This window comes from Rhodococcoides fascians NBRC 12155 = LMG 3623 (genome assembly GCF_001894785.1).
In the GTDB taxonomy this organism is placed as follows: domain Bacteria; phylum Actinomycetota; class Actinomycetes; order Mycobacteriales; family Mycobacteriaceae; genus Rhodococcoides; species Rhodococcoides fascians.
The window spans coordinates 227,096-340,823 of record NZ_BCWW01000002.1; the positions used below are offsets into that span (position 1 = coordinate 227,096).

Sequence of the window (113,728 nt, forward strand, 5' to 3'; positions counted from 1 at the left end):
GGCGCTGGCCATGATGGCTACGGTCGCGGAGGTGGGGATGCCGAGGGTGAACAGTGGAATCATCGACGACAGTGCGAGTGCGTTGTTGGCCGATTCCGGTCCGGCGACACCCTCGACGGCACCCTTACCGAATTGCCCGGGACGCTTGGTGAGCTTCTTCTCCATCGCATAGGACGCCAATGAGGTTGCAGCACCCGGAGATCCGGGGAGCAGGCCCATGAAGAAGCCGATAACGGAGCCGCGCATCGTGGGGCCTGCAGACCTGGTGATGTCGGTCTTGGTGGGCAGCAGCTTACCGACGGCGAGTGGTCGTCGGCCGGCACCGCCTGCCGAGCGGGCTTGGATTAGGATTTCGGTGAGGCCGAAGCAGCCCATCACGACGGCCACGAGTGCGACGCCGTCGAACAGTTCCGGCATGCCGAACGTGAATCGCTGGATGCCTTGGCCGGAGTCGATACCCACCGACGCGATGGCCAGGCCGAGCCCGACGCTGATCAGTGCTTTCGCGGGGTTGTTGCCCGAGAAGCTGGTGATCAGGGCCATGCCGAGTAGTGCGACGAGAAACAGTTCGGGAGCACCGAATTCGAGTGCGAATCGGCTGAACGGGGCGACGACGACGAATCCGACGACGCCGACCAGTCCGCCGACGAACGACGCGAGTGCGGCAACGACGAGGGCGGGACCGCCGCGTCCGCTCTTGGCCATCTCGTAGCCGTCGAGTGTCGTTGCAATGGACGACGCCTCACCGGGAATGCGCAGTAGGACCGCGGTGACAGTGCCGCCGAATGCTGCGCCGTAGAGGATGGCGGCGAGCATGATCAGCGCCGTGGTGGCGTCGAGGCCGAAGGTGATCGGGATCAGCAGCGACACCGCAGCGGCGGGGCCGAACCCAGGGAGGACGCCGACGAGCATGCCCAGTACGCAGCCGAGGAGTGCGAAGAGCAGATGCGTCGGAGTGAGGACGTTGACGAAACCTGCCATCAGATCGGGAAATCCCATGACTCACAACCCCCAATCGGCGAGGAACGGAATGGAGGAAGCCGGCAGTGCGGTGCCGAGCCAGACGTCGAACACCAGTCGGGTGGCGAGTGTGGTGGCCACTGCGACGCCGATGGCAACCACTGGGGTGCGCTTCCCGACGAACGTCAACACGACGGCGAGCATCAGCGCCATCGAGAGCGTGTAGCCGAGGGTGGGGAGGACCAGTGCCGCGCCGGCAATCGCGGCGACGACCACTCCGATTCTGATCCAGCCTGCGCGGTCGGGGAGTTCGGTCTCGTCGGCGTCCTCCTCGTTGTCGCTGGAGAGGAACGCGACGGCCGCAGAGGTGGCGGGTTCTAGCTCCAGTTCCGGTTCGGGTGCCGTCACCCGCGGCGCTCGGACGAGCTGTATCGCCCACATCGCGCCGCCGAGGATCATTCCGAGGCCGCCCACCAAAGGCAGGAAGCCCGCCCCGACGCCGGGTTCGGCGGCGATGCCGTACCCGGTTGCCATGGTGACCGTCGCCAAGCCGACGACCAGCGTCGCGCCGAGCACGATCCATTCGATCGTGTGTTGTGTGCCGAGCAGTATCTTCACGGCCGGCTGCCTTTCTGACGATATGTTCGATGTGGCCTGGAGGGGTCGGCCGGATTGCTGTGCTTCACGTCACTTGCAATCTTGCACAGGTTTACAGGATTGTGGTTGAGTGTGTCAACAGACACAGTGGAAAGTGGAGGGTATGAGCTTCCGAACAGTGGTTGCCAGCAGCGGGAAATCGCTCAGCGCATCCGAAAAACGTGTCATCGCAGTACTTCTCGGTGAGCCCGAACCGTCGAGTCTGCGGGCGGCCCCGGTCGCAGCCCGTGCGCAGACGCATGAGTCGACGGTAGTGCGTCTTGCGCAGAAGCTCGGTTACAGCGGCTTCCCCGACCTTCGTGCCGACCTGGAGCGCGACAGCCTCGAACCGGTTGCGGCATCGGCACTGATGAGGAGCGACACCGGTCACGAGCTTGCCGTGTTCGCTCGCGACGAAGCGCGTGCTCTCGAACGATTGTCGAGTTTCATCCCACAGGAGCAGTTGGTGGAGGTGGCTACAGCCATTCACCGTTCGCGGGTGGTCTACCTGTTTTCCAAGGCCGACGAGCGGCCCGCGTTGGACATGCTGGCACGACGGCTCCGCAGACTCGGCCTGGTGGTCGTCGAGCTCGGGCTCGGAGGGAAGGACCTCGCCGAGCGGTTCGTCAGCTTCACCGAGGGCTCCGTTCTTATCGCATTCGCACTGCGCGAGGCACCGTCGCAGCTGCCTGCGCTGGTCCGGGAAGCGGAACGACGCGGCGGCACGTCGATTCTGATCAGCGACGCGCCGGGATATCACTTTCGCCCCGCGCCGACGCATCTGCTCGTCGCCCAACGTGGTGACGATTCGGAATACAACACCCTCATCATTCCCATTGCCATTGCGTACGCGCTGCAGTTGGCCATCTTCCACCTCGATCCCGATCGGTACGGGGCGGTGCGCGACGACATCAACGACGTGTCGAGGTTGGTCGGAGGAACCGACGAAATTCCCTTGCGCTGATGCCTTCTCGTGACTCCATTGCTCTGACCGTTCAGGCGACGACTGCGCAGGCCGGGTGGGTCGGGGTGCGGTTGATGATCGGCTATCGGGCGATCGCCGAGGGTGCCGACACTCGAACGCTTGCGGTGATTGCGGCACTCTTCGCTGCGCCCGCAGTATTGGCGGCCCTGCCGATCGGGCGCATCGCCGACAGGTTCGGCGGGCCGGTGGTGATCGTTTCGGGAATCGTGTTGTGCTCGATCGCAACCGGTGTACTCGTCACGTTTTCGGCAATGTGGGCGTTGCTCGTGTGCACGGCTGCGTTCGGACTGGGCAATCTGCTCATCATGATCGGGCAGCAGGCGTTCGTTGCACACGTCCACGTCGACGGCAAGAACGAAAGTGCCTTCGGCGCACTGACTGCCGCCGCGTCGATGGGTCAGTTGGTGGGGCCGCTCGCCGTGACGGCCGTCGCGTCGAGATTTGGCGGCGCGAGCATCGAGAGCCCGAACACGACGGCAGGCATCCTCACTGCCGGTGCCTTCACCGCGGTCGCGCTCCCCACCGCACTGTTCTTGATGCTCGGCCGCAACCACATTCGTGCCGAGAAGCCTGCCGAAGGGGAAGCGTCGGGGCTGAAATTGCTGAAGCTGCCGGGTATGTGGCAATCGTTGACGGTCAGCGGCGCGGTGCTCGTGACGGTCGATCTGCTCTATGCCTTCGTGCCCGCGTGGGCCGTCGAGCGTGGGGTGTCGGTGACGACGGTGGGGTGGCTGCTGGCGTTGCGTGCCGGGGTGTCGGTGGTCAGCCGAGTGGGGCTGGGCAGACTCGACGCGAAGTTCGGTCGCACTGTGCTGCTGAATGTTTCGCTGGCGGCGGGCGCGACCGCTCTCGCCGTGCTGCCATTCGTACAGGCCGTCGGAGCCATCGGAGTCATGATTGCACTCGGCATCGCGTTGGGTATTCCGCAGCCACTGACCATGTCGTGGGTGGTGTCGATCGTGCCGAAATCCACGCAGGGAGAGGCGTTGGGATTGCGGATGTCGGCCAACAGATCGGCCCAGATCCTCATCCCACTGACGGTCGGCGCACTCGCCGGCCCGTTCGGGGTGACGGGCATTCTGCTCGGCAATGCACTGGTGCTCGGGGGATCGATCGTCGCGGCCTCGCACCCACGGAGCCGACCCTGAGCAATTGACGCTCCACTCGACGCCTCGGTCGCGAGGATTCCCCGACTCGGGGCACAGAGTGGAGCACAAGTTGCACACGAACCGACACTGGGCTGATTCAGCTGGGATGGGTGGACATCTTCACGTGCGGGATTCCCGCTTCCAGGTATTGCTCTCCCACTCGAGTGAATCCGAATCGGCCGTACCATTTTTCGAGGTGTGCTTGCGCGGACATCTCGACCACCCCGGGGTATGCCTCGAGGGCGGCCTCGACGAGCTGTCCGGCATATCCGCGGCCACGGCCGGCAGTCGCGGTCGCGACGCGGCCGATGTGGACCGTGTCGTCGACGAGCACTCGGAGAGTGGCCAACACCTCGCTGTTCTCGTCCTGGATCCAGAACAGTTCGGTCGTCGGAAGTAGGTCCGCGCCATCGAGTTCGGCCTCGTCGACGATCTTCTGTTCGTGTACGAATACCGCGACTCGAAGGGCCAAGATGCGGTACAGAGTGCTCGGATCGACGCGTGAGAGCGGTGCGTGATGGAGGGTGGTCATCGGGTCCTTTTCGTGGTTTCGGTTTCGCGATTCACACCGCGAGCGGCACAACGGTTCCCGGCGGTACGTCGTTGTATCGGGCCGTGATCTTGTTCAGTTCCAGCTGGTAGTACAGGGACTGCAGGCCGAAGACGAACGTGAGCAGAAGTCCGACGACCGAGCTGCACGTCGGCTGAAGGCCGGCCGCGCGTTGGGCGTCGGCGATGCGGTTTCCTGTGTTGTAGTAGCTGATCAACGGCGCGATGATGGTCCAGCCGAGGAGGAGTAGAACCAGCAGTGGTCCGACGACCGGCGGGTCGACCTTGCGTCGGTCGAAGTCCGCCATCTCACGGTGGATGAGGTAGTACCAGACGAAGTGGTAGATGCCGAGAGTGATGAGCGGCAACAGGATCCACACGACAACGGGGTTTCGCCGCTTCATCGCACTACCTTGAGCAACCGGACCGGTCATGATGCTCCCCCCAACCTTGTCGGACGCGACAGACGCCGCATGTCCGTGGACCACACGATTCTCCCACGTCGTTGGGTCCGTACGCGAGGTCTCGCTCCGTGCACGGCACTCACGCAGTCGCTGGTAGCACGTCGAACCCCATCCCGCACAACACCGTCCGGAGGTGTGAGTCGTAGAGCGCGTCCACACTCGAGACCAGGCGTGGCAAATTGCCGAACTGTTCGGAGACGAGAAAACCCAAGATCGACGCCCAGGCGTTGAGTCCTACCGCCGCTATGCGCAGAAGATGTTGGCGATCGATATCTTTCGCCAGAGCGGTCTCCTGCAAATCGAGTAAGTAGGCCCCGAGATCTCCGGGCGCGAGCAGTTCGGGGATCTGACACCGAGTCAGGTCTGCCGATCCGTTCTCGACCGCAGCGAGATAGACCACCATCGGTGAAAGTAGTGCGCGGCTTGCTGCCGGGCCGGTCACTGCGGCGTCGGCGTGAAAGCCGGCGATGGGGGTGCCGAAGATCAGCGCGAAATCGTGGGGGTGTGCGAGCGTCCACTGTCTGATTGCGTGGCCCATGGCCCACCACTGGGCCTGCAGATCATGTGAGTCTACGTCGGTTCGAGCGGCGTCGATGGCGTCGCCCAGCGCGGTGTATGCGTCGATGCAGAGCGCTCCGATCAAGGCCGATTGGTTGTCGAAGTACCGGTAGATCGCCGCCGAGGACATTCCCATTTCCCGTGCGACAGCACGTAGGGACAACCCGCCTGGCCCGTGTTCGGCCAGATGCGTACGAGCCCGCGTCTTGATCTCGTCGACGGTCTCCCGACGCCGTGCTTCTCGACGCGATGGTGCAGCTGCTCCGCCCACTGTGACCACTCCTCCCGATCCTGTCTTCCCGTGCCCCGTTGACAGTCTAGGCAGGCAGCGCCTACTGTGCGATCACCGATCAAAATGTTATCGGTGATTACATTTCGCTTCACATCGATCGAAGGAAGTGGCGAACATGGAAGCTCAACCCGGTCGGCACACCGATGCAGTGCCCCCTTTCCGTAAACGCACGTTCACTGCGGCCGCCATGACGCGTGATGTCGGCACTCTGCTCAGGCGCGGACGCAGCCTTGTCACCGTCTGGACACCGACCCGCGTCGATCCGCTGCTGCGTGAGCAGGTCATGTTCGCCGTTGCGATGGTCAACGACTGCAAGTTCTGCGCTTTCATGCACGACGACGCCGCGATCACCTCCGGTGCCGACCGCGACGGATTGGCGCGGCTGGTCGGCTTGGATCCGGCCGACGCGACCGACGATGTCTTGATCGCGGTGGTGTGGGCGCAGAGCAGAGCGGCGAACGGTCTCGGTCGTGCCGACGAGGTGCTCGAACGTCGGATGGAAAACCGGTACAGCCCACAGCAAATCCGTGACCTCGATACCGTCGTTCGATTCATGACGCTGCTGAACGTATCCGGCAACACCGCAGAAGCGCTGATTCGCCGGATGCGCGGGCACTCGGTACCGGGAAGTCGCGTGGTCGACGAACTGATTGTCGGGGGAACCTACTTGGTCGGGGCCGTTGTCTCGGCGTTGTCGTTGGCACTGCGACGGCGGGTGTCCCCGAAGAAGGTGTGGCACGAGTTCGATCGATTCGACGGTCGTGCTCTCACCGCGCAGGGCAGCGTGAACGGTCGTGTGGGTTCATGACGAAGCCCACGTGGGACGCCATAGTCGTCGGGTCTGGATTCGGCGGTGCGGTCACTGCAGCACGACTGGCAGAAGGCGGCCACCGGGTTCTGATTCTCGAACGTGGGGCATGGTGGGATGGCGACCGGGTTCCCACATCGGGTCGGACGGGCCCATTGCATATGGTGCGAGGGATCCGATATTCCACTCGGTCACGCAGTATGTCTGTCGGAGTCCGCCGTCACGGACTGTACGAGCTACATCAGTTCGACCGGTTGACCTGTGTGGTGTCCAGCGGGGTCGGCGGCGGATCTCTCGTCTACACCGACATGCAGGTGCCACCACCGGACGCCTACCTCGACGCTTTCCCCGACTGCATCGACGCAGCCGAGATGCGGCCACATATCGACGCGGTCCGAACAATGCTCGCCCCACGTCCGGTTGCGCCGATTCCGCAGAAGGCGCGCGCATTCGACCGCGCCGTGACCGCAGCGGGACTGGGCCCGGTGCATTTTCCCGATCTGGCTCTCACGAGCCATCCCCATGGCAAACCGAGTAGGGCGACGATGGGAACGACCTATCTGCCGATGGCGCTGCGTCACGGAGCCGAGTTGCGGGCCATGAGTGAGGTCGTCGCCATGTCGCAGACACCCGACGGCGGATGGCAGGTGCGGTACCGAGACCACGAACGCGGTCGCAGCTATGTCGAATCTGCACCTCGATTGATCCTGTCGGCGGGAACGCTGGGAACGATGCGGCTCCTGTTCGACGCTCGCGACCGGCTCGGAACGCTGCCCCTTGTCAGCTCCGCCCTGGGACGTGGCTTCACCCCCAACGGGGACATGGTGACCGTGGTTCATCGGACCGCGCAGCGAGTCGATTCCGTTGCAGGACCGCCGATCACTGCGTATCTGACCGCGGAGGGCCGACGTGATTTCCTCACTGCCGAGGTGGGGCTTCGCCTGCACCACATGGCCCCGTCCGCCGCGGTGGCGAGATTGCTGCCACGAACTGCCCTGCTGATCGGTATGGGCGCGGACCGTATCGCGTCGGAGGCCACCTACGACGGGCGCAATCTTCACCTCGGCACCAACCGCGACGACGATTCCGAATTGTTCGAGAGACTCGCCGAGCACGCCACGGCGATCGCGTCGGGCTACCGGGCGAAACGCACGATCGTCAATGCGCCTTTCGGTCGCGGCAGCACGCGTCTGGCTTCGGTCCACCCACTCGGTGGAGTACCGATGGCCGAGTCGCCGACGAACGGCGTGGTCGACACCTCCGGGCAGGTTCACAACTATCCCGGACTTTTCGTCGCCGACGGGTCGATACTGCCGTCCGCGCCGGGCATTCCGCCCGCCATGACCATCGCCGCAATGGCCGAACGCATCAGCCACCAGATCCACCGATGCCCAGAAACCTCTGGGCTCTAGAACACCTGTCAGGAGAATCCGATGAAAGACAACACAATTCGCTTGCACAGCCTCGTCGACGCCACTGCTCCGATACCGACATCTCGTGACGGTCTCGGCTTCGCCGATCTGGCGTCGCTGATGAACGCCTCGCCGTCACCCGTCGTCCTTGCCGGCGACTACACCGGAAGAATAGTGTCTTTGATTGCTCTGCAACGACTTCCGGGCATGCTGCGCACTCCGATCACCTCCATCGTCGCGATGCTCGCGCGCCCGATATGGCGCGGCAAGAGATTCGACGGCAACACTGGAACCAACCTGTGGATCGGTCGCCGACGACCCCGCACATTCGGTGACTTCGCGATCACGACCGCCCAGGACGGGCACCACGCAGCACTGGACTACGACCAGCGTACGAACCCTCGGCCGGTTCGGCTCATCACCGGCGAAGCAGCTGCGATGGGGCCCGGGGTGTTCATTGCCGCGATGTACCTCACTGTCATGCGGCGACGCATCACGCTGATGTACTTCACTTTGGACCGGTGACCACGATGCGTGCCGTTCACCGTCGACTTGGATCGGACGATGCCTCGGTTGAATCTCGTCGCTCGGGGAATCATGTGTTGGTGGACGACGACGATGTTCTGGCTGTGTTTCGGCATGCATTCGACTGCGCGCGCAGCGGTGACGCTTCGTGGTTGCAGTCGTTTTTCGAGGCCGGAGGGTCCGTCGACCTGACCAACGACAAGGGCGACACACTGTTGATTCTGGCGGCGTATCACGTACAACCAGGTGCGGTGAGCATGCTTCTGACGCTGGGGGCTGCGGTGGATCGCGTGAACGACAACAGCCAAACAGCGTTGGCGGCCGCGGTTTTTCGTCGGTCGACGTCCATTGTGAGGATGCTGCTGGAGGCAGGCGCAGACCCCGCAGCCGGAGCTCGATCGGCACACGCAATCGCCCAGTACTTCGAGTTGGACGACATGGCAGCGATGCTGACCGAGCCCCAGCCGGGCTAGCCCTACTTCTTGGCCTTGGCTGCCCGCTTACGAGCAGGCTTGTCGGGGACCGAAGGCGGGATGTTCGAGGCCATCACCGCGGGGGCACGATCCCAGGCCCGGTGCAATCCGACCGCAGCGAGCAACGCGTCGTTGAACGCTTTCACCGCTGTCTCGCCGATGACGACGCCTGCGTCGTCGGCACCGATTCCGGCCTGCTCGAGCAGTGCCGCTCCGTCGCCCCAGGCACCCATCGCTTTGCAATGACGGAATGCTTCCTGTAGCAGCAGGATCAGCTTGATGTCGTTCGTCGGTGTTGTTCCGCCCGCGACGACGAAGGCGTCGAACTCGATCGAACGAACTGTCAGGAATGTTCGCTCGACCACCTGAGTGCGCATGCCCTTGCCGAGGATGCCGCCGGCCGCAGCGATGACGTGCACTGTGGCACCGCGGCGCGCGGCTGCCGTCCGTAGCTTGCCGATTCCGGACAGGTCCGATCCGGCGTCGGCGATGACGCCCATCTTTCGTCCGGCAATCGGTCCCGGAGCCTCGACGATTTGAGACAGTGCGGGGGAGAGCAATACGTCCTCAGCGGGTGTGCCGACGGGTGCAGGCAGGCCGAGGCCGGCGGCGACGCGCTCGCACAGATCGGCGTCGACGTTCGAGAGAACCTCGAGCTCACGTTCTTTGATCGATTGCTCGAACACTTTGCCCAACTCGAACGTGAATGCCTCGACGAGGTGATCCTGCTCGACGGCACTGAGGCTGCGATAGAACATGGTGGGCTGGGTGAAGTGATCGTCGAAGGATGCGGGATTCGCTCGTACTGCGCGGCCCTCGATGAGGCGTTCGGTTTGCACGTAACCGTGGTCCTTCTCACCTGCTACCGATGGTTCTCCGTCGTCGACGGAGTTGCTGAGGTACGGGGCAAGGCCGGTGTGAACGGCGGTCTGGTGCATACCGTCTCGCAGCATGTCGTTGACAGGTGCATGCGGTCGATTGATCGGCAGTTGCGAAAAATTGGGGCCGCCGAGACGCGTGATCTGGGTGTCCAGGTAGGAGAACAGACGCGCCTGCATCAGCGGGTCGTTGGTGACTTCGATGCCCGGCACCAGGTGGCCCGTGTGGAACGCGACCTGCTCGGTTTCGGCGAAGTAGTTCGTGGGGTTCGCGTCGAGGGTGAGCTTGCCGATGGGTTGCACCGGAACCAGTTCTTCGGGAACGATTTTCGTGGGATCGAGCAGATCGATGCCCTCGTAGGTCTCGGTGCCGTCGTCGGGCATGACCTGGATTCCGAATTCGTATTCCAGTGGGGCACCGGCCTTGATGCCGTCGGACATGTCGCGTCGATGGAAGTCCGGATCGACGCCGGCTGCGATCTGGGCTTCCTCCCACACCAGCGAGTGCACTCCGGCAAGCGGCTTCCAATGAAATTTGACGAGCCTGGTCTCGCCGTTCTCGGCGACGAGGCGGAACGTGTGGACGCCGAAGCCTTCCATCGTGCGATACGAGCGCGGGATTCCTCGATCGCTCATGTTCCACATGACGTGGTGAGTTGCCTCGGTGTGCAGCGAGACGAAGTCCCAGAACGAGTCGTGTGCCGACTGCGCTTGCGGCAGTTCGATATCGGGCTGCGGTTTGCCGGCGTGAATGATGTCCGGGAACTTGATGCCGTCCTGGATGAAGAAGACGGGCATGTTGTTCCCGACCAGGTCGAAGGTTCCTTCGTCGGTGTAGAACTTGACCGCGAAACCGCGGGTGTCGCGGACCGTGTCGGCGGAACCACGCGATCCGAGAACGGTCGAGAATCGCACGAAAACCGGTGTCCGCTTACCCTTCTGGGCGAGAAATCCTGCCTTGGTCACGGTCTTCGCCGACCCGTAGGACTCGAACGTTCCATGTGCGGCGGCACCGCGTGCGTGCACGACGCGCTCCGGAATTCGCTCGTGATCGAAGTGGGTGATCTTCTCGCGGAGGTGGAAGTCCTCGAGCAACGTCGGGCCGCGATCGCCCGCCTTGAGCGAATGATCGGTGTCGGGGAGACGTACGCCTTGCGCAGTCGTCAGGAAATCACCGGTCTGGGCTCTCGTATCGCGAGCTCCGGTCGGGCCGTTGGGTGCCGGCGACGATTGATCCGGGCGAGGGATGGGTGGCATGTTCGGCCTTCTTTCGTTGTTGGAGCTGTCAACTCGGACGTTCGTGGTCGATGGACGGTGGGCTTCGATGTCACGCGCTCCCCGGGTCGTCGTAGAACAGGCCGTCCCCGCGGACGATGTCGAACGCGAGGGCGGAGATCGAGCGGGCGTCGGCGTAGGCACGGGCACGCAGCCGCGCGGTTGCCTCGTCGAGCGACACATGCAGACGTTCGGCCAACACACCGACTGCGATGTTGATGTCGGACTGAGCGAAGCGGAATGGGCCGTCGGGTGGGCGAAGTGTCGACTCGTCGAAGAAGTCCGGTCGGGCTGCGACTTCACTGACGACGATGTCACCGAGGGTCGAGGCTGCGGCCTGGGCAGCAGTGATCTGTTGTGCCGTCATAGTTCCGGACTTCTGGGTGTAGAGCTCGAGGACCCCGAGTCGAGCACCGCCACTGAACAATGGGAACGCATACACCCCGTGCACGCCGAGCTCCTGAAGAACTTCCGACGCGAACGATGGCCATCCCGTGGTATCGGGCCGATTACCGATGTCCGGGTGCAGTTGCGGCACCCCGGTGACGAAGGCATCGATACAGGGGCCCTCGCCGGTGGTGAATTGGAGCTCGTCGATGCGGGCAGCTTCGGAATTCGTGGCGTACAGCAGATCCCGAGCATCGGCATCGTCGGTGAGGATGGCGACCGCGGCTCCGTCCACGCCAGCGTCGGTCACACACCTCTTGCTGACTCGTGCAACCCCCTCCAGATGGTGTCCGTACATCGATGCGCTGAAGCTATCGGAGTCCGGGGCGTGGGCGCGTCGGGACTCTTCCGTATTTTCTTCCTCGGCCACGTTGCCTTGCCTCTCTGTGTCATTCGCACCGCCACACCGGATCAGCGCACCACGCGGATCTGTTTCATCGATCGGTCGGTGGCGTCCGGGATGTTCACGGAGTCCGGTTGTGTTCCTCCCGCAATTTGCGACCCTCTTCGACAGCCTGCGCATCCTTTTCGTCGTTCTTGTCCGATACCCGGGTATCGCGGGGCGGCAGTTGCAGGCGTTCTTCGGCGACGATTCCGGCCTGGAGCTGGCGGCCGCGTTCGAGTTCGGAATCCAGTTCGGCACCGAACAGCAAGGCCAAGTTGGTGATCCACAGCCACAGCAAGAACACGATGGCTCCGGCAAGGGAGCCGTAGGTCTTGTTGTAGCTGGAGAAGTTGGCGACGTAGAAGCCGAACGCGACGGTGGCGAGAATCCATACGATGATGCCGACCGCGGCACCGGAACTGATCCATTTGAACTTGGGCTGCTGCACATTCGGTGTTGCGTAGTACAGAATCGCGACCGCGAGTACCACCACGATCAGGACCAGCGGCCAGCGTGCGATGTTCCAGATCGTCAGTGCGGTGTCGCCCAGTCCGACGGCGTCGCCCACAGCTTTGGCCACTGGGCCACTGATGGCCAGCATGACCGCGGCGAGCGCAATCAGGGTCAGGGCGATGAGCGTGACCAGAAGCATCACGGGGCGCAGCTTCCAGATGGGCCGTCCCTCGTCCACCTCGTACATGCGGTTCATCGCGCGGCCGAATGCGCCGACGTAGCCGGATGCAGACCACAGTGCGCCTGCGACACCGATGATCAACGCGAATCCGGCAGTGGGCGCTTGGACCAGCTGTTCGATGGTGGGACGCAACGTGTCGACAGCGGATTGCGGGCCGAGATCGCCGACGATCTGCAGCACGCCGTCGACCGTGGCCTGTCCCTGGCCGAACACACCCAGCAACGACACGATGGCCAGGATGGCGGGGAAGAGCGAGAGCACGGCGTAGTAGGTCAAAGCAGCTGCAAGGTCGGTGCACTGATCCCGGGAGAACTCACGGGCGGTTTTCTTCAGTACATAGATCCACGACGGCTTGGTCAGATCGGCGGGTGAATCCGCTTTGCGCGGATCGTCCGGATCTGCCTCGGTGGGTGCGGGTGATGCTGCTGAATCGGCCATGGCGATCGCATACCCGGGGTTTTTCGGTGGAAACCGGGAAATGCGACCGCCATGACGGTCGTTCGATTCGGCCGTCAGTTCACTTCGTTGCGCTCGTGCTCGGTACGCGCGTCGAGGTCGCCGTCGTCGAGATGCTTCGGCGTCTTGGCGTGCTCTTTGTGGTCGGGGTGAGCTTCCTCGGTGGGGATCATGACGTCGTCGAGGGTCGGTTCGTTGTTTTCACTCATGGTGATTCGATGCCCGGGAGAATGGCGGCTCAAACTCCTGAGCCGGTGTGGTTTCGATCGATGTGCAGGGGGCACTTCGACTGTGGTCGATTTTCGGAGGTAGAGATGCGAACTGTAGTGATCGGCGCGACCGGCAATGTCGGCACCGCCCTGCTACGAAGGCTCACCGACGAGCATCCGGGCAATTCCATTCTCGCCGTAGCGAGGCGTCCGCCGAGCCTCAATCCTTTTGCCGAGCAGGTCGACTGGGTTCCGCTGGATCTCACCGGCGAACACGCACCGTACGAGCTACGCGCGTTGTGCCGCGGCGCAGACGCAGTGGTTCATCTGGCCATCGCCTTCCAGCCGATGCGTGATCGCGATTATCTGCGGGCAGTCAATGTCGACGCAGTGCGCACGGTGGCAACTGCCTGTGCGGACGCCGGAGTTCCTCATCTGGTGCACATGTCTTCCGGCGGGGTGTACGCACCGGGGTCGTACGGCGAGAAGGTGGACGAGTCGTGGCCGAGAACGGGGGTGTCTTCGTCGACCTACAGCATGGACAAGGCCGCCGCCGAGGATGTGCTCGACGAGTTCGAGGCAGCGCATCCCGATGTCGCGGTCGCTCGAATCAGGCCGGGCCTGATCGGGCAGTACGAGTTCGGAAGTGCGCTGTTGCGTTACGCCCTACCCGATCTCGTGCCGTCGGCAATCGTCGATCATCTTCCGATCCTGCCCATCGACAGGTCGTTCGCCGTTCCCGCCGCCCACAGCGACGATGTCGCCGATGCCATCGTGCGAGTGCTGGATAGGCGTGCAACCGGGCCCTACAACCTCGGCGGCCCGACGCCCGTGCGAGCCCACGACGTGGCCGACGCGTTCGGTGCGCGCATCGTGCCCGTGCCCTCTCGGGTGTTGTCTGCTGCTGCGCGCCTCGGCTTCGAGACCCACGTGTCCGCAGTCCATCACGGTTGGGTCGATCTCGCGTTCGCCACCCCGATGTTGAACACCGACCGCGCTCGACGGGACCTGGACTGGACTCCGCGAATCGATGGTCCGGACGTGGCCCGAGAGGTCATTCAGGGTATGCGCGACAACGCGGGTGCGTCCACCACGTCCCTGCGCTCGCGTACTGCGAAGGACCGCCTGCGAGCCTTCGGTCGACGGGGATTCATTTCTCGCGCGAAAAGGCCGTGAACACGACATGTCCGACGCCGGGGCAGGTGTAAATTCCCGCCCATGGCATGTCGAATCAGTGAACTCGTACTCGAAGGCCGCGATCCCGAGGCCTTGGCGACGTTCTGGTGTGAGGTGTTGGACTTCGTCGTATTGGACAGGGAGGGTGACGGTTCCGTCGAGATCGGTGCGCGCGACGGTTTCGGCGGCTCGCAGCCGACCATCATCTTCATCCCTAGCGAGAATCCCGAGCCGGCGAAACCTCGACTGCACATCGACGTCAATGCAACCGATCGAGATCAGGACGCCGAGCTCGAACGACTGCTCACCCTCGGTGCCAGACGAGTGGATATCGGCCAAACCGGCCAGGAATCGTGGCACGTGCTGGCGGATCCGGAAGGCAACGAATTCTGTTTGCTGCGTCCAAGACTCAGTCCTGTGTGACGGTACTGTCCTGGCGGTGATCGGCACCCGTCGACCGTCTGGACCAGTAGCTGGCCAGCAGCGATCCGGATACGTTGTGCCACACCGAGAAGATCGCCGCGGGGAGTGCTGCAGCGGGTGAGAAGTGTACCGAGGCCAGTGCCGCTGCCAAGCCCGAGTTCTGCATACCGACTTCGATGCTGATCGCGCGGCGGCTGGCCACATCGAGTCCGCATGCTCTGCCGATTCCGTAACCCACCGCGAGCCCGAGCGAGTTGTGCAGCACGACGGCAACGACGATGAGGGCACCGATCGACAGCAGGGTCGGCGCGCTGGCGGACACCACGAGGACAACCACAGCGGTGATTCCGGCGACCGAGACGAGCGGCAAGGCGTCGAGCATACGATCGATGATCCTCGGGAACAGAAGTCGCAGTACAACTCCCAGTACGACGGGCACCAGCACGATCTGCAGGATCGAGACGAACAATCCGCCTGCATCGACCGGCAGGTATTCGCCCGCGAGCCATAGAACCAGCAGTGGTGTGAGTATGGGCGCGAGGAGTGTGGACACCGATGTCATCGCCACCGACAGTGCGGTGTCACCCTTGGCGAGGTAGACCATCACGTTCGACGCCGTACCTCCGGGGGCGGAGCCGACGAGCACCATCCCGGCAGTGAGCGCAGCGGACAGACCCAGGACATTCGCGATACCGAGACCGAGGAGCGGCATCGCGACGAACTGCGCTGCGACGCCGAGCAGCAGTGCCCACGGGCGACGTGCCACCACGGCGAAGTCGGAGAGCCGCAACGTCATTCCCATGCCGAGCATGATGATCGACAACAACCACGGAACCGCGGGTGTCCCGCCGCTGAACGTGTCGGGGGTGATCAAGGCCAGAGCCCCCGCCGCGACGACGATCAGGGCAAACCATTTGCCGGTGAATTCGCTGACGGACTTCAGCTGGGGCATGTGGAGACTCCAAAGGTGGTGGTCGAGGCGTCGGAAGTCTAGCCCGATTCTGTACTCGGACTGTTCCAGTAACCGAAAAGCCTTGACCGGCCGGTGCTCACGTCGGTGGAGCGATGGTCGTCGACAACTCCCGCAGATGTGTGCGGGTGAGCGTGTGTGCGCGGTGCTCATCTCGTGCGGCGATAGCCTCGACGACGTGTGTGTGGGCGTCGTGGTCTGCGTCCTCTCCGAACACGCCCTTGATCTTCAGCATGTCGATCATGGCGGTCCGTAGCCGCGGAGCCATGGAGTCGAAGAGTTCGAGCAGGATGTCGTTGTGCGACGCGACCACGATGGAGCGGTGAAAAGCCATGTCCGCCTCCACCAGATCGACCGCGTCGGCGCGGGCGGTGTTGCGTAGCTCGAGTGAGCGACGGATCGCGTCGAGGTCGGTGGGGGTGCGTCGGGCCGCGGCGAGAGCTGCCGCCTCACCTTCGATGGCGAGGCGGGCTTCGAGGACAGCGGTGATGTGAACCCGCTGCAACACTCGGTCCCATTCCGTCCGAGCCTCATCGAGTGATTCGACGAAGACTCCTGATCCCTGCCGGGTGACGAGAATTCCACGCCCCGCCAGTTGCCTGATGGCCTCGCGCATCGTCGATCGCCCGACGTCGAACATGGGGGCAAGGGTGGTTTCACCTGGCAGTTTGGTGCCGACCGGCCACTCGCCGGACTGAATTTTGGCAAGCAGCAGTTCGGCGGCCTGATCGGCCAAGGATGTTCGGCGTATTGCGGTCACACCGGAACACTACTCCTCAGCTTGTCTGAGGAGTAGTGCTACATTGCTCGCATGCGCACAGATTTCCCCACTCTGTCCACTCCCGCCGGACCCGTTCCCGTCGGCGCGCCCACCTGGAATCGGCAGCGGCACTCCCAGATGCCGTCGCATCGTTACCGTGACGTCTACGCCAAGGTCGACATTCCGCTGACCCGGCGTCGCTGGCCGGAGCGACGGTTGACCGAGGCGCCGCTGTGGGTGCCGGTCGATCTGCGCGACGGCAACCAAGCGTTGCCCGAGCCGATGGATCCTGCCCGCAAAAAACAGTTCTTCGAGTTGATGGTCGCGATGGGATACAAGGAAATCGAAGTCGGGTATCCCTCGGCATCGCAGACCGATTTCGATTTCGTGCGGCTGCTGGCACACACCGATCTGGCACCCGACGACGTCACCGTGGTCGTCTTCACCCCGGCTCGACGCGACCTGATCGAGCGAACCGTGGAGTCGATCCGCGGAATCACCAACGACGTCGTGATCCACATGTACACCGCCACGGCTCCGACGTGGCGCGAGGTCGTGCTCGGCAGGGAAGCCAACGAGCTTCGCTCACTCATACTTTCGGGCGCAGCCGACGTTCTCGAACTCGCCGGCGACCTGCCCAACGTGCGATTCGAGTTCTCACCCGAGGTCTTCAATCTCACCGAACCCGACTACGTCCTCGATGTCTGCGATGCAGTGACGACTCTGTGGGACGCGACGCAGCAGCGGCCGGTCATCCTGAATTTGCCTGCCACAGTGGAGGTCGCGACGCCGAATGTCTATGCGGACCAGATCGAGTACATGAACGACAACCTTGCGCGACGAGACAGCGTGATCCTGTCGGTGCATCCACACAACGACCGCGGGACGGGCATTGCCTGCGCCGAGCTGGCCGTCCTGGCCGGAGCACAGCGGGTGGAGGGCTGCGTATTCGGCAACGGCGAGCGCACCGGAAACGTCGACATCGCCACTCTCGCATTGAATTTGCACGCTCAGGGTGTCGATCCGATGATCGACTTCTCCGACATCGATCAGATTCGACGCACCGTCGAATACTGCAACCAGCTCGAGATTCACCCGCGGCATCCGTATGTCGGCGACCTCGTACACACCGCCTTCAGCGGTACGCACCAGGACGCCATCAAGAAGGGTTTCGTCGAGCATCGCACTCGGGCGCTGAGCGAAGGCCGTTCCGAGCGGGACATCGAATGGCGGGTGCCGTACCTGCCGATCGACCCCGACGACATCGGTCGCTCGTACGACGCGGTCATTCGCGTCAATTCGCAATCGGGCAAGGGCGGAATCGCGTATCTCCTCGAAACCAACTACGGCATCGAACTTCCGCGTCGCCTGCAGATCGACCTCGCCCGGCACGTGCAGGCCCGCACGGATTCGATCGGTACCGAACTGACGGCCGAGCAACTCTGGGACATCTTCGAGCAGGTGTACATCGGTGCCGCCGAACCCGACGTAACCCTGATCGGTTTCGACTCTCACGACGACGACGGGTCCGCCGACACCTGCATCACGTTGAAGATCGACGGCACGTCCTTCGAGACTTCACACACGGGAGTCGGACCCGTCGAGGCGCTCGTCGACGCGTTGTCTGCTCATGGCAGGCACGTGGACATCCTCGGTCTGACGCAGACGAGTGTGCGAGCCGGCAACGACAGTGATGCGGTGTCGATGCTCGAATATCGCACTGCCACCGGGTCTCGATGGGCGGCAGGGATCGATCGCTCCGTTCTGTCCGCCACCCTCGACGCAGTCCTTCGTGCCGCCGGCTCGGCGACCCAGCGGGACTACGTGCTCGGTAGCGATCGGCGTCCGCCGCATGTCGGTGGCTGATCAGTGCAGCATGTCGAGTATTCGAGGTAGGGCGTCGTCGACGGTTGCGGCAATGACGTCGTAATGAGTGGCACCGGGCACGGGCAGGTAGGCCACGTCGCGGACGCCCTGTGCCACCAGTTCCGCAGCGAGGGCGGTCGTCAGAGCCGGCGGCACAACGGTATCGGCCAGCCCCTGCTCGATGGTCACCGGCCGTGTGTAACCGGTGGTCGGCACGGATAGGTAGTCGCGGATAGCCGAGGTCATGGCGGGGTCGGAGAGCGATCGAGCGAGGAGCTGTTGTGGTGCAACGGCACTGGCCTTCTGTCGTAGGTCGCTGATGCAATTGTCCTCTGCATGCGCCAGGTAGTCGCGCCCCAGTTCGCTGAGATAGCTGTTCACGTCGAGATCCGGCCGAGAATCCCTGAGCCCGTGCAGGACGTAGATCAGGGTGGCCGTGATGTTGTCGAGAGGTGCGATTCGGGGAGTGGTGGGTGAGAGCAGTGGAAGGACGGCTTCGAGGTTCGACGACGGTGCAAACGACATCACCCCGCGAAAATCCGACCGTTCTCCGTAGATGTCGGCGCGAGCCCCGGTGGTGAGTGCTGCTGCGCCGCCCTGAGAGTGTCCGGCGGCAACCCAGGTGCGCGACAGCTCGGGAAGTTCGTCTGCGGCAGCGCTGACGATGTCGGTGACGGCGTTCGCCTCCGAAATGCTGTTCAGGTAGTGGTGAACGTCGGTGGTTCCGAGTCCGATGTAATCCGTCGAGACAACGGCCGTGCCGCTTCGTAGCAGCTGGGTGAGCAGGGGCTTGGACAGCTCGACGGCCATGGGGTCCTCGGCGGCACCGTCGTCGAGTGCTGTGCTCAGGGCGCATGAATCACCCACGCCGACGGTCCCTTTGGCCCACGACACGACCGGCCATCCTCCCGGTGGTGGTGTGCCGGAGGGGAGGTAGACCTGTCCGCGGGCAACCGCGGCGCGCCCGTGCTCGTCGGTGGTTGCGTAGGACAGTGCGTAACCCGCTGCGGCACCGTCGATCAGCCGCGGAAGCACATCGATGGACGTTGCCGGTGCCGCGTCGGCGATGGGCGTGAGAATGCTTGTGGCAGCGAGCAGTCCGGCAGCCAGCGTCGTAATCGCAGCGGATCGAGTCGTCATGTCTTCCTGAAGGTGCTCGGTGAGTGTTGTGGTGAGTCTGCCGGTCGAGGGGTATCGAATGGAGTCACGGATCTTCCGTACTGATCGAGGCGATCAATGTGGCGGCGATGTCGGCGACTTTGATGTTGCTGCTCTGGGATTGTTCGGACAGAAATGCGAAGGCTTGTTCAGCGTCGATACCACGCATGGCCATGATGATTCCTTTGGCCTGTTCGATCTGTGCACGGGTCTTCATCGCGGTCAGGAGCCCGTCGACTTCCACTTCTGCATGTCGCGCTCGTCGAGATATCGTCACGGCGGTTTCGATCGAGCTGACGAACAGCCCTACCAGGGCCTCGTCTATTTCGCTGAAGCCGTGCGGGTCGTAACTGTAGATGTTCAGGGCCCCGAGGTGGCGGTCGTCGACAGTCAGAGGGGCCGACAGATAGCTCTCGACGCCGAGACCGGACACGTTGTTCGCAAACTGCGGCCAGCGATCTTCGACATCGCTGACCAACAGCCGGACCATCTGTTGGGTGCGTGCCGACTCCAGGCACGGTCCCTCGTTGCTGCGGTACTGATCGGCGTCGACGTCGTTGACGCGGGGATCTGTGGACGCGACTGTCTCCGGATGGCCGCCGTCCTCGTCGACCAGTGTGATTCCGGCGAGGTCCGCCGTGGTCAGGGCCTGAACCACTTCGGTGCACATGGCCTGCAGGATCTCGGACAGGTCCATCCGGGCCATCAGCTTCGATCTCAAATTCTCCAGCGCGTGTGCGTAGCCTGCGACCTCGGACGAGACGGCCGCTGCGTCGCGCAAGTGTGCGGGCTCGCTGCTGCTACCTCGATCTACCGATTCGGTTGTCATCACGCACCACTCACTTCCGTAGACCGACGCCACCGATGGTGATCGCACGGCCAAACGCGGCGCGGGCTCGGCCGTTCCCGCAAATTTACTTCGATACAAACCCAGCGGCAATCCCGCAGCGATAACCGTGCGCAGCGGCATTGCGTCGATCAACGGACCCGGTAGCCGTGGGCTGCAGTAGAAGAACAAGACCGATCGGCCCGATTCTGGCAGAATCAACGACCATACGTGCGGGCCCGTCACAACTCGGGTCGACGCTGCTCCCGCGACCGAAGGACGACGAACGATGACGTCACCGTGAACAAGCTTTCGACGGTGGCACTGCTGATCCTGTTGGGTGCAGCCGGAACGTTCAATGGAATGTCGTTGACCTCCGACCCCACCGGGCGGTCACTGGGCTTGGATGTCGACATGCTCCCTGCGTGGCATACCTGGGACTACCGCATCTCCGGGCTGTTCGTGTTGATTTTTCTCGGACTCGGATCGTTGATCTCGGTTGCTGCTGTGCTCGTCGATGCGTACGACGCTCCGACGTGTGTCGTGTTCGTGGGGTTGGTGACCATCGGGTGGGTGGTGTGGCAGATCCTCGTACTCGATATCGACGCGCCCAGCGCCCAAATCCCTCTCACCCTGTTGGGGGTCGCGTTGACCATCCTCGCGATCGGCCAATTCCGCGCGCGTGCCCGCGACCGCGGCCGGCAGTAGTTACACGCCGACTGATCCGAGGAGCGCGTCTCCCGGATCGACGACCGCCACGACGGCAGCGACGAAAAGCAGCGCCATCCCGATCGTCATCAGCGCGCCGAGTGAACCGAGGGTGACGAACATTCGACGGTGAGCAGCGTCTGTCGTGTCCGTCGCCGCGTACCGACGGAACGCGATCACGGTTCCGGCACCGACAACGGCGATCACCACACCCGTCGCGACGATCACCGCCCAGTTGTAGTGCTCGACCTGCGTGAGCAGCTCGAGCAGAGGCGGCCTCGTATCTCCGCTCCGCACACCGTTGTCGATCAGTGACTGCGCCGCCTTGCCGTCCGCGTTGTCGTCGGAGAGCATCGGAAGCAGCGCGACGACGGGAGCGACCGTCGACTGGATGTTGATGACGGCCACGAACACCGAAAACAGCGACAGCACGGTCGAAGTACTCGCAGCGATCACGTAACCCATGCCGGCAGCCAGGGATCGCCTCCACAGCGTCGCCGCCAGCAGGCCCAGAACGGCGGTCAGCAGTACCGAGATGACGATCTTGATGGCGTGCCACGCGAACCAGTAGTCCACCATCTCCGCCAACCCGGGAGGAAAGGTGCGAACACCGCTGCCCCAGTACTCGACCAATCCACGGCCGAGCAGCTCGCTCATGGCGGACTGATCCTGGAACTGGGGATAACTTCCGCGCAGCAGAGCAGCCGGTTCGAGAATGAACGCGGCTACCAATAGTGCCCCTGCACATGCCAACAGAACGATCGACCAGCGGCCGCGGTGGATGGGCTTACTCATTGGGTGACTCACGGACGAGAGTCAATCATCGAGGGGCCGGGCGCACATCACTCTGTAGGACTGGATCGAGGAGCAGCGAGCCACCGATTGTCCCGAACTCCACCGAAACGGCGGCCTGTGGTCCATACTCTCGCTATGGTCAATGTAAGTGTGACGACGGGTAACGTCATTGCTCAGTCGGAAAGCGGAGGCGCGGCGCTGGACCAGGTCTTCGGTATGACGGCAGCCGCGGCCGTCGTGTCGTTATTTCTGCTGTACCTGGCATTCATGCACCGCACTCGCCGCATCACGTGGTTGGCGAGGCTGGCGGACTACGCGGGATCGAAACTGAACTTGCCCGGCTGGGCTGCGCTGCCTTTGGTCCTGTTCGTCTCGACGATCCTGACGGCATTCTTCGGGTTCATCTGGGACGTCAGCCTGCACATCGGACGAGGGCGCGACGAGGGACCACTGGCCAACCCGGCCCACTACTTCATCCTGGTCGGCTTGTTCTTCCTGTTCATCGCGGGCGCGCTGGCGATCATTCTGCCGCTCGACGAGAAGCCCGGTCGCGCGGCCGTCAAGATCACCCGCACCTGGTACGCGCCCACGGGCGGTCTGCTGATCGCGGGCAGTGGACTGTATGCGCTCATCGGTTTTCCGTTGGACGACATCTGGCACCGCATCTTCGGCCAGGACGTCACGCTGTGGGGGCCGACTCACCTGATGCTCATCGGCGGTGCCGGACTGTCTCTCATCGGAGTCCTGCTGCTCGAGCACGAAGGCAGACTGGCGCTCGCCGCCGCACAGCAGACGTCCCCCGACGAGGTGGACGAGACTGCGCAGGGGCCCAGACGCTCGGTGTTGTCCTGGATTCTCAAGGCCAGCGCCTTCGGTGGTCTCCTCATCGGACTGTCGGTGTTCCAGATCGAATTCGACTTCGGAGTCGAGCAGTTCCGGTTGGTGTTCCAACCGATGCTCATCGTCGGTGCCGGCGCGTTCGCACTCGTCGCCGCACGACTGGTCGTGGGACGGGGCGCGACTCTGTTCGTCGTCGCATTCGCCGCCGTCATTCGTGAGCTGACGGCATTCGTCGTCGGTCCCGTTCTGGGTGAACCGCACAACGTCTTCGCGCTGTTCCTCGGGATCGCGGTGGTGGTCGAACTCGTCGGTCTCACTCCGCTCGTGGTGCACAGACTTCGATTCGGAATGCTCGCTGGATTCGCTGCCGCAACCGTGGGCCTGTGGCTCGAATCATTGTGGATCGACGCGGTATTCGTGTATCCGTGGCCGACGTCGATGTGGGTCGAGGCGCTTGCGATGGCAGTACCCGTCGGCGTCATGTGTGGGCTGACGGCGGGACTGTTCGCGCAACTGCTCAGCGGTGACGGGCTGCCGGCACCTGCCGTCCGGCGCACGATCGTCGTCGCGTTGGTACTCGTACTCGGCGGCGCGACAGCCAACGGTTTGATGATCGATGTACCGGAAAATGCAACGGCGACGGTCACTCTCGCCGATGCCGCGCCGCAGGACGGTGGCCGGATGGTGACGGCGACGGTCCGTCTCGATCCAGCCGATCTGGTGTCCGACGACCCCGAGTGGGTGGCAATCCTGGCATGGCAGGGAGCCGGTGACACTCTGCGTGGTCTGGTCGTCGATCGTCTCGAACGGACCGGGCCCGGCATGTATCAGTCGACCCGTCCGGTACCGGCGCACGGAACGTGGAAGACGTTCCTGCGTATCCAGGACGGTCGAACGTTGACGGGAACACCGATCTTCATGGCGGCCGATCCCGGCATCGGCGCATCCGAGGTCTCGGCCGACGCCCAGTTCACACGGCAGCTGCAGAGCGAGACCGCGCTGCTGCAGCGGGAGCGGAGCTTCGATCACCCGGCGTGGCTGTTCGGTGCCGCATCACTGGTTGTGCTCGTCTGCACTCTGGCATTGATCTGGGCTCTGTCATGGGGCGCAGTGCGCATCAGTACCGAGACCCCGGGAGCGTCGGTGTCACGCAGGACGCTGGATTCGAGCTCCGTATGACGGCAGCATCCGACGTCGTCTATCTCGCCGATCATTCTGTGGTGCTGGCCATTCCGGCGGTCGCGCCTGCGTTGATCATCGTGGCCGCGGTGCTGTACGTCGTCAGGAAGGACCGCCGGGCGGAGCGCGCAGAGAAACTCGAACAAGAAGGAGAGCACTGACATGGGACCGTCGCGACTGCGGGCAGCGATCATCGGGTGTGCAACGGTGGCGCTGGTGGCCGGCTGCGGATCGTCGTCCGGCGGTACCTCGCCCACCGCGGCAGAACCGGTGCCCAGCACCGACTCCACCGCGTCTGTGTCCGCGCAGCCCGATACCCTGCGGATGAATCTGTCGATCAATGGCGGGACGGTCGAACCGACCAATCAACGCCTCGACGCCTCTGTGGGGCAATTGATTTCGATGTCGATCAGCAGTGATATCACCGACGAACTGCACGTGCATTCGGTTCCCGAGCACACCTTCGAGATCGAGCCAGGCAAAGATCAGGTGTTCACGTTCACCGTCGATGTACCCGGACAGGTGGATATCGAACTGCACCACAGCGATCGCACTGTCGCCACGCTCGTCGTTCGTCCGTGATTCTCGCCCACGGCCTCGGCGGGTCGACCGATCTGCCGATTCCTGTCACCTACGCCCTGATCGGAGGGGCGTGGGCGCTGGCGGCGTCGTTCGTGCTGCTGTTGTTCGCGTGGCGTCGCCCCAGGCTCGACCCCACGACCGTCGTCGTGGCGTTGCCGCGGACGACGGTGGTGGCCGATTCGGCGATCGTCCGGGGTCTCGTCGGGACCTTGTCGGTGCTGCTGGCGGGCACTGTCGCCGCAGCATCGGTGTGGGGGCCACAGGATTCCAGCAACGCGTTGCTCGGCACCTTCTACGTTCTGGTGTGGGTGGGCATCGTTCCAGCATCGCTGGTGTTCGGGCCGTTCTGGCGAATCGTGTCTCCGATGCGGGCACTACACCGCGTCGTGTGCGGACTGTTGCGTCGTCCGACGTCGGCGGCGATAGTCGCCTACCGTCGTGAATGGGGCTGCGTACCAGCCGTTGTCGGACTCTTCGCGTTCGTCTGGCTCGAACTGGCTTCACCCGACTCGGGCTCGGTATCGGCTGTTCGTCTGTGGTGCGGGGTGTACGTCGTGGTGATGGCAGTCGGTGCGGCGATCTTCGGCGACGAATGGTTCTCTCGTGCAGACCCTTTCGAGGTGTACAGCGACACCGTATCTCGGTTGTCTCCACTCACCCGAGATGCCGCGTCCGGCCTGCTGGCGCTGCGGTATCCGCTCGACGGTGCGGTGAGCCTGCCGGTGCAGCGGGGCACGGTGGCCGTGCTCGCCGTTCTGCTCGGGTCCACCGCCTTCGACAGCATCGGGCAGATACCGGCATGGCGTTCGTTGGTCGACGATTCCGCTCTCGGATCGGTGCCGACGAGAACTCTCGGGTTGATTGCCGTGATCTGCGTTGTCGGAGTGGCGTTCTGGAGCGCGGCCCGTGCCACCGGGGGAGTGTCGCGTTCCCGACGTACCGCGCTTCCAGGGCTTCTGGCCCATTCCCTGATCCCGATCGTGGTGGGTTACATGACGGCTCACTACCTCACGTACTTCGTCGAAAAGGGCCAGCAGACAGTCATTTCGCTGTCGGATCCACTCGGCAATGGCGCGAATGTGCTGGGGCTGCGGGATGCATCGGTCTCCTACGTCCTGTCCAACCACCCGTCGGTCGTCGCCGGCATCGCCGTCCTGGCGGTCGTGGTGGGGCACCTGGTGGGCATCACCCTCGCCCACGACGCCTCGCTGCGAACTTTGCCGAAAGAACACGCGGCTACCGGTCAACTCGCCATGATGGTCGTGATGGTGCTCTACACATTCGGTGGACTGTTCCTGCTGTTCGGTGCGTGATCGGGCCGCCTGCGCCGGACCCTGACAATCGTCACTGCTGCCAACACCAACCCGGCGAGTGTGAGGAAGTCGGACTCGGTGAGACCTCTCTCTGCGTCGACCACGTACAAAGTTCTGCCTTCGATGGGGGCGTTGAAGAACAGCCACAGCACCGAGACGACTCCCAGTGATATCGCCGCGGGCCAGGACGGCCTGGCCAGAGACCATGCTGCTGAGGCGAATACGGCGTTCATCAGAACGAGGGCGTGGAACGGATCGACAGATGGCACCGGTACATCGTGGCAGACTCCCGATGCTCGGTTGGCATCTACGCCGGGCCGACAAACGTCAGTCGGCGGTCACGGCCATCGGGTATGGGTGGTCGGCGTCGGACTCGTAGCAGATTGCGAAGGGCTTGTTGGTGACGAACAAGAAGGTGACGTCGTTGTGCTCCGTCGCACCGTGTTCCATCCAGCCGCCCTCTGGAAACCACACCCAATTGCCCGGCCCGTATTCGCCTTCGTGGGTCTTCAGGATGCCGTCCAGGACGTACATTCCGTGTGCGCACGGGTGCGTGTGCCAGGTATTGGTGAAACCGGCGGCATAGCGTAGGAGCATCACTTGCATGCCCGTGTCGGGATCCGCAAACAGTGACTTGAAAGGAATTTCCGCACCGATCTGCGAGACCGTCAGTGTCTCCCATGACATTCGATTGGAGTCGGCAACTTCGAGAGATACCTTGTTCGTCGGCTGTGTCATATGTTCCCCATGGTCAATAGTTGAGTCTGGTTCCCGCATTCGATCGCCACGAAAGACAGGTGGTGCTCACGGTCCAGCTAGCAAGGAATCTACGACCACCTTGTTGCTGGTTGGTTTCAGGCGGAATATAGGAAATCGCGCCGCGTAACCACTTGGTTAACCTCGATTCGGCGGAGGATTCGGCCCGGTCCGAGACGGAGGGGACCGCACCGACCGTCGCGCCAGTAGTGTCGACGTTCGTGACGATCAACCCTGGAGTCGGTGGTGCGTCGGCGCGAGGTCGGCTACGAGACCTTCCGTCGGTGGTCAAGCTCGTGTTGGCATCGATGGTGTTGTTCAATGTCGGCTTCTATCTGGTGGTTCCGTTTCTCGCGGTGCATCTGTCCGAGGAGCTCGGATTCGCGAGTTGGGTCGTCGGTCTCGTGTTGGGTCTGCGCACGTTCAGTCAGCAGGGCATGTTCTTTCTCGGCGGCAGTATCGCCGATCGGTTCGGTCGTCGACCGGTCATTCTGTGGGGCATAGCTATACGCATCGTCGGGTTCGTTGTGCTGGCGCTTGCGAGCAGCCTCCCTGCGGTGATAGTCGGGATTCTGCTGATCGGTTTCGCCGCAGCGCTGTTCGCGCCCGCGGTAGAATCGGCCAACGCCGATATCGGGCGACAGCTCGAAGACTCGGGCGTCATCAAACGCACCGAACTGTTCGGCTACGAACAGATGAGTAGCCGGCTCGGCACCGTCCTCGGACCCGCATTGGGGGCGGTGCTCCTGATCTTTCCGTTCTCGGCATCGGCTGCCGTGGCCGCAATGCTGTTCGCCGGCATGTGGATCGGGTTCTACTTCCTGTTCCCCAGGACGATCGAAACCGGCAGTGTCGTCGGCACTTCCATAACCCGGGTCTGGCGTGTGGTGTTGGGCAATCGACGCTACGTCGTCCTGGCCACGCTGTGCAGCGCACAGTTCGTCGCACTCGCTCAGCTGTATCTGATGCTGCCCGAGCAACTTTCGCTGCGCATCGGCTCTCAGGATCTGCTCGGCTGGTTCTACGTGGGGGCAGCGGTACTGGTGATCGTCGGTCAGCGGCCGATGGTGGCAGTCGCCGCACGGATGGGATCGCGAGCCGCAACAACCAGCGGCTTGGCCGTGATGTCGGCGTCGTTCGTCATTCCGGCGCTAGGGCCAGGCACCATCACAGACTCGGTGTGGCCGTACGTGCAGATCGGAGCGTGGATTGCACTACTGCATCTGGGGCAGATGTTGATGGTGCCCTCGATGCGAGACACCCTCGCCCGAATTGCCGGAGAACGTTATCTGGGAGCACATTTCGGACTGCTCAACACCATCGGTGGATGTCTGTCGTTGATCGGCACGATCGGCGTCGGGTATCTCTACGATCGACTCGACGACGGCAGCGTTGCAGCGGCGACCCCATGGTTGGTGGTCGCCGGCTGCATCGCCGCGCCTGCCGTCGTGCTCGGTGTGTGGTCGTCGATGTCCGACGCTATCTGGCCGCGTCGACAGCCTTGATGTCGTCGATGAACGCAGACAGCACAAACGGGATGGTCAACGGATTCGGCATCGACACTGCGTCGGAGACAATCGGATCCAGCGCGATCAATCCACCGTTGCGCACGACGTCCAGATTGGTGAAGGTCTCCTGCGATTCCATGGACTCGCGGTGGAGTTCGTAATTGTCGAAGAAGAGGTAGTCGCAGTCGAGCAAGCTGTAGCTCTCGGCCGAGAGTTCGGTATTCAGCTTGCCTTCGAATTGGGACGCCAATGCGGCGGGTGCTTCGAAGCCGAGTGCGGTCAACAGCTGGGCCCGCGCCGAGTCGGGACTGAACGCCCGTAGCTTGCCGTCACTCCACCTGATGACCAATGCAGCCGTCTTGCCGACGAACTGCGGATTGTCGGTTCGAGCCTGCGCCACAAGCGCTTCGACGCGGTCGACCTCGGCCTGCGCGGCATTCGGCAAACCCACGGAGCGTCCGATTCTGGTGGTCACCTCCTGCCACGGCAGCACCCAGTCGGTCTGACCCGCAGCGTGCAGTACCGTCGGCGCAATCGCACTGAGCTGCGAGTAGACGTCTTCGTCGATGGCGTTGTTGACGGCGATGATCAGATCGGGGGCAGCGGCCGCAATGGTCTCCACATCGAACTCGGTCGTCGCATTCGCCAGTGCTACCGGTTCGTCACCCTTGACGGTCGGTTCGGCCCAGATGCCGATGCCGTCGTCGGTCGAGCCCTTCCACACCGGCACCAGTACGGGCGTCAGACCCAGCGAGAGCAGCACGTCGGAGTCGCCGATGCCCACCGCGGCGATACGGGTGGGAGCGGAGTCGATGGTTGTGGAACCGAGCTTGTGCTCGATCGTCACGGGGAACGCACCGCTCTCGACGTTCGCCGTCGAACTCGAACCATCCGAACGTTGCGCCGAGCCGTTGGCGCAGCCGGCAACAACGAGACCGGCGACCGACACGAACGTCATCGACAACGCAGTCCGCCGATTCACCACGGGATTCATCGAGTCTCCTTCGAGCGTAGTTTGGATGCCCTAATCTAAACCACCCTCGCCCGATTGTGCTGTCCTACGTTCTGCGGTCGATACCTTCTCGAGTGGCTACGGAACGTAGAACGTCGCGAATCCCGGCACGGTGGTCGCAGAAGTCGGTAGTCCGACGAGTACCACTTGCCCTGGCCCGCTGTACACAATTGCCTCGTGCGGGGATCCGAAGAGGGCGTCGGACAATCGGGCGTTGCCACTGGCCCCGGTAGTCAGGTTCACCCAGCGCACGTCGGAAATGAGGTAGCACCCGGTGTTCGCGTTCGGGACGTCGGTGACCTTGGCGATCCCGGGTTGCTCGCCGACCACCACGGCACAATTGCTCGGGGGTGAATCGACACTGCCCCTGGGGTTTCCGTAGGGCGCTGGGTTGAATTGAAACGGGATCGTCACCTCCGCGGACGCCACTGCAGTTGACGCGAACGCCGCACCGACCATCACCGCACCGCACACTGCAAGCCGCTGAACGAGTCTTGCCATGACAACCTCCACTGGTTTCGGAATCCGGCGATGGCCCCATCCTCTCTCCTATTCGAGGCGAGATGGTGGCAAACGAGCTATCGAGACGCCATCGACACTGGGTACGGGAGAGGGTCAGGTGTACGGTCCGGTGATGCAGGACGACATCGAAAGACGCGTAGCCGACGCCACTCTCGTGATCGTCGGCGAGAGTCTGTCGTCGATGACGGAAATCCTCAGGGGCCTGGGTGACGAGCTGGCCAACACCACACCGGATCTGCCGGGTGCCAACAGTCCGTACGCCATCGTCTTCCACTGTGTCGCTGTGATAGAGCACTGGGGAGGCTCGGTGATCGCCGGCCTGAAACTTCCGCGGGACCGCGCCACCGAATTCACGGCCACCGGCCGGGTAGATGACCTGATCACACGGGTCGACGACGTTCGTACGCGTCTGCCCGAGTGGGTGGATATGGCATTGCGCGAAGGGATTCGTGATCGGACCGTCATGGGTTCCACGCGCCCGGAACTTGCAACCGCCACCCCGGAATGGGTGTTGACACACCTGGTGCGCGAGCTGTCCCAACACCTCGGCCAGCTCGAGCTCACACGCGACGTCCTTCGCCGGGCGTGACAACTGCCGACGTTTCTGTTGTCCGCGTTCTCGATGAACGAAGGTACGAATCATCACGTCCTCTGCCGCCGGAGCCCGGGGGAGTGCCACATGGGGGGGTCGCCCACTGCAACGGCGACCGTTGTCGTTGTGGCTATGCGAATCTTGGTGTGAAGTAGGTGCGATGAAGAGTCGGTGGTCGGCAGTGTCCAGCCTCGGTGCCGTGCTGGTGCTCCTGGCGTTGGTGCTCGCAGGGTGCACACACAGCGGCACCGCTGGCGAGTCGGTTGAAACGGTCGATCGGCAGGACCCGGCAGCGGTGGTCCGAGGTTGGGTCGATGCGGTCAACGCCAGCGATTCGTCGACGGGTGAGTCCTTGGTCGCGGACGAGGGGTGGCAGGGGATGCAGGGCTGGTTCAACGCACCTCGGGCACACCTGGACAACCTCGAGATCGTCAGAGTTACCGAGGAAGACCCGACCCCGGGTACAGCCGCCGAAGGCTATCGATTCGAGGCCTGGGTGTCGGTGCGCTTCGATCTCACCGGCGGCGACGGGTCCATGCACGAAGGGGCAACAACCTGGGGATACATCCTCGCACGGCAGGAATCGTCGGATCCGTGGTCGATCGTGAGCAACGGCATGTAGCACCCCTGCACCCGCAGCCACCTGACCATTCATCGCCAGCGCGGAAACGCGCTCGGCGACAAGTGATCACGACCGCACGTGCAAGGCGAAACTCGACTGCCCGGGTTCTTCGAGGCCCTCTTTGAGACGAAGGGACGGCATCTCGTAATCGCCGAAGTTCTGCTTCCTGAACGCTATCGGTTCGGTCGTCTCGAGTTCGAGTAGTTGCCGTTCCCAGTTCTTCGCTGCAACCGCGTACTCCTCGGCCGTCAATCGATCGGATCCGTGGACGACGAACGCAGGCAAAACATCGATGCCCGGGTAGTAGAGGATGCCGTGGTGGATGGGGAACAACAGGTCGTCGATAGGGCCGTTGATGCCACGATCGGAGTAGTGGGCTTCCGGGCCGCCCACGGTGACCGACAGCAGTGCTCGCTTGCCGGCGAGGGTTCCTTCGCCGTAGCGCTCACCGTACTTCGTGTCGCTGTGTTCGCCGACGCCATAAGCGAAGTGGTAGGTGAACACTCGATCGACCCACCCTTTCAGGATCGCGGGCATCGAGTACCACCACAGCGGGAACTGGAAGATGATGGTGTCGGCCCACAGCAACTTCTCCTGCTCGGCGCGGACGTCGGAGGTGAGGGTGCCGGTGTCGAAAGCCCGTCCGGAATCTGCAGCCACCCGCAGTGGCGAGGACGCGGCAGGGCCGTAGTCCGAGGCGTCGAGTGCAGCTTTCCACTTCGATCCGTACAGATCGGTCACCTGCACTTCGTGGCCTGCGGCTTCCAACGTGGTGACGGCCAGATCTTTGAGGGAGTGGTTGAGCGACTGTGGTTCTGGGTGGGCATAGACGATGAGCGTCTTCACGGGTGCTCCCTGTTGTCGAGTTGTGTTCGAGTGACGCCTTCACCCTGTCTCGTTCTGCCCGTCTCGTTCAGGGGCGCGATGTCCTGTGGTCGGTGTTCCTGGTATCGGCGGTACCACTCTCGACCGACGAATCCGGGGGATACTTCAGGTGTGGACGATTTGGCGAACTTCTTGAGAATTCGGCGGTCCCGTGTCGATCCGGCGTCGGTCGGAATTCCCGTCGACCGGTATCGCCGCGTCGACGGGCTGCGGCGCGAGGAGGTCGCTCACCTGTCGGGTGTCAGCATCGATTACTACGTTCGTCTCGAACAGGGCCGTGCCACACAGCCGTCCGAGCAGATTCTCGATGCGCTGGCGCGGGTGTTCGCTCTTGACGACACCGAGCGGGCGCACCTGGATCGGCTTGCCCGTCGACGTCGTCGACCTGCGAAGACCCCGAAGGGGCGCGTGCGCCCCGAACTTCTACGCGTGCTCGATCTGGTCGAGGGAGCGCCTGCGTTCATCATGGATCACCGTATGAATGTGCTTGCGGGCAACCGACTTGCGCGGGTGCTGTACGGCCAGCCGATCCCGGGGTTGAACACTGCGCGCCACATCTTTCTCGAGGAAGCCGAGCGGGGGCTGTACGACGACTGGAACACCTGCACCATGGATGTGGTCGGACACCTTCGGCTCGCTGCGGGGCAGTACCCGGACGACGCGCAGTTGGCGTCACTGATCGGTGAATTGTCCATGAGGAGTGACCGATTCCGTCGACTGTGGGCCCGCGCTGATGTGTGCGCTCGAACCCACGGGCGCAAGGCCTACCGTCACCCGCTGGTGGGTTTGTTGGAGCTTCATCAGGAGAACTTCGCTCTGCCGGGTGAGCCGGGAATGGAGATGATCGTCCTGAGCGCCGCGGCCGGCAGTGCCAGCGAGGACGGCCTGCGGCTGCTTGCAGCCCTTGCGCTCGATACGGCGTCGGACAGTGAATCTGTTACTGCGAGAGACGATCACCCGAGCTCACAGGGGTGACGCCGGTGATCAGATCGATCATTCCGAACGGGGAGCGTTCCCCGAGGCAGAGGTCGAGCGTTTCGTGTGACTGGATGGCCACCGCTTCACTTCGGATGAACATGGCCTTCTCGTAGACGGACACGGCTGCATCGATGTTGCCGCGGTGATCGGCGATGGCGCGAGCGAGTTCTGCGCCGTCGAACATCGCCAGATTGGCGCCGTCTCCGGAGGGAGGCATCAGGTGCGCGGCATCGCCCACGAGGGTCACTCCCGGCGTGTGATCCCAGCGGTGGTCGTTGGGTAGCGTGAAGATCTTTCGGGGAACCAGAGCGGTCTCGCCGTCGGTGATCAACGCCGTCAATTCCGGTGCCCATCCATCGAATTCGGCTGCGACCGTCGCTTTGGCCGAGGCGGCGTCGGTGAAGTCGATCGCGTCGATCCAGTCGACGCTGCGATTGAGCTGAACGTACGTGTGCAGGATGTCGCCGGCCTCGCGGTGCACGGAGATTCCCTTACCCGGGGTGAGGGCGAACATCGCACCGCCGCCGACTGCGCGGGCGGTGGCGGGGTGACGTGCGTCGACATCGTGGAGATAGGTCTCGACGAAGACGGTGCCCACGTAGTCGGGTTGGGCAGCCGAGAGCAGGGATCGGACTCGTGACCACGCGCCGTCGGCACCGACGAGCAGATCGTTGACCGCGATGGTTCCGTTCGCGAACTCGAGTGCGTGTTGCCCATTGCCCAAGGGACGGACGGAGGTGAGCTTGTGCCCCCACTGAACGGTGTCGGCCGGCAGTGAGTCGAGCAGAATGCGTCGCAGGTCGCCGCGCAGCACTTCCGGTCGACCGCCGGTGCCGTCGTCGGCTTCGTCGAGCAGAGCCTCGCCGTTCGGACGCAGGACGCGAGTCGCTTCGCCTCCCTCGTGAATGATGGCGCGGAACTGTTCTGTGAGCCCGGCTGCGGCGAGGGCGACCTGCCCGTCCTCCTCGTGGATGTCGAGCTGCCCGCCTTGAGTGCGCACATCGGCCGTGGCGTCGGCCTCGTACACCGTGGCGGCGATTCCGTGAACGTGCAGTACTCGTGCCAGCACCAGGCCGCCGAGTCCTGCACCGATGATCGAGATGGATGTCTTCATGAATGTCTCCGCTCATTGTTGGAACGTTGTTCCAAGTAAGAATGGAACACTGTTCCAACGCTGTCAAGTAGGCGGACGACCTCGGTCGCCTTTCGCGTTTGACCTGTCCCCTGGGGGCCGGGTTTACGGTACGGAGATGGACGACCTGCTGAGTGTTGGAGATGTGACCCGCGAGACCGGTGCCTCGTCGAAGGCGTTGCGTGGCTACGAGGCACTGAATCTCGTTGTCCCCGAACGGGCAACCAACGGCTACCGCATGTACGACCGCCACCAGGTTCGAGTCGTCGCGCAGATCCACCGGCTGAATGCACTCGGAATTCCGCTCGCGGACATGCACCCGTTCGTCGACTGCCTGAACGCCGGAAGTCTGCACGCGGACACCTGCCCCGCCTCGCTGTCGGGGTATCGCCGGGCGATCCAGCGGGTCGAACAGGCCATCGACGACCTCGATCGCCAACGCGTCGCGCTGGTCGCCAACCTCGCCGAGGCAAGCGCACGGATGGCCGACGAGTGGGCCACCGCCGATGCGCACAATCCCGATCTCGCCCCGCTGCCGGCCGACCTCGACGTTCCACACGACGACGGAGCGACCGATCATCTGCGCGGGGTGGCAATGCCGACGACCCGGTTGCCGTCCACCGACGGTGGTCACGTCGACCTCGCCGCTCTCGGAACGGGCCGTGTCCTGGTCTATGTATTTCCGATGACCGGTGCACCAGGGCACGACATGCCCGACGGTTGGGACGCCATCCCCGGTGCCCGCGGATGCAGCCCGCACAACTGCGACATGCGTAATCACTATGCAGAGCTGGTGCAGGCCGGGATCAGCGCGGTCTATGGACTGTCGAGTCAACCCGTCGAATATCAATCGGAACTGGTTGGGGCACTGCGACTTCCCTATCCGCTGCTCACCGACAGAGAACTGATTCTGCACGACGTGATCGGACTACCGACGTTCAGCGCAGACGATCTCACGGTCTACCGACGACTTGCTCTCGTCATCACCGGGGGAAGCATCGAGCACGTGTTCTACCCTGTGTTCCCACCGGACCGCCACGCGCAGACCGTCCTCGACTGGCTCGATCAACACCCCCGGCAGACGGCACCGACGCGGATCGCATCGCGCACTGTCGACGGCGGCGGGCAGTGATCGGCATCGCCGATCTCGCGCTGTTCGCCGGAGTGTTCGCGGCATCGGCTGCCACCCCCGGCCCCGAAGTTGTTGCGGTGATGGCTCGATCCCTCGACTCCGGGTTCCGGGGCGTTCCTGGACTGGCGGCCGGCATCGTCGTCGGAAAGTTGACTCTCCTCGGCATGGCCATGGCAGGACTCGCCGCGGCGACGGCGGCCTACGAGCCGATCCTTCGCGTCCTCACCTGGGCCGGCGCTGGGTATCTCTGTTACCTCGCCGCGAAGAAGTGGAGGACAGCCGGAGCGCCGGCGCTATCAGTGCCCACACTCGACACGCCCCGCCGAGCTCACAGTGTCGGCCTCGGAATAGTGCTCACCATGTCCAATCCCGTGGCCATCGGCTTCTACGTTGCGCTACTTCCCAGCGTCATCGACCTCACACAAGTGCACCTCGACGACTATCTGTTGCTCGGACTCACCCTCACCACGGTCATGGCGGTGATCATCGGGCTCTACGGTCTCGCTGGATTGCGCCTTCGGCGCTTCTTCGACCGCGGCGGTCAACGCATAGTGGACCGAACCACCGCCGGAGTATTTCTCCTGTGCGCTGTCTTCATCGTCTTGCGCTAGTTCGGTCGATGCCGGCCAGGATGATGTCGACACCGGCCTGAAACTGTTCTCTATCATCATGTTCGGCGAATTGTGACGCGATTCGGGTCAGGAACGGATAGTCGCCGGTATCCGTCACCGCCGAGCGTGTGGAGTCGAGAAATGTCGCGCGGTCCGTCACCGTGGCGGCTAGTTGCCTCCCGGCATTGCGCTGGCTCGCAGCCCCGAGAGCGTGGTACATGAGCACGGACGCGGCGTCGAACTGCTCATTCTCCGGAATTCCGCGGACGTCCAGTTCGGTTCCGATGCGGTCGAACAGATGCATGACGGCCGGCTGCCACGGTGCGCCGGCGAGTTGCGTCGCCACCCATGGCCGCGTGGTGATCATGTCGAACACCCTCATCATCACGCCGCGAACGCCCTGCTCTGTCGACTCGATCTCGGGCGAGGATTCCAACACTGACGCCATGACGGCTTTGGCCGCTGCCGCGAGCAGATCTTCCCTGTTCCCGACGTGGTGATAGAGCGCTCCGGCGCCCGTGGACAGGTGTGCGGCGAGAGTGCGGAACGTCAAAGCATCGGTGCCACCCTCGTCGAGCATCTCGATCGCTGCCTGCACGATGCGCCCTTTGGACAGGGCGTCGGAACGTCGCGCGGGTGTCGGCTTCTTCTCTGGCATGGGCCGATCCTGTCACAACTGGAACGTCGTTCCATGCCTGAATGCGGGCTATCGTCAGCATTTCTATGCTGTTCGGCATGGCTATCGATTTCCGAGTCCGCTTCGACGTGGATGATGTCCAGCTATCGCAGCTCCATCACGATGCGTTCGGGGGGAACTACGAGTTGGTGCCGTGGGGATCTCGGTTGCAGCGCCACAGCAAATCGTGGGTTGGTGCCTTCCATGGCACTGTGCTGTGCGGATTCGTGAACGCAGCATGGGACGGTGGCAAACACGCGTTCCTGTTCGACACCGCAGTTGCTACGGAATGGCGACACCAGGCGATCGGCACCAGGCTCGTCTCCCATGTCGTTTCCGATCTACGTGCAACCGATATCGAGTGGCTGCACGTCGATTACGAGGCACATCTAGCCGAATTCTACTCTGTGGCATGTGGATTCGATTCAACCTCCGCTGGAGTGCTGCGGCTGAAGTGACTGTCGACCGTGAATTCGAGCCTACGGGGAAGGCGATTACCCGATCTGACCGCGGTTTCGCCGGTAGTTCAGGTCCCGGCAGCGCTGTGGGTGACGCGGGAATCGATCGATTAGAACAGAACAGATCTCATCCACGACAGGTGATCGTTACCGAAGTAGTCGACGCACGAGCAGAACAGAACCGCCGGCGACGACAATCACCATTGCGACCACACCCAGAAGAATCGTCCCCGCCCCGTCGTCACCCGTGCTGCCGTCGTCGACCATGTCACCTTCGATCGCCAACGGTGTCTCACTACCGGTAGGCGCGGCAGTGGAACTCGTCGACGTCGTCGGCCATTGGTCGGCGAATGCTGGACTCAGCTCGTCGAGAGCTGCTGTCGGGCTGCACGCACCGTCCGCGTAGGAAGCCAAACGAGTGAGATCGCCGCTCCCGGAGTCCTCGCCCGACGCGAACGGAGCGAGGAAGTATCGTTTGCCGATATCGAAAGTGCGTGCATTCGAATTGTCCTGAGGTGCAGCAACCTTCACAATCTCGTTAGCTTCTACACCCTTGATGCCAGTGTCGATGGCGAACGTGTACACGGCCACCGGAAGTCCACCCGACGGAGGGCGAGGGGTCGTCTCCACAGCAGTCGGAGTCGCTATCGCAGCTATCGCAGCTCGATCGCGGGCGAAGGTCACCCGTTCTGTTTCCGATCCGAATCCCACACAGTCCGCAGAGGCTGTGGGTGCAACCAGGACACCGAGCGACACTGTCATCAGCACAGTCAACACCGCTCGGCAAACCCTTCGGTGGGTCGGGAAACACCGCATCGGTTACTCCTTCATGAGGGATCGACCGTCACGCTTTTCTCACCGACGTAAACCCAACGGTTTGTTCCAGGATGGCAAGTAAACCCTGGTGCAATCCCTGGCACAAGTAAACGAGCAACACAATTTTCCAAAAGCCGGATCCCCGCTTCCTGCCGAGGATGATGCTCGACGCTACCGCGACACCGAGCCTGGCCGATCTCAGTCTCTCCCGCACAATCACCTCTCTAAAATCGTCCCCACCTGGAGGTGATCACTTCAGGTGCCCGACGACGTTCGAGGCGAGGCTGACAATCACCCGCCGTTGGTGTGGCTTTGGTGGGATGGCCACCTCGTCCGTCGCGGACACTCCGGCCGCTGATTGAGACACGTATCTGCGAAAGAGTCGCTACTTAGAGGAATGCCGGCGGAGCCGTCCACCCAGTCGGGGCACTTCGACGGAAGGGACTCTGTGACAGCACAACCGCAAGCGGTGTGGATCGGTATCGACATCGGTAAGACTCACCATCAGGCCGCGGCGATCGACAACACCGGCCGGCAACTGTGGTCGGTCCGCGTCCACAACGACCAACACAGCATCGAACGTCTCCTCGACAAGGCGCGCACGACTGACGGCTCACCCGTGATCCGGTGGGCGGTGGATCTGACATCACCCGAATCAGCTCTGCTTCTCGCTGTCCTCGTCGCAGCCGACCAGACGGTCACCTACGTGCCTGGGCGAGTCGTCAACCGCATGACCGGTGCCTTCCCCGGTGAAGGCAAAACCGACGCCAAAGACGCCGTGGTCATCGCCGAAACGGCTCGCCTACGCCGCGACCTGACCACGATCACGACCCCGGACGACGTTGTCGCCGAACTCGGACTATTGACCGCCTACCGGGCGGATCTGATGGGGGAGTGGGTTTCCCGCATCAACCGACTCCGTGCACTTCTACTGCGGATCTTCCCTGAACTCGAGCGTGCCTTCGACTACACCACCCGCACCGGACTGGCCCTGCTCACTCGCTACTGCACTCCAGCCGCGATCCGCACCGCTGGCACCGACGAGATCGGTACCCATCTCCGCGAACTCGGTGTCCGACGGCCGACAATCCCCGGTATGGTCACCAAAGCGCTCGCCGCCGCCGAGGCGCAAACCGTTGCAGTACAAGCAGAATCGACCACCGAACAACTCGTCATCGTCTCGCCGAGCAGCTGCTCGACCTAGACCACGAGATCAAAGCTCTCGACAAACAGATCGTCGAACGCTTCCGCAGTCACCACCAGGCCCACATCATCGAGAGCGTCCCCGGTATCGGCGCGCGCCTGGGAGCCGAGTTCCTTGCCATCACCGCGGGTGACCTCGCCGCATTCGGCACCGCCGCCAAGCTGGCCGCCTACGCAGGGCTTGCTCCCGTTCCCAACGATTCCGGAACCCGCACCGGAATCCTGCACCGTCCCAAGCGCTACCACCGACGACTACGACACGTCCTCTTCATGGCGGCCTTCAGCAGTGCGCAAAGAGAAGGACCGTCACGAGAGTTCTACCAACGTAAACGCGCCGAACACCAACGACACGTCCAGGCCACCATCGCACTCGCTCGCAGACTGGTCGACGTTCTCTGGGCATTACTGCGTGACCAACGTGAATGGCGGCCAAGTGGCCCGCTCGGGGTTGCATCTGTGGCTGCATAGATGCAACCGCGAGCGAGTGGGCACATTCGCAGGAGTGAGGACGAGTCGTCGCTAACCGAAAGGGACGATGGATCGGACTCCACCCGAATAGGTTTGCTGCTCGCATTCTGCGCCGCAGCCCGCCCATGCGGACTTTTAAGTGAGCGTCAGGAGGCCGCGAGTTGGTTGATGTGGGCCGTGGCCAACACATGACGGGGCATGCCGCCGCCTGCGGTTCGGATCATCGCGTGACCCAGTTGCAGGCTCGTGGTGACGTAGCGTGGGGCGATTCGCCGCAGCACGGGGTAGAGCGGGCCGAGCACCTTGTACAGCACGACGTACAACGCAGTCTTCGATGTTGTACCGGGCGGAGGGAGGACGAACGCGGGGCGGAACATGTATGCGCGTGGTGACAGTGCCAGCAGAGCGTTCTCCGTCTCGCCCTTGACGCGCGCCCACATCATGCGGGTCGTGCCGGTGCTGTCGGTGCCGACGCCGGAGACGTAGGTGAAGACGAGATCGGGATCGGTGGTCAGCAGTGCCCGGGCGGCGGCCAGGGGGAAGTCGTAGGAGACCCGGCGGTACTGCGTCTCACTCATCTTGAAGGCAGAGGTGCCCAGACAGTAGAAGCAGGCGTCGAACCCGACCAGATCGTTCTGAACGGTGGTGAAGTCGGCGAAGTCATCGTGGGGAAGTTCGCGGAGCTTGAGGTGGGCGCGACCGGTGGGTGTACGGCCTACGGCGAGAACATCGGTGACCTGCTCGTCACGCAGGCAGGCTTCCAGTACTCCTTGCCCGATCATGCCGGTGGCTCCGAAGATGACAATGCGCACAATGGATCCTTTTCCTACGGTCAGCGGTGGTGTCGGCTCGGTTGCTGTGGATGGTTTCGGGCATGGGAACCCGATGCCGGTGAGCCGGCGGATTCGAGCTCAGGCGTTGATCTCTTCGTAGAACTCGATCCTGAGAGGTGCGGCGAGTAGTTCGCCGAATTGCGCCATGACCTCGCCGCCGGTCTCGGCTCGCCATGCGGCATAGGCCTCTTGGTCGCGTTTGTCGTCCCATTGCTCGATCAGTGCGAATGCGGTGTCGTCGTCGGCGCTGCGCACCACCCGTACGCCGATGCAGCCGGGCCGTGAGCGGGTGGCGGCCAAGGTCTCGCGGTAGAAGTCGACGACATCGTGACTGCGGCCGGGTTTGGCTTGGGCGTGCAGGATGACAGTGAAGGCCATGGGGAACTCCGATTGTTCGGTGAGCTGGATGGATGACCGTCAGGCGCGCTGTGTGCCTGCCCGCCGCAGCTCGAATCGGCGAGAAGTGGGTCCTGTCCAGTCTGACGTCAAGACTTTGGATTGTGAATCATCGAGACGCCGCAACACCTTCGCCAGAGTCCTAGATTGTGTGTATGGATCTCATGTCCGATCTTCTCCGGATCTCCCACGCGCGATGCGTGCTGTCCGGCGGTATCTCCGGATCAGGTGCGTGGGCAGTACGGTCCCCGGCCCCGGGACGGATCAAAATTCTGGGGGTCATCCGCGGGTCCCTGTGGTTTCGGCTCGACTCCGAACCAGCAGACCTGAGGGTCGACGCGGGCGAGGTTCTGGTGGTGGACGGCCGCACGTCTTTCGACATGGGAAGCGATCTGCATGAATCGCCGGTACAGCTGCGGGAGAACGACCCGGTTCATCCGGTCGATCGCGACGCCGACCACGTTTGCGTCACCGCGCACATCGAGTTGTTCGACGCCGCCGACGACTTCCTTCGAGACGCAATCCCACCCGTCCTGCATCTACACGGTCGAGCGCGCGAGGCGACGACTGCGGCCTGGGTCCTCGAGGAGCTCTTCGACGAATTCGCCCACGAACGCGCTGGTCGCACGGCTGCCTCGGCTCAGCTGACGCAGTTGCTGTTGGTGCAGGTTCTTCGGGCATGGGTGGCAGCGGCGGATGAGCTGCCATCAGGGTGGGTCCGTGCCGCCGCCGATGACCGGTTGCGTCCGGCATTGCAGCTCATGCACGCCGATGTGGGCAGAGATTGGCATATCTCCGAACTTGCTGCGGCGTGCGCGATGTCGCGGAGCAGCTTCGCCCACCGGTTCACCACGACCGCCGGCGTTCCTCCTCTCACCTATCTGTTCAGGTGGCGAATGCGCTTGGCCGAACGGTCGCTGGACGATGGATCGTCATCGGTAACCGAACTCGCAACGCAGCTCGGTTACCGGTCCGAGAGTGCTTTCAGTGTCGCGTTCAAACGTTGGTCCGGGCTCGCGCCGAGTCGATTCCGGCAACGCGACCCGCGATCGGACCTGTCCTGAGCCGGTCTCGATCCAAATGTCGTTGGCTGACAGGCGAAGCCACGACCTGCGACAGCGAAGGTCGTCGTCATGGCCGCGATCAGTGCCGCCCGAGGCGATGCTCACTCAGGCGAGTTCAACCGGCGTAGGACACCGGAATATGCATGGCACGCCTACACCGTCATCGCACTCGGCTGCAGACATGCGATGTCTAGGCGCGCCACGCGGCTCCTCACAGTTCGTCGGCACCGCGTTCTGTGCGGATACGGCTCGATGCAGAGCCAATGAGTGCGCCGAGATCTGCCCAAATCATCGCGGCTGCTTTGACACTCGCGCCAAAACTCCGAGATTTGCTGCGACGCTAGTAGCTATCCATCGGCATTGGAGTTTCCCGGTGGCTGCAAGTTCCAGCGTGCCATCATCCATTTGCTTCCCGCATTGAGATCCGACCATCTTGACGGCCGGGAGGTGGCCACCCCACCGGCGTCGGCCAACGGTCTTACATCCCGCCTGCGGGCAGTGCCGGCCTCCCCACGGACGTACCCCGAATGGAACGCCGCGGCGCTCCACGCCGTCGACGCTGTGATCGATCTACTTCGGTCGAGCTTGCTAGCCTGTCGGGGTGATCGACACTCATCAGGCTTGGTGGTGGCTGCGCTAGCAGCCCGGTCGACCATGTCCTGCGGGCTGTATCTCAGCCCGCTGATCTTTCGTACGGACCAGACGCGCGGCTGATGCAGCCCGCTCCGTTCGTGCAGAGAGGTCTTCGAATGAGCACCCACACCTACATCTCCAGTGTCGAGCGCAGCAACGTGCTCGCCACGAATGTCGCGGCCGATCCGGGCCGGTATCGCACGTTGACCGGGGAAAGGCCCACCGGGCCACTGCATCTCGGGCACCTGTTCGGGACGATCCGAGAACGCGTGCGACTGCAAGATCTCCGTGTCGAGACGATGATCGTCTTGGCCGACTACCAGGTGATTACGGACCGCGATGCAATCGGGCACGTGCGACGGCACGTGCACGACGCGGCCTTGGACAACATGGCGGCGGGGATCGATCCCGACAGGTCGACGATCTTCACACATTCGGCGGTACCCGCCCTCAATCAACTCGTGTTGCCGTTCCTGAGCTTGGTGACCGAGGCCGAACTTCACCGAAACCCGACGGTGAAAGCCGAATTGGCCGCCAGTGGCCGCGCCCTGGGCGGTCTGTTGCTGACGTATCCGGTGCACCAGGCGGCGGATATCTTGTTCTGCAAGGCCAACGTAGTCCCCGTCGGTAAGGACCAACTCCCTCACATCGAGATGGCGAGGGTCATCGCACGGCGCTTCAACGACCGATACGCCGCGGTGTTCGACGAACCACAAGCACTGCTGACCTCGAGTCCCGACGTTCCAGGCCTCGATGGGCGCAAGATGTCGAAAAGTTTCGGCAACGCGATCACGCTGTCGATGACACCGGACCAGACAGCTCAGGTGGTACGTCGAACGGCCACGGACTCTGAGCGACACATCTCCTATGATCCGCAGACGCGACCGGGAGTGTCAGCACTGCTCAACGTCGCGGGCCTGTGCACGGGCAGGGAACCGGACGCGATAGCTGCTGAAATCGGCTCCGCAGGGGCTGGCGCATTGAAAACCCTTGTGACCGAGGCGGTGAACTCGTACCTTGCAGAACATCGCCGTCGACGGGCAAAGCTCGCCGCCGACCCCGGCTACGTGCAGTCGGTAGTGCGCCAGGGAAACCAGCGCGCCAATGCGATTGCAGAGCAGACCCTGGACGAAGTCCGCACCGTCATGGGTACCTACTACTGAGCGAGGCGCGCCGCTTTCCCCGCACAATCATCTCTGACATCGTCGCCCACCTAGAGGTGATCACTTTGAGCTTCCCGTCGGCGGGCCGAAGCGGCAATCACGCGATCCGCCGCTACTGGAGAGGCTGCCCGACGTCAATTCGATTCCCGTCCGGGTCGCAGAAAACGAAGCCACGAAGTCCGTAGTCGGCGTCGCGCAGACGTTTGACGATGCGCACCTGGTGTTCGACCAGGTGCTCGTAGAGGCCCACTGCGTCTTCGACCATCAGGTGCGCAACGTTGTAGGTTCCAGCTCGGTGTCCGCTCACCAAGGTCAGGTGCAGTTCGGCGGCATCTCGCCGGATGATGACGAATCCGGGCGGGCTGCCGTTGGTGAAGGTCACGGTCATGCCGAGCACGTCGCGATAGAACTCGATCGAGTGCTGTATGTCGGTGACGGGAATCGTGGCTGCGATGCGGCCGAAGCCCACGGTGGTTGCGCTCATTATCGATCTCCTTGCACAGAGTTCGGGCGGCGAGGCGGTGCTCGCATCAACCCTGTCTCTGGGCGCGGTGGCCCCTGCTCGAAGTGTATTCAACGGGAGCACTATTCGCGTCACCGACATCCACGTATTCGATCATCGGGCGTCTCCGCCCACCTTGTGCTCTCGCATTGAGACCCTTCACGTTGTAGGGGTCTGAGGTGCCCGCTTCAGGCGCTCGTCGGCGGTGGTTGAGTGACGGTTCGGCAATCGAAGGCGAACGCGGGCGGTAAGTCCGTGGTCAGCCGAGCCGAGGCGAGCGGTCCGTGAAGATGGCATGTTCGGTTGCTGCTGACCCGATCGCCTGCTAATTTGACTGCACCGGAAGTAAAAGCGCTGGCTGTCAGCCGCGTTCGCACGCCGCTCTATCGAGCCGCCACTTCTCCCTTGACCGGAGAGGTGCCATGAGCCCGAAAAAAGAGCGAGCTACAAACAATACTGACGAGGCGCACGTCCCCTCGCCGCGGCACCGTCCGCACACCTTGAAAGCCGCGGCGGTAGCTCTAGCCGGCCTTTCGGCTGTGTTCCTGTTCGAGATGCTCGACAACTCCATCCTCAACGTTGCTCTTCCCGCCATCGGGCGTGAACTCGACGCGTCGACCACCGCGCTCCAGTGGGTCACCGGTGCCTACGCGGTCGTATTCGGCGGACTGATGCTGCTGTTCAGCGCCATCGCAGACCAATTCGGCCGACGCCGTGTGATGCTGCTCGGACTGACGCTGCTGGCCGTCGCCAGCGCTGCCATCGTCCTCGTCACAACACCCGAGCAACTCGTCGCAGTCCGTGCCGTCATGGGTGTCGCTGCGGCGATGACCACCCCCGGTTCCATGGCGCTGGCTTTCCGACTCTTCGATGAGGAGCCGCTACGCGTGAGGGCGCTCAGCCTCATCTCGACGGTCGGCCTGGTGGGACTGGCGGTCGGGCCGACCGTCGGCGGATTCGTTCTGGCCTTCGCACCCTGGCAGGTTTTACTCTTGATGAACGTACCCATCGCGATCCTTGCATTCATCGGAATCCGCATGGGCGTAGCCGAAGACCTCCCCGAGGAGTTGCACCGCGACCCTCTCGACGTTGTGGGGGCACTCCTCGGCACGGCCACCATCGTCCTGGCGCTCGTAGCGCCGACCCTGCTCGTCGAACAGAGCGCAGGTTCGTGGATGCCATGGGCGTCAACTGCCGGTGCCGTGGCAGCGGCAGTCCTCTTCGTCGTCCGCGCACGCACCGCTACGTTCCCGCTCCTGGACCTCGAACTCGTGGCCCTCCCACTCGTGTCCAGCGGCCTCGCTTACAAAGCCGCTTCCGGTCTGGCAATCGCAGGCCTCGGCTACATGGTCACCCTTCAGCTGCAGTTCGCATGGGGCTGGTCGCCGGCTCTCGCATCGATAGGGATGCTCCCTCAGGTCATCGTGTTGCTCTTCAGCGGCCGACTCGTCGCACCATTCCTGCGCAGGGTGGGGATGAACCACGCAGCCTGGATCAGCGCGGCGGCGGTCGTTCTGGGCCTCGCCGTCTTCGCCGGGGGTAGCCGTTTCGGCTATATCTGGATCGCGCTCGCCCTCGTTCTCGTCGCCGTCGGGATGCGCATCGTCGGCGTCGTCGCAGGTACCAATGTCATGACCGGCCTTCCGGAGAACCGCACGACAATCGGTGCCGCCATGGTCGATACGTCGAGCCAGGTCGCCACCGGCATCGGGATCGCTGTCACCGGCACCATCCTTGCGGCGCTCTTCACGGGCAACATCTCGTCTACAACGTGGAGTGCCGACGAAGCGGCCTCGTTCCAAACCGGAGTCACCGTAGCGGGGTTCGCCATCACCGCGGTAGCCGCAGCGCTCGTGTTGCTCGGCATGATCCGGGCGCGGTCAGATCGCGGCGCCGCCGTCGAAGCTCGAGTGCGACACCCGCTGCACCGATCCCGCCGGCCGATCGAGCAATTCACGAAGTAGGGATGATCCGACGCGACGCATGCAGAAAGGGTCGTCGCACAGAACGCTCCACTCGACGGTTCTGCAGCCGGGATTCCGCGACATAGGGCCCAGAGTGGAGCGCGAGTTGCAGCGCTACGACCCCCGCACCACGTCGAATGCCGGCTTGTGGGTGAAGTCGGCCCGCAGCAGTCCGAAATTCTGCTCGGAGTCGGCGGGATCGGTTCCGGAGTCACGCAGCGAGTGCACGAAGACCGGCCCGATGTAGGGCAGGGTCGACGCCTTGTTCAGGCTCGATCCAATGATGGCTGCTTGCGCGTCCTCGGACACGGCCATGGGGCCGTTGCCGGTGGGTGCGCCCAGCTCGGTGATCCAGATCTTCTTGCCGCCGTCACCGTTGGCGGCCATGGTGGCGTAGGCCTGATCCACCTGCGCCCATTGGCCGTTGGGATCGTTCTCGACGGTGAAGGGGAACGTATAGGGATGCAGCGCAACGGCATCCATGAATCCGGCTGCACCTGCGGCGTACATCTGCCGCAGGAACGTCACCGGGGCGACGGTCCACGACCCGAAGTCCATGGTGGTTGCCAATCCGGCGCTCAGCACCGTCGCGTCGGCGTCGGCGTTGTGAATTGCGGGGTAGGCAGCACGCAGCAGACCGGTGTAACGAGCGGCGTCGACAGGTGCGAAGAACGTGGGAATGTTCGGCTCGTTCCACACCTCGTAGCTGTCGACGCGATTGCCCAGATGGGCGGCTGCGGCTCCGGCGAACGCACCGAAGGCGTTGGAGTCGAGGGGAACTGCACCGGGCAGCGGTGACGCGACGCCGCCCTGAGCCCATCCGGGCGTACCGCCGAGGACTGCGAGTACCGAATAGCCCAGCGCTGTTGCAGCATTGATCACGCGATCGGTGTTGCCCCAATCGAACACACCCGGTGCGGCTTCGATTGCCGCCCAGTTGACGACCACTCGTACCCACGAGGCACCTATCTCACGGCCGGCACCGAACTCGTTGTTCAACGTGGCGTCGTCGAGGCCGAGAAAAGCTGCACCGCTGGTGAACCCGAGACCCGCAGGCGGGCCGGCATGGGCGGCGGGAGCCGAGAGCCCGACGGCGACAACAGCGGCCGCGGCAACGGTCAGCACGCGGGAGCGAAAAGTCATGCGGTCATCCTCTGGTCGTTGTCAGCGGCGCGCTGATCAGGGCTTCGACTGTCGTATGGGGGACGCGGTCGTGCCAGCGGGCGGTATTGAGTTCGTAGATGCGTTCGCCCGCCTTGACCGCAGCGGTGCGGTCGAGCAAGTAGTGGCGACACTCGGCGATGAACTGCTCTGTGTCGTCGAACGTGGGGAGCTCGAAGATGGAATCGAGCGACCCGACGGCCGCCGACGTACCGACGACGGGCAGGCCCTTGCTCGCCGCGTCGAGAATCTTGACGCGAACCCCGCCGCCGGTGGCGACCGGCGCGATCAGAGCACGGCACGTGCCGAGGAATTCCTGCAGGTCGTCGACGAAGCCGAGGTCTCGCACACCCGCCGGGTAGACAGGATCCTTGGCACCCGGGGCCTTCGCACCGATGATGCACAGTTCGGCACCCTCGATGCCTGCGGAGATCGCCGGCCAGTAGTCGAGCGCGATCTTGAAGGCATCCTGGTTCGGTGGCCAGTCACGAGTCCCCATGAACACCAGACGTTTCGCGGTCTCGGACAAGTCGAGCTGCGGCGCGGGTTCGAGGGTGAGATCGATCCACCGAGCATCCCGTACCCCGTGGTCACGGTACATCTGTGCTTCGTCGGCATCGTAGGTTCCGACGGCATCCGCGGCACGGGCGACGCGAATCTCGTCACGCAGGATGCGGGGTGCCTCGACTCGGCCGATCGACCCGCGGGTCACCTTCCACACCTGGGATTCGGTGTTGACGGTGTTGATCGCGAACGGTGATCCGAACTTGGCCGACCGCAGAAACGACTCGGCCATGTAACTGTGTTCGGCCACATACACATCCGACTCGGAAGCGTCGATGGCGTCGCGGAGGGCGTCGATGTCGTAGCGTCCGTGGACAACCGATCGGGTCGGCCGCAGGGACTTCAGCAGCAACCGGGCGTCGACCTTCGGCTTGGGTACGCGGACCACGTCGGCGACGACATCGGTTTCCTTCGACAGGCAGATCGAGCGAACCTCGAACGCCTCCCGCGCGAGTTGCATCATCAACCGCGACAGTGCGATGTCGCCGCCGTGCTCCGTAACGGGGTCCTTGGACAGCAAGAATGTTGCGCGTCTCATTGCCGCACCTCTTCTTTCACCGGATCGAGATACAGGGCGCGCATGAACCAGACGAGCAGAACGGCGTCGGTGATCACCGACGCGATGGCCGCACCGATGGCACCGAGGGGGAACAGACACACCACGAGCAGCATCTTCAGCGGTGCCAATGTCGCGGCAGCCAACACTCGGGTGCGGTCTCGATGCTGGAGGTAGAGCACGGTGGTGAAGACGTGGTTGAGCACGCGCATCACGACGAACAACGACATGACCATCAGTGCACCTGCCACCTGAGGGGAGGCCGGGGTGAAGAGCAGTACGGTGCCCGCCGCCAGCAGCAGCGATCCCGCGGCGCAGCCGAGCATCGTCGTGTGCTTCAACGCCGGACCGGCAGTGACCGATCCGTCTGCTGCACGCAGCTTCTCGTGGAAGGTGTGGCCGAAGGCCTGACCGACGAACGCCACTGCCCAGGCCGTCACCGAGGCGACGGAGTAGTAACCCGCGACGGTGGAGTCGGTGAGGAAGCCGAGCAGTAACACGTCACCCTGGATGTAGACGGCGTTGGCGAGGTTCTCCGAGAACAACATCGACATTTCGCGCCACGAACCGGGCAGCCGCGGCGCTGCCCCACGGGTCCGCAGTGCGGAGAGTACGGCGATGACGAAATACGGTGCCGCGTACAGAAGACTGGTCACGACCAACGTCGGCTCAGGGGCCACAAACAGATACGCCGTGGCGAGTGCGATGGACGTTGCCTGACGCGTGGTGTCCATGCGCTGGGTGAGATCGGGGCGGCCGTCGCGTAGGGCTTGGCTTTTGTAGGCATTGAAGACCAGTTCGCCGCCGCCGATGACGAGTGCAAACCAGGCGATGTAGCTCACCGGAATCAGGCACAACCCGGCCACGATCAGAGCGGTACCGGTGAGAACGCGAGTGGTGCGCTCGCCCAGAAACTCTCGCTCTGCCACGCGTATGGATCGCACGGTGAACGGATGATCCAGCGGCGCTGCGAGTATCGCGGCGAGCGCGAACGCCATCGCGTACTGGCCGTAATCGGAGATGCCAAGCTTGGCGATCAGGGCGATGGTCCACAACAGGCCGATGCCGCGGCCCCCGTACGTCCACAGTGCCGCGACCCCGGCCTTGAGCAGATTGCCATTCACTTCGACCACACCGCTACGAAGTTCTCGGCCACGAGATGAGGAGCATTGGCGCTGCGTAGGGTCTCCACTTCGCGGCGCAGCCGGGTCAGAGCCGCGCGGTCGGTGACGAGGCGGGCGGTGGCGTCGGCGATCTCGTCGGTCCCGCCGGCGACAACCAGGGCGCCACCGTCGGTTTCGGACAGTGCGCCTTCCTCTAGACACACCATCGGAGTTCCGTAGGCCACGGCGCGGCTCACCGATCCCGACGCGGGGAAGGCATCGCCGTAGACGGACCGCTTGCCGTAGGGGACCACCAGGGCACGGATGGAGCCGAAGAATGCATCCTCGTCCGGTCCGTTCACCTCGCCGAGAATCTCGACCCCGTCGACCGGCGCGAGTAGTTCGGTCCCACGACCGGCGATGCGGATGGCGATCTCTTTCGGCAGGCGATCCCGAAGCTGTTGCAGCTGATCGAATCCCTTACCCCGGTACACGAATCCGAACAGCCCGACGGCCAGCGGTCGGTCCTCGGCGGGAGTCAGGTCGGGGCGTTCGGGAACGAAATGCATGACGGCCTCGGCCGTGACGTCCGGGTAGGCGCGCTCGAGTGAATCGGCCCCGGAGCGGGTGAGTGCGAACAGGGTCCGACTGCCCACCACGCTGCGTTCGAGGCGACGCCACGCCTTCCGAAGTGGATAGTGCAGGCCGTGATTGAGCACCTTCTTGCTCGCCAGGAACTTGGTGCGGGCCGGCCACCAGACGATGCCGGGCGGATCGTGCACGGTGGCCGTCACCATGGGATTTCCCGTGAGCCCCGCCGTGGCCCAGAACGGCATCACCGAGCCGCCGCTGAACTCGCAGTGCACGATCGTCCGCTCGGGGTCGGCGTCGACGAGCTCTCGAATTGCTCTGCGGTGCCGCAGAATATCGCGCACCGAGTGCGATCCGGGCCCGTCGTGGCGGTACTCGACCACCTCACCGAAGTGCGGTCGCACGGCCGCGGCGAAGTCGTCGGCATAGTCGCCCACACCGCCGACCCCGGAGCGGGGAGCGATGTAGACGAGTCGGCAGTCGCGCAGGATCATCAGTAGAACAGGGGCCGATACTTCGGGCGGTACGCGAGAGCCTTCGGGTCTCGCATGGCCCGCACCTTGGCCGGCACGCCGGCAACGACTTCGAGTTCGCCGACGTCGCCGCGGACCATCGAGCAACCGCCGACGACGGCACCGCGACCCAGCGTGACTCCGCTCAACAGCGTGCTGCGACTGGCGATCCACACGTAGTCGCCGATGACGCAGGGTTCGAGGATCGGGGTGAACTCGGGGGAGTTATGGTCGTGGTAGCCGCCGATGATGTGCGTGTCACTGGCGATGACGACGTTGCTGCCGATCGTGATGCCGCCTCGGGCGTCGAGCATGCACCGGAACCCGATGGAGCAGGCGTCACCGATGGTGAGGCCCTCGGGATCGAGGATGGTGGTACCGCGGAAGATCGACACGTCCTTGCCGATGGTCGCACCGAACGCGCGCAGGAAGTTCTGCCGAATCCAGTGGGACGGAATGAAGGTGACGATCATGTTGAAGCCGAGGGTGCCGACGCGATTGCGTAGCTTCCGCTTGAACGTGATGTCCTGCATCTTGTAGTTCGACACCTCGAAGATCTCGGGCTCGGTGTCCGTCGGACGTTCCACCGCTGTCATGCTGCCATCTCCTCGGTCATGTCGAATTCGACCATCGCACGGACGATTTGGTCGAAGTCCTTGGTCGGTGCCCAGCCCAGCAGAGTTCGGGCCTTGGTGGCGTCGCCCACCATCCTGGCCGAATCGGCGGGTCTGAGCATCTCGGAATCGCTCCGGACGTAGTCGCGCCAGTTGTCGATGTTCACGGCCGCGAAGGCCGCGGCCACGAAATCGGCGACGCTGTGCGCCCGGCCTGTCGCCACGACGAAGTCGTCGCCCTTGCCGTACTCGGCCATCGCCGCCATCGCGTCCACGTAGTCCGGTGCCCAACCCCAGTCGCGGACCGAGGTGAGATTGCCGAGCTCGAGAAAGTCGAGACTGCCGCGGGCGATGGACGCGGCGGCCTTGGTGATCTTGCGGGTGACGAAACTGTCGGGCCTACGGGGTGATTCGTGATTGAACAGAATCGCGTTGGTCGCCTCCAGTCCCCGCGAGCGATACACCTCGACCATGTTGTGGCTCAGCGCTTTCGACGCACCGTACGGTGACGTCGGTGCCACCCGGGTGGATTCGTTCTGCAGGCTCACGCCCGATCCGGCGAAGATCTCGGCACTGGAGGCGTTGATCATCACCACGCGTCTGCCCGACGCCTCCTGCTGGGTGAAGCACGCGTCCAGCAGGGCGGCCGCGGAGACTCCGTTGACTCGGGTGGTGAGCACCGGGTCGTTCCAGGATCGCCACACCGACGAGATGCCCGCGAGGTGGAAGACGTAGTCGGGTGCGACGTCGCGAATCAGTGCGCGTGTGACCCCGTGATCGCTCAGTTCGACGTCGTGTCGCGTCACGCCTGTACCGACCGTGTCGGGTGTCGCGCCGGGCTTGGCGACGCCGTGTACCGACCAGCCGCGTTCGAGGAGCAACTCCGACAGGTAGCTGCCGTCCTGGCCGCCCACCCCGGTGATCAGTGCGGTGGGGCACTGCCCGGGTTTCACGCGATTGCAGCCGTGTCGGGTGATTGCTCGGCGAGGTCGTTCTGCACCATCATCGCAACCAGTTCGGGGAAGGCAACTTTCGGCTTCCAGCCCAGTGCCGCGTGTGCCTTGGCGGAGTCGCCGACCAATAGGTCGACCTCGGCCGGCCGGAAGTAGCGTGGGTCGATCTTGACGTAGGGCTCCCAGTCGACGATGTTCACGGCCGCGAAGGCGTGATCGAGCAGTTCTCGAATCGAGTGGGTCTCGCCGGTGGAGATGACGTAGTCGTCGGCCTCGTCCTGCTGCAGCATCAGATACATGGCTTCGACGTAATCGCCGGCGAAGCCCCAGTCGCGCTTGGCGTCGAGGTTGCCCAGTGAGATCTCGCTCTGCAACCCCAGGGCGATGCGAGCGACGGCCTGCGAGATCTTGCGGGTGACGAATTCCGGCCCACGGCGGGGCGATTCGTGATTGAACAGGATGCCCGAGCTGGCGTGCATGCCGTAGGACTCGCGGTAGTTGATGGTCATGTAGTGGCCGTAGACCTTGGCGACTCCGTACGGGGAGCGCGGCCACAGCAACGTCTCCTCGCGCTGCGGTACCTGCTGCACCTTGCCGAACATCTCACTGCTCGACGCCTGGTAGAACCGCACCTGCTTGCCGGCGACCTGCTCGTACAGCCGCGTCGACTCGAGCATGTTGAGCACTCCGCCGCCGGTGACGTCGGTGGTCAGGCGGGCGTTCTCCCAGGAGTACGCCACGAACGACACCGCTCCCAGGTTGTAGACCTCGTCGGGGTCCGCCACGGCGAAGGCCCGCATCAGTGCCGAGAGATCGAGCAGGTCGCCGTGCAGGATCTCGACCTGCGGCAGAACCTGCTCGAGCATCGTCGCTTTCGGATTGTTCTGTCCGCGTAGCAGACCGAACACCCTGTAGCCCTTGCTCAGTAGCAGCTCGGCAAGGTAGAGGCCGTCTTGTCCAGTGATTCCGGTGATCAATGCGCGCTTGGTCACGACGCCGCCCTCTCGATGGTTCCCGTGTGGAGCTCGGTTACTGCAGCGTTCAGTTCGGCAGCGAAGGTGTCCTCGCCGAACTGTTCGACGTGTTCCTTGATTTTCGACGGCTCCCAGGTGGTCGCTTCGAGTTCGGTGACGGCTCGTCGGATCGAATCGGGCTGTGGCTCATCGAAGTACACACCGGACACGCCTTCTTCGACGGTGTCGAGAAAGCCGCCCCAACGAAGCACAGCACTGGGCTTGCCGTGGTAACCCGCTTCGATGGGGGTCAGTCCGTAATCTTCATAGCTGGCGGCGATCAATCCGTTACAGCCCTGGTAGAGCCACGTCATTTGACCGGACGTCAGATCGCTGAGCATGAGGACGTTGTCGGACTTGAGTTTTCGCAGTCTGTCCGCCTCGGGGCCGCGGCCGACGACGATCAGTGTGCGGTCGGTGCCGTCGAACGCGGCCATCACCTTGTCGACGTTCTTGTACGGCAGCAGGCGCGAGATGCACAGGTAGTAGCCGGAACCGTCGAGCCAGGAGGCGGCGTCGGGTATCGGCTCCGCAGGTGCTGTCTCGACGGTGAACGGGGCGGGCACCACCGTGGACGTGATGCCGTAGGCATCGGCGATTCGCCGCTGCACCACGGTGGAGATCGCGAGATAACGGTCGGCCGTGAACGCGGCCTTGCGGTCCCATCTGCGCAGTGGCCACGAGAGCGTCTTGAGCGCAACACGTTTTGTGGGGCTACGGGATTCGCCCAGATACATGTCGGACTCGTAGAGCCACCGCGCGGGGGAGTAGCAGTAGATCAACTTGCGGCCCGAGGTGTGGAATCCGTGCGCCCAGCCGCTGGTGCTGGCGAGCACCACGTCGGCGTCGATTTCGATGGAGCTCGATGCGAAGGGGAGCAGGGGAAGCGCGGCGCGGTGGTTCTTGCGGAGGAACCCGACTCGGTTCAACGTCGAGGGCCGAACGTCCAGCCCCGAGAACTCCGGGAAGGTGGTCGACGGCTCGAACAGCGTTGTGTAGATGGGGGCCTCGGGAAACGCTCGAGCCATGGCCAGAACGACCTTCTCCGCCCCGCCGCGTTGTGTCAGGTAATCGTGCGCGATCGCGACACGGACGCCATCGGTGTCGGTCATGCCGAGTCCGCGTGTTCACGTGGCCGAAAAGGTTGCGAATCAGCATTATTGGTCTTCATCTACAAACCCATCGTTGCAAACCGATCTCGAATGGAGCTAGGGCGCGTCAGACGCCGAATGGACACCCGTCGTGCGCCGATGCACGGTGGGCGTCGAATTCAGAGTGTCCCCCGACGAGACTGCGAACGAATGGACACGATCCTGCCACGAAGGGTCATTCGTTCGTTGTCTATGAATATCCGGTTTACGGACAAATAGAAAGCGTTAAGTGAGGTGGTTCACAACGCAAAATAACTCGGCGGCGTAGCGGAAACCGCACCTTCGCCCAGAGTTAACGCGGACGCAATAGAGGCATCGAGAAATGATCGGTGAGAACGTATTTCACCATTCATCGGATAGATGAATTGTTGATCGAACGGGCGAGAAATTCACCGAGTGACGGTGGTGCCGACCCATGGTGTCCAGGTGATGGCTCCGTACTGGAACGTCACCCGCACTCCTCCGCCGTACTGCGGAATCTCGTCGCTCGTCGCCGGGCCCAGCGTGGGGTCCCAGGCGGCGAAGATGCCGCCGCCGATGTTGTGGGTACCGCCGACGGCGGTGGAGAACACCCGCAGGCCGTAGGGGCTGTCGAAGTCCTGGTACGTGCCGTTGAACGGAGTGGTGGGCAGGAACCCGGTCGGGCGCACCGCTTCTGCGACAGCGCGCGGTACGGCGACGAATCCGTTGGCCCGCTCGTACAGCACCGCGTCCTGGCGGTACTGCGCCCAGGTGTCGCGGACGGGGAACACCGGGCCGAGAACGGCACCGGAGTTGTTCGGCGCGGCCGCGAAGCGGGTGTATTCGGCCGTACGGGGAATGTTGTTCTGCAGCAGGTTCATCAGACCCCACAGTGCGGGCTTGGCCGACCAGTCGGTGTGCAGCAGGCCGAAGGTCATCTCCGGGTCGTTGCTACCGGTCTGCTTGTCGCGCAGCTGGTACAGGAAGATCGGCCCCGCATAGGGCAGCTCCCGCCATTTGGTGACGAAGTCCGTGATCATCGCGTTCTGTTGGTCCTCGGTCGCTACCGAGGTGGGCACCCCGTATTCGGTGGCCCAGATCTTCTTGTTGCCGTCGCCGTTGGCGACCATGGCCGCGCGCATGTCGAGCACCTGGCGGGCCGGGGCGTGGTCGACGTACGGGCCCTCGGAGAACTTCAGCGAATACTGATACGGGTGGTAGGAGAGGGCGTCGAACGAGCCTGCGGCACCGGCGGAATACATCTGGTTGGTGAACGTGACGGGGTTGACGTTGCCGTACCCGTCCTCGGTGGCACCGAGGACGCCGCCGACGACGGTGGCTGCGGAGTCTGCCGCCTTGATCTTCGGATACGCGGCTTTGAGCAGGGCGGTGTACCCGGCCGGGTCGGGCTGCGGCGCATAGAACATCGAGCCGTTGGGTTCGTTCCAGATCTCGTAGTCGGCCACCTTGCCCTTGTACCGGGCTGCGACTTTGCCGGCGAAATCACCGAAGGCGGCCGGCGACGCGGGACGGGTACTGATGGTCTGGTTCACCGGGGAGGTCGCCCACGGCGGGGTGTACGCGATGATGCCCAGCATCGAGATGTTGGCGGCGCGCAGCCTGTTCACGACGCGGTCCACAGCCGTCCAGTCGAGCTGGTTCTTGGTGTATTCGACGGTCGACCACGGGATGGCCACGCGCATCGATTTGATGCCCGCGGCGGTCACGAATTGCACGGTGGTGTCGAGTTCGGCGTCCGTCGCCCACAGCAGTCCGCCGCCGTCGGAGATGCCGACACCGGGCGGCGTCGGGGCAGCCTCCGCGCGTGACTGTCCGCCGACGAGGTGGTCGGGTGGCGTCAGTACCGAGGTCGCTCCGGACGCAAGGCCGGCAGCGACGATCAGAACGGCTGCTGCCGTGATCGCTGTGCGAATGCGGCCGCGAATATGAACCATCTCGAATTCTTTCCACCAGGGGGTCCGTACCAACAATTCGACGGGCCGGTGTGCTGAATCATTGCACTACGAACACGCTTTCGTGCAAATCGAAACGTGACGGTGAATTCTTATGAAACCGCTGGTCGAGTGTCGTGTGCCGAAAACAAGCCTTTCGAACCGATACGCGTACCGGCCGCGGCATCGATCTCGGTTTCCGACGACTTTTCCCATGCGTGGACGAGGAATGCGTACATCACCGAAAACGCCATTGTGGTGGCCGGGATGGTGACCACGGGGAAGTCGAGCTGCAACGCGACGACCGCGAATCCGATCATTCCGCCGCCGTAGAACCCGTCTTCCCAGCGTCGTGACCGCAGTAGCCGGTAGCCCACGATCGCGATGACGACGAGGATGGCGACGAAGGCAATTCCGGCTACGAGGCCGCCGCGGTAGATGGTCAGCAGCGGGGTGTTGGCGACGTAGTTCACCTCGAAAGCGACCGTGGGGTCTTTGAATTCTGCACGGCCCCAGCCGAGTCCGAACATCCAGTGACCCTGCATGTGCCCGGGGAACTCGACCAACGCGTCACCGCGTGCGCTCGATCCGGCGTCTTCGTTGCCGAACGAGGAGAAGACGCGGCTCCGCACACTGGGAACCGCGAGAGCCCCGACGAAGGCCGCGGCGAAGGCTCCGACGATGGCCAGCCGCTCACGGGTGCGCAGCTGCTGGAACAGCAGCATCAGCACCACCCCGAACACCACCGAGAACAGTGCGGCCCTCGAGAGCGTCAGCACGATCGACAGAAACAGCAGTGCCGCAAGCACAGTCCGCAGCTGTCCCCGCAGGAGCAGGATGCACAGCATCAACGCGAGCACGAAACCGATGCCGGCTGCGTTGGGGTCGATGTACGTCCCGGCCAGGCGAACGGTGGTGGCACCCGAGCTGCTGTAGACGAACCGAGTGCTTTCCTCCTCGACTCCGTAGCCGAATATCGACAGATAGCGAATGAGTTTTCCGGCGGGATCGGCGACGAAGACGATCAGAGCGAATGCGGCAGCGGCCGAGGCCGCGTAGACGTAAATTCTGCCGAACAGCGCCAATTCCTCACGCGGCAAGCGCAAGAGGCAGATCACGACGAGGGTCGAGACGAGCCATTGGCCGAATTCGACGTAATCGACCAGCGCACCACTCGTCGCGAACAACGACAAGGCCGAAAGAATTATCAGCGCGATCATCGGTATTTCGGGCCATGTGATGCGGCTCACCACTGTGCGGTGAATCACTGTCGCGAGAACGACGGCGATACCCAACGCGAACACCAACGGTACGTGAACGCCGGGCACGTAGCCGAACGGCAGGGCCCCGAGCGAGAAGGCAAGCGCACGAGACAAATACAGCGGATGACGTAGGCCTATGTACACGCCGACGGCCAGTACGACGAGGGCGAACACACCCACGGTGGCCGCGGTTCCGCCCACGATCATGGCGGCAGTGACGACCACTGGAACGGCCACGATGGCTGCCGCGTGAAGTCGTGGCGTGATGCTCATGGGCTCTGATGTTGTCACGGTTTCATTCGCTCGCAACACGTACGCCGTGCCGAATCCTTCGCTGCGCTTTATTCTTTGCCACTACCGAAGGTTTTCGATGGGAGATCGCGTGGAGATTCGAGAATACGGCCGCATTCTTCGCGCGGGTTGGTGGATCGTGGCACTGGCGACGGTCCTCGGCATCGCCGCGGGATGGGCCTACACACTCTTCACGACGCCGCAGTATCAAGCTTGCGCCCGATTGTTCGTCACCACCGAAGGCGGCAGCTCGGTCGGTGAGGCCTACCAGAACAACCTGTTCTCGCAGGAACGGGTGACGTCCTACGCCGGATTGGCCACCAGCGCACAGGTTGCCCAGCGAGCGGTGGATCAATTGCAGTTGCAGATGTCCGCCGACGACCTCCGCTCGCGCGTCACCGCAACACCCATCGAGAAGACCGTGCTGCTCGATCTGTGCGCCACCGACCCCGACCCCGCGGTCGCCCAGGTGTTGACCAACGCAGTCGCCGGGCAGCTCACCCAGGTGATTCAAGAACTCGAAACCTCGCAACGAGGGGGCAGCGCCGCGGCCGGCGCGACCATCGTCGACCAGGGCGACGTGCCGTCCACGCCCATCGGCATGGGGCTACCCACCGCACTCGGACTCGGCGGTGCCATCGGGTTCGTCCTCGGGGTGGCGCTCGCGCTGCTGCGCGGGCTGCTCGATCGCTCGATTCGCGATCGGACTCGGGCAGAGGAGATCTCGGGCAAGGCCGTGCTGGGCGGACTTCCGGTCGACACGACGCGACCCGGTTCTGCAGTGGCCTCGATGACCGAGCTGGGGGAGCCGCTTCGCGCTCTGCGCACCAACATTCGATTCCTGGGCGGTGGGTCCCCGCCCCGGGTCATCGCCGTCACCAGTGCCTCCTCCGGGGAGGGCCGCACCAGTACGGCCATCGATCTCTCGGCGATCCTCGCCGAGGCGGGACACACCGTGTTGCTCGTCGGCGGCGATCTGCGCGACGCTGCCCTGGGCTCCCGGTTGGGTCTGAACCAGGACAGGGGCCTGTCGACGGTGCTCTCCGGTGAACACCACGTCGAGGACGCCATCGTTCCCGGCGCGTTCGGTGGCGTGTCGGTGTTGCCGTCGGGCCCGGTACCGCCGAACCCCAGCGAACTCCTCGGATCGGATCGAGCGCAGCTGCTGCTGGAGTCGCTGCGCGGCGACTACCGCTACGTCATCGTCGACACCCCACCCCTGCTCGACGCCACCGACGGCGCGATTCTCACCGCATTGGCCGACGGCGCACTGGTTCTGGCGCGGACGGGCCGCACCACCCGAGACAAGCTCCGACGTGCAATCAAGGTGCTCGACGGCGTCGGCGGCACCGTGCTGGGTGTGGTGACCACGTTCGAGCCCTCGACGCGACGGTCGTCGAAGACCGCACCCCCCGCGGCCACCGACGAAAGTACCTCGACTGCAACGTCATCCGCGAAGCCCTACTCCACCGCACGTCGGCATGCCGCGGCAACGAGCGATTCTGCGAGCCCGTCGGCGAGCAGAGGCTAACTCGATGTCACCGAGGTTCGCGGTGCGGATCGGTGTCGTCCTGACCGCCGCGGCAGTATCGATCTCCTGCTCTCAGCAGCCGTCGGTGGTGCTCCCTCCCGATGCCCCCACGGCTCCCGTCACCGCGCAGGCGCGCGCGTCGGAACCACCGCCACCGTCGAACTTCGGTGGTACGGAGCCAGGGTCGTTGATCTCGGCCGAGCCGATTCGAGACATCGCCGTCGACATCAGCGAACTGGGTGCGACGGCAACCCGGGTGGTCTATCGGTCGACGTCGGGCGTCACCGGCCAGCCGACGGAGGTCTCGGGAACCGTCGTCGTTCCGGCCGGCACTGCTCCCGAGGGCGGGTGGCCGGTGGTGTCGTTCGGGCACGGCACCACGGGAGTTCTCAGCGCGTGCGGCCCTTCCCTGTATGCGAACCTGCTCGGCAACGCACCCATCGTGGCCGCGCTCGTCCTCAACGGCTTCGCCGTCACGATGAGCGACTATCAGGGTCTCGGGCTCGAGGGCTCGTACCATCCCTACCTCGATGCGAAGACGTTCGGCTACAACATGATCGACGCGGTACGGGCCGCCAGGAACTTCCTGCCCACTCTGAGTTCACGGTGGTCGGCGTACGGCGTCTCGCTCGGCGGGATGGCCGCATGGGCGGCGAGTGATCGCAATGCCGAGTACGGCGGTGGGCTCGAGCTGGTCGGCACCGCGGCCATGGTGCCGGTCTCGGACATGACGGGCCTGGCCGACGCCGCCGCCAACGAGACTCTCACCCGGGCTCAGTACCCACTGCTGATGTACGCCCTGCATTCGTTGGCGATCTCGCATCCCGAGATGAACCTGGACGACTATCGATCCGGCTTCGCCCGGGAGCGATGGGACGACCTGATGGAGTGCGTCCCGCCCGGGTCGTTGGACGTTCCGGACCTGCAGACGCGGGTGCAGGCTGCGGATCTGAAGCCGGTGAGCGTCGAGGCGACCGATCGTCTACGCGGATACCTCTCGGATATGGCACTGCCGCAGCAGGGTTCGAGCACACCGCTGCTGGTGATGTACGGCAGCGAGGACGATCTGATTCTTCAGCCGTGGACGGAGAAGGCGCTGCAGCGAGCGTGCGCGTCGGGCGACGTCGTCGAATACGAGCTGCATCAGGGAGAGGGCCACGGTGATCTGGACAGCAGTAGGTCGCTGCCGTGGGTCAAGAGCATGTTCGCTGGACAGCGCCCCGTCGATACGTGCGAGTTGAATCGATGATCGCTCCTGCCGGCGTGCCGAGACTCAAGGACTACGGCCGAATGCTGTTGTCCGGCTGGGCACTGATCCTCGCGGCCGCCGTGTTGTCGGCCGGTGCCGCGTGGCTGGCGACGTATCTGGTGGAGCCGTCGTACACCGCCACCTCGCGAGTGTTCGTCACTGCGCCGGGCCCGGTGTCACCGAAGAACTCGCTCGACGGCAACCGAAGCTCGTTGGTTCGGGTGGAATCGTATGTGCAGCTGGCCACCGGTGAGCAGGTGTTGCGACGGGTCATTGCCTCGCAGGGCTTACCGGTGGAACCGGCGGACCTGAAGAACGACATCACCGTGGTGCCGAGCCCCGGTTCGGCGCTCATCGACATCTCGGTGGTGAACGCCGATGCGGAGCGTGCGCGCGACATCGCCAATTCGGTTGCAGTACAGCTCATCAAGCTCGTGGAGGAGATCGATCTGGGGAACAACGGGCCGGTATCGGCGGTGACTTTGGTCGACGCGGCCACCACACCGAGCTCGGCGTCGTCGCCGATCGTGGGCAACAACGTGATGCTGGGGGCCGTCGCGGGGATCATGGTGTCCGGCGTGCTCGTGCTGGCGCGGGGCATCTCGGGGGATTCGATTGTCCACCGCGATCAGGTGGAGGACATCGTGAAGCAGAGCATGGGGGAGAGACTGTGACGAAGGATCGAATACCGCTGTTGCGCAGAGCCACCGGGGCGGGTGCGCTGGCACTGATGCTGGCGGCGTCGGGCTGCTCGTCGGACGCACCCGCGGTGGACCCGGAATCGGCGGCATTCGGTGCGTCGCTGACGGCCGATTTCAGCGAGGACGGCCCAGGATCTCTCGACAGCGCGGAGGAGCTGCTCACCATCGACCGACGGTTGAGCGGTATCTCCTCCGTCGCGGCGCGGGTGGTCTACGAGTCCACCTCGGGCGTCGACGGTTCGACGCAGCGGGTATCGGGCACCATCTTCGCCCCGGAAGGCACTGCACCCGAGGGTGGTTGGCCGATCATCGCCTACGGTCACGGCACCACGGGCGTGTTGCCCGATTGCGGCCCGTCGACGGATCCGGAACTGCTCGGGAGTTCGCAGATCGTCGCCGCGCTGGTGCGTTCCGGTCACGTGGTGGCGGTATCGGACTATCAGGGTCTCGGGCTCGACGGCTCGTACCATCCTTACTTGGACGCACGGACCGTTGGAAACAACCTGATCGATTCGGTACGTGCCGCGCGCAAGCTGGTACCGAACACCTCGACGCGGTGGGCGTCGTTCGGCGGCTCGCAGGGTGGCCAAGCAGCCTGGGCAGCAAACGAACTCGCGTCCACCTACGGAGCCGGCCTGGACATGGTCGGGTCGGTCAGCCTGGTACCCGCAGCAGACATCACCGGGCTGGCGGCGGCCGCAGCGAACGGCACACTCACTGCAGACCAGAAGCCGCTGCTGCAGTGGGTGTTGGTGGGCCTGTCGAAGTCCTATCCGGAGCTCGATCTGGACGACTACCGCAGGGGCATCGTCGCCGAGAAGTGGGAAGAGTTCTCCGCGTGCGGCGGAGCGCTCGCTGCAGATCGGACCTCGCTCGCCGCGCAGATCGACGACGACGATCTGCGCCCGGCAACGCCGGAAGCCACCGCGGTGCTCCAGGGCTACCTCCGCGAGATGAGCCTGCCGAAGTCTCCTGCTGCGGCACCGATGCTGGTGATCTACGGTGGTCAGGACACGTTGATCTCGCAGCCGTGGACCGATGCCGCAATCGCGGCCGGGTGTGGCAGCGGCGACACCATTCAATCTGTACTACAACCCAATTCCGGTCACGCAGACATCGACGGTGCTGCTGCGTTCGGATGGCTGAACGACCGGTTCGCCGGTACTCCGGCCGTCAACTTCTGCCCGGCTTCACCGCCGGCACCGTGACCTCGAAGTAGGTACCCATGACCGCCACGCCAGACAGCACCGCAGCCGCAGCCGTCGATCCAGTAGCGACAACGCCGGCCACCCCACAGGTCGATGCGCCGAAGCGTCCGGCACGCATTCTCGGTCTCGACGGACCTCGCGGTTTCGCGTGCCTGTGCGTGCTCGCCGTGCACGTCGGCGGCCATTACTCACCACAGACCGTGGCGACGTACAAGCTTGGGCTGTTGGGGCAGGGGCTCATCTTCTTCTTCGCCCTGTCGGGATTCCTGATCTTCCTGCCGATGGTGCGAAAGTTGTTCGACAACAAGCCGATGCCGAACAACGTCAGTTACGCGCTGCATCGCCTGCTTCGCGTGTTTCCGGCGTATCTGTTCATCTTCCTGTTCGCGAACTTCGTGATGCGGGCGGTGTTCGTGGAGAACGCGGCCGTGGCCGAGCGTCACTTCACCGACAACGGCCTGGGTGTGCTCACCGATCCGTTGACGCTGCTGGCCAACCTGACGTTGGTGCACTCCTACATTCCGAGCATGCTGCAGACCGGCATCAACCCGTCGTGGTCGCTGTCGCTCGAGTTCGCGTTCTACATTGCACTGCCGCTGCTGACCGGTATCGCATTCTTCCTCCGCAAGCGCACCTCGATACCGGCACCGGTACTCGCGATGATTCCGGTGGTGGTGATGTTCGTCGTCGGCGTCACCGGCAAGCTCTACACCGCCTCACGCGTCGGGCCGTCGGGCATCACCGATCCGAAGCTGCTCGACTGGGGTCCCAACGAGATTGCGGTACTGAGTCGGAGCTTCTGGTCTCTGGCAGACAACTTCACGTACGGAATGCTCGCGGCCGTCGTCTTCGTAGCGATCGACACCGGCATGCTGAGGGGCGCGCTCGCCACCAGAATGCGGTGGTGGACCGGTATCGCGATGATCCCGACGGCGGTGATCTCGTTGAAGCTGATCGACGACAACTCGCGCTGGCAGAGCTCCACTGTCGCCTTCGGTTCCGCGCTGCTCATCCTGTTCATCATCGTGCCGCTCGCGCGTGGGGAGAAGTCCGCACTGGCCGAGCGGGCGGACTGGGCACCGCTGAGCTATGTCGGCATGATCTCGCTGAGCGTGTACCTGTGGCACTTCCCGGTGCTGATCATGATCGGGCGCTTCGGGTGGTTGGCCGGCGACAGCGTGCCGGGCATGGCCTGGAACTTCCTCGTCATAGCCGTAGTGAGCATCGCGTTCGGTTCGTTGACGTACCGGTTCATCGAGAAGCCGGCGTTGTCGTATGCACGTAGATTCAAGGCCAGCAAGTAGATCCATGCGCATCCCACGTCGCGCGGTAGCAGCGCTGCTGGTGCTGCCGCTGCTCGGCGGATGCGCCGCCGCGGTGCCGATCGGCGCTCAGGTCCAGGGAGCAGTGGCCGCTGCAGTACGGGGATCGGACCCGGAACCGCTGGTGATCGCCGATCCCGGTACGGGTAGCGGCTCCGTCGTCAGTGCCGAGACCATGCCCAATCTGCCGGTGCAGGTGCGCCTTTCGGGTGTACACGCAGCACGCGTGGTGTACCGGTCGTCGCAGACCGATGCAGGGGAGCGGGAAGTATCGGGCACGGTCTTCACCCCCGACGGCGATGCCCCCGACGGCGGGTGGCCGATCATCTCCTACGCCCACGGCACGACGGGCATCGAGCAGGAGTGCGCTCCGTCGAGGTCGGGCTCTCTGCTCGGTGCCTCGGCCCTCGTACAGGGTTTCACCGCAGCAGGATTCGCAGTGGCTATCACCGACTACGAGGGACTGGGCCACGCCGGACATCATGCGTACCTGGACAACATCACCGCCGGATACGACGTCATCGACGCGGTGCGTGCCCTGCGCACTGTGTTCCCGAGCGTCGGAACGCGATGGGCCGCATTCGGTGGATCGCAGGGCGGCGGCGCAGCATGGGCGGCGAACGAACTCGCCGCGACGTATGCGCCCGAACTGGACCTGGTGGGGGCTGCGGCTCTGGCCCCGGCAGCGAACATGGTGGGTCTGGTGGACAAGGCCGCCGCGGGTACGTTGACGACGGACCAGGGGCCGTTGCTGCAGTGGGTACTCGAATCGTGGGCTCGACGTGACCCGCGCGTGAATCTCGACGACTATCGCAGCGGCACTGCGGCTCAGGACTGGACCGCGCTCTCGGGATGCACGCCGGACCGGGCCGGTGCCCGAGACGATGCAGTGAAACAACTGGGCAACAACGACTTTGCGCCGACGTCTCCGGCGGCCGCCGCCACGCTGCGGGACGAGCTGGCGTCGATGGCTGTGCCCCAGGGACCGGCGTCGGCACCGATGTTGGTGGCCTATGGCGATTCCGACACCTACATCGACGCGGCGTGGACGGACGACGCACTGGCGCGCGCCTGTGCGTTGGGAGACGTGATCACCATCGACCGGCAGGCGGGGCGGGGACATGGAGATGTGAACGGCGACGCCGTCACTCAGTGGCTCGCCGATCGATTCGCCGGAACGTCGGCACACAACGATTGCGGGTGAGGGGGACTCATGGGGTTACGACAGGACCTGGTGGTTCGCGCGAAGGATGTCGTCAAAAGACGTCTCGGTCGTGGCATCCCGGTGGAGGTGTTCGACGAGCCGTATCTGGTGGTCGCGGTACTGGGGCAGTCCAATGCCCACGGGGCTGGGGTGGGGCTGGATCGCGACGGGCTCGACGCCCTGCATCCGCGGGTGCATCAGTGGGCGGCCTCGGGTAGGTCGAAGAACACCGTCGTCGCGGGAAGTAACCCGCTGTTCCACGAAGTGCCCTCCAAAGCAGTCGGATTCGGGCCAACCTTCGCAGGACATCTCGCCGATGCAACCGGCGGGCCGGTGTTGTTGGTGCCGTACGCGCGTGGTGATTCCGGGTTCGCTCGCATTCACGGTATCTCGTGGGATCCCTCGGACACCGGAGCCCGGATCAATCTGTTCCACAATGCGATGACGCGCATTCGCTCGGGTCTGAATATCGCGCCCGGCAACGAGCTGGCCGCGGTGCTGTGGCATCAGGGTGAGAGCGACGTGCCGCTGCTGACGGGGCCGGCGTATGCGGAGAAGCTCGATTTGCTGATCGACACGGTACGGGCGTATTTCGGGGAGGTGCCGTTCGTACTGGGTCAGATGGTGCCCGAGGAGATCGAGGGAGGGCACGCGAACTATTCCGTGATCGACGCGGTGCATGCTGATACCCCGCGGCGTCGGGCATCGGTGGCATACGTCCCCGGGCCGAGGGATCTCTACAACAGCGAGACCGAAAAGATTCACTACAACGCGGCCGGTCAGCGGGAGTTGGGCCGGCGGATGTGGGACGCCTTTGTGGGCATGCAATCGAATGTCCGACGTTCGACCGACACGGCTTGACATCGGCAACGAATGCCAGTCTTAATGAGCCGAGGGGAGGGCTCTCACACCACATCGGGCGGCGTGCGCAATGCCGTGGACGCGTGTAGTTAATACGAGAGAAAAATGTAACGACCTGGGGATTCTGTTCGATCAACACACAGGATCTCAAGGCTGTTACCAAGTGACACAGCAAGTATCCAACGATAGGCTTCACGACGGGGTGGCACGGTGCAGTGTCGATCACGCAGGGGTTCGGCAACGCAGAAGTACCAAGGGGAAGAAACGTGTCGATCAGCGAAATGGGAATGCAGAGTTCCGTCGTGTCGCGCCGTGATGCCAGACGGCTGAGCAAGGTGACGTCGCGTCGCGAGTGGGAAACGCAGTACACCGAAGGCCTTCGGGTTACCGACACTTTGGTTGTGCTCGGCGCGGTGACTGTCGCGCAGATCATTCGGTTCGGTGAGATCGACTTCCGTAGCCCGTGGTCGATCGCCGGCTACATCGGTGTCTCGGGTGTGCTGGCAATTCTGTGGCTGGCGTTTCTCGCCATCTTCCGTACTCGCTCGCCGCGAGTGATCGGCAACGGTTCCGAGGAATACCGTCGTATCGTCTCGGCCGCGTTCCGACTGTTCGGCACAGTCGCGATCCTGTCCTTGCTGTTCCGCTTCGATATCGCACGTCTCTATCTCGCCATCGCGTTCCCCGTCGGCTTGATCGGACTGCTGCTGAGCCGGTGGGCGTGGCGGAAAGTAGTGTCGCGTAGGCGTTCTCGTGGTGGCTATCAGACGTCGGTGCTCATCGTGGGTAGTCGCAGTTCTGCGCTGTCCATGGCGCAGTCGTTCGAGCGTTCACCCGAGTCCGGCTACAGCGTGGTGGGCATCTGCTTACCCAACTTCGAACCCGGCAACGACACCTCGTTCACCATCGACGGCGTCGAGATCCCGGTACTGGGCGACGAGCACAGCGTGGTCGAGGCCATCGAGGTTTCCGGAGCAGACACCGTGGCGGTGACGGCCACCGAGCACATCGGCCATCACGGGCTGCGAAAGATGGTGTGGGACCTCGAGAAGAAGAAGGTGGACCTCGTCGTCTCGCCCGGTGTGGTCGATGTGGCCGGCCCCCGTCTGGTGATGCGTCCGGTGGCGAATTTCCCGCTGATCCACGTCGAGAAGCCGCAGTACAACGGGGCCAAGCGGTTCAGCAAGACGGCGTTCGACTTCCTGTTCGCCACGTCGGTCCTGCTGCTCATCTCGCCGATCCTGATCACGCTCGCCGTGATCATCAAGTTCACCAGCAAGGGCTCGATCTTCTACAAGTCCGAGCGAATGGGCATGGACGGCAGGCCCTTCCAGATGATCAAGTTCCGCAGCATGGTCCAGGACGCAGACCAAAGGGTGCAGGAACTCGCTGCCCTCAACGAGGGTGCGGGCGGGGTGCTGTTCAAGATGCGCGACGACCCCCGCGTCACTCGCGTGGGCAAGGTGATGCGCAAGTTCAGCCTCGACGAGCTCCCGCAGTTCGTCAACGTTCTCAGACGCGAGATGAGTGTGGTGGGTCCGCGGCCGCCGTTGCGCAGCGAGGTCGAAACGTACGACGGCGAAGTACGGCGACGGTTGCTGGTCAAGCCGGGCATCACCGGACTGTGGCAGGTGAGCGGCCGATCGGATCTCTCGTGGGAAGAGAGCGTGCGTCTGGACCTCTCGTACGTCGAGAATTGGTCCATGACAGGCGATTTGCTCATCATCGCAAAGACGGCGGTGGCGGTGCTGGGCAGCGAAGGGGCGTACTGACCGCTCCGGCAGTATTCACCCTGCAGTGGGTCGGTTCTATTCGTATCATTCGGCAATGACCACTGTTTCGGAGAACGGACGTGATGCAGCCATGGCGCAGAATTCATTTCACGATTTTCTGGCCGATCGCATCGACCGAATAGCGCGGGTTCATCTGAACAGGTCGACGTCGTTGCACGCAGTGATCTCGGACAGCGTCGATGCCTACACCGCGGCGTTCGCCGAATATCACGGCACCGATTCTCCGTTGGATCTACTCGACCCGGAGGTCCGCGCCGAGCTCAGCGATTTCATCCACCGCTGCGCCGAGGCCGTCGAGGAGCCGGAGAACCCGCAGTTCCCTGTCCGACGATAGTGCCTTCCCTCCGCTGCTGACGTAGTCTGGCCGGGCCTGGCGAGTCACTCAGTTTGGCTCCCCGACTCCCGGGTACCTCCTCAACGCTCATTTGTCATTCAGCCGGAATTGTCCGGAAGTTGTCTTTGGGCGCTCACAATGTCGACCCGATACTGCGGAACCGTCAGGGTTGCGTTCGAGACCGAGGAGATTGCCGACGTATGCGCATCACAGTGTTCGGAACCGGGTACCTGGGCGCTACCCACGCGGCGTGTATGGCAGAGCTGGGACACGACGTACTCGGAGTCGACGTCGACGAGTCCAAACTCCGCAAGCTGGAATCCGGTGAGGTGCCATTCTGGGAGCCCGGGTTGACAGAGGTTCTGCAGCGCAACATCGCGGCGGGCCGTCTTCGCTTCACCGCGTCGTACGCGGAAGCTGCCGAGTTCGCCGAGGTGCACTTCCTGGGTGTGGGAACTCCTCAGCGAAGGGGCGAGTACGCCGCCGACATGAAGTACGTCGACTCAGTTATCGAGACGCTCGCACCGTTGCTCACCAAGCCCGCCGTGATCTTCGGCAAGTCCACCGTTCCCGTCGGCACCGCCCAGCGGCTCGGCAGCATGGCCCGCGAACTAGCGCCGGCAGGCGACAGCGTCGAGGTTGCCTGGAACCCCGAGTTCCTTCGCGAAGGCTATGCCGTCAAAGACACGCTCCGCCCTGACCGCCTGGTGCTGGGTGTCGATCGTGAGCGGCCGGGCAGGGCAGAGGAGCTGGCCCGCGAGGTCTACGCGCAGCTGCTCGAGGAGCAGATACCGTTCCTGGTGACCGATCTGGCCACGGCCGAGCTGGTCAAAGCCTCGGCCAATGCGTTCCTGGCCACCAAGATTTCGTTCATCAACGCCATCGCAGAGGTGTGCGAGGCGGCCGGAGCAGACGTCACCGTCCTCGCCGACGCCATCGGCCACGACGAGCGCATCGGTCGAAAGTTCCTGAACGCCGGCATCGGTTTCGGCGGCGGCTGCCTACCCAAGGACATCCGGGCGTTCATGGCCCGTGCCGGGGAGCTCGGTGCCGATCAGGCGCTGACGTTCCTCCGCGAGGTCGACAACATCAACATGCGACGACGCACCCGCATGGTCGAGTTGGCACGTGAGGCGTGCGGCTCGCTACTCGGTGCGCGGGTGGCTGTGCTGGGCGCGGCCTTCAAGCCCGACTCCGACGACGTTCGTGATTCACCGGCCCTCAACGTGGCCGGTCAGATCCAGCTCCAGGGTGCAACGGTCAACGTGTACGACCCGAAGGCGATGGAGAACTCCAGGGCGCTGTTCCCCACGCTGGCCTACAACAACACCGCTCTCGAGGCCTGCGAGGGTGCCGATGTGGTGTTGGTTCTGACGGAGTGGAAAGAGTTCAAGGCCCTGGTTCCCGGCGACCTGGACGGCGTGGTGCGCAGCAAGAAGCTGATCGATGGCCGCAACTGCTTGGACCCGGAGCAGTGGCGGGCGGCGGGTTGGAACTACCGCGGCTTGGGTCGGCCCTGAGTGCGAGCAGGCACATCGATCGCGCAATTCATTCGATGGAATGGATTGTCGGCCTGTTGTGCTTGCTGATATCTGTAATCCGCGTTAACGCACACTGCCTTAAAAGGCAAACGTCTTGCTTTGCACTCGTCGACAAGTGCTGATGTTCGTTAAAAGCGGTCGACGCCGCGATTGACGGGTAAATCACCCGATAAACAGCGCTGAACACTGTGAGTGGTCACCAAGGTGCGTTGATCGTGCTCGTGTGTAACGGTTTTGGACCTCGCGGCGGTTACGCCTTGGAAGTCCTAGTGATCCGTTTCGCCTCGTCAGCGCATGTGTGGTAAACCGAACCAACGCTGTTATTTGTTTGTGATCTGCGCCGCTCGCGTGGTGCTTCGCATAACAGCGTGGGACTATTCCATTTCGATACCAGTCGCATTCCGGATTGGTTCGTATCAGACCAGCGTCCACCGGAGGTGGTCGCAGAAGCGCAGAAGGAGGGGAGCAGGTGGCATCTGTCGGGGCTGCACCACGCTCACTCTGGGGATCCCCGCGGTCCGGGGAGTTGAAGACTCGCAAGCTCACGTCGCGGCACGTGTGGGAACGTCAGTACATCGCCCGCCTTCGGGTGACCGACGTGCTGGCTGTGGTCCTGTCCGTGGCCCTCGCCCAGATCGTTCGCTTCGGAGGGGTCGAAACCACCGGACTGACCAACTCGGTGATCTATACCGGTGTGTCCATCGCTGTGGCGAGTGTGTGGATTGCGTTTCTGGCTATTTTCCGAACGCGGTCGACGAGGGTGATCGGCAACGGTGCCGAGGAGTATCGCCGCATCGTCTCAGCCACCTTCCGTCTCTTCGGTGTCATCGCCATCGTCTCACTGCTGTTCCGTATCGACTTTGCGCGCCTGTATCTCGCCATCGCGCTGCCTGTCGGGTTGGTGGCGTTACTTGTCAGCCGCTGGCTGTGGCGCAAAGTGGTCACTCGGCTCCGCAGCGAGGACAAGTACAAGACATCGGTGCTGATCGTCGGAAGCCGCGCAGCTGCGGTCTCGATGGCAGAGTCCTTCGAGCGTTCGCCGTCCTCGGGCTATGCGGTGGTGGGTATGTGTATGCCCGGCTACGAGGTGCCGAGTGATGGGATCGTTCACGTCGAGGGAGCCGACATCCCGGTACTCGGTAGTGAGAGAGACGTCCTCGCCGCGATCGACGAGTGCGGTGCCGACACTGTCGCAGTCACCGCGACCGAACACCTCGGCCACAAGGGCATTCGCAAGATGATCTGGGATCTCGAGAAGAAGGATGTCGACCTCGTGGTCGCGCCTGGCGTTGTCGACGTGGCCGGCCCACGTTTGGTGATGCGGCCTGTTGCTGGATTCCCTTTGATTCACGTAGAGAAGCCGCAGTACAACGGCGCGACGCGATTCAGCAAGACTGCGTTCGATCTGACATTCGCTGCGCTGGTTCTGATACTGATTTCGCCAGTACTGCTGGCGGTGGGGATCGCAGTGAAAGCGACGAGTCGCGGACCGGTGTTCTACAAGTCGGAGCGGATGGGTATCGACGGTAAACCGTTCTCAATGATCAAGTTCCGCAGCATGACGGTGGATGCGGACCAGCAGGTCACCCATCTTCTCAACCGCAACGAGGGTGCCGGCGGCGTGTTGTTCAAGATGCGTGACGATCCGCGGGTCACGCCGGTGGGCAGGGTGCTGCGACGCTACAGCCTCGATGAGCTTCCGCAGTTCATCAACGTCCTACGGCGTGAGATGAGCGTCGTGGGCCCGAGGCCGCCACTGCGGCGTGAGGTCGAGACCTACAACGGCGAGGTTCGTCGACGCCTTCTGGTGAAGCCTGGTGTCACCGGGCTGTGGCAGGTCAGCGGAAGGTCTGACCTGTCGTGGGAAGAGACGGTTCGGCTGGATCTCTCGTACGTCGAGAACTGGTCGATGGTCGGCGATTTGCTGATTATCGCCAAGACCATGAAGGCAGTAGCTGGGACCGACGGGGCGTACTGATCGGAGCAACATCGATGGTTCGTCGCACGGTTCACATGTCGGAAGGGTCATACGTTCAATGAGTAAGTCAGTTGCGATAATCGGTACCCGCGGATATCCGAGCTACTACGGTGGCTTCGAGACCCTGATCAGGCGACTGGGCCCATACCTGGTCGAAACAGGCTGGGACGTAACCGTGTACGGACGCCCCGGCGCAGTCAAGACCGACGATCCTCTGCTTGATCGACGGGTGTCGTCCGTGATGTCGAAAGGTTTCGAGACCAAGTCGCTCAGCACACTCAGTTACGGGCTGACGTCGACGCTCGACGCCGCGCGGCGCAAACCAGATGTCGCGTTGATCATGAATGTGGCCAACGGGTACTGGCTTCCGCTACTTCGTTCTCGTGGCATTCCGACGGTGGTCAACGTCGATGGCATCGAATGGGAGCGAGCTAAATGGGGAACTAATGCTAGACGTGTCTTTCGTGGCGGAGCTCGGCTGACCGCGAAGTATGCGTCCGAGCTGGTATGCGACTCCCACGAGATACGACGGCGTTGGCAGCTAGGCTTCGGACGTGATGGAGTTTTCATACCGTATGGCGGTGATGCGCCTGATGAACTCCCGGTAGTCGACGGTCTCAAGTCTAGGGAGTACGTCCTTCTTGTTGCACGGTTTGTACCCGAAAACACGGTGCCAGAATTCCTTGAGGCCGCCCGAGAGCTGGGCAAGAAGTGGAACGTAGTGATCGTCGGTTCGTCGGGCTACGGCGGCGAGTTCGACCTTGCAGCGCAAAAGTTGGACGAAGAGTCTCCCCGCGTGCAGTGGTTGGGCCACGTCAGCGACGACAGAAAGCTGTTCTCCCTGTGGCAGCATGCGGGTGCCTACTTCCATGGGCACAGCGTTGGCGGTACAAATCCCGCGTTGGTTCAGGCAATGGCCTGTGGAGCTCCAACCGTTGCCCGAGACACGGTCTACAACCGCGAGGTGCTAGGTCCTGCTGGCGTCTTTTGCCAACCCACACCGTCGAGTATTACGCAGGCCGTCATGAGTCTGATGGCCGACTCCCGGCTCCAAGAACAGCTCAGCTGCAGATCCATCGAGCGAGCAAAGGCCAGCTACTCGTGGAACGACATTTGCGCCGACTACGATCGCTCGATTCGTAGTCTAGTCAACCCGTCAGAGTCTGCGGGTGGCTCAAAGTGAGTGTAGCTTCTGCGCTGGCAAATTCCGTGATTTCGCGCTCGAAAGGGGCCGACTATAAAGTCGACCCAGAAATCGATTCGCGGTACGTAATTGCGATAATGGTCAAACGGGCAGTCATGAAGTTCACCGGTATCATCAAATTCAGGAAACTCCAAACAAGCCCTTTTGTGGGACGATCCGTAAAAATTCGCGCTAAGCGGTGCCTTAAATTGGGGCGAGGCGTCACGCTTGACGATGGCAGTTACATCGATGCAATGTCCTCAGGCGGTGTAAGCATCGGCTCGAACAGTTCAGTCGGAAAAAATACAAGGATTGAGTGCGTCGGTAGCCTTAAGCATCTGGGCAAAGGCTTAACAGTAGGCAGCAATGTCGGGCTAGGCACGGACTCCCTTTATGGCTGCGCAGGCGGAATATCCGTTGGGGACAACACTATTGTAGGTAATTTCTGCTCCTTCCATTCCGAGAACCATGTCTCCACCAGTCTCTCAGTTCCGATACGTGATCAGGGCGTCACGCATCAGGGAATAGCCATTGGTGAAAATTGCTGGATAGGCTCAAGGGTTACCGTGCTCGACGGAGCAAACATTGGAAATGGCTGCATTATTGCGGCCGGTGCTGTCGTCGCAGCCGGCGAGTACTTGCCCAACGCCGTGTACGGGGGAGTCCCAGCGCGCTTTCTCAAGGAGCGGTGACTGTTGCCATGAAGACGCACTCTGTTTTGATCTCACACCCCTCACCGGACCTCTACGGCTCAGACCTCCAGTTGCTTGAATCGGTGACTGCTCTCGTTGAATCCGGTATCGCGGTGCACGTCATTCTTCCTCGAACGGGTCCACTTGAAGAGCTCCTGAAGGATCGCGGTGCAAAAACCGAAACTATCCCATTTCCGGTTAGCCGCAAATCGGTGTTGAACTTACGATCTTTGCCGCAGTACGTCGCGGAGACAGTAATCGCCACGGTTCATGCAGTACGGCTGATCAGACGGGTGCGACCAGACGTTTTGTATGCGAATACTATAACGGCACCTGTCTGGATCCTGGCTGGATTCCTAACGGGAACTCCATCACTCTGTCACGTGCATGAGGCGGAGGAAACAGGGAATCGCTTTCTGCAAATACTTCTCGCCTCACCCCTTCTCTTGTGCGATACCATCATCGTAAACAGCAAAGCTTCGCGGGAAGTAATTGATCAGTCGTTGGCAAGACTAGGCGGCAGGATCGAACTTATTTACAATGGTGTACCCGAACCTATGTCGACTTCCGAAGAACCCAATCCATCAGTAGTAGGCGGATTGCGTATTGTGCTTGTTGGAAGGTTGTCGCCCCGCAAGGGTACAGACGTCGCGTTGGAAGCGTTGGCCGAACTAGCCAAGACCGGACTTGACGTCTCCATTTCGATTTGCGGAGACTCTTATCCTGGTTATGAGTGGTTCGATAGCGCTCTACGCGAACGGGCGCTAAAGAGCGATCTTAAAGGGCGAGTGCAATTTTGTGGTTACATTAGAAACGTGCATCAGTACCTCGCGCAGGCCCATATTGTAATTGTTCCGTCGATTGCCGAACCATTTGGTAACGTAGCAGTCGAGGCGCAACTTGCGGCAAGGCCGGTGGTCGCATCGAATGTTCAGGGACTCGCGGAGATCATAGATCACGGTCGGACGGGCCTTTTGTGCCCTCCTGGTGACCATGTTGCGATCGCACAGGCCGTCTTACGACTTGTTGACGATCCGGCTTGGGCCGAAGAAATAGCGCAAGCGGGCTACGATTCGGCCGTGCATAGATTTGGTGTAGGGCGGTACCGCGAGTCAATTGTCAACGTAGTCGAGAACTTGACCGTTGGTCCAAGCCGATTCCGTCACTTAACTGGCCAGTCGAAAGGTCGCCGCAAATGACCATACCCCCCGGTTATCAGCAGCAAGAACAGAATCGGGATGTGGATTTACTCTCTGTTATTGTTGTAACTTACAATAGTAAACAGATAGTCGGTTCATGCATCAAGCCCCTGCAGAATATACTCGACATCGAAATAATTGTCGTAGACAATGCGTCAACCGACGGGACTGCTGAATTTGTTCGTACAGCATTTCCGTCAGTTAAGGTAATCGAGAGCGGAGGTAACCTGGGTTTCGCAAAGGGGGTGAACCTTGGCGCATCGTACGCGTCAGGTGGCGTGCTTATATTACTGAATCCAGATGCTTTAGTGAGCAATACTAGTCTGCGCGCTCTCCATGCTGCTCTAGCAGACGATCCCGGAATCGGAGTTATTGCCCCTCTGTTAGACCATCCTGGGCGGGGGTTGTCGGTACGCGAAGGCGGGATGGCGCCTACTATTTGGCATATCTTCTGCCATTATTATGGACTGTCGCGGCTATTCCGCAGATATCAAGCATTTCGTGGAATGTATGTTCTACGTTCGGAAAGTTTTGACAGCATTGATGTTGACTGGGTCTCGGGGGCATGCATGGCCGTGCCCCTTGCTGTATGGCAAGCTAATGATGGTTTATCTGAACGGTGGTTCATGTATGCCGAAGATGTGGAATTCTGCCTGCGTGTACGCAAGGCGGGTAAGCGGGTCGTGATCTGTGGAGGCGCAAACGGAACCCACGGCCTTGGGGAAAGCTCCACTAATGCGCCAGCAGAGCCCACGAACGCCCTCTGGCTTACAAATCTATACGATCTTTACAAGCTGGAGATATCGCCTAGTCGACTGCATAATGCGTTGTGGAAATTCGTGTTCACAGGTGGCTTAGCCATAAGGTCCATTGCTACTGGCGCAAAAATGGTACTCAACGGCCATCCGCCCAGTCGCAGTCCAGACTACAGAAGGTTCAACTTCTACATTCGGGAGTTGTCGAAACAAGACAGTCTGCGGGGCAGCAAATGACAAAAGTGTCTGCACTAGCACACAATCGCGGTCAAGTTTTTGCAGGCCTATCAATAGCCCTCGCAGTGTGCGTCGTAGCGGTAATAGCACCGGCCATGGTCGGAAGCGTGTACGTAGTTGCAGCTCTACTTGCCCTCCTACTGTTCTTCGCCTCCGTTGCACATCCCAAACTTGCGGTTGTCTTATGGCTGACGTCGGTATGTTTCCTTCCATTCTGGGTTGGCGTCGACAACCCGTTCTATTTACCAGCAAGTTCGCTAGCTGGGCTGGTGGTCCTAGGGGGAGCGTTCGTAAAAAATCCGTGGCGTATTGGTCGAACTGATGTTGCGGTATTGCTGTTCTGTGCCCTATGCCTCGTGTGCGGCGTTGTCGGGCTATCGCGACCAGGCGACGTAACTAACGTCGTGACGCAGTGGCTACTTTCTTTCCTGATAGGCCGTCTGTTGGTTCAGAGGGCCGGTCTTTCGTTCACCTACCGCGCGATAGCGTACATATTCACAGCTGCTGCTATTTGCGCGATGATCGAATTTTTCTTGGACTGGAATCCGTACTACACCTGGGTGATAGACAATACCCAGTACCTTGCCTGGGGTCATGAACAGGATCGAGGGGGCATCGTGCGCGCGGAATGGGCGTTCGGTCATTCAATTGCCTTGGGTTGCAGTTTGGCGATGGCAATCCCGATCGTTCTCGCATGCAACTTCCGATCTGCGGTTCGGACGGGATTGATCGCACTGTTACTCGGGGGTACGGTTGTGTCCTTCAGTCGATCTGGAATGATCAGTGCAGTTTTCGCCCTGTTGCTCTCGCTGCTGTTCTTTTCTAGTAAAGAAAAGACACGCGGGAGGCTGGCGGTGGTGCTGACGCTTGGCCTAATAGCTTGGTTCGCAATACCAAAAATATTGGCCGTTTTTGCTGAGGAAGGCCGTCGAGCCACAATTTCGGCAGATTACCGCATTACACTCATCGATCTAATTCCGTCGATGAACCCTTTGGGTCTAGCCAAAGGCTATACAGAGCCAAGCAGGGGTGAATTTTACTTCCAGGGGTTTAAGTCCATCGACAGCACTTTTGTGCTGCTGGGAGTCAGCTTCGGGTATCTTGTTGCGCTTCTGGCTTTAGCGGCAGTGGCGTGGCTGGCTTGGCAGGTGATACGACGGACTACGTCCGCCCCAGCGATCAGCATTCTTGCTGTTGTCCCGGCGCTCTTTACGGTGGCTCTAATAACGCAGTTTGGCTCCGTATTCTGGTTTTTCCTAGGGATGCTGTCCCTACACGATAGTGTGGTCGCGCAACGAAAGGCAGAACATCAACCGAAGGGTGTCCTTCGAACAATCGACGCGAGAACGGTCGATTCCGAGTCATCGGCAGGAAGCGGCAAGATAGGTGTGGTGGGAGATGTCTAGTTTGGATGTTCCTAATGTACTAGTTCTATGGGCTGATTCCTCAGCGGAGAATCTCGGACTGCAAGCGCTTGCCGCAGGGGTACAGAGCGTTGCAGAGCGCAGTTGGGGTCGATGTTCGGTAACCTTTCATTCGCACAACACTGCCGGGACGCCCTTGCGGAGAGTGCGAGTTCTGCAGGACCTAGGTCGGCGGTCGGGACCGGTCGTCGAATACCTTCGCCAGTTTGATGTGGTGATGGATACCGGTGGCGGCGACAGTTTTACGGATATTTACGGCGTTCAGCGCTTGCTGTTGATGGCTTACATCCAGCACGCCTGTAGGAAGGCCGGAGTCCCCTTGGTAATGACTCCTCAAACAATTGGCCCGTTCCGAACGCGAGCTGGCCGTATGGTCGCGAGGTCCTTGCTATCAAAAGTAGACGTTCTGTATACACGTGACCCGGTAAGCTCACAGGTCGCCACAGAAATGGGGCGGACACCGAATCTGCTCGCGACCGATATGGCTTTCGCACTACCGCGTCCCTCTCGGGCGCAGGAACGCGATGTGGTCTTGAACGTGTCGGGTCTATTGTGGCAAAGTAACCCGCACGTCGATTTTGCCGAATACAGAGCGAACGTTGGCGGTCTAATCACTGGTCTGCTTGCCGCAGATAGGCGTGTTACTTTGCTTGCGCATGTGCTGGATTCTCCAGTGCCTGACAACGATGTTCCGGCAGTACACGCAGCAGCAGCTGCTGCAGGGGCGGCTGGCGGCGACGTAGAAATCGTTATACCTAAAGATCTTCGGGAAGTCCGCGAAGTCCTTTCTGGTTGTCGCGTTCTGGTGGGATCTAGAATGCACTCTGCCATCAATGCGCTATCTGTGGGAGTTCCTGCGATTTCTTGGTCGTACTCGAGAAAATTTGGCCCCCTTATGGACGCTCTCGGTTGGCAGTACACGATAGACCTCACTGCTGGTGGAGACCCGGTTTCGGAGACGCTTAAGTTAATAAATACTGACTCGTTCGATGTGCTCAAAGCCGAAGCGCCAGGAGTAGCGACCTCTGCTGAGGGAAGGATCGATTCGATTGTAGCGGCGCTGAAGTCGGAGAAATTGTTCTCGCTATCTCATACGGGTCCGGCGATATGAGGGCATTGCAAGGTGGCGGGGTCATGAGTCGTAGGCTGGTGAGTCGCCTGATTGGTCACTACTATAAGCGTCTTCCTGCAGGTGGGCGGGCACTCGCGCTAGCGACCCGGTTTGAGGGTGGCCAGATGTTTTCTCTCACTTTGAGAAGGGTTTTGTTGCGCGATTATGGTGTCGAAGTAGGCTCGTACAGCTATGGCTCCTTGTTGCAACCAGGTTGGGCCGACGTCGGCACAGTTGTTGGCCGGTATGTCTCGATCGGCCCTGGAGTTCGACGCATTGGGGCTGCGCACCCAATAGGCAAAGTCAGCATGCATCCGCTTTGGTATAACCCTGCTCTGGGCATGGTAGGCAAGGAGTCCGATGTCGAGCGGACCGGTTGCGTCATCGAACACGATTGCTGGATTGGAGCGAATTCGCTCATTTTGCCGGGGTGTCGGCGGATTGGGATTGGTGCGGTAATCGGCGCAGGTTCGGTGGTGACCCGTGATATTCCAGACTTCGCCATTGCCGTCGGTAATCCCGCGAGAGTTGTTCGTCTACGGCTGGATGGTGCCGACGCCGAGCGTGTACGTGACTCACGTTACTGGGAGCTTGAGCCAGCGGAAGTTCGAGAGTTTCTAGCATCGTTTCGATTTAGTGATAGGGCGGTTGGGTGACGCCATGACCCTGTCGTGCTCCCGCGTAATAGCAAGGCTCAATTCTCCACTTTTGATCTCCTTGAGCCGCATTGGCATTATGCTTATCGCGCTCGGGACGGCACCCATAATCTCGCGTGAGCTGGGGCCTTCAGGTCGAGGTCTATACGCAACTTGTCTGGCGGCTCTTGGTCTTACGCCCGTCATAATCGGCTTGGGTATTCCAATGGCGGTTCGGCGGCTAGCTTCGGTTTCCGACCATCGGCCGGTCGTCCGAAGTTCGTACAGAATTGTAGTTGCCATAATTTGGCCGGCGTTCGGCCTGGGCATCCTCGTCTCATTCTTGCTTGTGCCGAGTTTGACCAACTTTCAGCGCATCTGCTTCTTGGCTGCAATGTCGACTACCGCGTTCTTCGTGTTGGTTCTCTGTGCACAAAGCGTCCTCATCGCAGCCCACCGGTTTGCTGAGATTGCGCTACTGCATTTCATCCAGCCTTCAGTCACTGCAGCCGTAGCGATTGCGTTCTGGATGTTTTCGGATCTCACTTTGGAGGTGCTCTTGTGGGGCTACGTCGCGGGAACTTGTCTCGCTGCGTCGACGGCTTTTGTGATGCTAAGTGTGAGTGTGCGCGGACCGCACATGCCTATAGTTCGTCTAGGTCAACAGGGTTTTAAATATGCGGGGAGTCAGATCGCCGAGACGGCGGCGAGCACTGTCGTGCTCCTTTTAGCGGTCGTTTCTATGGGCTCCTATCAGGCTGGCCTGCTTGCTGTCTCTGTTACGCTCGCCACCCTTCCGCTGGCGCTTGGCTACGCGATCGGGTCTGCGGTCTTTGGAGGGGTCGCGTCTGCCAGTTCAAGTGACCTGCCGCAGGCCCGGGTGATGGCGATCCGTGCGGCGCTGATCGTTGGCCTTGCTGGCACCGTCACATTACTAATTGTTACTCCTTTCGGGTTGCCATTCTTGTTCGGCGACGCGTTCGCGCCGGCCGTCCCTGCCGCCTTAGTTCTCGTTTCCACCTCGGTGCTGCTGGTAGTGAATTACGTCGCAACACAGGTTCTGGGAGCCGAAGGCCGTGGTTCTGCCATGGCATTGTGGCAGGTGGCAGGGCTGATTGTTGGAGTGGTGGGCCTTTTGCTTCTATCAGGCGGATTGGGTGCGATTGGTGCAGCTGTTGCGATGGCCCTGGGCTGGCTAGTGACGACAATTGGTTGTTTGACCGCCTTGCGGGTCGGACCGGCCGTGGTTGCCATCCGCCCGGCCGACCTAAAGTCGTGCTTCCATCTGTGTGTGCGAGGACGGTTTGATCTGCCGGGTTAGATTCTTTACTTGCCGCTCTGGCGTGTTCGAACAAAGGTGCCTGCTGCTGCTCGAAAGCTTCGTCTGGTAGTTGCCGCGAGTCTCGTGAGCCCATACCCGGAGTATCGTGGGGTTCGTTTGCCGGCCAACATCCGTCCAAGCATTCTTGCGGCTAGGGTGCGTTTTCTGTCGACTTGTAGGGGCTGAACGGCAGCTACTAGCTTCAGGTCGAGTGGCGACATTGCGAGCACTCCGTCATTGGCGGCGTCCCTGAGTAGTCTGTGTCCCCGTGGGGTCCGTGCGATAACAACTGATCTCCCGTCCGCGTTTTCGAAGACGGGATAGCCTCTACTGTCCACCTCCCAGTAATCACCAACTGCGATATCCGCGTGACCTCCTGTTCCGTCGACGCACAATTTGCAACGCCATTGCACCGTTCGGCCTAAGTGGGTTCCCCATGATTTGTCGTATGACATTGTTTTGGATTCACCCGTGTTAAGAGTGACTTTGAACTTTCCGGGCCAACCGTCACCTCGATATTTAAGGGAAGTGATTTGATCGGATGGGGCGTCGAGTAAGTCTGTGAGTGCATCAGTAGCCGACTGGCGCGGGGTGCCGGCGCAAAAGAATGAGATGGTAATAGGTCGATCTTCATCGGGGATTTTAAGTGTGTTGCTTAGCTGTGCTAGCGCGGTCGCTTCGCAGGGTTTACCTACTATCGCTTGTTTGGCGAAGTTGGACGCGCTGACCGCGGAGAGGTTGGCGACCGGAGCGTATCGTGACCCCGCTGCTCTAATTGCATCCTCTCGCGAAGTGAGTTTCAGGGGTATGGTTCTTCGAGGGTTTTTTGGGTCTTCTTGGCTCGCGACAACAACGGTCGATCGTCGTGTTTCAATAAGCCAATTGGTAAAGGCAGTAATGACGCCCGCACTGCTCCCGGCATGGCGAATCTCGGGGTCAGTTGCCCAGCTTACCCATGCGGACAAGTAGGGCCCGAACGTTTCGTCATTCTTCTGGTTCGGTATTCGGGGTGCCGCCACACGAATTCCTGGGCACATCGCCTTGAAGATTTTGGCCTCGGCCATTGCCTCGGCTCTAGTTTCTTGAACTCTGGGCGGTGCTAGGGTCGGGCGCATGTAGCTGTTTTCTGATAACCCGATCGTGATTCGATCGGAGACGAGTGCGCATCCGCCGCATCCACTGCAATTATCGTTGCCGAGAACCTGGTCGACAGCACGTCGTAGCGGATCGGTACGCAAGATTCAGACTCCTTTTGGGCGATGATTGTTGTAAGCGAAAGCATAGTGCGGCAGCAGCTCTGCGTCGTTTGTGTGAGGTTCCGACAGGATGTCAGGGCGGCGGACGTGCGTCTACGCGTGGCCGTGTCAGTTTTATCCCTGACCCCGCGACCTTCTTCGCTACTAAGGCGCGTGCCCAGGCCCTCATGAGGGCTATTCCGAACTGTTGATGCACGCAACCGAGTTACGTCTGGAAGACTTCGGGCTCATGCGGGGAATCATTCTGGCGGGCGGCACGGGCTCACGGCTTCATCCGATCACGATGGGAGTGAGCAAACAGCTGGTCCCGGTCTACGACAAACCGATGATCTACTACCCCCTCTCGACCCTGATCCTCGCCGGCATCCGCGAGATCCTCATCATCACCACACCCCAGGACGCCGACCAGTTCGCACGCCTGCTCGGCGACGGCTCCCAATTCGGCATCTCCTTGACCTACCAGGTCCAACACGAACCCAACGGCCTCGCCCAAGCCTTCGTCCTGGGAGCCGATCACATCGGCACCGACTCCGCCGCCCTGGTGCTCGGCGACAACATCTTCTACGGCCCCGGCCTGGGCACCCAACTCTCACGCTTCGACACCATCGACGGCGGAGCCGTCTTCGCCTACGAGGTCTCCGACCCCACCGCCTACGGCGTCATCGAATTCGACGACAACCGAAAAGCCGTGTCGTTGGAAGAAAAGCCCGCCGCCCCGAAATCGAACTACGCCGTCCCGGGCCTGTACTTCTACGACAACGACGTCATCGCCATCGCCCGCGACCTCCAGCCCTCCGCCCGCGGGGAATACGAGATCACCGACGTCAACCGCCACTACCTCGACGCCGGCCGCCTCCAGGTCGAAGTCCTCCCCCGCGGCACCGCCTGGCTCGACACCGGCACCTTCGACTCCCTCCTCGACGCCTCCAACTACGTGCGCACCATCGAACAACGCCAAGGACTCAAGATCGGATCCCCCGAAGAAGTCGCCTGGCGACGAGGATTCATCACCGACGACGAACTACGCACCCGCGCCGAGACACTCGTCAAATCCGGCTACGGCCGCTACCTGCTGGACCTGATCGACCGAGGAAACCGATGACCTTTCGTGAACTGACAATATCCGGCGCCTACGAATACACCCCACGCCAGTTCGGCGACGACCGCGGCGTGTTCTTCGAATGGTTCAAAGCAAGCCTGTTCGAGGAAACCACCGGGCGAGCGTTGGATCTGAAGCAGGCGAACTGCTCGGTCTCCGCCGCCGGAGTGCTGCGCGGAATCCACTTCACCACCAACCCACCCGGGCAAGCGAAATACGTCACCTGCGCCCGCGGAGCGTTCCTCGACGTCATCGTCGACCTGCGCGTCGGCTCCCCGACGTTCGGGCAATGGGACAGCGTGCTGATCGACGACATCGACCGCAAAGCAGTGTTCCTCTCCGAAGGCCTCGGGCACGCCATCTTGTCGTTGGAAGACAACTCCACCGTCATGTACCTGTGCGGCCTCGAATACACCCCGGCACTGGACCGCGACATCAACCCCCTCGACCCCGCCCTGGGCATCGACTGGCCCACCACCGGCCGCGACGGATCGCCTCTGACCTACGAGCTCTCCGCCAAAGACAAAGCCGCCCCCACCCTCACCGAAGCCCTCGAAGCAGGAAACCTGCCCACCTTCTGAGTAAGTGTTCTCGCTATCGTTTTTAGCGTCTAGGACGAGGCTTGCGAGGAAATTGTTGCTGCCGGATGCACTTGGGTCGGCAATGGGCATTGCTGAAAAATGATGCGCACGAGTCGTTTCGACGATGTTGTGCCGGTTCTCGGCACGCTTGTACTGTATGAAAGTCTACTCAGAGTAACCCGATTCTTCGGACGTGCGTAGGCGACTTTTCATCTCGAACATCTAGTGAGTGATGCGGCCGCGCTGGCCGGTCGTCGCTGGGACTTAATTCGTTTCAGCATTTTCTGCGAATTTTCGTCATTGCTGGCCTCAAGCATCGCAAAGACCGCTGCCTCGAAGATCGATGCGTTGCAGGCACTTAGGAGCGAGCAGGTGCCAAAGACGGGCGTCAGAATGTCGAGCAACCCGAGGTGCCTACGGCACCGACCGAGCCAACGCTGGCGATGAAGCTCGCGGTTGGCGCAATGACGGACTTACTCACCGGACTGCCGGGCGGTGCTTGAGATGTCCTGTAGATCGGACTTTTTGGATACATCGGAGCCGGTGTCGAAAGTCACTTACGTGGGCTGGAGTACCTAGTCTCCTTTGTCGTTTCTACCCGAGCTGGTTGGAACGCGCCCGGTATTTTCGCTTGATTGTATCCACTGGCGTCGAAAATGGGGACGCGGATCGTCGTGACACCTCACAACGGGGAATTAGCCGATAAAGCGTTGTGAATCGAACTAATGAGTGACGGGGTTCATGCTCGGTGCGCATCCGGTGCACGGAGATCAAATACTTATGTAACGATTGAGCGACACGGTAGCCCGTTGCAGGGTGGTACGAACGGACGAGGAGCTCGAAGCATGGAGATACAGGATTATCTGAAAATCCTGAAGGCGAGATGGATCATCATCGCCGTAACCGTGGTCGTAGCGATCCTTGGTGCCCTGGGTGCGTCCCTACTGACGACGCCGCTGTACGAGTCGAGCGCCAGGATGTTCGTCTCTACCTCTGGTGGCGCGACGGTGAGTGAGACCTACCAGGGCAACCTGACCTCGCAGCAACTAGTGGCGTCGTACTCGGAATTGGCGACCAGCGACGCGTTGGCGGCACGGGTCCTCAACGTACTTCCGCTCGGGGGTATGAGCGCGGCCCAGCTGGCATCGAAGGTGAAGGCGTCGTCGACTCCCGACACTGTTCTGTTCAATCTGACGGTCACCGATCCATCGCCTGAACGGGCTCGCGATATCGCCAATGCGATGGCGACCGAGCTGACCGAGCAAGTCCGAGAACTGGAGACGCCCGCCAATGGCGGTGACCCCGCAGCTGGCGTCAAGACGTTCCAACAGGCTGAGGCGTCGTCAACGCCTGTCAGCCCTAAGACCAAGCGCAACCTCGCCCTGGGTGCGGCTGTCGGACTTTTGCTCGGAATTGCCCTCGCGGTTCTGCGCGACCGGCTCGACAACACCATCAAGGGTCGTCGCGAGATCGAGTCGATCTCCGGCAAGGCGCTCGTCGGCACAATTCCGTTCGACAAAGAGCGTAAGACGCATCCGGCAGTGGACTTCCAGGATCTCAGTCAGTCCGCGAGTGCCGAGGCATTCCGTGAGCTTCGCACCAACTTGCAGTTCCTCGAGGTCGACCATCCTCCGCGGGTCATCGTCGTCACGAGTGCGATTCCCAGTGAAGGCAAGACGACCACCGCAGTGAATCTCGCTGTGGCCCTTGCCGAAGCAGGTCACCATGTGGCTCTCGTGGAAGGCGATCTGCGTCGTCCGCGGGTGTCGAAGTACATGGGCCTCATCGGCTCGGTGGGACTGAGTACCGTTCTCGCCGGCCAAGCAACGGTCGAGGAGGTGCTGCAGCCGACCAAGTACGAAGGCCTGCAGGCCATGGCATCGGGCCCCATCCCGCCCAACCCGTCGGAGCTGTTGGGCTCCGAAGCCTCGCGTGCTCTGTTGGTCGAACTGCGTTCGAGGTTCGACTACGTGATCGTCGACGGTGCCCCGTTGCTGCCCGTCACCGACTCGGCCGTCCTCACCACCCATGCTGACGGTGCCCTGCTCGTCACGCGCTACGGACACACGAAGTCCAACGAACTCGCGCGAGCCATCAGCAACCTCGAGACCATCGGCGCACATGTTCTCGGCGTGGTGCTGGCGTTGACCCCGCAAAAGAAGGGGGACATGTACAGCTACTCGTACAACTACACCGCAGACACAAACCTGCCGCGTCAGGTTGTGCCCCCGGTTCCCGCACCGGCACCCCAAGGTCCGGTCCAGCATCCGACGCCGGCCGCTGCACCCACTCCGCCGCAAGCTGCCTCGGCATACCCCGGATCGGCGCAGCCTGCGCCTTCGGCACCGACCGAGACCGCACGCACGGCTGCCAGCGCGGCTCCGTACGCACGGGCACGCCGGCCCGAGGTACACACCGACCCGTCGACGAACGGCACCGACAACCCCCGTTTTCGTAAATAGTCGGTTCCGCCAAAACAAGAGCAGTTAGCGTCGTGATTTATCACGGTCGCAGCAGACAATGCCCCGCCACATTCACAGTGGCGGGGCATAGTCGATTGCTGGAAGCTAGACGCGACCCTCGAATTCCGCGACCACGAACAGCACGATCAGTGCAAGCGTCAGGACTATCAACACGATCCAAACAAATGGATGCGCATTTTCTGGTGGCCTGACTCGGTCCCTACGTCGTTTTCCGAACACGAAGCGAACTGTAAGTCAGTCGGAGAACAACCGCAGCCCCGTCGCGCCCTCTGTGACGAAGACGCGCGGGGCTGTGGTCATCTGGCTTTCAACTCCAGGACATCATCACCGGGCAATCAGCACTGCGGAACGTCGATGCTGACCGTCGGCTGATCGACCAAGGGCTGCACGGGCACCGTCGCCTCACCCGGAGTCGAGGGCTCCTCGAGCTCCCAGGTCACCGTCTGCGACTTCCCTGGCGGGATGGTGAGATACGCGGCCTGCACGGGGCGACCCAATTCGGTGCCGGCCTGGATGGAGAATCCGGAAACACCGTTCACCTTCATGGACGTGATTTTCGCGCCCTGAGTGCCGTACAGATAGACGATCGACTCGTTGGTGCCGTACGGGACGTTGGGCTGAAATGTGCTCGCCACGTACGACGTCAGGCCGTTCGGATCCACGTTGTTGGTCAGTGTCGCCGTCACTGTCGACTTACGCGTACCGGCGGTGCAGGATTCTGCCGAATATTTGATATCGCGGGCCAGGTAGTAATCGAGCTTGTTGCCACCGGCATTGTTGACCACCACATTGGCGTAGGGAGCCGGGCTGTCCGGCAACACGTGACCCACCTTGGTTCCGGCCAGAATTGCCTCCTCGGCCGGATCTGCGCTCCACACCGAAATGCGGCCCTCACTGCCGGCGCGGCCCACCGCGTCGAGCAAAGATCTGGTCGGGGCAGCGCCTGTCGTCATCTTCCCCACCACCGCAGACGCAATCTGCTGCAGATACGCCTTGCGTGCCAACTGGTCGTCGCCGAACCTCGAATAGGCTGTGCTGAGGGTGATTTCGACGACGTTGTCTGCGGTGATCTGCTCTCCGTCGGCCAGTGTGACCGGCCCGGTGGCACCGAGGATGTAACTCAATGCAATCGGATCGGTGGCGATGGCACCGTTGAGCACCTCGCCGGTCTGCTCCGTCCACATCGACGACCAGATCTGGCCGGCATACGGAAAGTGTGGGCTCGCATTCGAGTTACGGAAGTCGGTCGTGGTGTTACGCGGTGCCCACAGTGCGTTGTACTCGGGGCCCAGGTCGATGGGCTGCTTCGCGAATTCGAGTTCGTTGTTGGCACCGAGAGTGTCGACACGGGCAGTGCCGTTCTCGGCGCGAATGATGCCGTAACCACCGAGCAGGCCGCCGGTGCCGCGGGCCTCCGCGTTGGTCTGGAACGCGAGAAAGTAACTGCGCGGGCCGTTGTCGCCGAGCATCGACGGCATTAGCTGACTGGCGATGCGCGTGTTGGTGAGCAGGCCTGCGAGGTCGTGTGTTTGATCGATCAACGACGTACGTGCGTCGCTGACGACGCCGAGGAATGCGGGCTCGTCCACTTGCTGGGCTTGGAGGCTCAATTCCTCGGCTGCGGCGGCGGTCTGCTCCAGCACAGGTTGTGCGTCCCGGAGAGCGGCGGTATCGACCTTGCCGCCACCTTCGACGAGGCTGCTCGGGTTCAGGCTTTCGCCCGCCGTCGATGCGGGAGTGAGGACGTCCACGGCCAAACCGTGCACCACGTCGGTGATCTGAGCTACCGATTTCAGCGGACTACCAAGGTAAGGAACGGCTTTCGCGATCGAAAACGGGATGGACGTCGTTGCCGACGCCGCGTCGTCCGCCGATTCCGAGGCCCGAGCGGCCGCGGCCTCGGCACCGGCCGCATCACCTTCGAGCAGAGCATCTTTCGCCTGCGTAGCGGAGTCTCGCGTGGCGTTCAGGCTGGACTGCGCGGTGTAGGCCTCGTAGCCCAGCCACACCAGAAATGCGACGAGAACGACCAGCAACACCCCTACCGTCAAGAGAATCGGCCGCTTCTTGCCGGATCGAGAACCACGAACATCGGTGGAACTGGTCGCCATTGTCGGTGGCCTCTCGGTCATAGGAAGTCGGTCGAGTGCTTAGCCTAAAGGGGAGCGGCGGTTCCGGCGTACCTGTCGTCCGATCCGGGTAGAGCATTCACAATGGGTCGACTAGGTTTGTCACGGGCGATGTAGATCGACGTTGCTGGGCGGCACGTCAGCCGAAAATTCACGCCGTCGAAGCATATGCGTTGAGGAGGTCATCGAGTGTCGCCAGAGGTTGGTGAGCTGTTCGAGGATGGCCGCTTCCCTTTGTCCGCTGCACAGATGAATATCTATCTCGCCCAGCAGCTGGCACCGGACGTGCCGTTCACCATTGCTCAATACGTCGAAATTCGTGGCGATATCGATCCGGCCGTATTGATCCGAGCCACGGACATCGCCTGCAGGCAACTCGAATCGCCCGCAGTGCGGATCGGACTGCACGACGGTCATCCGTACCAGTGGCGAGACCTCCGGGTGCCGTACGCGATGATCTATCGCGATTTCCGAGACCGCGAGAATCCCGTCGAGGATGCCCAGCGCTACATGGACGAGCAGTACCGTCGCCCCGTCGATCTCGTTCGCGATCAGTTGATCGCCTCCGAGATCATTCAGGTGAATGAGGCGCACTACTACTGGTACAGCCGCGCCCACCACATCGTCATGGACGGTCTCGGCGCGATCTCCGTCCAGGAACGCACCGCAGCGGTGTACACCGCGTTGACCGAGGGCACCGAGATACCCAAGACGCGCGCCATCGGCGTCCGTGAGATCTACGACTACGAGGCTGCCTACCCCAACTCCTCCCGCTACGACACCGACCGCCAGTACTGGCTCGGCCGACTCGACGGCCACCTCGACGCACCCCGACTGGCAGGCAACACGTACACGCGCGCGGCACCGAGCGGCGTGACGGTCAGTGTCGGTGCCGTGCTGGACGCAGACCTCACCGAAGCCGTGGCGGCCGTGGCACATCGGTACAACAGCTCCGACGTGCCCGTCGTGCTCGCCACGTTCGCGCTGTACCTAGCGCGCATGACCGACACCGACGACGTGATGCTCAGCCTGCCGGTATCGGGCCGAGCCACCACCAAACTGCGGGAATCCTCCGGGATGATGTCCAACGTCGTGCCCCTGCGCATCGGCGTCGAACAGGGCGTGACGGTCGAAGAACTCCTGCGACGCATTCAGGTGGAACTCACCGGCGCGCTGCGCCATCAGCGATTCCGCGTCGAGGACATGCAGCGCGAGACCGGCGACGGCACCGGCAGCGCTGCCGCGGGACGCGGAGTGTTCGGCCCCACGGTCAACATCATGATGTACAACAGCACAATTCGGCTCGGCGACGTCATCGGCGAATACCGCGTGCTCTCCAGCGGCCCCATCGACGACATGATGGTCAACGTCTACCCCGGAGTCGCAGGCACCAGCACCCGCGTCGACTTCCTCGGCAACCCGGCTCTCTACTCCACCGACGAGCTCGCAGCCCATCACCGCCGGTTCCTGGTTCTGCTGCGTGCGGTGGTCAATGCCCCTGAGGGCCTTGCCGTATCGGAACTGGACGTGCTCGACGCCGACGACGAATCAGCGTTGCTGAATGCACGTCCAGCGGACAGGGTGACGCCGGCACCGCTGCCGTCGCTGCTGCGACGCGGTGCGGTGGTGCGTGCCGCGGGTGTCGATCAGTCCAGTGAGGACTTCACCCGGGTCGCAGAACACATTGCAGCGCAACTGGTCTCGCTCGGTGCGGGCATCGAGAAGCGCATCGCCGTGGCGATGGAACGCTCCTACGAATCCCTGCTTGCCTCGTGGTCGATCTCCACGGCCGGGTCGTCGTTCGTTCCGGTCGACCCCGCCGAGCCCACCGAGCGGCTGGCGACTGTGCTGACCGGCGCAGACATCGAATTCGGTATCACCACCAAGGATGTGCTGGAACAACTTCCGAACACGATCGAATGGTTCGACATCGAGGATCTGCTCGACGCGAACGAGCGTGACCTCGTGCCGCAGGCGCTGCACGTCGACAACGAGGCATACGTCATCCACACGTCGGGCTCGACCGGAAAACCCAAGGCCGTCAGCGTCACTCATCGCGGCCTGGCGCAACTGGCCGACAACGTCGTCGATCGGTATGCCGTCACCGCCGACTCACGAGTACTGCACCTGGCCTCGCCCGTGTTCGACGCCTCCATCCAGGAGGTTCTCGCGGCATTCGCGGCGGGTGCCACCCTGGTGATCGCCCCGGCCGATGTCTACGCCGGGCCAGCCCTCGCCGAGTTCCTGGCCAGCGAGAAGATTACCCATCTGATCACCTCACCGACGGTGCTGGCGACACTCGACCCGGGAGATCTGCACTCCATCGAGGTCTTCGACGTCGGCGGCGAAGAGTGCCCACCCACGTTGCGTGACCGGTTCGCTTCTCCTGAACGAACGATGTTCGACGCCTACGGCCCCACCGAGGCAACGGTATTGGCGACTCTGTCTGCCCCGATGGTCGTCGGCGAACGGGTCACGATCGGTGCGCCGCTGCCGGGTGTTCGCGCACTGGTACTGGATTCACACCTGCGGCCCACACCCCACGGCGGCGTCGGCGAGCTGTATCTCGGCGGCGACGGACTCGCCCGCGGATACGACGGCCAACCCGGTTCGACGGCGACGCGGTTCGTTGCCGACCCGGGCGTGGCGGGTGCGCGGCTGTACCGGACGGGTGACATCGTCCGATGGTCGTTCGACGGGTCCTCGCTCGAATACCTGGGCCGTTCCGACCAGCAGATACAACTGCACGGGCGTCGACTCGAACTCGGTGAGATCGACGCCGCAGCAACCTCATTCGCTGGAGTGACCGCGGCGGTGGCCGTCGTTCGCGACGACCGACTGGCCCTGTACGTCACCGGTGTGGCCGACGGGCTCGACGGCCATCTCCGGAACCGGTTGCCGGCATGGATGATTCCCCGTCACATCGTGGTTCTGGATGCACTGCCGATGACGGCGGGCGGCAAGGTCGACCGCCGGGCACTACCGACCCCCACCGCGCCGGCGGACACCGAGTACGTACCGCCGCAGACCGAGAACGAACGCGCAGTCGCCGCTGCCTTCGCCGACGTCCTCGGCGTCGAGGAGGTGGGGCGTGAGCACTCCTTCTTCGAGCTCGGCGGTGATTCGCTCAGTGCCACCCGAGTTCTCGCTCGCCTCGGCTCGGGAGTCTCGCTCACCGCGTTGTTCGCCGACCCCACCGTCCGCGCCGTCGCGGCCGCCATCGATTCCTCGGCCGAGCGTGAAGTCTCGCTCGAACTGCTCGATACCGTTCTGCCCGAGCATGTCCCGTTGTCGTATGCGCAGCAGCGCCTGTGGTTCCTCAATCAGTTCGACCCCACATCGCCCGCGTACAACATGCCCATCGCCATCCGGGTCGCAGCGGGTAGCGATGCGTCACTGGTTCTGACGGCACTGCGCGACGTCGCCGAACGACACGAAGCACTGCGCACCTACTACCCGGACGACGGCGACGGTCCGCGGCAGGTGGTGCGGCCCACCGACACCGTCCTGGTCGACGTACCGGCGCGCACTGTGCCCGAGCATCACCTCGACGACGCCGTCGCGGCTATTGCCGGGCAGGGATTCGACGTCGCTGCCGACGTCCCCATCCGGGCAGCGCTGCTGAGCGTGGAGGAGTCCGGCGATACGGTGGTCGCCGTGGTGGTGCACCACATCTCGATGGACGGATGGTCCCTCGACCCACTCGTGCGCGACTTCGCGTTGGCCCACGCATCACGCACGGCCGGTCATGCACCGACGTGGCCACGCTTACGCGCGCAGTACGGCCAGTACTCGGTGTGGAACCGAGCGACGGTGGATGCGGTTGCCGACGAACAACTCTCGTTCTGGACCTCGGTGCTGGGGCAGCGCGACACCGCGTTGGCGGAATTGCCGTCCGACTTCCCCCGGCCTGCCGTGCAATCCATGATCACCGACGCGGTTCCGTTCGAGATCGGACCGGACCTGCATGCGGGAATCCGTGAGCTGGCGCGGTCGAACAACGCGACCACGTTCATGGTGGTCCACGCCGCGGTGGCTGCGGCCCTGAGTCGATTCGGAACGTCGAACCGCGTGGTGGTCGGATCGCCGACGGCCGGGCGAGGCCACGAAGCCCTCGACGAGATGGTCGGAATGTTCGTCGGAACCCTCCCTCTCGCAGTCACAGTGGACCCGGCCGGCAGTTTCGCCGACCTGCTGGGTGCCGTCCGTTCCGCAGACCTCGACGCCTTCTCTCACTCGGACGTGCCGTTCGAGCGCATCGTCGACGCCGTGACCACCGATCGATCGCTGGACCGGCACCCGCTGTTCCAGGTGATGCTGGCATTCGACAACGCACCGCACCGAGCGGTCGACGACCTACCGTTCTCGGTGTTGGAGATACCCACTCGTACCTCGGAGTTCGACCTCAATCTCGTGCTGGAGGAATCGTCCGCCGGGCATGCCGAGTCGGACGGTCTCGTGGGGCAGATCGAATATGCGCTCGACCTGTATCAGCGGGCCACCGTCGAACAGTTCGCGTCGGCGGTGACGGCACTCCTGCATGCGGCGGTGTCGGACTCCGCATTTGTCGTCGGCAATCTTGCTCTCGCCGATGCGCCGACGCAGCCGGCCGAATCCGGCACTGGCACGTTCCTCGATGTGTTGGTCGGTGGCACAGCCGATTCGGTGGCTATCGATGGTCTGGAATCGCTGACGTACTCCGAACTCGATCGCCGATCCAACCGGATTGCGAGACTGTTGATCGCCCACGGCGTCGGACCGGAAACCCTCGTTGCGTTGTCGCTCGAGCGCTCGGCCGAGTACATCGTGGCGCTGTGGTCCGTGGTGAAGGCCGGCGGCGCATTCGTACCGGTGGATCCCCGCTACCCGGCGGCCCGTCGGGAGCAGATGCTGGGGCCCATCGAGATCGGCTTCGGCGGAACGGAACCGGGAGTGGGGTGGGTCGAGGAGAGCCACGCGCAGACGTTCAGCGACGCACCACTGACCGACGAAGACCGACTGGCGATCCTCCGACCCGCGCACCCCGCCTACGTGATCCATACGTCCGGTTCCACCGGCACACCCAAGCCCGTCGTCGTGACGCATCTGGGTGTGTATTCACTGGCGCAGCAGGTTGTTTCGCGCTACGGAGTCGAAGCGACGTCGCGAGTGTTGCACGGATACTCGGTGAACTTCGATGCCGCGGTGCTCGAGCTTGTGCTCGCATTCGGGGCCGGAGCGACCATGGTGATCGCGCCACGTGATCTCCTCGGCGGTGAGGAGATGGCTGCCTTCCTCGCTCAGCACCGGGTGACCCACTACCTGTCCACGCCCGCGGTACTCGCGACGGTACCGCCGGTGGACGGCGTCGAGACCGTCGCCGTCGGCGGAGATGTGCTGGGTGCCGGGGTTGTCGACGCGTGGTCGGCCGGACGCTCGATGCTCAACGCCTACGGACCCAGCGAAGCCACGGTGGTGGCCACCCTGGCCGAATCCCTGCGCGCTGGAGGGCCCGTCACGATCGGCCGACCGTTGGACCACGTCGGAGCATTCGTGCTCGACGACCGGTTGCAGCCGGTGCCACTCGGAGGCGTCGGAGAGCTGTATCTCGCGGGGTCCGGCGTGGCCCGCGGCTACCGAGCCGATTCGGCCGCGACTGCCGCGCGCTTCGTCGCAACCGCCGGCGGTGCCCGGATGTACCGGACCGGCGATCTTGTTCGACGTGAGCTCTCGGGACTGCTCGACTACCGCGGTCGGCGCGACGATCAGGTGCAGATCAACGGTGTGCGCATCGAACTGGGCGACATCGAGAGCGCACTGACGGCACATCCCGACGTCAGCGCGGCGACAGCACTGGTGGTCGACAGCAGAATTCACGCCTGGGTGGTGGGAACCAGCGAGTTCGATGCGGCCCAGTGGCTCCTGGACCGGCTGCCGTTGGCGATGCAGCCGGCCGTCATCACGTCGATCGATCGTATTCCGTTGACCGGCAACGGAAAGGTGGACAAGGCGGCCTTGATTCCAGCGATAGCGTCGGACTCCGAGTCGGGTGTCGGACGTACGTTGACGCAGGACGTCATTCTCGGAATCTTCGCCGACACGTTGGGAATCGATGCCCCCGCGGTCGACAGCAATTTCTTCGTCCTCGGCGGCGACTCCCTCGCGGCCACCCGCGTCGCCACACGCATCAGCGCGGTGCTCGGCGTTCGGGTTCCGGTGCGGACAGTATTCGAGGCTCCCACCGCGACACAGCTCGCGTCGGCGGTCGAGTTGCTGTCCGACAACTACACGGCGCTCCCCGCGCTGGCGCACCGCGCCGATGCGCGCTCCTACTCCGGTCTTGCGCCGGCCGAGCGACGCATTTGGCTGCAGAATCGATACGACCCGACATCGGCGGCATACAACATCGCCTTCGAGGTGACGCTCCCGGAAGGCCTCGACCTCGAGGTACTGCGCGCTGCGATTGCCGATGTGTTGGAACGGCATACGCCGCTCCGCACGGTGTACCCGTCGACGGGCGATGGGCCTGTGACCGTCGTGCTCGATCCGCAGATCGTGCTCTCGACACTGGACGACGCCCATGCGGGCATCGGAGGGGTGGCACAACAGGGCTTCGACCTGACCGTCGAGGCACCGCTACGACTCATGCTTGCCGAACGTCGCGGTGAGCGCGTGCTGACCGTCGTCGCCCACCACATCGCGATCGACGGCTTGTCGCTACGTCCACTGAGCCGCGATATCGAGACGGCTCTGCTGGCTCGAACGGCCGGAGCTGCACCGCAGTTCACTCCACTCGCCGTCGACTATCCGGACTACCGCGTGTGGCAACGCGACGTCCTGGACGCGGTGGCGTCCGACCAACTCGACTTCTGGCACCGCACGCTGGCCGGCCTGCCGGAGTTCCTCGACCTGCCCACCGGCACTCCTGACGCCGAGCAGGAGGCGTCGGGAGTCCAGTTTGCCGTCGATGCAGACACTCTCGCGAGTCTGCGGTCGCTCGCGCATCGACTGGGCGCGACGGTCTTCGTCGTCGTCCATGCGGCGCTGGCGGCCGTACTTGCCGAGGCCAGCGGAACTCGGGACATCGCCATCGGAACTCCGGTGTCGGGCCGAGCAGATCCGGCGCTCGACCACCTCGTCGGCATGTTCGTCGGCACCGTCGTCCTGCGGACCGACGTGGATCCGGCGTCGACGTTCGAGGACTTCGTCACCGAGGTGCGCAACCGAGACCTCGATGCCTTCGCGAACTCGGACGTCCCGTTCGAGTGGGTAGTGGACGCGGTACAACCCACCCGCGCCGTCGATACGCACCCGCTGTTCCAGGTGCTTCTGGCCTTCGGTGACATCAGCACGCCCACAATCGAATTGGGCCCGAGCGCCGTCAATCCGCGTCGAGTGGATATCACGGCGACGCAATTCGACCTGGAATTCGTCGTCGAAGAATCCGATGCCGGGCTGCTGGGCACTCTCGCGTACTCCGCCGGCCGGTTCTCCCGGGCGGTCGTTACCGGACTGGCAGAACGTCTGACCACGGTGTTGAACACGGTCGCAGCGGCGCCTGACCTTCGGCTCGGTAGCGCAGAATTCGGTCAGGGCGGATCGGCTGTCGTGTCCCGTCGAGACGGTACGGCCGATCAGTCCACACTGGCGCAGGTATTCATGCGGGCGGCGAGTGGCTGGCCCGACAACATCGCTGTGATCGACGATGCACGATCGGTGACCTACCACGAGCTGGACAGGCAATCGAATGCACTGGCCGACAACCTCGTTCGGGCCGGAGCCGAGCCGGGATCTCTGGTGGCGATCGCCCTGCCACGGTCTGTCGAGTACCTCACCGCGATCTGGGCCGTGGCCAAGACCGGTGCCGGCTTCTTGCCGATCGATCCGTCGCAGCCCGCTGCGCGAGTGCGGGAGATTCTCGACCGCGCGGCCCCCGTCACGGGAATTGCGTCCGTGGACTTCCACTCGGCCGGAAACGACTGGCTGACGGCCGATGGTGACGAGCTCGACCACTTCCAGTTACGCGAAGCAAGCGTCGACAGCACGGCGTACGTCGTCTACACCTCGGGATCGACCGGGGCACCGAAGGGTGTTCGGGTGACGCACCGCGGTATTGCCAATCTCGTTCAGAGCCAACGAGACTTGTTCGACGTCGAGCCGACATCACGCGTGCTGCAGTTCGCGTCACCGAGTTTCGACGCGTCGATCTTCGAGACCCTGATGGCCGTCGGTGCCGGTGCGAGTGTGGTGATCGTGCCGCCCGACGTGCACGGAGGACGCGAGCTCGAAGCACTCATCGACCGGCACCAGGTGACCCACGCCTGCCTTACCCCGACCGTGCTGCAGGTGACGGACTCCGCGTCCCTGCCTTCCCTCCGGGTGGTCGTCATGGCCGGCGAGGCCGCCAATTCGGCACTGCTGCAGCGCTGGTCGCAGGATCGCTCGGTGTTCAATGCGTACGGGCCCACCGAGGGAACCGTCATGAGCACCTGCACCACGCATCAGCGAGACTGGGCATCGGCTGCGGTGACCATCGGCGAACCGACCCTCGGATTCGACACGGTGGTTCTCGACGCCCGTCTGCGACCGGTGGGCACCGACGTCGTGGGGGAGCTGTACCTGGGCGGGGCCGGTCTGGCCGAAGGGTACGTGGGCGACGCCGCGTTGACGGCGAGCAGCTTCGTCGCCAATCCCTTCGGTGACGGCAGGCTCTATCGCACCGGCGATCTGGTGCGGTGGGTGGCGCGCGAGACCGGACGCGAACTCGAATACCTGGGCCGAGTCGATTCACAGGTGAAGATCCGCGGCCATCGCGTCGAACTCGCCGAGGTCGAGGCGGCATTGCTGCGTCACCCCACTGTGCGTCAAGCCAGCGTGATCGGGCATGCGAACTCCTTGGCTGCCTACGTGGTGGGTGCCGTCGAGCCGCGAGAGGTACGTGACTTGCTGGCGAGAACAGTGCCCGCCTACATGGTGCCCAGCACGGTGACCGTCGTGGATGCACTGCCGATGACGTTGTCGGGCAAGGTCGATACGAGCAGGCTGCCCGAGCCCACAGTGATGTCGACCGAACGACGCGCGCCGGTCTCGTCCACCGAAGTACTCGTACACACCGTGTTCTCCGAAGTGCTGCACCTCGCTGCCGACGATATCGGTATCGACGACAATTTCTTCGACCTCGGCGGGCACTCCCTCTCGGCGGTGCAGGTGATGGACGCGCTGGGCGACAAGCTGAGCCGTCGAATCCCGATCAGTGCATTGCTCGAGCACCCGACGATCACAGCATTGGCTGCGCGCCTCGACATGGACGACGGGGATGCCGAATCGAGTGGCGCGTTCGATGTGCTGCTGCCGCTGCGGACCGACGGCGTGGGCGCACCCCTGTTCTGTGTGCACCCGGCCATCGGAATTGCTTGGAGCTACCTGTCGTTGCTCGGGGAGACGGACCGCCCGGTGTACGGGCTGCAGGATCCGGGCATCTCGAACCGTGACGCTGCGCCGTCGTCGATCGAGGAGTTTGCTTTCGCCTACGTGCGGATGATTCGAGATGTGCAGCCGCACGGGCCTTACCACCTGCTGGGGTGGTCGCTCGGCGGTGTGATCGCCCACGCGGTGGCCGTGCAGTTGCAGTCTGAAGGCGAGGACGTCGCGCTGTTGGCCCTCGTCGATGCGCAGCTCGCGGCACCCGACGACGCCGAGGAATTCGGCGTCGACGATCTGGCTCGTCAGCTCGGGGTCGAGGCGACGTCTTTCGAGGACATCGTTGCCGAATTGCGGAGTACGCGAACCGAACTGGCGTTCCTCACCGAGGACGATCTACGCGCCATGTATCGGCCGGTTGTCTCTGCGCCCAGCTGGGTCGCGTCGTACGAGCCGGCGGTGTACGCGGGCGATGTTCACTACTTCGCTGCTCGTGGCTCGGACGGCGCGAAGCACTGGACGGGCCTCGTCGACGGGCGGATCTCGGTGAAAGAGGTCGATGTGGAACACGAAGACATGCTGGGCGAGCAGGGCGCCCGTGCACTAGGCCGAGTGATCGGCGCCGATTCTGTGGGGAAGGGTGTGGCGTGATGAACCAACAACTGGAGCCGTTCGTCGATGATGTGCGGGCGCATTACGACCTGTCGGACGATTTCTTCGCGCTGTTCCTCGATCCGAGCATGACGTACAGCTGTGCCTACTTCGAGCGTGACGACATGACGTTGGAGGAAGCGCAGACGGCCAAGATCGACCTGGCGCTGGGCAAGCTCGATCTGAAGCCGGGCATGACACTGCTCGATATCGGTTGCGGCTGGGGAGCTCTCGTCAAACGGGCGGTGGAGAAATACGACGTCAATGTAATCGGTCTGACGTTGAGTCGAAACCAGTACGACCGTGGCCGCGCGCTCGTCGCCGACCTCCCGACCGAACGCAACGTCGACATCCGGTTGCAGGGGTGGGAGGAATTCGACGAGCCCGTCGACCGGATCGTGTCCATCGGTGCGTTCGAGCACTTCCGACGTCAGCGTTATTCGGCGTTCTTCGCGAAGTGCCGTTCGGTGTTGCAGCCGGGTGGGCGAATGCTGTTGCACACTATCGTCATTACCCCGCCCGACCCGGCTTCCGGGGGTGGACTCACGCGCGAGGATGCACACTTCTCCCGCTTCATCCTGCGCGACATCTTCCCCGGTGGCCAGTTGACGTTGGTCAAGGTGGTGAAGGCGAAAGCGGCCGAGGCGGGATTCGAGTTGCTCCGCGAGCATGCACTGGGACCGCACTATGCACGGACACTCGACACGTGGGCCGAGAAGTTGATCGCGTCCAAGGACGAGGCCATCGCACTGTCGTCGGAAGCGACCTACGACAAATACGTGCAGTACCTCACCGGGTCGTCGGAGCGATTCAAGAACCAGCGCATCAACGTCGTACAGTTCACCCTCGAAGCGGGAGACACGCCTGCCGAGTGATGTTGAGACCGCGCTCGTACTCCCAGGTCAGATTTCCAGCATCAGTGCGCGGTGATCGGAAACCTCGGGCTCGGCCACGATCTCGAAATTACGCACAGCCGCGGTGGACGAGACCAGAACATAGCTGGCATGACGTACCGGTTTGGTGTAGCTCGATGCCCGGGTATCGGCGTTGCCGACGAGGTCGACCATCCCGTGTTCCCTCAGCACGTGGAACGTCGTGCTCGACGGAAGGAGATTAAGGTCGCCGCAGAGAACTGCGACATCACTTGTGCCACAGGCTTCTTCAACGATCGCCGCTAGTCTGCGGGCCTGCTCGGCGCGGGCTGGGGTGTCCTGTTTACCCGCCGGATCTCGAAGGCCGTGCAGCTGGATTACGGAGACTGTCTTCCCACCGAGACGGTCTCGGACTGTCACCGTGAGTGCTGAGCGAGGTCGGTCCTCGGCATCCCAGTCCGTGTAGTCGACGAACTGCGAGTGCACGAATCGGGCGTCGAGCCCGATAACGGGAATGTCGTCTCGAACCCATGTTGCGATGCCGAAGTCCTGTCGCAGCCGAACGCCTTCGTCGTCGGTCACCGGACCTGCGTCGTTCGCAACGAAATATGGGGTGTGTCCGGGCAGTGCGGAGGACACGTCATCGAAGAGGTTCAACCGTTGCGGGAGCGTCCTCTCACCGTCGGCGAAGGTAGCCCATCCCGACCTCTGTGGAGTGCGCGTAACTTCTTGCAAGCAGACGATGTCGCCATCGACGGCGCGCAGCCAGGGTAAGAGCTCGTCGTACATCGCTCCACCCCAAGCGTTGACCGACACCACTCTCACAGACCAAAAGTACCCCAGCGGGTGGTCGAAGCGAATCGAAAATTTGCGCAGCAACTCTTGACTGCACTTTCAACTATGTACTCTGGCTAACGACAATGGTCGTGTGCATCTCGTTTTCGTCGTCCGGTCCGAGTGAATCTGCTTCTGATGTCGGAGGATCCATGCAGACAGTTTTCTGGGCACCGCGTTTTGCGGCTGTGTATTTCCTCGCGGCTCTCGCGTCGCTGGTCCTGTTCACTACCATCGGCGCGAACATGGCGATAGCGGCACCGCTGATCCTGGCCCTCGTAGGGATGGGAATCGCTGTGTTGATTCGTAGTCGCACCGGTTCGTCCGTGACGCGTTCCTGAAGCCGGCTTGCAGAGCCGGGACTCACACCGCTGGATTACGCGGCGTCTTTTTCAGGTGGTGGTTCGCAAGTTGTTCGGCCCGGTGACTCGTCGGCGGACTCCTCGACATCCGCTCGACGGATGCCACGACCGATCCACACGGCGGCGAGCGCGCCGATCAGCAACCACACGGCAACGAAGCCGAGAACCCACCACACGAGCCGCATTCGTTGCCGGGCACTGGTTGGATGGGTGCGAGTTTCGGCCGAAGTCGTAGCGCTCGCGGCAACGTTCACCCAAACCGCAGCTGCGCCATTCCGGCGGTCATCGGCTCCGCTGTTGGAATCATGGCGACCGAGGTCGCGACGACTCCATACGGCCAGACAGTGGGCTGAGGGTTTACGCTCGCTGACCCGAAAGAGGAACTAGACAAACGTTATGCGCCCGCAGTGGCACCAGTAAGTTCGAGGATCAATGCGCTGGTCCGGGTGGTCATCGGGCCGCCCCAGCTAGTGGAATGGCCATGACATTCCGGTTGACGGTTGGTGCATAACGCGAGAAATGCTCCTCCTCGTGTGGGCCCGCAGAGATGGGTTGGTCGTGTGCAAGGCTTTCGCAGCGCGCGTGCACGTGTCATCTGTGCCACGATCGAGCCGCGAAGAGGTGCCCCGCCCCAAATGTTCGTCGACGAGGAATGCCCACCATGAAGATTGCTCGACTCGGTGTTGTCAGTGGACTGTTCACCGCCCTGGCTCTCGCGTTCACTGCGACGTCCACCGGCACCGCAACCGCAGCGCCACTTCCGGTCGTCGGCCCCGGTAGTGGTTTCGTCACCACCGGTGGCCTCGACGACCTCACCGTCTGTTCCATCGCGGCCGTCGGCTACGACGACGCGGGCCGACTCGTCGCCCTCACCGCCGGCCACTGCATCCTTCGATCGGGACTCCCCGTCACGCTCGTCGGATCGCCCGCGGCCCCGGTCGGCACTACCGCCGTCGGACATTGGGGGCCGGATTACGGCGTCATCGTTCTGGACCCCACCAAGGTGACACCCGTCAATAGCCTCGGCGGAATCACCGTCACCGACATCGGTACCGCATCGGTGGGGCAGCCTGTCTGCAAGACCGGGCTCGGCAGCGGAGTGACCTGCGGAAGCATCGTCGACGCGCGCGGCAGCGACCTGATGTCCGACGCGCTCACTGTCTGGTCCGACTCCGGTGGACCTCTGGTCGTCGGCACCACCCTCGTCGGCATCACGAGCCACGCCTCCGGGGTGCCGCTGCTCAGTCCCACCGCGTACGCGTCGGCAGCGGAATCCGTTCGGCTGCTGAATCAATCGGGAGAGCCGGGAGCCGGCTTCCGTCCAGTGTGAGCCGGGTTGGCCGGCCGATCGCTGCGCGCAACAGCGCGTAGTGAACTACCGTCCGATAGGTGGACTTGGGAAAAACCGGATTCGGAGATCGAATCAACAGGCTGTTGACGCACCATGCCGACAGGGCCGGCGAGTCCCTCAACACCTACGCACGTCGGGCAATCATCACTCGGCTCGTCACCGAACTCGAACGAGAGTCCTCACCGGAAGTGGCCGCCGTGCTCGCGGACGCCCGTAGTTTCGAGTACGAGAACATCGAGTTGTCCGATCCCGATTCGACGTCACTTCCGCAGACGTACTTACAGATCGGCGACGTCGACCGTCTCGCCGCGGTACGAGCTACCGGCATGATCGGCAGTTCTCGTGACGAGCAGTTCGACAAACTGGCCCGGATGACATTGCGAGCCATGGGAGCACAGGGTGCGTCGATCTCGTTCGTCGACGATCACACACAATTCATCAAAGCCAGCGTCGGAACATCGGGAACGGCAGCGCAGCCACAGACCGTAGCGGTGGAACGGTCGGCATGCCGTGTCGTGGTGGAAGCCGGCGAAACGCTGGTGGCGCAGGACATTCGAGAGCACGCGCTATTGAGGGATCACGCGACTGCGGATCTGATCGCCTATATGGCAGCGCCGATCAAGTCCGACGCTGGGTTCACCGTCGGAATGCTGGATGTGTGGGACTACCGACCACGTAAATGGACGTCGGGCCACGTGAAGACCCTCGAAGACATCGCCTGGCTCATTCAGCAGCGAATTCGTTGACAGCGGCCCTGTTTCGACAGTGACAATGCTTGCGTTGCACGCCGGATGAAGGTGAAGGGTGATATGTCTTCGGTGTACGAAATGTCGACTGCCGAACGGCGTCACCGCTCTGAGGACATGAAATTTGGAAGGACCGGATATCGAGTCGAACTCGCGCGGATCGACGATGACGATATCGACACCGCAGTCAGTGAAAGCCCGCTTCGGGAGGAACGTATCGGATCGAATACGGAGCAACCCTGTTCGTACGATCCTCACCGTTCTCTTCGACGTGCTCGCCGCCGCCATCGGCGTAGCCGAAGGTGTCCACTGGAGCTCCGGCAGCGTCGCTGCGTTGGGTTGGTACCCATGGTTGTTCGTGCCCACGGTCATTGTGCTGCTCGCGTTGAGAAAGCTCTACCGACGTGGGCTTCGACGAAACTTCATCGATGAAATCGGCCCGGTTCAATCCGCCGTCGCTTTCGCGACCCTGATCACGCTCGCTTTCATACTGGCCATCGAGACTCCCTATCGCCCAGGTGTGGTCATGGTCCGTGTGTGGCTGTGCGCAGCTGTTGCGCTCGCGATCGCGTGCCTGGCACGGGCATGGGGGCAGCGCTGGCTTCGCGCGAAACACCATGCGAGTGCACCGACGGTCATCGTCGGAAGTGGTCCCGTCACAGAGCAACTGGCGCGCAGAATGAAGCAGTCCTCCGAGTACGGGATGGATCTCGTCGGGACAGTCGACTCTGTGTCCGTCGTCGATCCATTAGTGCAACAGGAGCTCTCGTATCTGGGACCGCTCACCGACCTGACTCGAATAGTCCGAGCGCATCGGGTGGAAGAGGTGGTGATCGCGTTCGCGTCGGCTCCGCACGAACAAATAGTCGACGCGATCCGTGCAGCACAACATGCCGGTGCCCGCGTCTGGCTCGTACCCCGCATGTTCGACACCGTGCGGAATGCACGCGCGCATAGAGCATCTGGGCGGGCTGCCCCTGATGGTGTTGCGGCATGTCGATCCGAGGGGGTGGCAGTTCGTCCTCAAGGGCGCACTGGACCGGGTCGCTGCCGGACTGGCTCTGCTGCTGCTGTCGCCGGTGTTCCTTGTGCTCACCGTGCTGGTACGGGCGAGTTCCCCCGGGCCCATCTTTTTCGCGCAAGAACGAATCGGCCGAGACGGAGTTCCGTTCGACTGCTTGAAGTTCCGATCCATGCGGCCACCACGTGACTCCGATGCAGACTTCGTCCGGACCGAGGGAGCGGCACCCGGCGGTGTGGAAGGTGTGGATCGACGCACCAGGATCGGCAAGATCATGCGGCAGACCTCGCTCGACGAGCTGCCGCAACTCATCAACGTGCTGCGCGGCGACATGAGCTTGGTAGGCCCCCGTCCCGAGCGGCCGGAATACGTCGACCTGTTCGCAGCGCAGATCAGACGCTACGGAGAGCGACATCGCGTCAAAGCGGGTCTCACCGGATGGGCTCAGGTGAACGGACTACGCGGTCAGACCCCCATCGCGGATCGTGCGGAATGGGACAACTACTACATCGAGAACTGGTCCCTCCGGCTCGACATCAAGATCGTCTTTCTGACGTGCATCGCCGTGCTGAAGAGGTCGGAAGACTGACCCAAGCGTCCGTCATCGGCCTTCCGCCGCGCGTACGCGTGCGGCCTCGCGGACCGCGCCGACATTCGCCTTGCCCTGCCGCGATCCGGCGAGCTTGGCGGCGATGTGATCGCGTACCGACACCGGCTCGTAGGGCAGGCCGGAATCCGCGTCCAGGTGCGACGGCAACGTGGAGATCACCGCGTCGACATTGCCGTCGTGGAAGAACGCTGCAGACCGCCGACGCACGATGGTGCCGTCGACGACGGGTGGCTTGACGCGATGCAGAGTGGACAGCCACCGGTCGTTGGTCAATCGCGCAGTGAGGTCTCCCAGGTTCACCAACAGCGCTCCGTCACGAGGAGCGACGTCGTGCCACACGCGGTCGGTACCCAGCACCTGAAGACCGGCCACCTGGTCGGCCCACAACACCGTCACGATCCCGAAATCGGTGTGCTCGCCCATCCCGGTGAGGTCACCGTCGAGGGTGACCATGCCCTCGGGCAGGGCGTAGTTGTTCATCCGCAGCACGTCGATCGAGTGGTCGGTGAGCGTGTCGAAGAAGTCGACCGGGAGTTCGAGCGCCGCAGCGAAGATTCCGGTGAGAGTGCGGGCGACCCGAGACGCCTCGGCGAAATAGCTGTCGACGTCGCGTCGGAAATCAGGCAGCTCGTCGGGCCACACGTTGATTCCGTAATCCGACTCGTCCAGTTCGAGGGAGTCGAAGGACCGCGCTTCGACCCCGACATTGAACGCCTCGAAGAAGTCGTTCATCCGCGACGCAGACTCGACTCCCACACTGAGGCTCAATGATTCGCTCTTGGGCGGGCTGTATCCGCGATTCGCGTCGGGTATCCGGTACTCGTTCTTGGTCGCAAGCGGCAAAGCGAAGAACGAGTCGATGGACCGCGCCAGACCGTCGAGCACCTCGTCTCCGATGCCGTGCCCGACGATTTGCATGAATCCGGAACGGGTGCAGGCATCGTCGATCTCGGCCACCACACGAGCTCGGGCTGCCGCATCGGCCGTACTGCCCGAGGCGAAGGGGCCGATGTCGATCGTGGGGATCTCGAACTCGTGTGCACGGTGATCGGACATCGGCGTTCACTCTCCTGGAGTCCTGGCTGCTGAGCCGACAATTTACCGCCTCAGCACGCACTTTCGCGCGTCGATGTCTCGGCAGCGATCCGGCGTGGGTCGTTCTCGGGCAGTGACTCGATGAGCACGCGACGCGGATGCGATGACGGTCCGGTGATCAGATACTTCTGACCGGGTCGCACTCGGGCGGCCTCTGCGACCAGTTCCGGATCGGTCGGCGTCCCCGTGTCGTTCTCTCGCAGTGCGTCGGCGACGATGCGGCGTGGGTCGTACTGCCTGAGATCCAACGACTCCCACTCGCTGCGGCGCAGCGGGACGCCCATCTCGGCCTCCGCTGTGCTGCGGGTGCTGTCGACGAAGTGCCGCAGCGTGCGCACCGCCCGTCCGAGTCGGTGGGCGTAGTCAGGCAGTCGTTGCGGGCCGAGGACGAACCCCGCAATGATCGCGACGAGCAACAATTTCTCGAATGTCAGGCCGAACATGATGAATTCTCCTGTGCAATAGCACGTCTGGACGATCGTCTGTCGTGTATCTCGGTGATCGCGAGAGCCGCGCCGAACAGGGTGACCATCGGCAGCGCGACGAGGAACATGGACAGCACGTCTGCCGCGGGGGTGACCAGAGCGCTGAACAGGGCGATCGCCACCACGCTGACACGCCAACTGCTGCGCAGCCTGTCTGCGGAGACGATGCCGAGGCAGTTCAGCATCACCAACACTGCCGGCAGGACGAAGGCGATACCGGTTGCCAACACGATCTTCATGACGAAATCCACGTAGTACGACGCGTTGAGGATGGTGCTGTCCTCGTCGGACGAGAAGCCCGCGAGCACGCTCACCATACGAGGAAAGATGGTGAACCCGAATGCGCAGCCGGCGACGAACAGTGGGGTAGCGGCCGCAGAGAAGCCGAGAACGTACTTCTTCTCGCGACGGGTCAGTCCTGGAGTGAGATAAGCGAAGATCTCCCGCAACCACACCGGACTCGACACGATGACGCCGGTGAACAGTGCGATCCGCAGCTGGAGATCGAATGCGCCCGTGACGGTCTCGAAGTTGAGGCTGGCCTGGCGGGACAGCGCCAGTTCCTCGACGGGGCCGCGGAGGACGTCGAGAATCCGATCGGAGGTCGCGAAGCCGATCACGACGCCGACGAGCAGCGACACCGCCGCACGGATCGCACGGCGACGTGCCTCGCGCATGTGCCCGGCAAGGGGCATCGCACCCCGCACGGCGGTGGCTGCGGTCATGAGGCGTGTCGGTATGGAACCGGGACCGAGACGTCATCGGGCGTCGTCGATGTCTTCGTTTTGTCATCACGCACTTCGTCTTTGAGGATGCGCATCGACTGGCCCACACCCTTGGCGAGCGAGGGGAGTTTGGTCGATCCGAACACGAGCAGAACGATGGCGAGAACGACGAGGGCGTGCCATCCAGTGAGGTTGTGCAACATGATGTTTCCTTCGGTGGGTAAGGTCGGGGAGGGTCAGTTGGTGGGAGCGGTTCCGGCAGGTCCGCCGGCCGGGGGTGTGCCGCCCATCGGCGGTTGTCCGCCCCCGCCGCCCGCACCGCCGCCGGAAGGCGCTGCGCTCATGGCGGGTTCGGTGGTGGTGTCGATCGCGACTGCCAGCGAGCCGACGTAGCCGCTCGTGGGGTCGCCGGTGAAGGTGCCCATCTCCAGGTCGTAGCCGTCGCCGAACACGTTGTCGTTGTCGAGACTGCCGAGCTGGGCGAGGTTGCTCGCGGAGCCCGGATAGGTGTCGAGCTGGTAGATGTCGTTCAGAATCTCCTGCGGAAAGGCGACCTGCGACGTGGCAATTGCGTTCTCCGCGTTGGTTGCCGACGCTGCGTCGGGGTAGACCTCGAAGTGCATGTGCGTCCAGCGGCCGGAGTAGCAGCCGGGCACGATGGTGTCGAAGGTGGCGCTCCCGCTCGCATCGGCCGTCTGCACACCGCGCAGGTACGTCTCGTCCTCGGCACCCTCGGAGTACATCGAGTACTTGCCGTTCGCGTCGCACTGCCACAGGTACACCGCTGCCCCCTCGAAGGGGCGGTTGTCGTTTGCCATGTCGGTGAGGGTGAACGTGAACGACAGTGGCACACCGCTGACGGTGGTGCCACCGTCGAGGCTCGACGTCACGTCGCGGCGAACGATTCCCGATTCTTCGAGAACGTTGACGCCGTTGGTGCCGTCGGCGGGATACGGGCCGTTGGTCTCCTGCGGAATCTCGCTCGTGGCCGAGGCAGCGGTCGCCGTCGTGGATGCAGCTGTGGTGGTGGTACTTCCGGCGTTCGACGTGCTCGAGCACGCCGCGAGGGCGAGTGCGCCGGCACCGGCTCCGACGATGCTCAGAACGCGGCGGCGGGTCAGAAGGGTGGTGATGTCGAACGCGGCACCCTGATCGACCACCTCCTCGTCGGGACGGTCGAGCAGTCGACCTTCGTATGCGGGTCCGTCGGGGGTGTTCATGGGTTCGGGAATACGAGGCATCGTGCTCTGTCTCCTTCGATGTGGCACTGGATGTTTCGGTAGTGCCAATACTCTGCGGAGATCCGGGGAGAACCCTGGGCTCCGGCTGGGAGGTTCCTGGGAGGCCGATTTCGCAGTTCAGGGAAGCTAAGGCTAACCTCTAGTCACTACCCCGACATACAGGACTTTTCATGACTCATCGTGTACTGACCAGCCTCGCTGCCGCGGTGCTCACCTCGCTCGCCCTGGTGAGCTGCAGCTCGTCCGATGCCGACGACGCTTCCGCCCCCGCCGCGTCGTCCACCGACTCGTTTCCGTTGACCGTGCAGCACATGTACGGCGAGACCACACTCGACGTCGTGCCCGAGCGTATTGCCACGTGGGGCTTCGGCACCACCGACGCCGTGCTCGCACTGGGCGTGGTGCCGGTGGCCATGCCGTCGGCCGAATACGGCGGCGGGGACGACCTGATCTATCCGTGGATCTCCGACGCCATCGACGCGAGCGGTGGCCCCGCTCCGACGTTGCTGGACAACGTGACCGACGCATTGACGGTCGAGAAGGTGCTCGCTGCCGACCCCGACGTTCTGCTCGCCCCGCATTCGGGTCTGACCCAGGCCGAGTACGACGCGGTGACCGACGCCGGAATTCCCGTCATCGCACCGCCGGAAGAGCTGTGGTCGACGCCGTGGCGCGATGTCATCACCACCACGGGCGACGTGCTGGGCGTGCCGGATCGGGCTCGTCAACTCGTGGCCGATCTGGACAAGCAGGTCACCGACGCAGGCTCGCAACATCCCGAGTTCGAGGGCCGCACAATCGCTTACGTGTCCGAGGCCGCAGATGTCTACTACCTGCTGCTGCCGTCCGACCCGCGAGTGGAGTTGCTCGAGAATCTCGGCTTCACCTCGGACCCGTCGGTGACGGCCCTGGCGAGTGGCGACTCGACGTTCTCTACCACCGTCTCGGCGGAGAACATCTCGAAAATCGACGCCGACGTGGTGTTCACTCAGGTCGACACCGACGCTGCACTGGCCGAATTCACGGGTTCACCGGTGACGCGGCAGATCCCGGCCGTCGCCGGGGGAGCAGTGGCAGGATTCGTCGGCCAGGAAGCCGGGGCCGCAGTAGGCCCGACGGCACTGTCGATTCCGTACTTCCTGCCGACCCTCGTCGACGGACTCGCTCGGGCTACCGCGGTAGCCGGGAGCTGACGCGGCAGCGATGCGGGTAGGGATTTGGTTTGGCGGCGTGGGGATTCCCCCCATGACACCGACTCCTCAAGGGCGTTCTCGGCGAACATGTTTGACGCCGTACAGATTTTCGTCCGCGCGGGCGAGGATGTCCGAGACAGACTCCTGCGGATCCGTGGACTGAGCTGTTCCGACGCTGGCGTAGGGCAACGACTCGGTGGTGATCCGGGCGAACTCGTCGACCGCATCACGGCTGTGCCCTGTCAGGAGCGCCGCGAACTCGTCACCACCCAGACGAGCGATCACGGCGTCGGAGGGAGCTGCGCGGGTCCAGGACTGCGCCAGATCGATCAGCAGTTCGTCACCCGCACGATGTCCGCCCGAATCGTTGACGGCCTTGAAATTGTCCACGTCGACGATCACCACCGCGACCGGAAGCTCCGCAGTCCTGCTGCCTGCCACCTCGGCCGCGGCCATCTCCCATCCCGCCCGGTTGAACACTCCGGTCAGAGGATCGGTGCACGACGCCACGATGAGAGCCTTGGTCACCACACCGAACGCCTCGCCTGCGGCAATCACCGCGACGCCGAAGATCAGGTACGAAATTGGATACATCGGAGCAGGAGAAACCCACACCGCAGACAGCACACTCACCACGAGCACGCCGACCAGCACTCTGCCGGGTCCGTCCCGATGGAACGCACGGATGTACATCGCCAGAAACATCGCCGCGATCAGACACTGGCTCTGTGCCGCCGCGAGCCGATGGAACGCCATCACCGCGGGTGTCGCCACCATCGCCGCGGCCAGGGCAAGCCGAAGCGCCACCGCGGTACCGGGTCGAACCCACAGCACCACCACGCCGGCCGCTCCCAGACCGACAGCTACGACACCACCGGTGACATCGGACGTCACCCGGTCGCCGTGAGGCAGCAACGTCAAGATCACCCCTACTGCATAGAGACCGGTTGTGGCCAGCAGAAAGTACATCAACAGCCGCGTCCGTAGACCCGCCGTACCGTGCACCGAACTCGGATGCGGAACGTGAGGGAACGAGGGCATGGCCAATACCCTGCCAGGGCGCACGGCACCTGTCTCGACCACGACCCCGCCGTTCCGTTGCCTGCGATGATTTTCGCAACGGACGAGCTCATCGGCGGCGGTGAATGCCGCCACAGCGTGCCCGCTTTTTCGGCTGATCGTGTTGCTGGTGCAGGAAAAGTACGGGGCAGTCCGGTAACGCCAGCGGGTAGGCGGCGATGATGAGCTGTGTCCCCACGGCGAAACAGGCAGCCGGCGAGCGCGGGGTCGGTGGTGATCGACTCGCGTCGCCGCGTTCTGTCGTCCCTGCTCGCTGTACAGCTGGTGCTCTATTCGGCCGCGTTCATCGCATCCTGGGCCGACACGAACGGTGCCGGGGCCATGGGTGAGATGTGGGCCGCAGTGGTCGCTGCGGTGGGATTCGTCGCGATCCTGTCTCGTCGACCAGGCCCGGTGCGGCAGGGGATCGCCATTGCGTGTGCGGCACTGGCTCCAGCGCTGACGATGCTGACCCATCAGAATCTCGCTGCCCAGGTGTGGGCGTTGATTCCAGCTATGTTTCTGGCGCTCTACCTGCGCGCGACGTATCCCGTCGTCGTGGCACGGGTCCTGTGTGTGGCGTTGGCTCTGCTGTCGGCCACGGCACTGCTGCTCGCGCCTGCCCCGGCACCGATGCTGTGGGGCGCGCTCTATGTCGTGTGCATTCTCGCTGCCGCCGAGGTGTTCGGTGCTCTCGGTGCCGCCCTCATCGCCGGCGCTCTCCGTGACCCGCTCACCGGGGTGTTCAACCGCGCCGGTGCCGTCGACGCGGCGACAAATCTCGCTGCCCGAGCGGCTCGTCGATCAGAGAACATCGCCGCGATCGTGTTCGATGTCGACCACTTCAAAGCCGTCAACGACAGGGACGGCCACGCTGCGGGCGACCGCATCCTGATCGGGCTCGCCGACACGCTGACGGAGAAAACACCGGCCGGAAGTGTGATCGCCCGGCTCGGCGGCGACGAGTTCATCGTCCTCGTCGCCGGACTCGACACGGCGCAGATCGACACTCTCGCGCAGGAACTCGTCGACGGGCATGTCGTCTCGGTCACGTACGGTATCGCCGTCGGTTCCCCCGGACCCGACGCACTCGAGGCGCTGACCCAGGTTGCCGACGCCGACATGTACCGCCGAAAGATGCTGCGCCGCAGCCGCTGACAGTGCTCGGTCAGGGCAGGATGGAATCGACGTAACCGCCGTCGACCCGCAGAGCGCCACCGGTGGTGGCCGACGCCTGATCCGAGCTCAAGTAGACGATCATGTTGCCGACTTCCTCGGGCTCGATCAGTCTGCCTATCAACGAGTTCGGGCGATGGTTCTTCATGAAGGTCGCCTGAGCCTCGTCCCACGGGAGGTCGTCGCCGACGAGCTCGGCCACGAAATCCTCCACCCCGCCGGTATGGGTGGGGCCGACGATGACGGAATTGACCGTAACTCCGGTCCCGGCAGCAGCTTTGGCGAATCCGCGACTCACGGCCAGCAACGCGGTCTTCGTCATGCCGTAGTGGATCATCTCCTCGGGAATGACCACGGCGGAGTCGCTACAGATGTTCTGCACTCGGCCCCAACCGAATTCCATCATCCCGGGCAGGTAGGTGCGGATCAGGCGGACGGCCGAGAGCACGTTGACCTCGAAGTAGCGACGCCATTCGTCGTCGTCGATCTCGAGGGCGGGCTTGGATCCGAAGATGCCGAGGTTGTTGACGAGGATGTCGACCGCGGGGACGCGCGCGGTGAGTAGCTCGACGCCCTCGGCGGTGGCGAGGTCGGCGGCGACGCCGATGACACGCGCGCCCGGAACGGTGTCGAGTATCTGCTGCTCGGCTGTGTCCACGGTGGCCTGCGAGCGCCCGTTGATCACCACCCGGGCACCCGACTGAGCAAGCGCCGTAGCGATCGCCAAGCCGATTCCCTGCGTGGAGCCGGACACCAGGGCGGTACGTCCGTCGAGATCGATGTGCATGGATCCTCCTCGTCGTGTCCGTTGTGAGCCTACGCCGTTATAGCGCGTATGCAACTAATTTGGGATTAGCACTCTCGGGCGTCGGGTGCCAAAATGGAGAGGCATACTTTCGTGCAACAAACCCCAGCTCAGCGAGCCTGAGGAAGGAGAGAACAGTGACAGTGACATCCCCCGATTTCGACGCTCACGACATGGATGACGTGCCGCCGCGGTGGTGGAATCGACATATTCGCACCCGAACGCAGGTGACCGAGATCGCCGTGATGTTCGGCGCTCTGTCGATCGTGTCGTTCTGGGCAGCCGGCCTCGGCATCGCAGCCGGCCTGATCGCCATCGTGTCCGCGCTGTGGGCGGATCGAAGCCCGGATCTCTCCGGGCCGCGCGCCGAACGCAGCGATACCGCGCTCGCCATCGGCACCGGAGCGGTCGGCGTTCTCATCGGTCTCGGCTTCCTGTTGATGGTGCTGCCGCACTGGTGAGGTGAGGGTTCGTGGCGAGAGCCGGTCGACGACGCGTCGGCCGGCTCTCGCCGTCTTCGGCAACATTTCGGCAAGTATCTGCGACGGTCCGTTGCACTAACGGGATTTGTATGTGACGCTCTGTAGCGTAAAGATTGTTCGGGACGCAGGCGGAAGGACCACCATGACTGCAGTCGACGACGCACGAACGCACTACCGAGACACCTTGCACTCCTTGTCGACGGCATCGGTGCATCAGCACTTCGACGCCTTCCTCGACATTCCCTGGGACGAGCCCGAATACGCGATCGTTCCCAACGATCCCCGGTGGGTACTCCCGGACGAGGATCCGCTCGGACACACGGACTGGTACAAGTCGCTTCCCCTGGATCGGCAGATCCACATCGGTATGTATCGCCAGGCCAGCATGGTCAAGGTGGGACTGCAGTTCGAGCAGATCCTCATCAGCGGCCTCATGCAGTACGCCCTCACGCTGCCCAACGACTCGCCGGAATTCCGGTACTCGACGCACGAGGCCACCGAAGAGTGCCACCACACCCAGATGTTCCAGGAGTTGGTGAACCGCATCGGCATCGACGTGCCGGGCGGACCCGGATGGTTCCGCAAGATCGTGCCGATGCTCACGGTGTTCGCCAGTCGCTCGGCACCGTTCGGATTCTTCGTCGGCGTCCTCGCGGGCGAAGAGCCGATCGACCACATGCAGAAGGGCGTTCTGCGCGGGGGCGCAGTCGGCCACCCGTTGGTCCAGCGCGTGATGCAGATCCACATCGCCGAGGAAGCCCGCCACATCGGCTTCGCGCATCAGTACCTGCGGTACAAGGCTCCTCGCCTCGGCCCCGTCGAGAAGGCGTCGATCTCGATCCTGACGCCCGTGATCATGCGGCTGCTGTGCGACGTCATCATGAAGCCGAGCAAGCAGATGCGACGCGAACTCGACATCCCCGACGAGGTCGTCGACGCCGTGTGGTGGAACAGCGAGCCGTCACGAAAGGCATTGCGGGACACGTTCGGTGACGTGCGGATGCTCGCCGGTGAACTGGGACTGATGAACCGCGTCTCCAAGCGCGTGTGGCGCGCCCTCGGAATCGACGGACGGCCGTCGCGCTACCGCAGTGAGCCCTCGTTCGGCTGAGCTGCCTGGGGGCCGGTGACAGATTCGAGAGGGACTTGGGGTATCGCGATTCCGCGGGATGCCCCAAGTCCTTTGACCTGCAGCCAGATGGTGTCGGCCAGGAACGTCGCGAAATGATCCAGGCCGGTGCGTGATTCGGTTTGCGCGCTCCAGCTGCGCACCGCGCCCATGCATCCGGAGACCAGTCCCGCGACCCACGGGCGTACCAGCGACCAATCCTCCGGCGACAGATCCGCATTCACCAACGCGAGGAACGCCGCGACGCTGACCTCCAGCTGCTCGGCGAGCAGGGCATTGGTCTCCTCGAGCGGACTGGGCGACTCGGCACTGACATCCTGCTCGACGAAACGCGTCCACGCGGGGTGCTCGGCGACCCAGCGGACGTAGGTACTCACCACACGATGCACCACATCGCGTGGTGTGCCGGTCAACGCGAACGAGGCGACCAGCGCAGCGCTCAACTGCTTGCAGATGGCACGTTGAATCGCGGTGTCGAGATCGGTGCGATCGTTGAAATAGCGGTAGAGGCCGGTGCGATGAACGCCCGCCTCGGCCGAGATCTGTGCAGTGGTCAGACGCTCCCCGGGAGCGATGTCACGGGCCAGTACCGTCATCGCGGCCTCGATGATGTGGCGTCGACGATCGGTGTTGTGCTGTTCCCACCGCCGCTTGCGGCCATCGGCCTTCGGTCGTGCGCCACCGTCACTCATGCTGCATGGTCTCATGTTCCACGGGCTGCTGTGGGCGCGTTGGGGTTCGGAGGTCACTCGTGCGGGGGTTCACCGGTGACCTTGTGGTCGGCAAAATTGAGGCCCTCACGCACCAGCCGAGCGAGGTGCCCGTCGACCAGGTTGTAGATGACGTTGCGCCCGTCGCGGCGAGTCTCGACCAGGCCGGTGAACCGGAGCTTGGCCAGATGTTGGCTGACGGCAGTGCGGGACGTGCCGGTGGCCGCGGTGAGCTCGCTGACGTCGGCGGGGCCGCGATCGAGTAGCCAGAGTATGTGCAGCCGAGTGGGATCGGACAGCATCCGGAACGTGTCGGTTGCTGTCGCCAGTCGCGCGGAGTCGGGTTGTGCCTCGTGATGGAGACTGATGCGCTGTTCCTTCTTCGGTGGCATCGAGGTGTCTCCTTTGTGGACGGCGTCTCCTCATGCGGAGGCGGCGACCGGGATTCGGGAGCGACTCCACAGGCGTGCTGCGGACAGTGCCGCAAGTGTAGCCAAGGCCGTGAGCACCGTCGCCGCGGCGAGCAGTCCGAACTGCGCCCCGACCCAACCGGCCAACGGATACGTGAGCAGAAACGCCGCATGGGACAGGGAGA

The 113,728-nt window shown here is 63.0% G+C and carries 104 protein-coding genes and 3 pseudogenes (2 of these 107 cut by a window edge); 59 read left to right on the plus strand and 48 right to left on the minus strand.

The genetic code is table 11. The features are described 5' to 3' along the window. Nucleotides 1-999, minus strand: the 5' portion of a protein-coding gene (locus RFA01S_RS07085) for a tripartite tricarboxylate transporter permease (protein ID WP_032406095.1). The gene continues 525 nt to the left of window position 1, outside the view; only the first 999 of its 1,524 coding nucleotides appear in the window; the start codon lies at nt 997-999; the stop codon falls past the left edge of the window. A gap of 3 nt (nt 1,000-1,002) precedes the next feature. Further along, nucleotides 1,003-1,578 carry a tripartite tricarboxylate transporter TctB family protein gene (locus RFA01S_RS07090; protein WP_032392149.1) on the minus strand — a complete coding sequence of 192 codons (576 nt, stop codon included), beginning with the start codon at nt 1,576-1,578 and terminating at the stop codon, nt 1,003-1,005. Nucleotides 1,579-1,720: 142 nt separating this feature from the next. Between RFA01S_RS07090 and RFA01S_RS07095 the strand changes: the two genes are divergently transcribed. Together RFA01S_RS07095 and RFA01S_RS07100 are read left to right on the plus strand one after the other, a co-directional pair. Continuing rightward, entirely contained in the window at nt 1,721-2,560 is an 840-nt protein-coding gene (locus RFA01S_RS07095; RefSeq protein WP_080729394.1) for a MurR/RpiR family transcriptional regulator, read from the plus strand. Continuing rightward, nucleotides 2,560-3,729 carry an MFS transporter gene (locus RFA01S_RS07100; protein WP_052053510.1) on the plus strand — a complete coding sequence of 390 codons (1,170 nt, stop codon included), beginning with the start codon at nt 2,560-2,562 and terminating at the stop codon, nt 3,727-3,729. The genes RFA01S_RS07095 and RFA01S_RS07100 overlap by 1 nt, the downstream gene beginning before the upstream one ends. Nucleotides 3,730-3,826: 97 nt before the next feature. Here the strand turns inward: RFA01S_RS07100 and RFA01S_RS07105 are convergent, their stop codons facing one another. From RFA01S_RS07105 to RFA01S_RS07115, 3 genes are all read right to left on the minus strand, one after another. Next, nucleotides 3,827-4,261, minus strand: coding sequence for a GNAT family N-acetyltransferase (locus tag RFA01S_RS07105; RefSeq protein ID WP_032406096.1), 435 nt, complete (start codon nt 4,259-4,261; stop codon nt 3,827-3,829). A 31-nt stretch (nt 4,262-4,292) separates the two neighbouring features. Then, a complete protein-coding gene (locus tag RFA01S_RS07110; RefSeq protein ID WP_230073142.1) occupies nt 4,293-4,682 on the minus strand; it encodes a DUF4234 domain-containing protein in 390 nt (129 codons plus the stop codon). Nucleotides 4,683-4,821: 139 nt separating this feature from the next. Continuing rightward, nucleotides 4,822-5,571 carry a TetR/AcrR family transcriptional regulator gene (locus RFA01S_RS07115; protein WP_052060406.1) on the minus strand — a complete coding sequence of 250 codons (750 nt, stop codon included), beginning with the start codon at nt 5,569-5,571 and terminating at the stop codon, nt 4,822-4,824. Nucleotides 5,572-5,707: 136 nt separating this feature from the next. Here RFA01S_RS07115 and RFA01S_RS07120 point away from each other — a divergent pair, with 136 nt between their 5' ends. The 5 genes and pseudogenes from RFA01S_RS07120 (at nt 5,708) to RFA01S_RS07135 (ending at nt 8,810) form a co-directional block, all read left to right on the plus strand. Next, nucleotides 5,708-6,400 (plus strand): carboxymuconolactone decarboxylase family protein, encoded by a 693-nt coding sequence (locus tag RFA01S_RS07120; RefSeq protein ID WP_032367024.1) that lies wholly within the window; start codon nt 5,708-5,710, stop codon nt 6,398-6,400. Continuing rightward, nucleotides 6,397-6,495 (plus strand): annotated as a pseudogene (locus RFA01S_RS28500) (NAD(P)-binding protein); the annotation flags it as partial. The gene RFA01S_RS07120 and the pseudogene RFA01S_RS28500, both read left to right, overlap by 4 nt. 105 nt (nt 6,496-6,600) lie before the next feature. Then, nucleotides 6,601-7,812: a GMC family oxidoreductase gene (locus tag RFA01S_RS07125; RefSeq protein ID WP_032406097.1), complete on the plus strand. Its 1,212-nt coding sequence runs from the start codon at nt 6,601-6,603 to the stop codon at nt 7,810-7,812. Between the two features lie 21 nt (nt 7,813-7,833). Further along, complete coding sequence (locus RFA01S_RS07130) at nt 7,834-8,337, plus strand: hypothetical protein (RefSeq protein ID WP_032392152.1); 504 nt, start codon at nt 7,834-7,836, stop codon at nt 8,335-8,337. Between the two features lie 80 nt (nt 8,338-8,417). Beyond that, nucleotides 8,418-8,810, plus strand: coding sequence for an ankyrin repeat domain-containing protein (locus tag RFA01S_RS07135; RefSeq protein WP_238325027.1), 393 nt, complete (start codon nt 8,418-8,420; stop codon nt 8,808-8,810). A 2-nt stretch (nt 8,811-8,812) separates the two neighbouring features. Here RFA01S_RS07135 and RFA01S_RS07140 read toward each other — a convergent pair whose 3' ends face one another. The 4 genes from RFA01S_RS07140 to RFA01S_RS27670 form a co-directional block, all read right to left on the minus strand. After that, the gene (locus tag RFA01S_RS07140; RefSeq protein ID WP_032406098.1) at nt 8,813-10,945 is read right to left on the minus strand and encodes a catalase; all 2,133 of its coding nucleotides are present in this window, start codon (nt 10,943-10,945) and stop codon (nt 8,813-8,815) included. Nucleotides 10,946-11,015: 70 nt separating this feature from the next. Continuing rightward, nucleotides 11,016-11,660 carry a GAF and ANTAR domain-containing protein gene (locus tag RFA01S_RS07145; RefSeq protein ID WP_162182863.1) on the minus strand — a complete coding sequence of 215 codons (645 nt, stop codon included), beginning with the start codon at nt 11,658-11,660 and terminating at the stop codon, nt 11,016-11,018. 214 nt (nt 11,661-11,874) lie between these two features. Beyond that, nucleotides 11,875-12,927 (minus strand): YihY/virulence factor BrkB family protein, encoded by a 1,053-nt coding sequence (locus RFA01S_RS07150; RefSeq protein WP_032406100.1) that lies wholly within the window; start codon nt 12,925-12,927, stop codon nt 11,875-11,877. Nucleotides 12,928-13,001: 74 nt separating this feature from the next. After that, nucleotides 13,002-13,154 carry a hypothetical protein gene (locus RFA01S_RS27670; protein WP_169879414.1) on the minus strand — a complete coding sequence of 51 codons (153 nt, stop codon included), beginning with the start codon at nt 13,152-13,154 and terminating at the stop codon, nt 13,002-13,004. A gap of 105 nt (nt 13,155-13,259) precedes the next feature. Here RFA01S_RS27670 and RFA01S_RS07155 point away from each other — a divergent pair, with 105 nt between their 5' ends. Together RFA01S_RS07155 and RFA01S_RS07160 are read left to right on the plus strand one after the other, a co-directional pair. Continuing rightward, nucleotides 13,260-14,330 (plus strand): NAD-dependent epimerase/dehydratase family protein, encoded by a 1,071-nt coding sequence (locus tag RFA01S_RS07155; RefSeq protein WP_032406102.1) that lies wholly within the window; start codon nt 13,260-13,262, stop codon nt 14,328-14,330. A gap of 42 nt (nt 14,331-14,372) precedes the next feature. Next, nucleotides 14,373-14,753: a VOC family protein gene (locus tag RFA01S_RS07160; protein ID WP_032406103.1), complete on the plus strand. Its 381-nt coding sequence runs from the start codon at nt 14,373-14,375 to the stop codon at nt 14,751-14,753. On the opposite strand, the gene RFA01S_RS07165 is transcribed toward RFA01S_RS07160, so the two are convergent. Beyond that, entirely contained in the window at nt 14,740-15,705 is a 966-nt protein-coding gene (locus RFA01S_RS07165) for a bile acid:sodium symporter family protein (protein ID WP_032406104.1), read from the minus strand. The two genes, RFA01S_RS07160 and RFA01S_RS07165, sit on opposite strands and share 14 nt — an antisense overlap. A gap of 97 nt (nt 15,706-15,802) precedes the next feature. Further along, on the minus strand, nt 15,803-16,483 hold the full coding sequence (locus tag RFA01S_RS07170) for a FadR/GntR family transcriptional regulator (protein ID WP_032406105.1): 681 nt from the start codon (nt 16,481-16,483) through the stop codon (nt 15,803-15,805). A gap of 51 nt (nt 16,484-16,534) precedes the next feature. Between RFA01S_RS07170 and RFA01S_RS07175 the strand changes: the two genes are divergently transcribed. Then, nucleotides 16,535-18,349, plus strand: a complete 1,815-nt coding sequence (locus RFA01S_RS07175; protein ID WP_072692029.1) for a 2-isopropylmalate synthase — start codon at nt 16,535-16,537, stop codon at nt 18,347-18,349. Here RFA01S_RS07175 and RFA01S_RS07180 read toward each other — a convergent pair whose 3' ends face one another. Next, nucleotides 18,350-19,489 (minus strand): alpha/beta hydrolase family protein, encoded by a 1,140-nt coding sequence (locus RFA01S_RS07180; protein WP_052060407.1) that lies wholly within the window; start codon nt 19,487-19,489, stop codon nt 18,350-18,352. A gap of 64 nt (nt 19,490-19,553) precedes the next feature. Next, nucleotides 19,554-20,336, minus strand: coding sequence for an ANTAR domain-containing response regulator (locus tag RFA01S_RS07185; protein WP_169879416.1), 783 nt, complete (start codon nt 20,334-20,336; stop codon nt 19,554-19,556). 297 nt (nt 20,337-20,633) lie between these two features. Between RFA01S_RS07185 and RFA01S_RS07190 the strand changes: the two genes are divergently transcribed. Further along, nucleotides 20,634-21,041 carry a hypothetical protein gene (locus RFA01S_RS07190; protein WP_052060409.1) on the plus strand — a complete coding sequence of 136 codons (408 nt, stop codon included), beginning with the start codon at nt 20,634-20,636 and terminating at the stop codon, nt 21,039-21,041. Here RFA01S_RS07190 and RFA01S_RS07195 read toward each other — a convergent pair whose 3' ends face one another. Next, nucleotides 21,042-21,836, minus strand: coding sequence for a hypothetical protein (locus RFA01S_RS07195; RefSeq protein ID WP_032406107.1), 795 nt, complete (start codon nt 21,834-21,836; stop codon nt 21,042-21,044). It abuts the gene before it with no gap. Between the two features lie 135 nt (nt 21,837-21,971). Here RFA01S_RS07195 and RFA01S_RS07200 point away from each other — a divergent pair, with 135 nt between their 5' ends. From RFA01S_RS07200 to RFA01S_RS07210, 4 genes are read left to right on the plus strand one after another with little or no spacing between them, the layout of a single operon-like run. Beyond that, on the plus strand, nt 21,972-23,855 hold the full coding sequence (locus tag RFA01S_RS07200) for a hypothetical protein (RefSeq protein WP_032406108.1): 1,884 nt from the start codon (nt 21,972-21,974) through the stop codon (nt 23,853-23,855). Continuing rightward, a complete protein-coding gene (locus tag RFA01S_RS27675) occupies nt 23,852-24,016 on the plus strand; it encodes a hypothetical protein (protein WP_167326471.1) in 165 nt (54 codons plus the stop codon). Before RFA01S_RS07200 ends, RFA01S_RS27675 begins: the two co-directional genes overlap by 4 nt. A 1-nt stretch (nt 24,017) precedes the next feature. Next, a complete protein-coding gene (locus RFA01S_RS07205; protein ID WP_032406109.1) occupies nt 24,018-24,437 on the plus strand; it encodes a hypothetical protein in 420 nt (139 codons plus the stop codon). Continuing rightward, a complete protein-coding gene (locus RFA01S_RS07210) occupies nt 24,434-25,750 on the plus strand; it encodes a hypothetical protein (RefSeq protein WP_032406110.1) in 1,317 nt (438 codons plus the stop codon). Before RFA01S_RS07205 ends, RFA01S_RS07210 begins: the two co-directional genes overlap by 4 nt. On the opposite strand, the gene RFA01S_RS07215 is transcribed toward RFA01S_RS07210, so the two are convergent. After that, on the minus strand, nt 25,711-26,019 hold the full coding sequence (locus tag RFA01S_RS07215; protein ID WP_081371287.1) for a hypothetical protein: 309 nt from the start codon (nt 26,017-26,019) through the stop codon (nt 25,711-25,713). The two genes, RFA01S_RS07210 and RFA01S_RS07215, sit on opposite strands and share 40 nt — an antisense overlap. Nucleotides 26,020-26,077: 58 nt before the next feature. Next, nucleotides 26,078-26,488: a cupin domain-containing protein gene (locus RFA01S_RS07220; RefSeq protein WP_032387684.1), complete on the minus strand. Its 411-nt coding sequence runs from the start codon at nt 26,486-26,488 to the stop codon at nt 26,078-26,080. A 239-nt stretch (nt 26,489-26,727) separates the two neighbouring features. Here RFA01S_RS07220 and RFA01S_RS07225 point away from each other — a divergent pair, with 239 nt between their 5' ends. Further along, nucleotides 26,728-28,011, plus strand: coding sequence for an MFS transporter (locus RFA01S_RS07225; RefSeq protein ID WP_052060451.1), 1,284 nt, complete (start codon nt 26,728-26,730; stop codon nt 28,009-28,011). Here the strand turns inward: RFA01S_RS07225 and RFA01S_RS07230 are convergent. Further along, nucleotides 27,986-29,008, minus strand: a complete 1,023-nt coding sequence (locus tag RFA01S_RS07230; protein WP_032406111.1) for an ABC transporter substrate-binding protein — start codon at nt 29,006-29,008, stop codon at nt 27,986-27,988. The genes RFA01S_RS07225 and RFA01S_RS07230 overlap by 26 nt on opposite strands. Before the next feature lie 96 nt (nt 29,009-29,104). Beyond that, complete coding sequence (locus RFA01S_RS07235) at nt 29,105-29,527, minus strand: hypothetical protein (RefSeq protein ID WP_032406112.1); 423 nt, start codon at nt 29,525-29,527, stop codon at nt 29,105-29,107. 133 nt (nt 29,528-29,660) lie between these two features. Between RFA01S_RS07235 and RFA01S_RS07240 the strand changes: the two genes are divergently transcribed. Continuing rightward, a complete protein-coding gene (locus tag RFA01S_RS07240; RefSeq protein ID WP_032372002.1) occupies nt 29,661-30,137 on the plus strand; it encodes a DinB family protein in 477 nt (158 codons plus the stop codon). Nucleotides 30,138-30,300: 163 nt separating this feature from the next. Beyond that, nucleotides 30,301-30,762 (plus strand): hypothetical protein, encoded by a 462-nt coding sequence (locus RFA01S_RS07245; protein WP_032406113.1) that lies wholly within the window; start codon nt 30,301-30,303, stop codon nt 30,760-30,762. A gap of 66 nt (nt 30,763-30,828) precedes the next feature. Here RFA01S_RS07245 and RFA01S_RS07250 read toward each other — a convergent pair whose 3' ends face one another. Further along, complete coding sequence (locus RFA01S_RS07250; protein WP_032406114.1) at nt 30,829-31,608, minus strand: NAD(P)H-dependent oxidoreductase; 780 nt, start codon at nt 31,606-31,608, stop codon at nt 30,829-30,831. Nucleotides 31,609-31,758: 150 nt separating this feature from the next. Here RFA01S_RS07250 and RFA01S_RS07255 point away from each other — a divergent pair, with 150 nt between their 5' ends. Next, complete coding sequence (locus RFA01S_RS07255; RefSeq protein ID WP_032371782.1) at nt 31,759-32,622, plus strand: helix-turn-helix transcriptional regulator; 864 nt, start codon at nt 31,759-31,761, stop codon at nt 32,620-32,622. Here the strand turns inward: RFA01S_RS07255 and RFA01S_RS07260 are convergent. Further along, nucleotides 32,585-33,739 (minus strand): FAD-dependent oxidoreductase, encoded by a 1,155-nt coding sequence (locus tag RFA01S_RS07260; RefSeq protein ID WP_032406115.1) that lies wholly within the window; start codon nt 33,737-33,739, stop codon nt 32,585-32,587. The genes RFA01S_RS07255 and RFA01S_RS07260 overlap by 38 nt on opposite strands. Nucleotides 33,740-33,875: 136 nt before the next feature. Here RFA01S_RS07260 and RFA01S_RS07265 point away from each other — a divergent pair, with 136 nt between their 5' ends. Together RFA01S_RS07265 and RFA01S_RS07270 are read left to right on the plus strand one after the other, a co-directional pair. After that, entirely contained in the window at nt 33,876-34,889 is a 1,014-nt protein-coding gene (locus RFA01S_RS07265; protein ID WP_238325028.1) for a redoxin family protein, read from the plus strand. Further along, nucleotides 34,886-35,500, plus strand: a complete 615-nt coding sequence (locus RFA01S_RS07270) for a LysE family translocator (RefSeq protein ID WP_032392167.1) — start codon at nt 34,886-34,888, stop codon at nt 35,498-35,500. Before RFA01S_RS07265 ends, RFA01S_RS07270 begins: the two co-directional genes overlap by 4 nt. Here the strand turns inward: RFA01S_RS07270 and RFA01S_RS07275 are convergent. Then, complete coding sequence (locus tag RFA01S_RS07275) at nt 35,484-36,158, minus strand: TetR/AcrR family transcriptional regulator (protein ID WP_032392168.1); 675 nt, start codon at nt 36,156-36,158, stop codon at nt 35,484-35,486. The two genes, RFA01S_RS07270 and RFA01S_RS07275, sit on opposite strands and share 17 nt — an antisense overlap. 41 nt (nt 36,159-36,199) lie before the next feature. Between RFA01S_RS07275 and RFA01S_RS07280 the strand changes: the two genes are divergently transcribed. Then, a complete protein-coding gene (locus RFA01S_RS07280; protein ID WP_202902185.1) occupies nt 36,200-36,634 on the plus strand; it encodes a GNAT family N-acetyltransferase in 435 nt (144 codons plus the stop codon). A 147-nt stretch (nt 36,635-36,781) separates the two neighbouring features. On the opposite strand, the gene RFA01S_RS07285 is transcribed toward RFA01S_RS07280, so the two are convergent. After that, nucleotides 36,782-37,396: a hypothetical protein gene (locus RFA01S_RS07285; protein ID WP_139278401.1), complete on the minus strand. Its 615-nt coding sequence runs from the start codon at nt 37,394-37,396 to the stop codon at nt 36,782-36,784. 451 nt (nt 37,397-37,847) lie between these two features. Between RFA01S_RS07285 and RFA01S_RS07295 the strand changes: the two are divergent. After that, nucleotides 37,848-39,121: pseudogene (locus RFA01S_RS07295) on the plus strand (IS110 family RNA-guided transposase). Nucleotides 39,122-39,267: 146 nt separating this feature from the next. Here the strand turns inward: RFA01S_RS07295 and RFA01S_RS07300 are convergent. Together RFA01S_RS07300 and RFA01S_RS07305 are read right to left on the minus strand one after the other, a co-directional pair. Continuing rightward, nucleotides 39,268-39,933 (minus strand): Rossmann-fold NAD(P)-binding domain-containing protein, encoded by a 666-nt coding sequence (locus tag RFA01S_RS07300; protein ID WP_032406118.1) that lies wholly within the window; start codon nt 39,931-39,933, stop codon nt 39,268-39,270. A gap of 99 nt (nt 39,934-40,032) precedes the next feature. Further along, nucleotides 40,033-40,332, minus strand: a complete 300-nt coding sequence (locus tag RFA01S_RS07305) for a putative quinol monooxygenase (protein ID WP_032406119.1) — start codon at nt 40,330-40,332, stop codon at nt 40,033-40,035. 173 nt (nt 40,333-40,505) lie between these two features. On the opposite strand from RFA01S_RS07305, the gene RFA01S_RS07310 reads away from it, so the two are divergent. Beyond that, nucleotides 40,506-41,414: an AraC family transcriptional regulator gene (locus tag RFA01S_RS07310; protein ID WP_032406120.1), complete on the plus strand. Its 909-nt coding sequence runs from the start codon at nt 40,506-40,508 to the stop codon at nt 41,412-41,414. Nucleotides 41,415-42,163: 749 nt separating this feature from the next. Beyond that, nucleotides 42,164-43,210: a tryptophan--tRNA ligase gene (trpS, locus tag RFA01S_RS07315; RefSeq protein WP_032406241.1), complete on the plus strand. Its 1,047-nt coding sequence runs from the start codon at nt 42,164-42,166 to the stop codon at nt 43,208-43,210. A 112-nt stretch (nt 43,211-43,322) separates the two neighbouring features. Here trpS and RFA01S_RS07320 read toward each other — a convergent pair whose 3' ends face one another. Continuing rightward, on the minus strand, nt 43,323-43,694 hold the full coding sequence (locus RFA01S_RS07320) for a VOC family protein (RefSeq protein WP_032374932.1): 372 nt from the start codon (nt 43,692-43,694) through the stop codon (nt 43,323-43,325). Between the two features lie 440 nt (nt 43,695-44,134). Between RFA01S_RS07320 and RFA01S_RS07325 the strand changes: the two genes are divergently transcribed. Next, complete coding sequence (locus tag RFA01S_RS07325) at nt 44,135-45,676, plus strand: MFS transporter (protein ID WP_081371288.1); 1,542 nt, start codon at nt 44,135-44,137, stop codon at nt 45,674-45,676. A gap of 114 nt (nt 45,677-45,790) precedes the next feature. Here the strand turns inward: RFA01S_RS07325 and RFA01S_RS07330 are convergent, their stop codons facing one another. From RFA01S_RS07330 to RFA01S_RS07375, 10 genes are all read right to left on the minus strand, one after another. After that, complete coding sequence (locus RFA01S_RS07330) at nt 45,791-46,819, minus strand: hypothetical protein (protein WP_032406121.1); 1,029 nt, start codon at nt 46,817-46,819, stop codon at nt 45,791-45,793. A 4-nt stretch (nt 46,820-46,823) separates the two neighbouring features. Further along, on the minus strand, nt 46,824-47,939 hold the full coding sequence (locus RFA01S_RS07335) for a glycosyltransferase (RefSeq protein WP_032406122.1): 1,116 nt from the start codon (nt 47,937-47,939) through the stop codon (nt 46,824-46,826). After that, nucleotides 47,936-49,090 (minus strand): lipopolysaccharide biosynthesis protein, encoded by a 1,155-nt coding sequence (locus RFA01S_RS07340; RefSeq protein WP_238325029.1) that lies wholly within the window; start codon nt 49,088-49,090, stop codon nt 47,936-47,938. The genes RFA01S_RS07335 and RFA01S_RS07340 overlap by 4 nt, the downstream gene beginning before the upstream one ends. After that, nucleotides 49,078-50,145: a glycosyltransferase gene (locus tag RFA01S_RS07345; protein WP_032406123.1), complete on the minus strand. Its 1,068-nt coding sequence runs from the start codon at nt 50,143-50,145 to the stop codon at nt 49,078-49,080. Before RFA01S_RS07345 ends, RFA01S_RS07340 begins: the two co-directional genes overlap by 13 nt. Continuing rightward, nucleotides 50,145-50,759 carry an acyltransferase gene (locus RFA01S_RS07350; RefSeq protein ID WP_032406124.1) on the minus strand — a complete coding sequence of 205 codons (615 nt, stop codon included), beginning with the start codon at nt 50,757-50,759 and terminating at the stop codon, nt 50,145-50,147. The genes RFA01S_RS07345 and RFA01S_RS07350 overlap by 1 nt, the downstream gene beginning before the upstream one ends. Beyond that, nucleotides 50,756-51,730, minus strand: a complete 975-nt coding sequence (locus RFA01S_RS07355; RefSeq protein WP_032406125.1) for a GDP-mannose 4,6-dehydratase — start codon at nt 51,728-51,730, stop codon at nt 50,756-50,758. Before RFA01S_RS07355 ends, RFA01S_RS07350 begins: the two co-directional genes overlap by 4 nt. Continuing rightward, nucleotides 51,727-52,722 (minus strand): GDP-mannose 4,6-dehydratase, encoded by a 996-nt coding sequence (locus RFA01S_RS07360; protein WP_032406126.1) that lies wholly within the window; start codon nt 52,720-52,722, stop codon nt 51,727-51,729. The genes RFA01S_RS07355 and RFA01S_RS07360 overlap by 4 nt, the downstream gene beginning before the upstream one ends. Next, on the minus strand, nt 52,719-53,855 hold the full coding sequence (locus tag RFA01S_RS07365; protein ID WP_032406127.1) for a glycosyltransferase: 1,137 nt from the start codon (nt 53,853-53,855) through the stop codon (nt 52,719-52,721). Before RFA01S_RS07365 ends, RFA01S_RS07360 begins: the two co-directional genes overlap by 4 nt. Before the next feature lie 428 nt (nt 53,856-54,283). Then, nucleotides 54,284-55,810, minus strand: a complete 1,527-nt coding sequence (locus tag RFA01S_RS07370; RefSeq protein WP_032406128.1) for a cellulase family glycosylhydrolase — start codon at nt 55,808-55,810, stop codon at nt 54,284-54,286. Between the two features lie 110 nt (nt 55,811-55,920). Then, a complete protein-coding gene (locus tag RFA01S_RS07375; protein ID WP_238325030.1) occupies nt 55,921-57,342 on the minus strand; it encodes an O-antigen ligase family protein in 1,422 nt (473 codons plus the stop codon). Nucleotides 57,343-57,451: 109 nt separating this feature from the next. On the opposite strand from RFA01S_RS07375, the gene RFA01S_RS07380 reads away from it, so the two are divergent. From RFA01S_RS07380 to RFA01S_RS07470, 19 genes are all read left to right on the plus strand, one after another. Then, nucleotides 57,452-58,891: a tyrosine-protein kinase domain-containing protein gene (locus RFA01S_RS07380; RefSeq protein WP_032406129.1), complete on the plus strand. Its 1,440-nt coding sequence runs from the start codon at nt 57,452-57,454 to the stop codon at nt 58,889-58,891. Between the two features lie 4 nt (nt 58,892-58,895). Next, on the plus strand, nt 58,896-60,140 hold the full coding sequence (locus RFA01S_RS07385; RefSeq protein ID WP_032406130.1) for a lipase family protein: 1,245 nt from the start codon (nt 58,896-58,898) through the stop codon (nt 60,138-60,140). Beyond that, nucleotides 60,137-60,814, plus strand: coding sequence for a YveK family protein (locus RFA01S_RS07390; protein WP_032406245.1), 678 nt, complete (start codon nt 60,137-60,139; stop codon nt 60,812-60,814). The genes RFA01S_RS07385 and RFA01S_RS07390 overlap by 4 nt, the downstream gene beginning before the upstream one ends. Further along, the gene (locus tag RFA01S_RS07395; RefSeq protein ID WP_238325031.1) at nt 60,811-62,049 is read left to right on the plus strand and encodes a lipase family protein; all 1,239 of its coding nucleotides are present in this window, start codon (nt 60,811-60,813) and stop codon (nt 62,047-62,049) included. The genes RFA01S_RS07390 and RFA01S_RS07395 overlap by 4 nt, the downstream gene beginning before the upstream one ends. Before the next feature lie 17 nt (nt 62,050-62,066). Next, complete coding sequence (locus tag RFA01S_RS07400; protein WP_032406131.1) at nt 62,067-63,353, plus strand: acyltransferase family protein; 1,287 nt, start codon at nt 62,067-62,069, stop codon at nt 63,351-63,353. A gap of 4 nt (nt 63,354-63,357) precedes the next feature. Next, entirely contained in the window at nt 63,358-64,575 is a 1,218-nt protein-coding gene (locus RFA01S_RS07405; RefSeq protein WP_032406132.1) for a lipase family protein, read from the plus strand. A 9-nt stretch (nt 64,576-64,584) separates the two neighbouring features. Beyond that, complete coding sequence (locus RFA01S_RS07410) at nt 64,585-65,436, plus strand: sialate O-acetylesterase (RefSeq protein ID WP_052060410.1); 852 nt, start codon at nt 64,585-64,587, stop codon at nt 65,434-65,436. 281 nt (nt 65,437-65,717) lie between these two features. Further along, nucleotides 65,718-67,208 carry a sugar transferase gene (locus tag RFA01S_RS07415; RefSeq protein ID WP_139278413.1) on the plus strand — a complete coding sequence of 497 codons (1,491 nt, stop codon included), beginning with the start codon at nt 65,718-65,720 and terminating at the stop codon, nt 67,206-67,208. Between the two features lie 55 nt (nt 67,209-67,263). Then, entirely contained in the window at nt 67,264-67,563 is a 300-nt protein-coding gene (locus RFA01S_RS07420; RefSeq protein WP_032406133.1) for a hypothetical protein, read from the plus strand. Between the two features lie 200 nt (nt 67,564-67,763). Continuing rightward, nucleotides 67,764-69,083, plus strand: a complete 1,320-nt coding sequence (locus RFA01S_RS07425; protein ID WP_032406134.1) for a UDP-glucose dehydrogenase family protein — start codon at nt 67,764-67,766, stop codon at nt 69,081-69,083. A 490-nt stretch (nt 69,084-69,573) separates the two neighbouring features. Continuing rightward, on the plus strand, nt 69,574-71,082 hold the full coding sequence (locus tag RFA01S_RS07430) for a sugar transferase (protein WP_032406135.1): 1,509 nt from the start codon (nt 69,574-69,576) through the stop codon (nt 71,080-71,082). 58 nt (nt 71,083-71,140) lie between these two features. Beyond that, nucleotides 71,141-72,265: a glycosyltransferase gene (locus RFA01S_RS07435; protein ID WP_032406136.1), complete on the plus strand. Its 1,125-nt coding sequence runs from the start codon at nt 71,141-71,143 to the stop codon at nt 72,263-72,265. Beyond that, nucleotides 72,262-72,957, plus strand: coding sequence for an acyltransferase (locus tag RFA01S_RS07440; RefSeq protein ID WP_139278402.1), 696 nt, complete (start codon nt 72,262-72,264; stop codon nt 72,955-72,957). Before RFA01S_RS07435 ends, RFA01S_RS07440 begins: the two co-directional genes overlap by 4 nt. Continuing rightward, a complete protein-coding gene (locus RFA01S_RS07445; RefSeq protein WP_202902186.1) occupies nt 72,954-74,156 on the plus strand; it encodes a glycosyltransferase in 1,203 nt (400 codons plus the stop codon). The genes RFA01S_RS07440 and RFA01S_RS07445 overlap by 4 nt, the downstream gene beginning before the upstream one ends. Next, the gene (locus RFA01S_RS07450; RefSeq protein WP_081371290.1) at nt 74,153-75,148 is read left to right on the plus strand and encodes a glycosyltransferase family 2 protein; all 996 of its coding nucleotides are present in this window, start codon (nt 74,153-74,155) and stop codon (nt 75,146-75,148) included. The genes RFA01S_RS07445 and RFA01S_RS07450 overlap by 4 nt, the downstream gene beginning before the upstream one ends. A gap of 107 nt (nt 75,149-75,255) precedes the next feature. Beyond that, a complete protein-coding gene (locus RFA01S_RS07455) occupies nt 75,256-76,554 on the plus strand; it encodes a hypothetical protein (protein ID WP_139278403.1) in 1,299 nt (432 codons plus the stop codon). Continuing rightward, the gene (locus tag RFA01S_RS07460; RefSeq protein WP_072692043.1) at nt 76,547-77,683 is read left to right on the plus strand and encodes a polysaccharide pyruvyl transferase family protein; all 1,137 of its coding nucleotides are present in this window, start codon (nt 76,547-76,549) and stop codon (nt 77,681-77,683) included. The genes RFA01S_RS07455 and RFA01S_RS07460 overlap by 8 nt, the downstream gene beginning before the upstream one ends. A 125-nt stretch (nt 77,684-77,808) precedes the next feature. Next, a complete protein-coding gene (locus RFA01S_RS07465) occupies nt 77,809-78,339 on the plus strand; it encodes a CatB-related O-acetyltransferase (RefSeq protein WP_238325032.1) in 531 nt (176 codons plus the stop codon). A 4-nt stretch (nt 78,340-78,343) separates the two neighbouring features. Then, the gene (locus tag RFA01S_RS07470; RefSeq protein WP_139278404.1) at nt 78,344-79,639 is read left to right on the plus strand and encodes a lipopolysaccharide biosynthesis protein; all 1,296 of its coding nucleotides are present in this window, start codon (nt 78,344-78,346) and stop codon (nt 79,637-79,639) included. Between the two features lie 5 nt (nt 79,640-79,644). Here the strand turns inward: RFA01S_RS07470 and RFA01S_RS07475 are convergent, their stop codons facing one another. Beyond that, a complete protein-coding gene (locus RFA01S_RS07475) occupies nt 79,645-80,754 on the minus strand; it encodes a Coenzyme F420 hydrogenase/dehydrogenase, beta subunit C-terminal domain (protein ID WP_307718867.1) in 1,110 nt (369 codons plus the stop codon). A gap of 370 nt (nt 80,755-81,124) precedes the next feature. Here RFA01S_RS07475 and rfbA point away from each other — a divergent pair, with 370 nt between their 5' ends. The 3 genes from rfbA (at nt 81,125) to RFA01S_RS07490 (ending at nt 85,037) form a co-directional block, all read left to right on the plus strand. Continuing rightward, the gene (gene rfbA / locus RFA01S_RS07480; protein WP_072692045.1) at nt 81,125-81,997 is read left to right on the plus strand and encodes a glucose-1-phosphate thymidylyltransferase RfbA; all 873 of its coding nucleotides are present in this window, start codon (nt 81,125-81,127) and stop codon (nt 81,995-81,997) included. Next, nucleotides 81,994-82,575, plus strand: a complete 582-nt coding sequence (locus RFA01S_RS07485; protein WP_032385367.1) for a dTDP-4-dehydrorhamnose 3,5-epimerase family protein — start codon at nt 81,994-81,996, stop codon at nt 82,573-82,575. Before rfbA ends, RFA01S_RS07485 begins: the two co-directional genes overlap by 4 nt. An 845-nt stretch (nt 82,576-83,420) precedes the next feature. Beyond that, nucleotides 83,421-85,037 carry a tyrosine-protein kinase domain-containing protein gene (locus RFA01S_RS07490; protein ID WP_032406140.1) on the plus strand — a complete coding sequence of 539 codons (1,617 nt, stop codon included), beginning with the start codon at nt 83,421-83,423 and terminating at the stop codon, nt 85,035-85,037. A gap of 356 nt (nt 85,038-85,393) precedes the next feature. Here the strand turns inward: RFA01S_RS07490 and RFA01S_RS07495 are convergent, their stop codons facing one another. Then, a complete protein-coding gene (locus tag RFA01S_RS07495) occupies nt 85,394-87,169 on the minus strand; it encodes a DUF4012 domain-containing protein (protein WP_032406141.1) in 1,776 nt (591 codons plus the stop codon). A 207-nt stretch (nt 87,170-87,376) separates the two neighbouring features. On the opposite strand from RFA01S_RS07495, the gene RFA01S_RS07500 reads away from it, so the two are divergent. After that, nucleotides 87,377-97,237, plus strand: coding sequence for a non-ribosomal peptide synthetase (locus RFA01S_RS07500; RefSeq protein WP_032406142.1), 9,861 nt, complete (start codon nt 87,377-87,379; stop codon nt 97,235-97,237). Next, entirely contained in the window at nt 97,237-98,112 is an 876-nt protein-coding gene (locus RFA01S_RS07505; protein ID WP_032406143.1) for a cyclopropane mycolic acid synthase family methyltransferase, read from the plus strand. The genes RFA01S_RS07500 and RFA01S_RS07505 overlap by 1 nt, the downstream gene beginning before the upstream one ends. Nucleotides 98,113-98,139: 27 nt before the next feature. Here the strand turns inward: RFA01S_RS07505 and RFA01S_RS07510 are convergent, their stop codons facing one another. Further along, complete coding sequence (locus RFA01S_RS07510) at nt 98,140-98,934, minus strand: endonuclease/exonuclease/phosphatase family protein (RefSeq protein ID WP_032406144.1); 795 nt, start codon at nt 98,932-98,934, stop codon at nt 98,140-98,142. Nucleotides 98,935-99,095: 161 nt separating this feature from the next. On the opposite strand from RFA01S_RS07510, the gene RFA01S_RS07515 reads away from it, so the two are divergent. From RFA01S_RS07515 to RFA01S_RS28100, 5 genes and pseudogenes are all read left to right on the plus strand, one after another. Beyond that, complete coding sequence (locus RFA01S_RS07515; RefSeq protein WP_139278405.1) at nt 99,096-99,284, plus strand: hypothetical protein; 189 nt, start codon at nt 99,096-99,098, stop codon at nt 99,282-99,284. 682 nt (nt 99,285-99,966) lie between these two features. Next, the gene (locus tag RFA01S_RS07520; protein WP_052060459.1) at nt 99,967-100,635 is read left to right on the plus strand and encodes a chymotrypsin family serine protease; all 669 of its coding nucleotides are present in this window, start codon (nt 99,967-99,969) and stop codon (nt 100,633-100,635) included. Between the two features lie 59 nt (nt 100,636-100,694). Further along, a complete protein-coding gene (locus RFA01S_RS07525; RefSeq protein WP_027495508.1) occupies nt 100,695-101,402 on the plus strand; it encodes a GAF domain-containing protein in 708 nt (235 codons plus the stop codon). Between the two features lie 166 nt (nt 101,403-101,568). Beyond that, a pseudogene (locus tag RFA01S_RS28095) lies at nt 101,569-102,261 on the plus strand (nucleoside-diphosphate sugar epimerase/dehydratase); the annotation flags it as partial. Nucleotides 102,262-102,343: 82 nt separating this feature from the next. Beyond that, nucleotides 102,344-103,012 carry an exopolysaccharide biosynthesis polyprenyl glycosylphosphotransferase gene (locus RFA01S_RS28100; RefSeq protein WP_237606156.1) on the plus strand — a complete coding sequence of 223 codons (669 nt, stop codon included), beginning with the start codon at nt 102,344-102,346 and terminating at the stop codon, nt 103,010-103,012. A 12-nt stretch (nt 103,013-103,024) separates the two neighbouring features. On the opposite strand, the gene RFA01S_RS07535 is transcribed toward RFA01S_RS28100, so the two are convergent. From RFA01S_RS07535 to RFA01S_RS07555, 5 genes are read right to left on the minus strand one after another with little or no spacing between them, the layout of a single operon-like run. After that, entirely contained in the window at nt 103,025-104,089 is a 1,065-nt protein-coding gene (locus tag RFA01S_RS07535) for an isopenicillin N synthase family dioxygenase (RefSeq protein WP_027495509.1), read from the minus strand. Between the two features lie 50 nt (nt 104,090-104,139). After that, nucleotides 104,140-104,571, minus strand: a complete 432-nt coding sequence (locus RFA01S_RS07540) for a twin-arginine translocase TatA/TatE family subunit (protein WP_027495510.1) — start codon at nt 104,569-104,571, stop codon at nt 104,140-104,142. Beyond that, the gene (tatC, locus tag RFA01S_RS07545; protein ID WP_027495511.1) at nt 104,559-105,338 is read right to left on the minus strand and encodes a twin-arginine translocase subunit TatC; all 780 of its coding nucleotides are present in this window, start codon (nt 105,336-105,338) and stop codon (nt 104,559-104,561) included. The genes RFA01S_RS07540 and tatC overlap by 13 nt, the downstream gene beginning before the upstream one ends. Further along, nucleotides 105,335-105,541 carry a twin-arginine translocase TatA/TatE family subunit gene (tatA, locus tag RFA01S_RS07550; protein ID WP_027495512.1) on the minus strand — a complete coding sequence of 69 codons (207 nt, stop codon included), beginning with the start codon at nt 105,539-105,541 and terminating at the stop codon, nt 105,335-105,337. The genes tatC and tatA overlap by 4 nt, the downstream gene beginning before the upstream one ends. A gap of 33 nt (nt 105,542-105,574) precedes the next feature. After that, complete coding sequence (locus tag RFA01S_RS07555) at nt 105,575-106,579, minus strand: dioxygenase family protein (protein WP_032406145.1); 1,005 nt, start codon at nt 106,577-106,579, stop codon at nt 105,575-105,577. A 170-nt stretch (nt 106,580-106,749) separates the two neighbouring features. On the opposite strand from RFA01S_RS07555, the gene RFA01S_RS07560 reads away from it, so the two are divergent. Beyond that, nucleotides 106,750-107,772, plus strand: coding sequence for an ABC transporter substrate-binding protein (locus RFA01S_RS07560; RefSeq protein ID WP_032406146.1), 1,023 nt, complete (start codon nt 106,750-106,752; stop codon nt 107,770-107,772). Between the two features lie 66 nt (nt 107,773-107,838). On the opposite strand, the gene RFA01S_RS07565 is transcribed toward RFA01S_RS07560, so the two are convergent. After that, complete coding sequence (locus RFA01S_RS07565) at nt 107,839-108,813, minus strand: GGDEF domain-containing protein (RefSeq protein ID WP_072692047.1); 975 nt, start codon at nt 108,811-108,813, stop codon at nt 107,839-107,841. A 252-nt stretch (nt 108,814-109,065) separates the two neighbouring features. Between RFA01S_RS07565 and RFA01S_RS07570 the strand changes: the two genes are divergently transcribed. Next, a complete protein-coding gene (locus RFA01S_RS07570) occupies nt 109,066-109,989 on the plus strand; it encodes a GGDEF domain-containing protein (protein WP_052060413.1) in 924 nt (307 codons plus the stop codon). Between the two features lie 10 nt (nt 109,990-109,999). Here the strand turns inward: RFA01S_RS07570 and RFA01S_RS07575 are convergent, their stop codons facing one another. Then, a complete protein-coding gene (locus RFA01S_RS07575; RefSeq protein ID WP_032406147.1) occupies nt 110,000-110,794 on the minus strand; it encodes an SDR family NAD(P)-dependent oxidoreductase in 795 nt (264 codons plus the stop codon). A 155-nt stretch (nt 110,795-110,949) separates the two neighbouring features. On the opposite strand from RFA01S_RS07575, the gene RFA01S_RS07580 reads away from it, so the two are divergent. Together RFA01S_RS07580 and RFA01S_RS07585 are read left to right on the plus strand one after the other, a co-directional pair. After that, nucleotides 110,950-111,273 (plus strand): hypothetical protein, encoded by a 324-nt coding sequence (locus RFA01S_RS07580; protein WP_139278407.1) that lies wholly within the window; start codon nt 110,950-110,952, stop codon nt 111,271-111,273. Nucleotides 111,274-111,436: 163 nt separating this feature from the next. Continuing rightward, nucleotides 111,437-112,405 carry an AurF N-oxygenase family protein gene (locus tag RFA01S_RS07585; protein ID WP_032406148.1) on the plus strand — a complete coding sequence of 323 codons (969 nt, stop codon included), beginning with the start codon at nt 111,437-111,439 and terminating at the stop codon, nt 112,403-112,405. Here the strand turns inward: RFA01S_RS07585 and RFA01S_RS07590 are convergent. The 3 genes in view from RFA01S_RS07590 to RFA01S_RS07600 are tightly spaced (at most 53 nt apart) and all read right to left on the minus strand, a layout consistent with a single transcriptional unit that may run on beyond the window. Then, on the minus strand, nt 112,378-113,115 hold the full coding sequence (locus RFA01S_RS07590; protein WP_052060415.1) for a TetR/AcrR family transcriptional regulator: 738 nt from the start codon (nt 113,113-113,115) through the stop codon (nt 112,378-112,380). The genes RFA01S_RS07585 and RFA01S_RS07590 overlap by 28 nt on opposite strands. 53 nt (nt 113,116-113,168) lie before the next feature. Next, a complete protein-coding gene (locus tag RFA01S_RS27415) occupies nt 113,169-113,525 on the minus strand; it encodes an ArsR/SmtB family transcription factor (protein WP_032406149.1) in 357 nt (118 codons plus the stop codon). Between the two features lie 30 nt (nt 113,526-113,555). After that, nucleotides 113,556-113,728 carry the 3' end of an MFS transporter gene (locus tag RFA01S_RS07600; RefSeq protein ID WP_032406252.1) on the minus strand. Its footprint extends 1,033 nt past the window's final position, so the window shows 173 of its 1,206 coding nt (coding positions 1,034-1,206); the start codon falls outside the window, past its right edge — the gene reads right to left on this strand; the stop codon is at nt 113,556-113,558.

What these genes read in the sequence shown, in the direction of transcription:
- RFA01S_RS07095 (WP_080729394.1), top strand. Translation starts at nt 1,721, where the DNA reads ATGAGCTTCCGAACAGTGGTTGCCAGCAGCGGGAAATCGCTCAGCGCA.
- RFA01S_RS07100 (WP_052053510.1), top strand. Translation starts at nt 2,560, where the DNA reads ATGCCTTCTCGTGACTCCATTGCTCTGACCGTTCAGGCGACGACTGCG.
- RFA01S_RS07105 (WP_032406096.1), bottom strand. Translation starts at nt 4,261, where the DNA reads ATGACCACCCTCCATCACGCACCGCTCTCACGCGTCGATCCGAGCACT.
- RFA01S_RS07110 (WP_230073142.1), bottom strand. Translation starts at nt 4,682, where the DNA reads ATGAAGCGGCGAAACCCCGTTGTCGTGTGGATCCTGTTGCCGCTCATC.
- RFA01S_RS07120 (WP_032367024.1), top strand. Translation starts at nt 5,708, where the DNA reads ATGGAAGCTCAACCCGGTCGGCACACCGATGCAGTGCCCCCTTTCCGT.
- RFA01S_RS07125 (WP_032406097.1), top strand. Translation starts at nt 6,601, where the DNA reads ATGTCTGTCGGAGTCCGCCGTCACGGACTGTACGAGCTACATCAGTTC.
- RFA01S_RS07130 (WP_032392152.1), top strand. Translation starts at nt 7,834, where the DNA reads ATGAAAGACAACACAATTCGCTTGCACAGCCTCGTCGACGCCACTGCT.
- RFA01S_RS07140 (WP_032406098.1), bottom strand. Translation starts at nt 10,945, where the DNA reads ATGCCACCCATCCCTCGCCCGGATCAATCGTCGCCGGCACCCAACGGC.
- RFA01S_RS07150 (WP_032406100.1), bottom strand. Translation starts at nt 12,927, where the DNA reads ATGGCCGATTCAGCAGCATCACCCGCACCCACCGAGGCAGATCCGGAC.
- RFA01S_RS27670 (WP_169879414.1), bottom strand. Translation starts at nt 13,154, where the DNA reads ATGAGTGAAAACAACGAACCGACCCTCGACGACGTCATGATCCCCACC.
- RFA01S_RS07155 (WP_032406102.1), top strand. Translation starts at nt 13,260, where the DNA reads ATGCGAACTGTAGTGATCGGCGCGACCGGCAATGTCGGCACCGCCCTG.
- RFA01S_RS07160 (WP_032406103.1), top strand. Translation starts at nt 14,373, where the DNA reads ATGGCATGTCGAATCAGTGAACTCGTACTCGAAGGCCGCGATCCCGAG.
- RFA01S_RS07165 (WP_032406104.1), bottom strand. Translation starts at nt 15,705, where the DNA reads ATGCCCCAGCTGAAGTCCGTCAGCGAATTCACCGGCAAATGGTTTGCC.
- RFA01S_RS07175 (WP_072692029.1), top strand. Translation starts at nt 16,535, where the DNA reads ATGCGCACAGATTTCCCCACTCTGTCCACTCCCGCCGGACCCGTTCCC.
- RFA01S_RS07180 (WP_052060407.1), bottom strand. Translation starts at nt 19,489, where the DNA reads ATGACGACTCGATCCGCTGCGATTACGACGCTGGCTGCCGGACTGCTC.
- RFA01S_RS07185 (WP_169879416.1), bottom strand. Translation starts at nt 20,336, where the DNA reads ATGACAACCGAATCGGTAGATCGAGGTAGCAGCAGCGAGCCCGCACAC.
- RFA01S_RS07195 (WP_032406107.1), bottom strand. Translation starts at nt 21,836, where the DNA reads ATGAGTAAGCCCATCCACCGCGGCCGCTGGTCGATCGTTCTGTTGGCA.
- RFA01S_RS07200 (WP_032406108.1), top strand. Translation starts at nt 21,972, where the DNA reads ATGGTCAATGTAAGTGTGACGACGGGTAACGTCATTGCTCAGTCGGAA.
- RFA01S_RS27675 (WP_167326471.1), top strand. Translation starts at nt 23,852, where the DNA reads ATGACGGCAGCATCCGACGTCGTCTATCTCGCCGATCATTCTGTGGTG.
- RFA01S_RS07205 (WP_032406109.1), top strand. Translation starts at nt 24,018, where the DNA reads ATGGGACCGTCGCGACTGCGGGCAGCGATCATCGGGTGTGCAACGGTG.
- RFA01S_RS07220 (WP_032387684.1), bottom strand. Translation starts at nt 26,488, where the DNA reads ATGACACAGCCGACGAACAAGGTATCTCTCGAAGTTGCCGACTCCAAT.
- RFA01S_RS07230 (WP_032406111.1), bottom strand. Translation starts at nt 29,008, where the DNA reads ATGAATCCCGTGGTGAATCGGCGGACTGCGTTGTCGATGACGTTCGTG.
- RFA01S_RS07235 (WP_032406112.1), bottom strand. Translation starts at nt 29,527, where the DNA reads ATGGCAAGACTCGTTCAGCGGCTTGCAGTGTGCGGTGCGGTGATGGTC.
- RFA01S_RS07240 (WP_032372002.1), top strand. Translation starts at nt 29,661, where the DNA reads ATGCAGGACGACATCGAAAGACGCGTAGCCGACGCCACTCTCGTGATC.
- RFA01S_RS07245 (WP_032406113.1), top strand. Translation starts at nt 30,301, where the DNA reads ATGAAGAGTCGGTGGTCGGCAGTGTCCAGCCTCGGTGCCGTGCTGGTG.
- RFA01S_RS07260 (WP_032406115.1), bottom strand. Translation starts at nt 33,739, where the DNA reads ATGAAGACATCCATCTCGATCATCGGTGCAGGACTCGGCGGCCTGGTG.
- RFA01S_RS07265 (WP_238325028.1), top strand. Translation starts at nt 33,876, where the DNA reads ATGGACGACCTGCTGAGTGTTGGAGATGTGACCCGCGAGACCGGTGCC.
- RFA01S_RS07275 (WP_032392168.1), bottom strand. Translation starts at nt 36,158, where the DNA reads ATGCCAGAGAAGAAGCCGACACCCGCGCGACGTTCCGACGCCCTGTCC.
- RFA01S_RS07280 (WP_202902185.1), top strand. Translation starts at nt 36,200, where the DNA reads ATGCGGGCTATCGTCAGCATTTCTATGCTGTTCGGCATGGCTATCGAT.
- RFA01S_RS07285 (WP_139278401.1), bottom strand. Translation starts at nt 37,396, where the DNA reads ATGACAGTGTCGCTCGGTGTCCTGGTTGCACCCACAGCCTCTGCGGAC.
- RFA01S_RS07305 (WP_032406119.1), bottom strand. Translation starts at nt 40,332, where the DNA reads ATGGCCTTCACTGTCATCCTGCACGCCCAAGCCAAACCCGGCCGCAGT.
- RFA01S_RS07310 (WP_032406120.1), top strand. Translation starts at nt 40,506, where the DNA reads ATGGATCTCATGTCCGATCTTCTCCGGATCTCCCACGCGCGATGCGTG.
- trpS (WP_032406241.1), top strand. Translation starts at nt 42,164, where the DNA reads ATGAGCACCCACACCTACATCTCCAGTGTCGAGCGCAGCAACGTGCTC.
- RFA01S_RS07320 (WP_032374932.1), bottom strand. Translation starts at nt 43,694, where the DNA reads ATGAGCGCAACCACCGTGGGCTTCGGCCGCATCGCAGCCACGATTCCC.
- RFA01S_RS07325 (WP_081371288.1), top strand. Translation starts at nt 44,135, where the DNA reads ATGAGCCCGAAAAAAGAGCGAGCTACAAACAATACTGACGAGGCGCAC.
- RFA01S_RS07330 (WP_032406121.1), bottom strand. Translation starts at nt 46,819, where the DNA reads ATGACTTTTCGCTCCCGCGTGCTGACCGTTGCCGCGGCCGCTGTTGTC.
- RFA01S_RS07335 (WP_032406122.1), bottom strand. Translation starts at nt 47,939, where the DNA reads ATGAGACGCGCAACATTCTTGCTGTCCAAGGACCCCGTTACGGAGCAC.
- RFA01S_RS07345 (WP_032406123.1), bottom strand. Translation starts at nt 50,145, where the DNA reads ATGATCCTGCGCGACTGCCGACTCGTCTACATCGCTCCCCGCTCCGGG.
- RFA01S_RS07350 (WP_032406124.1), bottom strand. Translation starts at nt 50,759, where the DNA reads ATGACAGCGGTGGAACGTCCGACGGACACCGAGCCCGAGATCTTCGAG.
- RFA01S_RS07365 (WP_032406127.1), bottom strand. Translation starts at nt 53,855, where the DNA reads ATGACCGACACCGATGGCGTCCGTGTCGCGATCGCGCACGATTACCTG.
- RFA01S_RS07370 (WP_032406128.1), bottom strand. Translation starts at nt 55,810, where the DNA reads ATGGTTCATATTCGCGGCCGCATTCGCACAGCGATCACGGCAGCAGCC.
- RFA01S_RS07375 (WP_238325030.1), bottom strand. Translation starts at nt 57,342, where the DNA reads ATGAGCATCACGCCACGACTTCACGCGGCAGCCATCGTGGCCGTTCCA.
- RFA01S_RS07385 (WP_032406130.1), top strand. Translation starts at nt 58,896, where the DNA reads ATGTCACCGAGGTTCGCGGTGCGGATCGGTGTCGTCCTGACCGCCGCG.
- RFA01S_RS07390 (WP_032406245.1), top strand. Translation starts at nt 60,137, where the DNA reads ATGATCGCTCCTGCCGGCGTGCCGAGACTCAAGGACTACGGCCGAATG.
- RFA01S_RS07400 (WP_032406131.1), top strand. Translation starts at nt 62,067, where the DNA reads ATGACCGCCACGCCAGACAGCACCGCAGCCGCAGCCGTCGATCCAGTA.
- RFA01S_RS07405 (WP_032406132.1), top strand. Translation starts at nt 63,358, where the DNA reads ATGCGCATCCCACGTCGCGCGGTAGCAGCGCTGCTGGTGCTGCCGCTG.
- RFA01S_RS07410 (WP_052060410.1), top strand. Translation starts at nt 64,585, where the DNA reads ATGGGGTTACGACAGGACCTGGTGGTTCGCGCGAAGGATGTCGTCAAA.
- RFA01S_RS07415 (WP_139278413.1), top strand. Translation starts at nt 65,718, where the DNA reads ATGGGAATGCAGAGTTCCGTCGTGTCGCGCCGTGATGCCAGACGGCTG.
- RFA01S_RS07420 (WP_032406133.1), top strand. Translation starts at nt 67,264, where the DNA reads ATGACCACTGTTTCGGAGAACGGACGTGATGCAGCCATGGCGCAGAAT.
- RFA01S_RS07425 (WP_032406134.1), top strand. Translation starts at nt 67,764, where the DNA reads ATGCGCATCACAGTGTTCGGAACCGGGTACCTGGGCGCTACCCACGCG.
- RFA01S_RS07435 (WP_032406136.1), top strand. Translation starts at nt 71,141, where the DNA reads ATGAGTAAGTCAGTTGCGATAATCGGTACCCGCGGATATCCGAGCTAC.
- RFA01S_RS07450 (WP_081371290.1), top strand. Translation starts at nt 74,153, where the DNA reads ATGACCATACCCCCCGGTTATCAGCAGCAAGAACAGAATCGGGATGTG.
- RFA01S_RS07460 (WP_072692043.1), top strand. Translation starts at nt 76,547, where the DNA reads ATGTCTAGTTTGGATGTTCCTAATGTACTAGTTCTATGGGCTGATTCC.
- RFA01S_RS07465 (WP_238325032.1), top strand. Translation starts at nt 77,809, where the DNA reads ATGTTTTCTCTCACTTTGAGAAGGGTTTTGTTGCGCGATTATGGTGTC.
- RFA01S_RS07470 (WP_139278404.1), top strand. Translation starts at nt 78,344, where the DNA reads ATGACCCTGTCGTGCTCCCGCGTAATAGCAAGGCTCAATTCTCCACTT.
- RFA01S_RS07475 (WP_307718867.1), bottom strand. Translation starts at nt 80,754, where the DNA reads ATGCGCCCGACCCTAGCACCGCCCAGAGTTCAAGAAACTAGAGCCGAG.
- rfbA (WP_072692045.1), top strand. Translation starts at nt 81,125, where the DNA reads ATGCGGGGAATCATTCTGGCGGGCGGCACGGGCTCACGGCTTCATCCG.
- RFA01S_RS07485 (WP_032385367.1), top strand. Translation starts at nt 81,994, where the DNA reads ATGACCTTTCGTGAACTGACAATATCCGGCGCCTACGAATACACCCCA.
- RFA01S_RS07490 (WP_032406140.1), top strand. Translation starts at nt 83,421, where the DNA reads ATGGAGATACAGGATTATCTGAAAATCCTGAAGGCGAGATGGATCATC.
- RFA01S_RS07495 (WP_032406141.1), bottom strand. Translation starts at nt 87,169, where the DNA reads ATGGCGACCAGTTCCACCGATGTTCGTGGTTCTCGATCCGGCAAGAAG.
- RFA01S_RS07505 (WP_032406143.1), top strand. Translation starts at nt 97,237, where the DNA reads ATGAACCAACAACTGGAGCCGTTCGTCGATGATGTGCGGGCGCATTAC.
- RFA01S_RS07515 (WP_139278405.1), top strand. Translation starts at nt 99,096, where the DNA reads ATGCAGACAGTTTTCTGGGCACCGCGTTTTGCGGCTGTGTATTTCCTC.
- RFA01S_RS07520 (WP_052060459.1), top strand. Translation starts at nt 99,967, where the DNA reads ATGAAGATTGCTCGACTCGGTGTTGTCAGTGGACTGTTCACCGCCCTG.
- RFA01S_RS28100 (WP_237606156.1), top strand. Translation starts at nt 102,344, where the DNA reads ATGCACGCGCGCATAGAGCATCTGGGCGGGCTGCCCCTGATGGTGTTG.
- RFA01S_RS07535 (WP_027495509.1), bottom strand. Translation starts at nt 104,089, where the DNA reads ATGTCCGATCACCGTGCACACGAGTTCGAGATCCCCACGATCGACATC.
- RFA01S_RS07540 (WP_027495510.1), bottom strand. Translation starts at nt 104,571, where the DNA reads ATGTTCGGCCTGACATTCGAGAAATTGTTGCTCGTCGCGATCATTGCG.
- tatC (WP_027495511.1), bottom strand. Translation starts at nt 105,338, where the DNA reads ATGACCGCAGCCACCGCCGTGCGGGGTGCGATGCCCCTTGCCGGGCAC.
- tatA (WP_027495512.1), bottom strand. Translation starts at nt 105,541, where the DNA reads ATGTTGCACAACCTCACTGGATGGCACGCCCTCGTCGTTCTCGCCATC.
- RFA01S_RS07555 (WP_032406145.1), bottom strand. Translation starts at nt 106,579, where the DNA reads ATGCCTCGTATTCCCGAACCCATGAACACCCCCGACGGACCCGCATAC.
- RFA01S_RS07560 (WP_032406146.1), top strand. Translation starts at nt 106,750, where the DNA reads ATGACTCATCGTGTACTGACCAGCCTCGCTGCCGCGGTGCTCACCTCG.
- RFA01S_RS07565 (WP_072692047.1), bottom strand. Translation starts at nt 108,813, where the DNA reads ATGCCCTCGTTCCCTCACGTTCCGCATCCGAGTTCGGTGCACGGTACG.
- RFA01S_RS07575 (WP_032406147.1), bottom strand. Translation starts at nt 110,794, where the DNA reads ATGCACATCGATCTCGACGGACGTACCGCCCTGGTGTCCGGCTCCACG.
- RFA01S_RS07585 (WP_032406148.1), top strand. Translation starts at nt 111,437, where the DNA reads ATGACTGCAGTCGACGACGCACGAACGCACTACCGAGACACCTTGCAC.
- RFA01S_RS07590 (WP_052060415.1), bottom strand. Translation starts at nt 113,115, where the DNA reads ATGAGTGACGGTGGCGCACGACCGAAGGCCGATGGCCGCAAGCGGCGG.
- RFA01S_RS27415 (WP_032406149.1), bottom strand. Translation starts at nt 113,525, where the DNA reads ATGCCACCGAAGAAGGAACAGCGCATCAGTCTCCATCACGAGGCACAA.